Annotated in this window: 82 protein-coding genes and 5 tRNA genes (1 of these 87 cut by a window edge); 18 read left to right on the top strand and 69 right to left on the bottom strand. The window is 33.2% G+C overall.

Going from position 1 to position 85187, the window contains the following annotated elements:
- A partial coding sequence (locus tag ABD077_RS23080) for a beta strand repeat-containing protein (protein ID WP_343914557.1) occupies nucleotides 1-3750 on the bottom strand: 3750 nt, incomplete at its 3' end.
- A gap of 325 nt (nucleotides 3751-4075) precedes the next feature.
- Here ABD077_RS23080 and ABD077_RS23075 point away from each other — a divergent pair.
- Nucleotides 4076-5662 carry a peptide chain release factor 3 gene (locus ABD077_RS23075; RefSeq protein ID WP_299611101.1) on the top strand — a complete coding sequence of 529 codons (1587 nt, stop codon included), beginning with the start codon at nucleotides 4076-4078 and terminating at the stop codon, nucleotides 5660-5662.
- Nucleotides 5663-5820: 158 nt separating this feature from the next.
- Here ABD077_RS23075 and ABD077_RS23070 read toward each other — a convergent pair whose 3' ends face one another.
- The 29 genes from ABD077_RS23070 to ABD077_RS22930 all read right to left on the bottom strand — a co-directional run bounded on the left by ABD077_RS23070 (nucleotide 5821) and on the right by ABD077_RS22930 (nucleotide 34496).
- A complete protein-coding gene (locus tag ABD077_RS23070) occupies nucleotides 5821-6141 on the bottom strand; it encodes an Mpo1-like protein (protein ID WP_343914556.1) in 321 nt (106 codons plus the stop codon).
- 139 nt (nucleotides 6142-6280) lie between these two features.
- The gene (locus tag ABD077_RS23065) at nucleotides 6281-6595 is read right to left on the bottom strand and encodes a DUF3467 domain-containing protein (protein ID WP_343914555.1); all 315 of its coding nucleotides are present in this window, start codon (nucleotides 6593-6595) and stop codon (nucleotides 6281-6283) included.
- A gap of 67 nt (nucleotides 6596-6662) precedes the next feature.
- The gene (gene rpoC, locus ABD077_RS23060) at nucleotides 6663-10964 is read right to left on the bottom strand and encodes a DNA-directed RNA polymerase subunit beta' (RefSeq protein WP_343914554.1); all 4302 of its coding nucleotides are present in this window, start codon (nucleotides 10962-10964) and stop codon (nucleotides 6663-6665) included.
- Nucleotides 10965-11069: 105 nt separating this feature from the next.
- Complete coding sequence (gene rpoB, locus ABD077_RS23055; protein ID WP_299611113.1) at nucleotides 11070-14879, bottom strand: DNA-directed RNA polymerase subunit beta; 3810 nt, start codon at nucleotides 14877-14879, stop codon at nucleotides 11070-11072.
- Nucleotides 14880-15005: 126 nt separating this feature from the next.
- Nucleotides 15006-15383, bottom strand: coding sequence for a 50S ribosomal protein L7/L12 (gene rplL / locus ABD077_RS23050; protein ID WP_299611116.1), 378 nt, complete (start codon nucleotides 15381-15383; stop codon nucleotides 15006-15008).
- A 68-nt stretch (nucleotides 15384-15451) separates the two neighbouring features.
- Nucleotides 15452-15973, bottom strand: a complete 522-nt coding sequence (rplJ, locus tag ABD077_RS23045) for a 50S ribosomal protein L10 (RefSeq protein WP_299611119.1) — start codon at nucleotides 15971-15973, stop codon at nucleotides 15452-15454.
- Between the two features lie 15 nt (nucleotides 15974-15988).
- Nucleotides 15989-16684: a 50S ribosomal protein L1 gene (gene rplA / locus ABD077_RS23040; protein ID WP_299611122.1), complete on the bottom strand. Its 696-nt coding sequence runs from the start codon at nucleotides 16682-16684 to the stop codon at nucleotides 15989-15991.
- Between the two features lie 17 nt (nucleotides 16685-16701).
- On the bottom strand, nucleotides 16702-17139 hold the full coding sequence (gene rplK, locus ABD077_RS23035) for a 50S ribosomal protein L11 (RefSeq protein WP_219011423.1): 438 nt from the start codon (nucleotides 17137-17139) through the stop codon (nucleotides 16702-16704).
- A gap of 76 nt (nucleotides 17140-17215) precedes the next feature.
- Nucleotides 17216-17770 carry a transcription termination/antitermination protein NusG gene (nusG, locus tag ABD077_RS23030; protein ID WP_299611127.1) on the bottom strand — a complete coding sequence of 185 codons (555 nt, stop codon included), beginning with the start codon at nucleotides 17768-17770 and terminating at the stop codon, nucleotides 17216-17218.
- A 5-nt stretch (nucleotides 17771-17775) separates the two neighbouring features.
- Nucleotides 17776-17973, bottom strand: coding sequence for a preprotein translocase subunit SecE (gene secE / locus ABD077_RS23025; protein ID WP_299901213.1), 198 nt, complete (start codon nucleotides 17971-17973; stop codon nucleotides 17776-17778).
- Between the two features lie 93 nt (nucleotides 17974-18066).
- Nucleotides 18067-18139, bottom strand: a tRNA-Trp gene (locus ABD077_RS23020).
- A gap of 57 nt (nucleotides 18140-18196) precedes the next feature.
- Nucleotides 18197-19384 (bottom strand): elongation factor Tu, encoded by a 1188-nt coding sequence (tuf, locus tag ABD077_RS23015; protein ID WP_280931104.1) that lies wholly within the window; start codon nucleotides 19382-19384, stop codon nucleotides 18197-18199.
- A 58-nt stretch (nucleotides 19385-19442) separates the two neighbouring features.
- Nucleotides 19443-19514: transfer RNA gene (locus ABD077_RS23010), tRNA-Thr, on the bottom strand.
- 124 nt (nucleotides 19515-19638) lie between these two features.
- A tRNA-Gly gene (locus tag ABD077_RS23005) sits at nucleotides 19639-19711 on the bottom strand.
- A gap of 33 nt (nucleotides 19712-19744) precedes the next feature.
- Nucleotides 19745-19827: transfer RNA gene (locus tag ABD077_RS23000), tRNA-Tyr, on the bottom strand.
- Nucleotides 19828-19949: 122 nt separating this feature from the next.
- Nucleotides 19950-20023, bottom strand: a tRNA-Thr gene (locus ABD077_RS22995).
- A 102-nt stretch (nucleotides 20024-20125) separates the two neighbouring features.
- Complete coding sequence (hpf, locus tag ABD077_RS22990) at nucleotides 20126-20428, bottom strand: ribosome hibernation-promoting factor, HPF/YfiA family (RefSeq protein WP_299611135.1); 303 nt, start codon at nucleotides 20426-20428, stop codon at nucleotides 20126-20128.
- Nucleotides 20429-20495: 67 nt separating this feature from the next.
- Nucleotides 20496-21386 (bottom strand): tyrosine-type recombinase/integrase, encoded by an 891-nt coding sequence (locus ABD077_RS22985; protein ID WP_343914553.1) that lies wholly within the window; start codon nucleotides 21384-21386, stop codon nucleotides 20496-20498.
- Between the two features lie 126 nt (nucleotides 21387-21512).
- Complete coding sequence (gene rpsU, locus ABD077_RS22980) at nucleotides 21513-21707, bottom strand: 30S ribosomal protein S21 (RefSeq protein WP_034242830.1); 195 nt, start codon at nucleotides 21705-21707, stop codon at nucleotides 21513-21515.
- Between the two features lie 106 nt (nucleotides 21708-21813).
- Nucleotides 21814-23196 carry an alpha-amylase gene (locus tag ABD077_RS22975; protein ID WP_343914552.1) on the bottom strand — a complete coding sequence of 461 codons (1383 nt, stop codon included), beginning with the start codon at nucleotides 23194-23196 and terminating at the stop codon, nucleotides 21814-21816.
- A gap of 570 nt (nucleotides 23197-23766) precedes the next feature.
- Nucleotides 23767-24930, bottom strand: a complete 1164-nt coding sequence (locus tag ABD077_RS22970) for an acyl-CoA dehydrogenase family protein (RefSeq protein WP_343914551.1) — start codon at nucleotides 24928-24930, stop codon at nucleotides 23767-23769.
- A 118-nt stretch (nucleotides 24931-25048) separates the two neighbouring features.
- Nucleotides 25049-25918 carry a ComEA family DNA-binding protein gene (locus ABD077_RS22965; protein ID WP_343914550.1) on the bottom strand — a complete coding sequence of 290 codons (870 nt, stop codon included), beginning with the start codon at nucleotides 25916-25918 and terminating at the stop codon, nucleotides 25049-25051.
- Between the two features lie 13 nt (nucleotides 25919-25931).
- Nucleotides 25932-27533: an alanine/glycine:cation symporter family protein gene (locus tag ABD077_RS22960; RefSeq protein WP_343914549.1), complete on the bottom strand. Its 1602-nt coding sequence runs from the start codon at nucleotides 27531-27533 to the stop codon at nucleotides 25932-25934.
- 99 nt (nucleotides 27534-27632) lie between these two features.
- Nucleotides 27633-28640, bottom strand: a complete 1008-nt coding sequence (locus ABD077_RS22955) for a potassium channel family protein (RefSeq protein ID WP_343914548.1) — start codon at nucleotides 28638-28640, stop codon at nucleotides 27633-27635.
- A gap of 2 nt (nucleotides 28641-28642) precedes the next feature.
- A complete protein-coding gene (locus ABD077_RS22950) occupies nucleotides 28643-28864 on the bottom strand; it encodes a PspC domain-containing protein (protein WP_299610011.1) in 222 nt (73 codons plus the stop codon).
- Nucleotides 28865-28887: 23 nt separating this feature from the next.
- Complete coding sequence (locus tag ABD077_RS22945) at nucleotides 28888-30174, bottom strand: DUF2851 family protein (protein ID WP_343914547.1); 1287 nt, start codon at nucleotides 30172-30174, stop codon at nucleotides 28888-28890.
- 479 nt (nucleotides 30175-30653) lie between these two features.
- Nucleotides 30654-31634 carry a helix-turn-helix domain-containing protein gene (locus ABD077_RS22940; RefSeq protein ID WP_343914546.1) on the bottom strand — a complete coding sequence of 327 codons (981 nt, stop codon included), beginning with the start codon at nucleotides 31632-31634 and terminating at the stop codon, nucleotides 30654-30656.
- Nucleotides 31635-31794: 160 nt separating this feature from the next.
- The gene (locus ABD077_RS22935) at nucleotides 31795-33156 is read right to left on the bottom strand and encodes a pyridoxal-phosphate dependent enzyme (RefSeq protein WP_299610018.1); all 1362 of its coding nucleotides are present in this window, start codon (nucleotides 33154-33156) and stop codon (nucleotides 31795-31797) included.
- 98 nt (nucleotides 33157-33254) lie between these two features.
- Nucleotides 33255-34496 carry an ABC transporter permease gene (locus tag ABD077_RS22930; RefSeq protein WP_343914545.1) on the bottom strand — a complete coding sequence of 414 codons (1242 nt, stop codon included), beginning with the start codon at nucleotides 34494-34496 and terminating at the stop codon, nucleotides 33255-33257.
- A gap of 8 nt (nucleotides 34497-34504) precedes the next feature.
- Between ABD077_RS22930 and ABD077_RS22925 the strand changes: the two genes are divergently transcribed.
- From ABD077_RS22925 to ABD077_RS22860, 14 genes are all read left to right on the top strand, one after another.
- Nucleotides 34505-35839 (top strand): exo-beta-N-acetylmuramidase NamZ family protein, encoded by a 1335-nt coding sequence (locus tag ABD077_RS22925; protein ID WP_343914544.1) that lies wholly within the window; start codon nucleotides 34505-34507, stop codon nucleotides 35837-35839.
- A gap of 124 nt (nucleotides 35840-35963) precedes the next feature.
- The gene (locus ABD077_RS22920; protein WP_343914543.1) at nucleotides 35964-38180 is read left to right on the top strand and encodes a tetratricopeptide repeat-containing sensor histidine kinase; all 2217 of its coding nucleotides are present in this window, start codon (nucleotides 35964-35966) and stop codon (nucleotides 38178-38180) included.
- Nucleotides 38155-38799 carry a response regulator transcription factor gene (locus ABD077_RS22915; protein ID WP_299610029.1) on the top strand — a complete coding sequence of 215 codons (645 nt, stop codon included), beginning with the start codon at nucleotides 38155-38157 and terminating at the stop codon, nucleotides 38797-38799. Before ABD077_RS22920 ends, ABD077_RS22915 begins: the two co-directional genes overlap by 26 nt.
- Nucleotides 38800-39093: 294 nt before the next feature.
- On the top strand, nucleotides 39094-39516 hold the full coding sequence (locus ABD077_RS22910) for a hypothetical protein (RefSeq protein ID WP_343914542.1): 423 nt from the start codon (nucleotides 39094-39096) through the stop codon (nucleotides 39514-39516).
- Nucleotides 39517-39640: 124 nt separating this feature from the next.
- Nucleotides 39641-39982 (top strand): zinc-ribbon domain-containing protein, encoded by a 342-nt coding sequence (locus ABD077_RS22905; RefSeq protein WP_343914541.1) that lies wholly within the window; start codon nucleotides 39641-39643, stop codon nucleotides 39980-39982.
- 32 nt (nucleotides 39983-40014) lie between these two features.
- A complete protein-coding gene (locus tag ABD077_RS22900; protein WP_343914540.1) occupies nucleotides 40015-40704 on the top strand; it encodes a Lipl32 family lipoprotein in 690 nt (229 codons plus the stop codon).
- Nucleotides 40705-40831: 127 nt separating this feature from the next.
- Complete coding sequence (locus ABD077_RS22895) at nucleotides 40832-41032, top strand: hypothetical protein (RefSeq protein ID WP_343914539.1); 201 nt, start codon at nucleotides 40832-40834, stop codon at nucleotides 41030-41032.
- 25 nt (nucleotides 41033-41057) lie between these two features.
- Nucleotides 41058-41825, top strand: a complete 768-nt coding sequence (locus ABD077_RS22890) for a hypothetical protein (RefSeq protein WP_343914538.1) — start codon at nucleotides 41058-41060, stop codon at nucleotides 41823-41825.
- 20 nt (nucleotides 41826-41845) lie between these two features.
- Nucleotides 41846-42895 (top strand): SPFH domain-containing protein, encoded by a 1050-nt coding sequence (locus tag ABD077_RS22885; RefSeq protein WP_343914537.1) that lies wholly within the window; start codon nucleotides 41846-41848, stop codon nucleotides 42893-42895.
- 28 nt (nucleotides 42896-42923) lie between these two features.
- Entirely contained in the window at nucleotides 42924-44024 is a 1101-nt protein-coding gene (locus ABD077_RS22880; protein ID WP_343914536.1) for a DUF6620 family protein, read from the top strand.
- A gap of 188 nt (nucleotides 44025-44212) precedes the next feature.
- Complete coding sequence (locus tag ABD077_RS22875; protein WP_343914535.1) at nucleotides 44213-44800, top strand: hypothetical protein; 588 nt, start codon at nucleotides 44213-44215, stop codon at nucleotides 44798-44800.
- A gap of 59 nt (nucleotides 44801-44859) precedes the next feature.
- Nucleotides 44860-45672, top strand: a complete 813-nt coding sequence (locus tag ABD077_RS22870) for a hypothetical protein (RefSeq protein ID WP_343914534.1) — start codon at nucleotides 44860-44862, stop codon at nucleotides 45670-45672.
- A 50-nt stretch (nucleotides 45673-45722) separates the two neighbouring features.
- Nucleotides 45723-46367, top strand: a complete 645-nt coding sequence (locus ABD077_RS22865) for a hypothetical protein (protein ID WP_343914533.1) — start codon at nucleotides 45723-45725, stop codon at nucleotides 46365-46367.
- A 2-nt stretch (nucleotides 46368-46369) separates the two neighbouring features.
- The gene (locus tag ABD077_RS22860; RefSeq protein ID WP_343914531.1) at nucleotides 46370-46846 is read left to right on the top strand and encodes a hypothetical protein; all 477 of its coding nucleotides are present in this window, start codon (nucleotides 46370-46372) and stop codon (nucleotides 46844-46846) included.
- Between the two features lie 24 nt (nucleotides 46847-46870).
- Here ABD077_RS22860 and ABD077_RS22855 read toward each other — a convergent pair whose 3' ends face one another.
- Nucleotides 46871-47389, bottom strand: a complete 519-nt coding sequence (locus tag ABD077_RS22855) for a YkgJ family cysteine cluster protein (protein ID WP_343914529.1) — start codon at nucleotides 47387-47389, stop codon at nucleotides 46871-46873.
- 52 nt (nucleotides 47390-47441) lie between these two features.
- Here ABD077_RS22855 and ABD077_RS22850 point away from each other — a divergent pair, with 52 nt between their 5' ends.
- Nucleotides 47442-48164 (top strand): class I SAM-dependent methyltransferase, encoded by a 723-nt coding sequence (locus ABD077_RS22850; RefSeq protein WP_343914528.1) that lies wholly within the window; start codon nucleotides 47442-47444, stop codon nucleotides 48162-48164.
- Here the strand turns inward: ABD077_RS22850 and ABD077_RS22845 are convergent.
- Nucleotides 48142-48672: a DUF2059 domain-containing protein gene (locus ABD077_RS22845; RefSeq protein WP_343914527.1), complete on the bottom strand. Its 531-nt coding sequence runs from the start codon at nucleotides 48670-48672 to the stop codon at nucleotides 48142-48144. The genes ABD077_RS22850 and ABD077_RS22845 overlap by 23 nt on opposite strands.
- Before the next feature lie 42 nt (nucleotides 48673-48714).
- On the opposite strand from ABD077_RS22845, the gene ABD077_RS22840 reads away from it, so the two are divergent.
- Together ABD077_RS22840 and ABD077_RS22835 are read left to right on the top strand one after the other, a co-directional pair.
- Nucleotides 48715-49485, top strand: coding sequence for a hypothetical protein (locus tag ABD077_RS22840; RefSeq protein ID WP_343914526.1), 771 nt, complete (start codon nucleotides 48715-48717; stop codon nucleotides 49483-49485).
- A gap of 66 nt (nucleotides 49486-49551) precedes the next feature.
- Nucleotides 49552-50235 carry a VOC family protein gene (locus ABD077_RS22835; RefSeq protein ID WP_343914525.1) on the top strand — a complete coding sequence of 228 codons (684 nt, stop codon included), beginning with the start codon at nucleotides 49552-49554 and terminating at the stop codon, nucleotides 50233-50235.
- Between the two features lie 21 nt (nucleotides 50236-50256).
- On the opposite strand, the gene ABD077_RS22830 is transcribed toward ABD077_RS22835, so the two are convergent.
- From ABD077_RS22830 to ABD077_RS22650, 37 genes are all read right to left on the bottom strand, one after another.
- Entirely contained in the window at nucleotides 50257-51882 is a 1626-nt protein-coding gene (locus ABD077_RS22830; protein ID WP_343914524.1) for an amidohydrolase, read from the bottom strand.
- A gap of 154 nt (nucleotides 51883-52036) precedes the next feature.
- A complete protein-coding gene (locus ABD077_RS22825; RefSeq protein ID WP_343914523.1) occupies nucleotides 52037-52519 on the bottom strand; it encodes a hypothetical protein in 483 nt (160 codons plus the stop codon).
- A 139-nt stretch (nucleotides 52520-52658) separates the two neighbouring features.
- Complete coding sequence (locus ABD077_RS22820; RefSeq protein ID WP_343914522.1) at nucleotides 52659-53009, bottom strand: hypothetical protein; 351 nt, start codon at nucleotides 53007-53009, stop codon at nucleotides 52659-52661.
- Complete coding sequence (locus ABD077_RS22815; protein WP_343914521.1) at nucleotides 53002-55425, bottom strand: penicillin acylase family protein; 2424 nt, start codon at nucleotides 55423-55425, stop codon at nucleotides 53002-53004. Before ABD077_RS22815 ends, ABD077_RS22820 begins: the two co-directional genes overlap by 8 nt.
- A gap of 128 nt (nucleotides 55426-55553) precedes the next feature.
- Complete coding sequence (locus tag ABD077_RS22810) at nucleotides 55554-56168, bottom strand: DUF6434 domain-containing protein (protein ID WP_343914520.1); 615 nt, start codon at nucleotides 56166-56168, stop codon at nucleotides 55554-55556.
- 20 nt (nucleotides 56169-56188) lie between these two features.
- The gene (locus ABD077_RS22805; RefSeq protein ID WP_343914519.1) at nucleotides 56189-57565 is read right to left on the bottom strand and encodes a S41 family peptidase; all 1377 of its coding nucleotides are present in this window, start codon (nucleotides 57563-57565) and stop codon (nucleotides 56189-56191) included.
- Nucleotides 57566-57646: 81 nt separating this feature from the next.
- On the bottom strand, nucleotides 57647-58576 hold the full coding sequence (locus tag ABD077_RS22800; protein ID WP_343914518.1) for a GlxA family transcriptional regulator: 930 nt from the start codon (nucleotides 58574-58576) through the stop codon (nucleotides 57647-57649).
- Between the two features lie 177 nt (nucleotides 58577-58753).
- Nucleotides 58754-59665 carry a helix-turn-helix domain-containing protein gene (locus ABD077_RS22795; RefSeq protein ID WP_343914517.1) on the bottom strand — a complete coding sequence of 304 codons (912 nt, stop codon included), beginning with the start codon at nucleotides 59663-59665 and terminating at the stop codon, nucleotides 58754-58756.
- Nucleotides 59666-59672: 7 nt separating this feature from the next.
- Nucleotides 59673-60185: a hypothetical protein gene (locus ABD077_RS22790; RefSeq protein ID WP_343914516.1), complete on the bottom strand. Its 513-nt coding sequence runs from the start codon at nucleotides 60183-60185 to the stop codon at nucleotides 59673-59675.
- A 10-nt stretch (nucleotides 60186-60195) separates the two neighbouring features.
- Nucleotides 60196-61146, bottom strand: a complete 951-nt coding sequence (locus ABD077_RS22785; protein ID WP_343914515.1) for an SDR family oxidoreductase — start codon at nucleotides 61144-61146, stop codon at nucleotides 60196-60198.
- Nucleotides 61147-61388: 242 nt separating this feature from the next.
- Nucleotides 61389-61961 carry a hypothetical protein gene (locus ABD077_RS22780; RefSeq protein WP_343914514.1) on the bottom strand — a complete coding sequence of 191 codons (573 nt, stop codon included), beginning with the start codon at nucleotides 61959-61961 and terminating at the stop codon, nucleotides 61389-61391.
- 116 nt (nucleotides 61962-62077) lie between these two features.
- Nucleotides 62078-62716 (bottom strand): alpha/beta hydrolase, encoded by a 639-nt coding sequence (locus ABD077_RS22775; RefSeq protein WP_343914513.1) that lies wholly within the window; start codon nucleotides 62714-62716, stop codon nucleotides 62078-62080.
- Between the two features lie 64 nt (nucleotides 62717-62780).
- The gene (locus tag ABD077_RS22770) at nucleotides 62781-63224 is read right to left on the bottom strand and encodes an acetyltransferase (protein WP_343914512.1); all 444 of its coding nucleotides are present in this window, start codon (nucleotides 63222-63224) and stop codon (nucleotides 62781-62783) included.
- Nucleotides 63225-63289: 65 nt separating this feature from the next.
- On the bottom strand, nucleotides 63290-63880 hold the full coding sequence (locus ABD077_RS22765) for a TlpA family protein disulfide reductase (protein WP_343914511.1): 591 nt from the start codon (nucleotides 63878-63880) through the stop codon (nucleotides 63290-63292).
- A 150-nt stretch (nucleotides 63881-64030) separates the two neighbouring features.
- Entirely contained in the window at nucleotides 64031-68251 is a 4221-nt protein-coding gene (locus tag ABD077_RS22760) for an eCIS core domain-containing protein (RefSeq protein ID WP_343914510.1), read from the bottom strand.
- Between the two features lie 212 nt (nucleotides 68252-68463).
- Nucleotides 68464-68985 carry a MepB family protein gene (locus ABD077_RS22755; protein WP_343914509.1) on the bottom strand — a complete coding sequence of 174 codons (522 nt, stop codon included), beginning with the start codon at nucleotides 68983-68985 and terminating at the stop codon, nucleotides 68464-68466.
- Complete coding sequence (locus ABD077_RS22750; protein WP_343914508.1) at nucleotides 68975-69403, bottom strand: hypothetical protein; 429 nt, start codon at nucleotides 69401-69403, stop codon at nucleotides 68975-68977. Before ABD077_RS22750 ends, ABD077_RS22755 begins: the two co-directional genes overlap by 11 nt.
- Nucleotides 69404-69606: 203 nt before the next feature.
- Nucleotides 69607-70143, bottom strand: coding sequence for an NADPH-dependent FMN reductase (locus tag ABD077_RS22745; protein ID WP_343914507.1), 537 nt, complete (start codon nucleotides 70141-70143; stop codon nucleotides 69607-69609).
- A 5-nt stretch (nucleotides 70144-70148) separates the two neighbouring features.
- Nucleotides 70149-70601, bottom strand: coding sequence for a DoxX family protein (locus ABD077_RS22740; protein WP_343914506.1), 453 nt, complete (start codon nucleotides 70599-70601; stop codon nucleotides 70149-70151).
- Between the two features lie 22 nt (nucleotides 70602-70623).
- Nucleotides 70624-71268 (bottom strand): hypothetical protein, encoded by a 645-nt coding sequence (locus tag ABD077_RS22735; protein WP_343914505.1) that lies wholly within the window; start codon nucleotides 71266-71268, stop codon nucleotides 70624-70626.
- A gap of 53 nt (nucleotides 71269-71321) precedes the next feature.
- Nucleotides 71322-71915, bottom strand: coding sequence for a Crp/Fnr family transcriptional regulator (locus ABD077_RS22730; RefSeq protein ID WP_343914504.1), 594 nt, complete (start codon nucleotides 71913-71915; stop codon nucleotides 71322-71324).
- A gap of 131 nt (nucleotides 71916-72046) precedes the next feature.
- The gene (locus ABD077_RS22725; RefSeq protein ID WP_343914503.1) at nucleotides 72047-72700 is read right to left on the bottom strand and encodes a CPBP family intramembrane glutamic endopeptidase; all 654 of its coding nucleotides are present in this window, start codon (nucleotides 72698-72700) and stop codon (nucleotides 72047-72049) included.
- Between the two features lie 133 nt (nucleotides 72701-72833).
- Entirely contained in the window at nucleotides 72834-73670 is an 837-nt protein-coding gene (locus tag ABD077_RS22720; RefSeq protein ID WP_343914502.1) for a LytR/AlgR family response regulator transcription factor, read from the bottom strand.
- 62 nt (nucleotides 73671-73732) lie between these two features.
- Complete coding sequence (locus ABD077_RS22715) at nucleotides 73733-74437, bottom strand: hypothetical protein (RefSeq protein ID WP_343914501.1); 705 nt, start codon at nucleotides 74435-74437, stop codon at nucleotides 73733-73735.
- Between the two features lie 108 nt (nucleotides 74438-74545).
- Nucleotides 74546-74980, bottom strand: coding sequence for a DUF1801 domain-containing protein (locus tag ABD077_RS22710; RefSeq protein ID WP_343914500.1), 435 nt, complete (start codon nucleotides 74978-74980; stop codon nucleotides 74546-74548).
- Nucleotides 74981-75085: 105 nt separating this feature from the next.
- Complete coding sequence (locus ABD077_RS22705) at nucleotides 75086-75397, bottom strand: hypothetical protein (RefSeq protein WP_343914499.1); 312 nt, start codon at nucleotides 75395-75397, stop codon at nucleotides 75086-75088.
- Between the two features lie 103 nt (nucleotides 75398-75500).
- A complete protein-coding gene (locus ABD077_RS22700) occupies nucleotides 75501-76718 on the bottom strand; it encodes a leucine-rich repeat domain-containing protein (protein WP_343914498.1) in 1218 nt (405 codons plus the stop codon).
- Nucleotides 76719-76896: 178 nt separating this feature from the next.
- Nucleotides 76897-77127 (bottom strand): hypothetical protein, encoded by a 231-nt coding sequence (locus tag ABD077_RS22695; protein ID WP_343914497.1) that lies wholly within the window; start codon nucleotides 77125-77127, stop codon nucleotides 76897-76899.
- Nucleotides 77128-77258: 131 nt separating this feature from the next.
- Nucleotides 77259-77711 (bottom strand): nuclear transport factor 2 family protein, encoded by a 453-nt coding sequence (locus tag ABD077_RS22690; RefSeq protein ID WP_343914496.1) that lies wholly within the window; start codon nucleotides 77709-77711, stop codon nucleotides 77259-77261.
- Nucleotides 77712-77979: 268 nt separating this feature from the next.
- Nucleotides 77980-78549, bottom strand: a complete 570-nt coding sequence (locus ABD077_RS22685; protein WP_343914495.1) for a DinB family protein — start codon at nucleotides 78547-78549, stop codon at nucleotides 77980-77982.
- A gap of 56 nt (nucleotides 78550-78605) precedes the next feature.
- Nucleotides 78606-79142: a Crp/Fnr family transcriptional regulator gene (locus ABD077_RS22680; protein ID WP_343914494.1), complete on the bottom strand. Its 537-nt coding sequence runs from the start codon at nucleotides 79140-79142 to the stop codon at nucleotides 78606-78608.
- A 262-nt stretch (nucleotides 79143-79404) separates the two neighbouring features.
- Nucleotides 79405-80016, bottom strand: a complete 612-nt coding sequence (locus ABD077_RS22675; protein WP_343914493.1) for a hypothetical protein — start codon at nucleotides 80014-80016, stop codon at nucleotides 79405-79407.
- A gap of 77 nt (nucleotides 80017-80093) precedes the next feature.
- Entirely contained in the window at nucleotides 80094-82184 is a 2091-nt protein-coding gene (gene tssD, locus ABD077_RS22670) for a type VI secretion system tube protein TssD (RefSeq protein ID WP_343914492.1), read from the bottom strand.
- Nucleotides 82185-82343: 159 nt separating this feature from the next.
- Nucleotides 82344-82790, bottom strand: a complete 447-nt coding sequence (locus ABD077_RS22665; protein ID WP_343914491.1) for a GNAT family N-acetyltransferase — start codon at nucleotides 82788-82790, stop codon at nucleotides 82344-82346.
- Between the two features lie 58 nt (nucleotides 82791-82848).
- Nucleotides 82849-83571 carry a PIN domain-containing protein gene (locus ABD077_RS22660; RefSeq protein ID WP_343914490.1) on the bottom strand — a complete coding sequence of 241 codons (723 nt, stop codon included), beginning with the start codon at nucleotides 83569-83571 and terminating at the stop codon, nucleotides 82849-82851.
- 128 nt (nucleotides 83572-83699) lie between these two features.
- Entirely contained in the window at nucleotides 83700-84845 is a 1146-nt protein-coding gene (locus ABD077_RS22655) for a hypothetical protein (protein ID WP_343914489.1), read from the bottom strand.
- Nucleotides 84842-85187, bottom strand: partial view of a Piwi domain-containing protein gene (locus ABD077_RS22650; protein ID WP_343914488.1) — the 3' portion only. It continues 1700 nt past the right edge of the window; the window shows 346 of its 2046 coding nt (coding positions 1701-2046); its start codon lies off the right edge, out of view; its stop codon occupies nucleotides 84842-84844. Before ABD077_RS22650 ends, ABD077_RS22655 begins: the two co-directional genes overlap by 4 nt.

The raw sequence follows: 85187 nt of genomic DNA, 5'->3' as shown, positions 1-85187 counted from the left end.
GTTACTGATACTACCTATCGTAGTATACCCATCTGGAACCGTATCTCCTACGCCTACTCCCGTAGCATTGTTAGGACCAGCATTGCTTACCGTTACTGTAAAGGTAACTGTATCACCAGCACTAATACTTCCACTAGTATCAGCATCTGTTGTTAATACAGCACTCTTTGATAAACTCAAGTCACTTGATGGTGGTATCTCTGTACAAAAATCAAATCCTCCAATAGCAGAACCATGTTGAGCTCCGGTATTACAGGTAGAACAGTTTTGCCATACAATTGTAATACTTGCTATTCCATCTAAATCTTCAAAATTAACACCTATTTGATCATTATCATTAGCAACAGAACTTCCAGTAGCATCTATTTGTCCATTAGCTCCATTGGATGTATATGAAGGTGTTCCAGAATCTGTAAATGTTGGAAAAATTGTATTTCCAGCACCATCAGTAGCAGTTACTGTAAACAAATCCCCACTTCCAGAACCATTTGAATTTATATGATATAAATCAAATCCTACAGAATATATATCAGTACTAAATGTTATTGTTTGTGTAATTCCTGTTGTTCCAAAACCACTTGTAAAAAATTCTAATACTTCATCAGCTAGATTTCCAGAACCATTAGAATCTACGGAAGGGCTTTGCGTAGAGCCAGTAGTTGGCCAAGTACCTAATGTTCCTGTTTCACCAGAAAAAGTATGTGTTATATTTATTCCTGAACCATCAACATCATTAAACGTATTCGTTAAAGCACCATCTGGTGTCCAGTCAAACTCATCAATTCCATTAGGAACAAATCCGTCCCAAATTAAACTATATACAGTACCCGTACAAGCTGGACTTTGGTGTAATGTCACTGGTGTTGGAGCCGTACAAATGTTTGCACCTCCAGCTGTAACATTAGCATTCGTTCCTAATGTATAATCCACACCTGTTTCTGTAACAAGCCCATTAGCATCCACATTTGCAGGATCTACTGTACCAAACTGACCACCATCACCTCCATCAGCATTGGCATCGTTGTAAGCCTCATTCGCATCGCTACAACCATCATCATCTGAATCTAAATCTAAATGATTAGGAATATCATCTCCATCAGCATCTTCGTATGTACAATATGTGAAATTTGAAAATAGAAAAGTAATAAGTCCATTATTTGTTATATCACCATCTTGTCTAAATTTATTCGTAGTAATTGAAAAAGATGTAACTAATCCTTCTATGGTTATATCAGAATAATTTTGTGAGGTATCACCAGAACCATTAGTAAAAGAAGTTATGGTAGGCGATAAAGTATTATTACTCGTTATGATATGAGACGCACCTCCAGAAGCGATAGCATAATCACTATTTGGAAAAGCCGAAGCATTCATTAAAGATCCTAAAGAAATACTCTGTACATTAGGTCCAGCCGCTGTAACTGCTACATTATCTCCCTGATCTATTCCTGACCATCTAAACTTTACACCAGTTACTGCTTCGCTAAAGGTAAAAGTATACACTAAACTTTCCGATGCTCCACCATCTATTTCTTCTCCCTGAACTCTTAATGTGGTAGTATTCTCTACTTGTAATATATTTAAAGAACCACCATTTACTTGATTAATTGTAGTCGTAATATCTACATCTACTCCATCAAAATCATAAATATCACTAATAGACCCTACTCCATTTTGATTACCTGTTGGAGCCGTACCTATATTAATATCAGTTGTAGCACAATTAAGCCCTTCATCGGTATCTAGAATTCCATCATTATCATCATCATTATCGCAGCTATTCCCCACATTATCAAAATCAGTATCTGTTTGATCTCCATTGGAAACTACCGGGCAATTATCCGAAGGATCTCCAATACCATCACCATCTGTATCTACTACAAAACCATCTGGAGTAGATGCAGTGTTTGTACCCGCGACAACTGTGATGCTTGTAGGGTCGTCTCCTTCTGTTTGAACAGCATTTGCAGGTAAATCCGTATCAGAATCTAGAATATCAATCGTAGCATTTCCTGGTGGTAACGTAGCTGTATAAGTTCCATCAGGGTTTGTTTCTATCGTTTGCGTATTACCATTTACATCTGTAATTACTATGGTAACACTTCCTATACCTGATTCTCCACCACCTTGTACACCATTACCGTCTGCATCATTATATACTAATCCACTAATTGTACCTGGGTTAGAACAAGTTATAGCACTACTACTAATACCAGTCACAGACTCTCCACTAGCTCCTTCGGTAGCTCCATTTGCTGGAAATTCCGTTAAAGCACCACTATTTGTAATACCATTCGAACCACCATTGATATTAATCGTTGGCGTACCCGCAGAAATAGCTACAAAACCAGCTCCTCCACCTCCACCAGGACCTTCATTTTCATTACCAGTAATTAACTGATCTCCACCATTACCACCATTAGCACTTAAAGTAAGAGAATTAGCGATCGAAGCGGCCCGTAAAACTATACTACCTCCACCTCCACCTCCACCAGGTGCATCATTATGTCCCGGTACAGTAGGTAAAGCATTAGCCCCATTTGTAATAATATTACCAGATCCAGCGATAGTATCTGCACCTAACAGAATAATACCACCTCCATTGGCAGCATCCTGACTAGCACTATTATTTCTATCTCCAGCTCCTCCTCCTCCTCCGAGGAATATTCTGTTTTGTTCATTTGCGATTAGTGGTCTTCCTCCTAATCCTCCAACAGCGTCTCTATGATCACCTCCCCAGGCACTGTTACCTGGGCCTAACGTTAAAGCATTTTGGTTGCTAGATCCAAAAGAGTATCCACCTCTTCCTCCTCCTGAAGAAGTGGTAAGAGCATTTCCATTTGCTATATAATCGGGATCTAAAGTCCAAGCTGTTGCTCCTGTACATCCAGTACACATAACACCTGACCCATTAAACCAGACATTCCCATTATTTCCATTGGAACCTCCTCCACCACCAGAGTTATGACCATTTCCACCACCACCTCCATTAGCAGGTGCTCCTCTTCCATATCTTCCTCCTAAAGCATCATAGTCAGCTTGAAAACCAACAATACTTTCACCTTTTTCAGCAGAGTCTCCATTACTGGATGAAACGTAATCCGCTTCTAAGTTAGCACCTGTCGGTGAAGTGGTATTATCAACTACTCCTCCTCTAAACCCAAGACCAGAGGCATCAATATCTCCATTTATATTTATCGTAGTTGCGGTAATTACAACTACTCCACCACGTCTACTACCTGCAAAATCTTCCCAAGGTAAAGCAGTAACCGATGCTCCAGCATCAATTGTTAATACATTATATTGTGGAACTTTAATTACCTGTGTTCTCCCTGCTACAAAATAAGAATTAGCAATAGCACATGTTACTGTTATTGTATTGGTTGCCACTGAAGAAACATAGGCGAACTCGTATACACCAGAACTCCCATAATCTGTAATATCACCGTAACTAACCGTATTAGTAATATCAATAGTAGCTCCTTGTGCTTGATAAATCAAAACAAGATCACCACTAGCCAATCCACCTAGGTCTGTTGTCACATCATTTACATCGATAGTGGTATCACCAGCAGAAATGTCCGAGGTAACGGGGCTATAGGTATTTAAAATTGTATTGGCAGTAGTTACTGTTAGATCACCATCCTTTCCCTCTTGGGCTAAGATATCGTTATAGGTGAATAAAAACATAGAGGCCATAAGGAATACAAATCCTTTTTGGCCCAATAAGACTTGGGTAATTCTTTTCATATGACGATGGTTTACAAAAACTTGAAAAAATAATTGGGTATTATTTAAGCAAGTATCTTATAATACTTTTTAGGTGTAAAATTTACAGAAAACTTAATAAATTACGGTTTTACCGTAAATTCTACATACTACAAATATGGCGATAGATTTAGGATTTTAGTATCTAATTTCCCTTATTTTTTTCGTTTTTTCGATGAAATACACAATTTTTAGCCGTAAAACACATCAAAAAAACAATAATTTCATTTTCTACATCTTAAAATGTACTTTTCTACCCATTGTTCATATATGTAGTATATTTGCAAACTTTAGCAATAGAACGACAATGAAATTCTCAGAAGAAATCAACAGAAGAAGAACCTTTGGTATCATTTCTCATCCAGACGCGGGAAAAACTACATTAACTGAAAAATTACTTTTATTTGGTGGAGCCATCCAAGAAGCTGGTGCTGTAAAATCTAATAAAATTAAAAAAGGAGCCACTAGTGATTTTATGGAAATTGAGCGTCAAAGAGGAATTTCTGTGGCAACTTCTGTTTTAGCTTTTGAATATCAAGGCGTAAAAATCAATATTTTAGACACTCCAGGGCATAAAGATTTTGCTGAAGATACATTTAGAACTCTAACTGCCGTAGATAGTGTTATTGTAGTAATCGATGTAGCAAAAGGGGTAGAGGAACAAACTGAAAAGCTTGTTTCAGTTTGCCGAATGAGAAATATTCCTATGATCGTATTTATCAACAAATTAGATCGTGAAGGTAAAGATGCTTTTGAGCTTTTGGATGAAGTAGAACAAAAATTAGGCTTAAAAGTTACTCCTCTAAGCTTCCCTATCGGTATGGGATATGATTTTAAAGGAATATACAATATCTGGGAAAAAAACATCAATTTATTTAGTGGAGATAGTAGAAAAAACATTGAAGAAACTACTGAGATATCTGATCTAAATTCAGCAGAATTAAACACGTTAATTGGAGAGGATGCAGCGGAAACTTTGAGAGAAGAAATCGAATTAGTGGATGGTATCTACCCTAATTTTGAACAAGATTTATATCAAAAAGGAGAGTTGCAACCAGTCTTTTTCGGATCTGCATTGAACAACTTTGGTGTTCGTGAATTATTAGATTGTTTTATATCCATTGCTCCAACTCCGAGACCTAAGGAGAGTGATATTAGGATAGTACAGCCTGACGAAAAAGACTTTACTGGTTTTGTATTCAAGATTCATGCAAATATGGATCCAAAACATCGAGATCGTTTAGCTTTTATAAAAATTGTATCTGGAACTTTCGAAAGAAATGTCCCTTATTTACATACCAGACATAATAAAAAATTAAAGTTTTCTAGTCCTAATGCCTTCTTCGCAGAAAAAAAGGAAATCGTAGATGTATCTTATCCAGGAGATATTGTGGGGCTACATGATACGGGTAATTTTAAAATTGGAGACACATTAACCACCGGTGAAAAGCTGAACTATAAAGGTATTCCTAGTTTTTCCCCTGAGCATTTTAGATACATTAACAACGCTGACCCTATGAAATCCAAACAGTTAGCAAAAGGTATTGATCAATTAATGGACGAAGGTGTAGCTCAATTATTCACATTAGAATTAAACGGCAGAAAAGTTATTGGAACTGTTGGAGCTTTACAATATGAAGTAATCCAATATAGATTAGAACATGAATACGGTGCTAAATGTACTTACGAAAATCTAAATGTTCATAAAGCGTGTTGGGTAGATGCCGAAGATGAAAATAATGACGAATTTAAAGATTTCAAAAGAGTTAAAGGCAAGTTTTTAGCAAAGGACAAACAAGGTCAACTCGTATTTCTTGCTGATTCTTCGTTTAGTTTACAAATGACGCAACAAAAGTATCCTTCTATTACATTTCATTTTACTTCTGAGTTTTAAATCGATTTTAAGTAGTTTTCCAGAGTTTTCTCTAAGAAAGCTTAAGATTACCGTTAATTAAAAATTAAAACTCGTTAAAGAGAGTTTATAGGATTCGATTTATCATTAATGATAATCAAAATCTATGATTTGTAAAAAATAAATAAGAAAATCAAATATTAATCTTTCGAATTATCGAAAGCACGTTTTCCGATTAGAATTTCAAAAAACAATTTAAAATCTGATAATAAACTCCACAACGGATACCTAAATGTTGCAGGTTTATTTTTTTCGAAAAACGCATGACCTACCCAAGCAAAACCATATCCTACCACTGGAACTAAAAACCATTTCCAACCCCATCTATAATAAATAGCTATACCAATTATTATAAAAACTAAAAAAGTACCAATAAAATGGAGCGTTCTACTTGTTCTATTTTGATGTTCACTAAGATAGAATTTATAAAATTCAGAATAAGTTTTAATTCGATCAGACATATCTCACTAATTAGCCATAAAGAGTGTTTAAGATACTAAAAAAATATATCCATATCAAGCAAGAGTTATATCTATAATAAACAACCCACTAATTATAAAACTAGTGGGTCTAAAATCTTTTGTAATAAACATATATTTTTTATGCTTGACCTGTAGGTCCAAAATTCAGAGGAATCGGCGGTTGCTCATAGTCCTTTATTTCTCCATGTGCTGCTTCAAATCGAGCCACATTATCAGCTAATGCTTTTAATAAACGTTTTGCATGTTGTGGAGTTAATATAATTCTGCTCTTCACTTTGCTCTTAGGTCTACCAGGCATAATATTTACAAAATCAACTACGAATTCTGACACCGAATGGTTTATAATTGCCAAGTTGCTATATATTCCATCAGCTACCGCATCATCTAACTCTATATTTAATTGATTTTGTTTTTGGTTTTTTTGATCTGCCATTTTCTATTTCTTTATAAAATAATGGATATAAAAAAGAAAGCCTGCCAATTGGCAGGCTTTCCATATTTTAGTTATAGTTTACTTCTTGTCGTTGTTCCATTCGATCTTCGAACTCTTCTTTGGAACCTACGATAATACTTTCGTAGTCTCTCATACCTGTTCCAGCAGGTATTCTATGTCCTACGATAACATTCTCTTTTAATCCTTCTAGACTATCTACTTTACCACTTACAGCAGCTTCGTTAAGAACCTTTGTTGTTTCCTGGAAGGATGCTGCAGAAATAAATGATTTAGTCTGAAGTGATGCTCTAGTAATACCCTGAAGTATTGGAGTCGCAGTTGCAGGAGTAACATCTCTAGCTTCTACTAAATTCTTATCTTCTCTACGTAAAATAGAATTTTCATCTCTCAAATCTCTTGGTGAAATAATCTGTCCAGCCTTCAAGTTTTCACTATCTCCAGCATCTTCAACTACTTTCATTCCGAATATAGCATCATTCTCCTGAATAAAGTCAGATTTATGAACTAACTGGTTTTCTAAGAAAATAGTATCTCCTGGATCTTGGATTCTTACTTTACGCATCATCTGACGTACTACCACCTCAAAGTGCTTATCGTTAATCTTCACACCCTGTAGTCGATACACTTCCTGTACTTCATTCACCAAGTATTGCTGTACTGCAGAAGGTCCTTTGATTTTCAAAATATCTTCTGGAGTCACAGAACCGTCAGATAACGGCATTCCTGCGCGTACAAAATCGTTCTCTTGAACTAGAATTTGATTCGATAACTTAACAAGATATTTCTTAATCTCTCCAATTCTTGATTCTACAATAATTTCGCGGTTACCACGCTTGATCTTACCAAATGAAACTACCCCATCAATCTCACTAACAACAGCTGGGTTAGAAGGGTTACGTGCTTCGAATAATTCTGTTACACGCGGAAGACCTCCTGTAATATCCCCTGCTTTTGCAGATTTACGTGGTATTTTTACTAAGATCTTACCAACCTTAATTTTATCATTATCATCTACCATAAGGTGTGCACCTACTGGAAGGTTATAAGAACGAAGTACTTCATCACCACTTCCCATAATAAGAAGCGTAGGAATCTTTTTCTTATCACGAGATTCTGAGATTACCTTTTCTTGGAATCCAGTTTGCTCATCTATTTCTACTTGATAAGTAACACCTTGTTCTACATTTTCATATTTCACCTTACCGGCAAACTCTGAAATAATCACACCATTATATGGATCCCATTGACAGATACTTTGATCTTTCTCTACCATATCACCGCTATTAATAAACAACTGTGATCCATATGGTATCAAATTAGTACTAAGTACTATCTTAGTTTTAGGGTCTACAATCTTAACTTCAGAAGTACGAGAAATTACTACATCAATTTCATTACCTTCTGAATCTTGACCTTTTACAGTCTTTAATTCTTCAATTTCTGCTTTACCAGCAAACTTAGATTTTAACTGATTTTCTTCTGAAATGTTACTTGCAATACCACCCACATGGAAAGTACGCAGTGTAAGCTGAGTACCAGGTTCTCCAATCGATTGTGCAGCAACAACACCTACCGCTTCACCTCTTTGAACCGTTTTTCCTGTAGCTAAGTTACGTCCATAACATTTAACACAGATTCCTTTCTTAGCCTCACAAGTAAGAGCTGAACGAACTTCTACAGATTCTACTGGAGAATCTTCGATAATTTTTGCCGTAGCATCATCAATTTCCACTCCAGCTTCTACAAGTACTTCTTGAGTTAATGGATTAATTACATCCACTAATGAAGTTCTACCTGTAATTCTAGAAGCTAAACCTTCTATAATTTCTTCGTTCTTCTTTAAAGGTGTTACTTCTACTCCTCTTAACGTTCCACAATCTTCGATATTAACAATAACATCTTGTGCAACATCCACTAAACGACGTGTTAAATATCCTGCATCTGCAGTTTTTAATGCTGTATCCGCTAATCCTTTACGAGCACCGTGTGTAGAGATAAAGTATTCAAGAATTGAAAGACCTTCTTTAAAGTTAGAAAGAATTGGGTTTTCAATAATTTCACCACCTGCAGAGTTAGATTTTTTAGGTTTCGCCATTAATCCTCGCATACCTGTAAGCTGTCTAATCTGCTCTTTAGATCCCCTTGCTCCAGAATCAAGCATCATATACACTGAGTTGAATCCTTGCTGATCTTCTCTAATACGTTTCATCGACAATTCTGTCAATTCAGCATTGGTAGAGGTCCAAATATCAATAACCTGATTATAACGTTCATTATTAGTAATAAGACCCATGTTATAGTTAGCCACAATATTATCTACCTGACCATTAGCATCAGCGATCATTTTATGTTTTTCTTCCGGAATAATAATATCACCTAAACTAAACGATAAACCTCCTCTAAATGCAAACTCATATCCTAACGTCTTAATCTCATCTAAGAATATTGCAGTTTCAGGAACACTAGTTACCTTTAAAATACCTCCGATAATATCTCTCAATGATTTTTTGGTTAAAACCTCATTGATATATCCAGCTTTTTCTGGTACTTTTTCATTAAATAAAACTCTACCTGTAGTAGTTTCTATTATTTTAGTTACCAGCTCACCATTCTCATCGATATCTTTAGTTCTAACTTTGATGTTAGCATTGATATCGAGTCTCTTCTCATTATAAGCTATAATTACTTCTTCTGGAGAATAGAATGTTAGGTCTTCTCCTTTGATTACTAACTCCGGAGTAGATCTACGAGATTTAGTCATATAATATAACCCAAGTACCATATCCTGAGAAGGTACAGTAACTGGAGAACCATTAGCAGGGTTCAAAATATTATGCGAAGCAAGCATTAATAACTGAGCTTCTAATATAGCTTCAGGTCCTAAAGGTAAGTGTACCGCCATCTGGTCACCATCAAAATCCGCATTAAATGCCGTACATACCAATGGGTGTAACTGAATCGCTTTACCTTCAATAAGTTTTGGCTGGAAAGCCTGAATACCTAATCTGTGAAGCGTTGGAGCACGGTTTAGTAATACCGGATGTCCCTTAAGAACATTTTCCAAGATATCCCAAACAACAGGCTCTTTTCTATCTATAATTTTCTTTGCTGACTTAACTGTCTTTACAATACCACGCTCGATTAATTTTCTAATCACAAATGGCTTGTATAGTTCTGCCGCCATATTCTTAGGTAAACCACACTCAAATAATTTCAATTCTGGCCCTACAACAATTACAGAACGTGCTGAATAATCCACACGCTTACCTAATAAGTTTTGACGGAAACGACCTTGCTTACCTTTTAAAGAATCTGATAAAGATTTTAAAGGTCTATTAGAATCTGTTTTTACAGCAGATGCTTTACGTGTATTATCAAATAAAGAATCCACAGACTCCTGTAACATACGTTTCTCATTGCGTAAAATTACCTCTGGAGCTTTAATTTCCATAAGACGCTTTAAACGATTATTACGTATGATTACACGACGATATAAATCATTTAAATCAGAAGTAGCAAAACGACCTCCATCTAAAGGTACTAATGGACGTAATTCTGGTGGAATTACAGGAACCACTTTTAAAATCATCCACTCAGGGCGATTTTCTCTATTTTTATTTGCATCACGTAACGACTCTACAACTTGTAGACGCTTTAAAGCTTCTGTCTTACGCTGCTTAGAAGTTTCGTTATTCGCTTTATGTCTTAACTCATAAGATAATTCATCAAGATCTATTCTCTTTAAGATTTCGATAAGGCATTCAGCCCCCATCTTAGCGATAAATTTATTTGGATCAGTATCATCTAAATATAGATTCTCCTGTGGAAGACTATCTAATATATTTAAATATTCTTCTTCCGTAAGGAAATCCATTTTCTGAACTGGTTCACCTTCTTCATTCTTAGCAATACCAGGTTGAATCACTACATATCTTTCGTAGTAGATGATCATATCAAGCTTCTTAGAAGGAAGCCCTAATAAATATCCTATTTTGTTAGGTAAAGAACGGAAATACCAAATGTGTGCTACAGGAACTACTAAGTTGATGTGCCCTACACGATCTCTACGAACTTTCTTTTCCGTTACCTCTACACCACATCGATCACATACGATTCCTTTATAACGGATTCTCTTATATTTACCACAAGCACATTCAAAGTCCTTAACAGGACCAAAAATACGCTCACAGAACAAACCATCACGCTCAGGTTTGTGAGTACGATAATTAATAGTTTCAGGTTTTAAAACCTCTCCTTGAGATGCAGCTAAAACTGACTCTGGAGATGCCAAACCAATAGAGATTTTATTAAATCTCTTTACTGTATTCTTATCATTATTTCTTGCCATAATATATGGTTACTTAAGAATTATTGTAATTTAAATTTGAATAATAACTCGCTAGAAAAACCTCTCCCCAGATACAGCATCCAGGGAAAAAAGTTTTACTTATTATTATTCTTCTAATCTGATATCCAGACCAAGACCTTTCAATTCATGCATTAATACATTGAATGATTCTGGTAATCCAGGTTCTGGCATTGGCTCACCTTTTACGATACTTTCGTATGTTTTAGCTCTTCCAATTACATCATCAGATTTAACAGTCAATATCTCACGAAGGGTTGCAGAAGCTCCATAAGCTTCCAGAGCCCATACCTCCATCTCTCCAAAACGCTGACCTCCAAACTGTGCCTTACCACCAAGTGGTTGCTGAGTAATCAACGAGTATGGTCCGATAGAACGTGCGTGCATTTTATCATCAACCATATGCCCTAACTTAAGCATATAGATCACACCTACCGTTGCTGGCTGATCAAAACGATCTCCCGTACCACCGTCATACAAATATGTATGTCCAAATCTCGGTATACCTGCTTCATCTGTAAACTCATTAATCTGATCTAGTGAAGCACCATCAAAAATTGGAGTAGCATACTTTCTACCTAATTTTTGACCAGCCCAACCTAATACGGTTTCGTAGATCTGACCAATATTCATACGAGAAGGTACCCCTAGCGGATTTAATACGATATCTACAGGTGTTCCATCTTCTAAGAATGGCATATCTTCTTCTCTTACGATTCGCGCTACGATACCTTTGTTACCGTGACGACCTGCCATCTTATCTCCTACCTTAAGTTTACGTTTTTTAGCTATATAAACTTTAGCTAGTTTTATAATTCCAGAAGGTAATTCATCCCCAACAGAGATCGTAAACTTCTCTCTACGCAGATTACCTTGTAAATCATTTTCTTTGATCTTAAAATTATGGATCAAATCTGCAACCATTTTATTTAGATGGTCATCAGTTGTCCATGTTCCTTTAGTAAGATGTGCATAATCATCAACACTGTTAAGCATTTTCTGAGTAAACTTCTTACCCTTAGGAAGTACTTCTTCTCCTAAATCATTGATAACTCCTTGTGAAGTTTTACCTCCAACAATTACAAATAGTTTATCAACTAACTCAGATTTAAGAAGAGCAAACTTAGCATCATAAGACCTTTCTAATATTGAAATATCTTCTTTATCCTGTGAACGCTTACGCTTATCTTTTATAGCTCTAGCAAATAACTTCTTATCTATTACAACTCCATGTAACGATGGTGAAGCTTTTAAAGAAGCATCTTTTACGTCTCCTGCTTTATCTCCAAAAATAGCTCTAAGAAGTTTCTCCTCAGGTGTTGGATCACTTTCTCCTTTTGGTGTAATCTTACCTATAAGAATATCTCCTGGCTTGATTTCTGCACCAACTCGGATCATTCCATTTTCATCAAGATCTTTAGTCGCTTCTTCTGAAACATTTGGAATATCATTAGTCAACTCCTCATTACCTAATTTGGTATCTCGAACTTCTAATGAGTACTCATCTATATGGATAGAAGTAAAGATATCATCTCTAACTACTTTTTCAGAAATTACAATCGCATCCTCAAAGTTATATCCTTTCCAAGGCATGAAGGCTACTTTCATATTTCTTCCTAATGCAAGCTCTCCATTTTCTGTAGCGTAACCTTGACATAAAACCTGACCTTTAGTAACTCTATCTCCAGCTCTAACAATTGGCTTTAGATTGATAGAAGTCCCTTGGTTAGTTTTACGGAATTTAATTAAGTTATATGTTTTAGAATCACTATCAAAACTTACCATTCTCTCTTCCTCCGTACGGTCGTACTTAATGATAATTTTTTGTGCATCCACATACTCTACAACTCCTTCTCCTTCTGCATTAATTAATACTCTCGAATCTGAAGCAACTTGTCTTTCTAATCCAGTACCTACAATTGGTGCGTCAACTCTTAATAATGGAACTGCCTGACGCATCATGTTTGATCCCATCAAAGCACGGTTTGCATCATCATGTTCTAGGAAAGGAATCAACGAAGCAGAAATAGAAGCAATCTGATTAGGTGCAACATCGGCATAATTTACATTACCTGGCTCGATAACAGGGAAGTCTCCTTCCATACGAGCAATCACCTTATCACTTTCTATAGTACCATCTTCTTTTAATGGAAGATTGGCTTGCATGATTAATTTTTCTTCTTCTTCTTCGGCACTTAAGTATTTAAACTCACTTAAATCAACTTTTCCATCTTCTACTTTTCTATATGGAGTCTCCAGGAATCCCATAGAATTTACTTTTGCAAATACCGCAAGTGAAGAAATTAATCCAATATTTGGTCCTTCTGGAGTTTCGATAGGACATAAACGACCATAATGCGTATAATGAACATCTCGCACTTCGAAACCAGCTCTCTCTCTAGATAGACCTCCAGGTCCTAGAGCAGAAAGTCTACGCTTATGAGTAATCTCTGCTAATGGATTTGTTTGATCCATAAACTGAGACAACTGATTCGTTCCGAAGAATGAATTAATTACAGAAGATAATGTCTTTGCATTAATTAAGTCAATTGGTGTAAAAACTTCATTATCTCTAACATTCATACGCTCACGGATCGTACGAGCCATACGCGCTAAACCAACACCAAATTGCTGTGATAATTGTTCTCCTACTGTTCTAACACGACGATTAGAAAGGTGATCGATATCATCTATCTCAGCTTTAGAATTAATTAACTCGATTAAGTATTTGATAATAGTAATAATATCCTCTTTGGTAAGTACTTGCTTATCCATTTCGATATTAAGACCTAACTTTTTATTCATTCTGTAACGTCCAACCTCACCAAGGTTATATCGTTGATCAGAAAAGAATAATTTGTCAATTATCCCTCTTGCAGTCTCCTCATCAGGCGGTTCTGCATTACGTAATTGACGATATATATGTTCTACTGCTTCTTTTTCAGAGTTAGTAGGATCTTTTTGTAGTGTATTATGAATAATTGCATAATCACCTTTTTGATTGTCTTCTTTATGAAGTAAAATAGTTTTAGCTCCAGAATCTACAATCTCATCTAGGTGATCTTTATCTAAAATAGTATCACGATCTAAAACGATCTCGTTTCTTTCTATAGAAACAACTTCTCCAGTATCTTCATCCACGAAATCCTCATGCCAAGTATTTAAAACACGTGCTGCTAATTTACGCCCTAATACTTTTTTCAATCCAGACTTAGACACTTTTACCTCTTCAGCAAGGTCAAAAATTTCTAATATATCTTTATCTCTTTCGAAACCTATGGCACGGAAAAGTGTAGTAACTGGTAATTTTTTCTTTCTATCAATATATGCGTACATCACGCTATTGATATCTGTAGCAAATTCTATCCAAGAACCTTTAAAAGGAATTACCCTTGCAGAATATAACTTTGTTCCATTTGCATGGAATGATTGTCCAAAGAACACACCAGGAGATCGGTGTAATTGCGATACAACAACACGTTCTGCACCATTAATACAGAATGTACCACTTGGTGTCATGTAAGGAATAGTACCTAAATAAACATCCTGAACTATAGTTTCAAAATCCTCATGTTCAGGATCCGTACAAAAAAGTTTTAAACGTGCTTTTAGAGGAACACTATACGTAAGTCCTCTTTCAATACATTCTTGTAAATCATATCTTGGTGGATCTACAAAGTAGTCTAAAAATTCTAGTACAAATTGATTACGTGTATCTGTAATCGGGAAGTTTTCCATGAAGGTGTTATAAAGACCTTCATTTCCTCTTTCTTCTGACTTTGTTTCTAATTGAAAAAAGTCTTGAAAAGATTTGATCTGAATATCAAGAAAATCAGGATATTCTGGTCTATTCTTTACGGAAGAAAAATTCAATCTTTCAGTTTGCGTTGCTAACATCAATGGACGGAATTAAATTAAAATTTTAAAAATGGCGTAAGTAACATAATAGTTATATACGCAAAATGGTTTAGACCTTAGAGAAAATTCTCCAGGTCTAAACCTCTATGTCAATATATGGTAAGCTTACTTAAGCTCAACCTCAGCTCCAGCCTCTTCTAATTGAGCTTTAAGAGCTTCTGCTTCGTCTTTTGCTACTCCTTCTTTAATTGCACTTGGAGCACCATCAACTAATCCTTTAGCGTCTTTAAGACCAAGACCAGTTAATTCTTTTACTAACTTAACAACAGCTAACTTAGCACCTCCTGGAGCTTTAAGGATTACGTCAAACTCTGACTTCTCCTCTGCAGCATCACCACCACCAGCAGCACCACCACCAGCAACAGCTACAGCAGCAGCAGCAGGCTCGATACCATACTCCTCTTTTAATATATCAGCTAATTCATTAACTTCTTTTACCGTTAAATTAACTAGTTGTTCTGCGAATTCTTTTAAATCTGCCATTTTCTATCGTTTTAAATAATTTTTTTTAATTGAAATATAATTTGTTAAAAAGTGCGTACACGCTTAGATTATCCTTCTTTTTCGGATAATGTTTTAAGGATACCTGCTATCGTACCTCCACCAGACTTTAATGCCGAAATAACATTCTTAGCTGGAGACTGTAGTAAGCCAATAATATCTCCGATAACTTCTTCTTTAGACTTGATATTAACAAGTGCTTCAAGATTTTCATCACCAACAAAAATTGCTTCCTCTACAAAAGCTCCTTTTAATAAAGGCTTTTCTGATTTCTTACGAAATTCTTTAATCACCTTTGCCGGTGCGTTACCAGTTTCAGAGAACATTATAGAAGTGTTACCTTTTAATACATTCGGTAACTCTCCAAAATCCTTATCTGAATTCTCCATTGCTTTCGCAAGGAGTGTGTTTTTAATTACTTTTAATGATACGTTAGCTTTAAAACAAGCTCTACGTAAATTCGACGTTGTACCTGCATCTAATCCTGAAATATCTGCTAAATAAATATTAGAGTTTTCAGCTAACTGAGCAGTTAAGTCTTCAATTACTTGTGATTTTTCTTCTCTTGTCATAATCGTGTTTCTTAATTACCCAGCAAAGTTTTTAGAATCAATCTCTACACCAGGGCTCATCGTAGATGATATATAAATTGACTTTATATATGTCCCTTTAGCAGCTACAGGTTTTAACTTTACTAATGTTGTCAATAACTCTTTTGCGTTTCCAGCGATCTTATCAGCAGAAAAAGAAGACTTTCCTATTGCAGCATGCACAATTCCTGTCTTATCTACTTTAAAATCAATCTTACCAGCTTTCACATCAGATACAGCTTTTGCTATATCCATAGTTACAGTTCCAGTCTTTGGATTAGGCATTAAACCACGAGGTCCTAAAACTCTACCTAATGGTCCTAACTTACCCATTACGCTAGGCATTGTGATGATAACATCTACATCAGTCCAACCTCCTTTAATTTTATCTAGATATTCATCTAAACCAACAAAATCTGCTCCAGCTTCTTTAGCTTCAGCTTCCTTGTCCGGAGTTACCAATGCTAGAACTTTAACATCTTTTCCTGTTCCGTGAGGTAAAGTTACCACACCACGTACCATCTGATTTGCTTTACGTGGATCTACGTTCAAGCGAACTGCTAAATCTACAGAAGCATCAAAATTTACGTTTGTTATTTCTTTTACTAAAGCAGAAGCCTCATCTAATGAATAAGCTTTATTCTTATCTACTTTAGCTCTAACTTCTTTTTGCTTTTTAGTTACTTTTGCCATTTTCTACACGTTTTGGATTAAAAAGGAGCTTCTCCTTTTACGTTAACACCCATTGAACGAGCGGTACCAGCAATCATTTTCATAGCAGACTCCACAGTAAATGCATTTAAATCTTGCATTTTATCTTCTGCGATCGTACGAACTTGATCCCAAGTAACACTAGCTACTTTTTTCCGGTTTGGCTCTCCTGAACCTTTCTTTGTTTTTGCTGCTTCCAGTATTTGAACTGCTGCTGGAGGAGTTTTAATTACAAAGTCAAAAGACTTGTCCTTGTAAACACTAATAACTACTGGTAATACTTTACCAGCTTTATCTTGCGTTCTACCATTGAATTGCTTACAGAATTCCATGATATTAACTCCGGCAGCACCTAAAGCAGGTCCAACTGGTGGGGATGGGTTAGCCGCTCCTCCACGTACCTGAAGTTTTACAACCTTACTTATCTCTTTAGCCATTTTTCTAATTTTAAATTAGAATCGTTCTATAAAGTGGAAGCAATAAGAACAATTCAGATATATAATGTAACAATTATTATACTTTTTCTACTTGCATATAACTTAACTCTAACGGTGTTTTTCTACCGAAAATCTTCACCATTACTTCAAGCTTACGCTTTTCTTCATTTACCTTTTCTACCGATCCATTGAATCCATTAAAAGGACCATCTATTACTTTTACGGTTTCTCCAACTGTATAAGGAATAGCAACATTATCGGTTTTAACAGCAAGCTCATCAACCTTACCTAACATTCTGTTAATCTCTGCCTTTCTTAAAGGAACAGGATCACCTCCCTTAACCTCACCAAGAAAACCAATAACTCCATTTATAGACTTAATAATATGTGGAATCTCTCCAGACAAATTAGCCTCTATCATTACATAACCAGGAAAGTAAACCCTCTCCTTATTTATTTTCTTTCCATTACGAATCTGAACAACTTTTTCAGTAGGTACTAAAATCTGAGAAACATAATCCTCCATACCTAAATGAGCAATCTCTCTTTCTATGTAGTCTTTTACTTTATTTTCCTGACCACTTACAGCACGAACAACGTACCACTTTTTTGTATTACTTACCTCAGCCATTATTATTAAGATTTAACTAACGTAAAATAATACTCTATAAGATTACTAAACAATGTATCTACTCCCCAGATAGCTAAAGAAAAAATAACTGAAAAAACTATAGTAACTAAGGTCAACCTCTGTGCCTCAGCCCAAGGAGTCCATGTTACATGGTTTTTCAACTCATTATACGATTCCGTAATGTAATTTATTAATCCAGCCATCTTATTGTTCTTTAAAATGACAACAAAATTGTCATTATTAAATTCATTCTTTAAACCTTATGTCACAAGCATAAGATTGTAATATTATTATCGCACGGGTTGAGAGGCTCGAACTCCCGACACCTGGTTTTGGAGACCAGTGCTCTACCAACTGAGCTAAACCCGTATACATAAGTCAAGGTATTCGTCGTAACGAATACCTTTCCTTATATCTATATATTATTTAGTCTAAAATTTCGGTTACCTGACCAGCACCTACTGTTCTACCACCTTCACGGATAGCAAAACGAAGACCTACATTCATTGCAATTGGCTGAATAAGCTCAACAGTAATTGTTAAGTTATCTCCAGGCATTACCATCTCAACTCCATCAGGAAGCGCAATGTTTCCAGTTACGTCAGTTGTACGTACGTAGAACTGAGGACGGTAGTTATTATGGAATGGAGTGTGACGTCCACCTTCTTCTTTCTTAAGGATATACACCTCAGCTTTGAAGTTTTTATGTGGAGTTACAGATCCTGGCTTAGTAATTACCATACCACGAGAAATCTGAGTCTTTTCAATACCTCTTAATAAGATACCTGCGTTATCACCAGCTTCTCCTCTATCTAAGATCTGACGGAACATCTCGATACCTGTGATAGTAGAAGTTAACTTCTCAGCTCCCATACCGATGATCTCTACAGGATCTCCAGTGTTAGCGATACCAGTTTCGATACGTCCTGTTGCCACAGTACCACGACCAGTAATAGAGAATACATCTTCGATTGGCATTAAGAAATCTTTGTCGATCTCACGTAATGGCTCCTCTATCCAAGCATCTACTTCTTTCATTAACTCAAGCACAGTGTCAACCCACTTTTGCTCACCGTTAAGAGCTCCAAGAGCAGAACCAGCAACTACAGGCCCATTATCTCCATCATACTCATAAAAAGAAAGAAGATCTCTTACTTCCATTTCTACTAATTCTAATAATTCCTCATCGTCTACCATATCCACTTTGTTAAGGAATACAACGATTCTTGGAATACCTACCTGACGTCCTAATAGGATGTGCTCACGAGTTTGTGGCATTGGACCATCAGTAGCAGCAACCACTAAGATCGCACCATCCATCTGAGCAGCACCAGTTACCATGTTCTTTACGTAATCGGCGTGACCTGGACAGTCAACGTGTGCGTAGTGACGATTAGCAGTTTGGTATTCTACGTGAGATGTATTAATAGTAATACCTCTTTCTTTTTCTTCTGGAGCGTTATCGATAGTATCAAAATCTCTAGCCTCAGAAAGACCAGCATCTGCTAATACTTTAGTAATCGCAGCAGTTAAAGTTGTTTTACCGTGATCAACGTGTCCAATAGTACCAATATTTAAGTGCGGTTTGGAACGATCAAAAGTTTCCTTTGCCATAATTAATTTATTTAATCTTAGTTATATATTAGTGTTCAATTAATGCTTCTGAACTAAGAGCCAATGACGAGATTTGAACTCGTGACCTCTTCCTTACCAAGGAAACGCTCTACCCCTGAGCTACACCGGCTTTTTAAAGTACAGAATGATAAACCAGACTTCTTTATTTATTGTCGAAAGAAAACCGATTCATCATTATTTTTATATTAAAAATCCAATGCTAAAAATGCATCAAGATTAGCTCTATGCTTTTGAGCGGGAGACCGGGTTCGAACCGGCGACATTCAGCTTGGAAGGCTGACGCTCTACCAACTGAGCTACTCCCGCTTTTACAACCTTAATAATTTAAGATTGAAGGTGTGGGGAGAGCAGGATTCGAACCTGCGAAGGTAAAAACCAACAGATTTACAGTCTGTCCTCGTTGGCCGCTTGAGTATCTCCCCAATAATTCACTAATTTAATACTGAACTTTTCAATTTTGAATGCGCAAAAGTAAACAAATATTTTACAATTCAAAATTAAATTTTAAAAGTGTTAATTTCTTTCAAAACCACCACTCTAAAAGAGCCGATAGAGGGACTCGAACCCACGACCTGCTGATTACAAATCAGCTGCTCTAGCCAGCTGAGCTATATCGGCTTTTCACTATGTTTTTGAACATAAAAAAGTCCGCTATTTCTAACGGACTGCAAATGTATAGAATTTATTTATTACACAAAACATTTTTTGAAAAAAAAATCATCAAACATGTGCATTTAATTTTTCTTTACGTTTTCGAAGTTGTCTTTCTAAGGAACTAACACACTCATCCACACCTTCTTCGAAGGTTTTATTTATTTTTTTAATGATAAACTCGTCTCCCGGAACACTCAATAAAATTTCAGTAATCTTATTTTCTTTTCCGCTTGTATTCATAACTTTCAAAAAAACATCTGCATAAATTATACGGCTAAAATGATTTTCTAACTTATCTAATTTCGCTTGTGTAAAATTTACCAATTTCTGATCTACATTAAAATTTACGGACTGCAAGTTTACTTTCATAGGTATTATTTTAATTGGTTGAACAAAATATTAAAAGCCTAAAAGAAGGGAGCTAGATATCTCCACTTTACTTTTTATTCCTAGGATGAGAGTTCTTGTGTATTTTTGCAAGCTGCGCTATACTCTGGTTTGTATATACCTGAGTAGCTGCCAAGCTAGAATGACCAAGTAATTCTTTTACAGCATTTAAATCTGCACCTTCGCCTAGGAGATGTGTCGCAAATGAATGTCTAAGTATATGCGGACTCCTTTTAATCTTCGAAGATACCTTACTAAAATAACTATTTATGATTCGATAAACAAGTGTTTCGTATATTTTAACTCCTTTTTGAGTAATTAACAAAGCTTTATCTTCAGGATCAGAAAGCACTTCTTCTCTTAACAATAAATACTTATCTACCGTATGAAGAATCGAGGGGATTAGAGGTATATACCGTTCTTTATTTCTTTTACCTACCACTTTTATTTGCTTCGACATAAAATCCACATCTCCCACTTTAAGATCCACCAACTCAATCCTACGAATCCCAGTACCATAAAAAAGTTCCACAATTAGCCGATCCCTAACACTTATAAAATCATCATTCCCTTCTAATTCACTTAAGACCACATCAACCTCTTTATCAGAAAAAGGAATCTGTATTTTTTTAGAAACTTTCAGAGCCTGATGGTTCGCCAGAGGATTCTTTTCTATCTCCCCCAATTTCAACAAAAATCTATAATAAGCTTTTAAAGAAGAAACCTTTCTATTAATAGTTCTATTGGAGACCTGCTGATCAACCAAGCTAACAATCCATGAACGAATCTGAGAATAATTGGACTTTGATATATCTTGATCTCCAAATTCTCGTAAATAAAATTCTGAGAAAGACACTAAATCTTTATGGTAAGCTATAACAGTATGCTTGGAGTATTTTTTTTCTAAAAGCAGATAATCAACAAACTTTTCAATCAACATAAAAAAACCATTGAAAAACAAAAGTATAAAACTTTTATTTCCCAATGGTCTAAATTTATATAGTAAAAAACGAAGTTTAACTCTTTATTCCTAAAAAGTCAATAAATACAACGCTTTACATTTTAATTAAATTTCCTCTTGATCTCTTAAGTGCTGAATATATTGCGCTTTTTGGATCTGAGCTCTGCGCTCCACAGAAGGTTTTGTAAATGCCTGACGCTTTCTAAGCTGACGCATTGTTCCTGTTCTGTCGAATTTACGCTTAAAACGCTTCAACGCTCTATCTATATTCTCTCCGTCTTTAACTGGTATAATTAACATAGTGCACCTCCTTTCTTTAAAAATTAGGCTGCAAAGATACTACAATAGTATTATCTACAAAGCTTTTTTTAATAATTTTAATTAGTCGCGTAATTATGTCCCTTTTTTATTTTAAAGACCACACAGTATATCCTTTTGGTGGGGCTTGTATTTTTACCCATCTTCCACCTTGTGTTACTGGTTCCCAGTTAGAATTACCCGTATAGTCCTTTATCCTTCTACTTGACCAATTTGTTTGAATCCATCTTTCTTTCCAGGAATTAGAATTGTTTATATAAACAACCAGACCATTTTTACCATAACCTCCATTTCTTCTTGCGATGTACTCATCATTATCTGTCCATAAATTAGTAGTACTTCCTCCAGCGAGGTTATTATGAATCCAAATAAGATTGTTCATCTTACTCTTACTTAACCAATCTTCATAATCTCGATAAAATATTGCTGGATATCCTTCGTGTGTTAAGATATAAGCATATGCTAATAATTTATTATTAATAATTTCGTCAGTATCATGATTTGCCACAAAAGTAACTGCTCTACTGGCATTTCTTTTCCATAGCATATCGCCACTAAGTGCATTTAGGTTATTACCCATAAAAGCATCTCTCATTTTATAGTAACAACCAAAGTCAAAAGCTGACATTTGCGCTTGATCTGTCCACCATTTTAAAGTGTTTACATTTCCATCCCAGTATTCTCCAACTCCAAACACACCTGTAGATCTACGAAACTCTTTAGCAACCCAAGGAGCAAAACCTTTCACATAATCAAATCTATAACCATCAAACCCCATCGTATTCTTGTAATACTTTGCAACAGAATTATTTCTTTTCCATAACCAATCTTGCACATATGATTTATTATGACTTAAATCGGGAAAACCTCCGAAAATTCCACTATCCGAATTATATGCCTCATTTGGATGAAAATCATACTTTGTTCTATTAAACTTATTAGACATGGGATTAAACAAGGTATATGTATCTTTCCCAGCAAATTCATTTGATTCTAAGTCACCTCCACTATTATGGTTAATTACAATATCAGCAATTACATTTAACCCATTATTATGTGCTCTAGATATGAGAGACTCTAGTTCGGATCTAGAACCAAATCTAGTTTCTGTGCTTCCCATTTGGTTATATTCTCCAAAGTCATAATAGTCAAAAGGATCATACCCCATAGAAAAAGGACCATTTTGAGCTTTGCTTACTGGCGGTAACCAAATTGCATCTATACCGGCATTACTCCAGGAACTAACTTTACCTTTTACTACATTCCACCAAGTACCTCCCGCAGGAACATCCCAATAAAATGCTTGCATCATTACTCCAGAACCAATAGTTTTTAGACCTGCTCTGGTAGAAACTAATTCTTCAGGTTTTTCTGATTCTTGTTCTACATTGTCCAAGATCTCATCTTTACCACAAGAAGCTAAAAGAAATGTGATCGCTAGTAGAAAATAAACGAGCTTAAAAGTTTTCATAATTATTAGTGTTTTTTGTGTTAACTAGCTCACAATGTAGGGTTTTTACAATGAACGAAAACGTTTGAATAAGGACTCAAACGTTTTCGTGTTGATAAAATTTTAACATTTTCGCAAAATTACACCTACCCTATCATCAAAATCACATTTTTAAATATAAAAAAAAGAAAAATCCACAAACGATATTGATTCATTAATCAATCGTTGTGGATTCTATAAAGTCTTTAAAGAATAATTGATAATTATCTTTTATCGATTACCATTTTGGAAAATGAAAAAATATTTTCGCCAAAATACGAATCTCAATTAGGCTTCTACTGCCGGTTTGTACTCCTTCTTATCGATTACCATTTTGGAAAATGAAAAAACATTTTCGCCAAAATACAAATCTCAATTAGGCTTCTACTGCCGGTTTGTACTCCTTCTTATCGATTACCATTTTGGAAAATGAAAAAACATTTTCGCCAAAATACAAATCTCAATTAGGCTTCTACTGCCGGTTTGTACTCCTTCTTATCGATTACCATTTTGGAAAATGAAAAAACATTTTCGCCAAAATACAAATCTCCATTAGGCTTCTACTGCCGGTTTGTACTCCTTCTTATCGATTACCATTTTGGCGATAATCTCTCTTAAGATTTCAGAAGTACCACCTCCAATAGGCCCTAATCTACTGTCTCTAAAAAGTCTAGCCAAAGGATATTCTTCCATATACCCATAACCTCCTAATAACTGTAGACATTTATAGATAACTTCATCAGCTATTTTTGTAGATAATAATTTAGACATGCTAGCTTCCTTAACTACATATTGACCATCGTTTAATCTTTTGGCAATAGAATAATTAAATTCTTTACACATTTCAACTTCACTAGCCATATCTGCCACCGAATGTCTAAGTGCTTGAAACTTATCAATGGTTCTACCAAAAGCTTCACGCTCTCCCATGTACTGTATAGCATAATCCAAAGCAAACTCGGCTCTAGCATGTGCATTAATGCCCATAATTAATCTTTCTAACGCAAAGTGTTGCATGATATAAGAAAAACCTTTATCCTCATCGCCCATCAGATTTGCTAACGGAATTTTAACATTATCAAAAGCAATTTCTCCAGTATCAGATGCTCTCCAACCGAGTTTATCTAATTTAGTTGCCGAAATTCCAGGAGTATCTCGATCCATTATAAAGATACTTATCCCTTTATTTCCTAATTCTGGAGAAGTTTTAGCAGCGACCACCAAGTAGTCACTATACACTCCATTGGTAATAAATGTTTTTGATCCATTAATTATATAGGAATCACCATCTTTTACAGCTGTGGTTCTCATACCTGCTACATCAGAACCACCAAATGGCTCTGAAATACATAAGCATCCTATTTTTTCTCCTGAAATACTAGGTCTTAAATAGACCTCTTTTATTCTAGCATCGCCTTCTTTATTTACATGAGTCATCGCTAGGTACACATGAGCCCACATCGCTGCAGCAAAACCACCTGAATTGATTTTCTGTAATTCTTCTAAAAATATAACTGTATAAAAAAGATCTAGTCCCAGGCCTCCATACTCTTCAGGATAGGCAATACCAAAATACCCCATTTCGCCAAATTTCTCCCAAATAAAGCGTTCGATATCTCCAGTTTTTTCCCACTTCTCAATATGTGGAACTACTTCTTTTTGTAAAAAGTCTTTTAGACTTTCTCTAAATAATTCGTGCTCTTCTGTAAAATACATGTTGTTTAAATGATAACTTTGATTTATATAGCTAACATATCACTGCAAATAGAAGATATTTAAAATTTCTAACCAAAATTCACATATTATCAAAATTCACAGCAATTTTTTCCGATTTTTAATTTAATGTCAAATATAACGCTATTCTATCTATTTTTTCTAAAGAAAACCCTTCTATTTTTCCTAATTCCTCAAAATTGGACACCCCATTGTTCTCATCTATAAAATCTTTTATTTCTAAAGCTGTTTCAAAGTCAAAATATGGCACCTCCATTAATTGCTTTACCGATGCTTTATTAATATTGATTTTAGTAATTTTCGTTGGTGTCTTCACAGTATATAGCGATAGTATTTTTTGATATTGATTATCATACAATCCTTTAATATCTTTCAATTGTATATCATTTACAAAACCTTCTAGTCGATCTCGATACTTTATAATTCTTTCGGCAATAAAATCTGGAACTTCTATTTCTTCCTGAAGTTCTTTGGATGTAACCAGGTTTAGATCTTTTTTCTGCTCAAAGGACTTTTTGGGATATTTTGATTTATAGGATTTATATTTTTTTGGTTTATTAATCCATTCAGGAAATTTAAATAACGGAGTAATTACTTTTAGCAAAGAATCGGAGACATCTGTAACCTTTTTAAAATCTAATGTAGAATTGATCCATTTCCCCTTTTTTCTATATCCATATAGTCTATTAAGCTCCTCTGTAGATAACCCCAAAACATACCCCTTATATTCAGTTATAAAATTAGGATTAAAAGGTTTTAATTGATAGGATACTTTTTTTTCTTCAGCTTCCTTTTTTAACTGATCCAATTGTGACTGGTATTCTGTTAAAGCAACAAATTTAGTTGTTGCATTCCCCTTAGTAGGGAAAAAGTATATCAATAAAATTAGACTAAATATTAATAACGCTAAAAGCAAAATCCCATTCCGGAATCTTTTATGTATCTCGAAATGGGATTTTATAAATTTCATATTTGTAAAAGTCTTATTCTTTAGATGCTTTTATAGCATCAAAATACCTTGTCAATTGTTTCTTAACTACCGGGAATAAGAAATACAATCCTATCATATTTGGAAATACCATTGCAAAAATCATCGCATCTGAAAATGCCCATATAGAATTCATACTAGCAGCAGCACCAATAATGATGAACGTTAAGAACAATAGTTTATATACTAAATCAGCAGTTTTACCTCTACCAAATAAAAACTTCCATGATTGTAATCCATAATATGACCAAGAGATCATGGTAGAAACAGCGAATAACACTACCGCTATCGTTAAAAAGACATTAGAATAAGGTATGTACTTAGCAAAAGCTTGTGCTGTAATCCCTGCTCCTTCGTATGAAACTCCATCGATTAATACTGATCCACTTCCGTCTCCTCCATATTGAAAAGCTCCTCCAGAGTTAAAAATGATAATTACTAAAGCTGTCATTGTACATATTACTACGGTATCAATAAAAGGCTCTAATAACGCAACAAGTCCTTCTGATGCAGAATATTTTGTTTTTACTGCAGAGTGCGCAATCGAAGCAGAACCCGCTCCTGCTTCATTTGAAAAGGCCGCTCTTTTAAATCCAACCAATAAAACTCCAATAAGTCCTCCAACTCCAATTGCTTTTGGGTTAAATGCCTCGGTTACTATCATTCCGATAGCATCATCAATAAATGAAAAATTACTGAAGATAATATATAAACAAGCTAAGATATACATTACGGCCATAAGAGGAACTACTTTTTCCGTAACAGAAGCAATTCTTTTGATACCACCGATAATAATGATACCTACTAATACTGCTAATATAACTCCGATCACAGTACCCGCTCCTGTACTCTCAAGTCCCATTAATTCTTTTAGAACGATTGTTGCTTGATTGGATTGTGCTGCATTACCACCTCCGAAAGATCCTCCGATACAAAAGATAGCAAAAATAACGGCTGCAATTTTACCTAATGTAGCAAACCCTTTATCTTTTAATCCTTTACTTAGATAGTACATTGGTCCTCCATATACAGTTCCATCTTCTCCAACATCTCGATATTGAACACCAAGCGTACATTCTACAAATTTTGTAGACATTCCGAGTAATCCACAGACAATCATCCAAAAAGTAGCACCAGGACCTCCTAATGCAATAGCTAACGCCACACCAGCAATATTACCGTTTCCAACAGTTCCAGAAACTGCCGTTGCTAATGCTTGAAAATGCGAAACTTCTCCTTCTTTACTCTCGTCTCTGATCGTATCTCGAATATCTCCATCGACTCCTGCATTAGGGTCTCCTAAACTATGATTTTCTAGGTCATCATACTTGCCCCTAACTACGTTAATTGCTTTACCAAAATATCGAATATTAGGGAATCCAAAATAAATTGTAAAAAACAAAGCACTTAGTACCAATAATATAATTACGAAAGGTGCTCCAGAAAATACTTCAAAAAATATAACCTTTGAGAAAAAGTCAGATACAGGTTGAAACGCCTCATCTATTTTTTGATCCAGACCTTTTTCTGCGGTCTCTTGTGCAAAAGTTAAAAATGGAATTGTTATTGCTAAAATTGAAAGAAGAATTCTCTTCATAATGTGTGAGTTAATTGAATTTAGTTTTTTAGAAGTGAGCAAGATGCTAAAAAAAACAATTGTTTACAATAATTTAACGGTTAAATCTTAGGTAATTATCTAAATATTAAATTCTTTATTTAATTGATTTACTTGTTCTGGTCGCCCTAAAACGACCACCTTAGAACCGGGTTTTAGCACAGTGTCAGCTTCTGGGTTTACAATATATTCACCCTCTGGAGATTTATAACCGATGATGGTACATCCTGTTCTTGATCTCATTGCTATTTCTCGAATAGTCCTTTCCTTATTATCATCAAATAAATCCTCAAATGAAACCTCTTCTATATTAATAGATCGTTTTCCCACAATGGATAAATTGTCTAAAAATTCAATTAAATCCGGCACTACCACTAACGATGCCATGTGATCACCTCCTATTCTATCTGGCATGATTACATTATCCGCTCCTGCTAATCTTATTTTTTTATAAGACGCATCTTGCGAAGCTCTACTAATAATCTTTAGATCTTTATTTATTTGCCTAGCTGATAATACAATAAATAGATTATCCGCATCTTCTGGCAATGTACAAATTAGACATGATGCTTTTTTTATTTGTGCTTCTATCAACACGCTATCTTCGGTAGCATTTCCTTCTAAAAAAAAACGTTCATCACTCTGATATTTTTCGATAACCGCTTTATCATTTTCAATAATCAAGAATGGTTTATTATAAGCCGATAATTTATCAGCAGCTTGCTTACCATTACGTCCATATCCAACAATTATGATATGATTTTCTAATTTACTAATCATTTTTTGCAGTTTTCTATATTGCACTCTTTCGGGATCACTCTTACCAACGATATATTCGGTAATAACCGATAAAGAATATCCTAATATTAAAGCACTTGTCGTTATTAAAAATACGGTAAACAACTTCGCGGTGTCATCAAGAGGTTCTACTTCACCAAATCCCACAGTAGATACCGTAATAACTGTCATATAAAGGGCATCTGTCCATGAATAATCTGAAAAAAAACGGAAACCTAGTACTCCAACAGCTATAACCGTTACTAGTAGTGTTAAGGCTATATATATTTTAGACCCAAACCTTTTGAACATACTTATAAATCAAATACTGAAGTTCTTTTTGTATACACCAAATCTTTTATTTTTAACCAAAAGGCCATATTTAGATATATTACAAAACCTAACCCCGCAGTCGCAAAGGTTAAATAAATAAAAAACAATCGTACATTTTTTGCACGCATTCCAAAACGATCTGCCAGTCTGCTTGAAACATAAAAACCGTTTCTTTCTAAAAATTGTCTTAGATTATAAAGCATAATGCAAAATAATTATATTCTCTTTAATTACCTCTTCTATTCAACAAATAATTACCAATCGCACATTTTAAACAGGCTTTTTGATCACAATAATTCATCTTTAAATGAATCATCGCCTGAGAATGCAAGGCATCTTCCATAGGCACTTGTAATGATATAAATTTGTTTACAATGGTATTTCTTTCATAAGGCAATTGTGATATTAAACTAAAAATATCTTCTTCTCTATCATATCCCAACTTTTTAGCATACAAAAATTTAAGTGGAATTACCGTATTAATTAAAATTAGATGGATAAAAGACTTTGTCAACTTCTTGTTTCTAAAGGTAGATTCTTTATCAAAAGTATAATGTGTTTTCCAAAAATCCGTAGCACTTACATCAAATAACTCATAGAATGTTGTAAGAGTATTAGTTTTTATGATATCACTAAAAAGTTGTTTATTCGTTACATAAAGTTTCGCAAGTTGAGATATTCGAATAGTTGGAAAGTTTGATGGTCTTAATCCATAGAAATAAAAAGGAGATACACCATGATTTTTTAGAGTGTATTTATGCTTCAGGAATTCATATTTTTTGACTAATCGTTGTTGATACGGGTTATCAGATTTCTCATCTAATAGATTTGCTTGACCGAATAACAAAGCTTCCATATTTTCAACATCCTCACTACATTTTCTAACTATTTTAAACTCAAAAGAATTAGCGAGACTTAGAAAAGAATCGTTGTTAACATTCAATCCAAAACTTCTTGCCAATAATTTAAAAAGTACTGCTTCCCAGTCATTAGAAGAAGAGATCAACAGTTTATCAATTAGTTTAGATTTCTGTTCTAATCTTTCTATATATAATCGCTCTTGCCAGTTTGCTATTGTAAAATCAGAAACTTCGGGCAATAACTTTTCGCATTGTATCCAATTGGACTCTTTATGAAGAAAAAAAAATCTAAACTTATGTAATAAATCTTTTTCTGTATAATCTTTTAATTGTAAGGTTGGTATTTTGGAGTTATCTCTTCTAAAAACTTCTACATCATGTTCCCAAACTACGTGTAAGATCACATTATCATATGCTGGATCTATTTCATGATGATGCACATACCAATCACTTGATTTTAAATGAATTTCTACATTTCCCGCCCATTTTTGATGATCAATAGTTATTTGTGAATTAAAAAAGTCCGGACCAGATCTAGTAAGATTATGATCTCCTACCCGTTGTATGACCAATCTCTGCGAATCAGTGGTGAGAAGTTGTAAAAAATTTATTTTTTTATATTTCCATAGATAATGCAGAAAATCTTCATTCATAAGAGTAACAATTTTAATATACTGATCAAAACATCTAATATGTTCCTATCATATTGTGTTTCTATCAATAGAATTGTTACCTCTAATTAGTTAATATTTAAAAAATTTACATAACCATTGTTTAATGTTTTAAAACTTTGAAAATTGGCAATCTAAATGCCATTTTGCCTAAAAACTGGAATAATTCCCTAAAAAAACTACTTTTTTCACATAGAAATCATGCTATTTTCTCCATTTTCTTCTTAAAAAACCCTTAAAAACAGTAAAAATGTACTATTGGTAAGATTTTATGTATTAATGGAAATTATTTCAACGTTATCATTTCTTTAATTTGTTCTAACAAAAGGGAAGAAAATTTTTCAAAAACATATATAAAGATTTTAAAATCCTAAGCTTAGTTGAGTTTGTGTTAGGTTATAGATGGTTGCCAGATGGCAACCATCTTTATTTTATATATGAAATAAATGATTTAAAGTATTTTAAATTTGGATATCAGGATATATATCAAATTTATTAAAGAATGCTTTTTTGAATTTTGAGGAATTAGAGTAATTAAGATTATCCATAACTTCTTTAATCGATAGTCTTTCGGTAAAAATCATATTGTACGAGCTTTCTAATTTTTTATTATTAAAAAACTCTAATGGTGTCTGGTTATGAATCTCTTTAAACATATTAAAGAAATTCGTTCTACTCATATACGCCATGGATGCTAAATGATCCACACCTACAAAAGGCTCATGTAGATTATCTTCTAAATAAGTACTTACCTTATATATATTACCTACTTGTGTACTATTAATATTAAATGGATTACTTTCTGTTTCCCACATAAGAACATCTTTCCAGAATGTCTCTAATAACCGAATACCTCTGGCGATAAAAAATAGATAATTTTCTACCTTATTTATATTCGGAGAAACAATTTGATCAAATAAAATTGATTGTTTGTATGACAGATAAAACTTATTGATATGTTGATGAGAATGTCGGATATACCGATCCATTTTCTCAGCCATATCATTGTTTTTAAGGAAATACGGTTTTGTATACTTACTTTTTAGAACAATCATAATAGATTTTACAACTGCTCCTTTATTAATGTATACTCTTTCACCTTGTTGCGAGTTCATACACCTCATATTACCAGGTGTATATCCATCGGAATAAGAGCTTATAATTTCATTTTTCTTTATCTGATGATCTAAGGAATACTTTCTAAAATGGAGGATAATATCTTTTTCTTCAATAGGTTCTCTTACATATTCGATATCCACATGAGCTTTATAGTTGTTTATAAAAAGGAATACCTCTGGTGAGATTTTATAATAACAAAGATATCCCTCTCCAATATGTGGAGGAAAATAAATACGATCAGAGGATCCATCAGGATCTAATTGGGATCTAAAGTAGTTCCTTAATACATCTATATCAGAAAAGTCAAATGAATATTTTTGCATAACCCTTCGATTTTATACGATTCTTCTTCTTAAAGATCCCATTTTCGACAAAAAGTTGCGTTAAATAATTCTTTAATCAGAATAAAGTATAAAAACAACCCCTGTATTAGCTATTAAAACTAATAAAGGGGAAACCTTTAATGATATAAATATAAATAATTTATTTTATATTGCTGATCACATCATATTTCGTAATGATATGATACTTACCGTTTTCAAGTTCAACTAGTACCGCAGGATTACCATTCTTGATCATTCCAGAAATTTCATCTAAAGAGGTTGTAGCTTTTACTATTGGGAAAGGATCCTTCATAACATCTTTAATCGGTGTGTCTGCACTATTCTTATCTTCTAAAAAAGCCGAAAACAATGCACTTTCGTCTACTGACCCTACAAAACCTTCACTATCCGTTACAGGAATTTGCGATATCTGAAACTTACGCATACGCTCTATTGCATGAGAAACTAGCTCCTCGGTTTTTACTGTTACCAATGGTTTATCAATATGGTTCTTTACCAAATCTACAGCTGTAGAAACTTCTTCTTCTAAAAATCCGCGTTCTCTCATCCAATCATCATTAAACATCTTACCTACGTATCTACTTCCGTGATCATGGAAAAGCACAACTACTACATCGTCTTTTGTAAAATGATCTTTTAGTTGCAGTAACCCTTTTATAGCGGCTCCCGCACTGTTACCAAGAAACATTCCTTCTTCTTTTGCCAACCGTTGTGTATATACAGCTGCATCTTTATCTGTTACCTTAGTAAATCCATCGATAATAGAAAAATCGACATTTTTTGGTAAAATATCTTCTCCGATACCTTCTGTGATATAGGAATATATTTCATTTTCATCAAATATACCTGTCTCATGATACTTTTTAAAAACAGATCCATATGTATCAATTCCCCAAACTTTTACATTAGGATTTTGCTCTTTTAAATATTTTCCAACACCTGAAATAGTTCCTCCAGTTCCAACTCCAACAATAAAATGAGTTACTTTACCATCTGTTTGTTCCCAAATTTCTGGCCCTGTGCTTTCATAATGCGCTTTTGCATTAGACGGATTATCATATTGATTAACATACCAAGAATTTGGAGTTTCTTCTGCTAATCGTTTAGATACTGAATAATAAGATCTTGGATCTTCTGGTTCCACGTTAGTAGGGCAAACCATTACTTTAGCACCAACAGCTCTTAGAATATCCATTTTTTCTTTGGACTGTTTATCTGCCATTACGCATACCAACTTATATCCTTTTACAATGGCAGCTAGGGCTAGTCCCATCCCTGTATTTCCTGATGTACCTTCTATGATGGTTCCTCCAGGTTTCAATCTTCCATCTGCTTCAGCATCCTCTATCATTTTTAACGCCATTCGATCTTTTACAGAATTTCCAGGGTTAAACGTTTCATATTTAGCTAATACCAAAGCATCTACATCTTCAACTAAAGCATTCATTTTTACCATTGGAGTATTTCCAATAGTTTCTAGGATATTATTTGCGTACTTCACAAGCTTACTAATTTATATAGTCTTAATATATGTTTTTTATGCCGTGCAAAGATACAAATACAAAGCTATTTAGTAATAGTAAGATTTAGTATTTCATATTACTGAAAACGAATGGCTTTAGAAGGAGAGATCTTCGCAATTACATAAGAAGGTATCAGCAACATTAATAAACATAAAATCATAGTTCCGATATTAAGCAACAGTATATACCCAATATTGATATAAACTGGAGCTGTACTAACATAATATGTTGCCGGATTAAGACCAATAATCCCATAATGCTTCTGCAAGAAAAGTAAGCCAATTCCTATGAGATTTCCCCAAAACAAACCAATTAGTATTAGATAACCAGCATTATATAAGAACACTTTTCTAATGGACCAATCATTAGAACCCAATGATTTAAGTATACCAATCATTGAGGTTCTTTCTAGAATTAAAACCAACAATGCTGTGATCATGTTGATTCCTGCAACCAGTATGATAATACTAATAATACCAATAATATTAAGATCAAATAATTTTAACCATTCAAAAATACTTCCATATTTTAAAGTGATCGTAACAGCTTCTAAATCGGAAGGTATATTTTCAAAAATCTGTAATCCTTTTCTATCAATTTGATTAAAATCATCTATAAACACTTCGAAACCTCCAACTTCTCCATCTTTCCATTTATTCATTTTTTGGATATGCCTTATATCTGCTAGAATAAACTTCTCATCAAATTCCTGAAACCCTGAATCATAAATACCTACAATTTCAAATGCTCTAATATTAGCAGGTATTTTAGAATTAGAGTTTTTCTTTAAAAAAACAGTATTTGCCTTATCGCCTATCCCTAAACCTAATCGCGAAGCTGTATATGCCGAAATCAGTATCTGATTATTTCTTGGATCTGTAAAATCGGGTATCGTACCTTCTATAATATATTCTTTAAAGTAAGACCAATCATAATCTTCACCAATACCCTTAACTACTACTCCTTCAAAATCGTTCTCTGTTCTAATTAAACCACCTTTTGTAGCAAATACCTGAACATGCTTAACTCCTGTTACATCCGTGAAATTGGGATAAAAGTGTTGCTCTTTCTTAATTGGTATCAAGGATTCCAAGCTATTGTTATTATCATAACTCGTAATAATAACATGTCCATTAAATGCGGCAACTTTTTCTCTAATTTTACGTTGTAATCCTATACCAGTAGCAACGGTAATTAACATCATGATCATTCCTATGGCAATCGCAAATATTGCAATTTTTATGATCGTAGATGAGATGCTACTTTTATGTTCCTTACCTTTGATAAGGCGTTTGGCAATAAAATATTCGAAATTCAATGTTACTTATGGTTTTAATAAGAAATACATTCAAAAATACGTTTTTATTCCTTTTTATTCTGTTTATTTCCTGTGGAAGCGGAACAAAACCTTCTTCTACTCCATCACGAGAGGATGAAAAATCGATCATAAATCAAAAAAGTGTAATTGCCGAAACTCGCATTCAGGATTCTCTAGATGTTCTTACACCAGTAATAGTAGGGGCAAATCAGACTGATTTATATATCCCATTATTACAAAACAAAAAGGTAGCTATCGTTGGGAATCAAACTTCTGTAATTTTCAAATACCCAAATTTAAAACCGCTGTTACAAACGGAGAAAATTGCTCCGAACTCATTAAGTCAATACACACATTTGGTAGATTCTCTACTAGCACGAAAAATTGATATACAAAAGGTATTTGCTCCAGAACACGGGTTTAGAGGTAAGGCGGATGCTGGAGAATTAGTTGCAGATGAAAAAGATATAAAAACAGGGTTACCTATTATCTCTCTACATGGTAAAGACAAAAAACCATCAGCTTCTTCACTTAAGGATGTGGATATTGTAGTGTTTGATATCCAAGATGTAGGAGCTCGTTTTTATACCTATATTTCTACATTACATTACGTAATGCAAGCTTGTGCAGAGAATAATATTCCTTTGTTAATATTGGATCGTCCTAATCCTAATGGTCATTATATCGATGGTCCTACATTAAAACCAGAACATAGTAGTTTTTTAGGAGTTCATCCTATTCCTTTAGTTCACGGAATGACTATAGGAGAATATGCTAAAATGGTCAATGGTGAAGGTTGGCTAGGAAGTGATCTAAAATGTAAATTAGATATTATTCCGGTTAAAAACTATACACATCAAACCTACTATAGTTTGGCCATAAGACCGTCTCCAAATTTACCAAACGATCGATCCATCAATCTATACCCAAGTCTAGGTTTTTTTGAAGGCACTACTATAAATGCTGGAAGAGGTACAGAAATGCAATTTCAGATTTTTGGATCACCAGATTTTCCAATAAAGCAATATGACTTTGCGTATACGCCACAACCCAATTTTGGTGCCAAATATCCTAAGCATAAAGGAGAGGTATGCTATGGAAAAGACCTTAGAGAAACAGAAAGATTATCCAGTATTCGATTACAATGGCTTATCGATGCTTATCGAAACTCTAAGAACAAAGAAGGCTTTTTTAATACCAAGTCATTCACCTCTCATGCCGGAACCAAAAAACTGCAAGAACAAATTATCCAAGGATATACAGAACAGGAAATCAAAAAAACTTGGAGAAAAGATCTCGAAAGCTTTAAAAAAATCAGAGCGCAATATCTACTTTATAAATAACCCCGAATTAAGATGCTAAGACCCCTGTTTTCAGGGATATCGGAAACTTCCGAAATTAATACCTTTGAGTACTCTTGGGCTTACATTTTTAAAATCAAATCTTGGGTTATTTTTAGAGTAACAAATGAAACCTGTTCGCAATAACATACTAGTTTTTTTAAGAAGTACTATAGCAATTCTTCTGCTATTACTAAGCTTTGAAGCTCATAGTCAAATCGATACAAAACGAACTTTCCCGTATCCCAACAAAACTGAAAAAGCAATTGTCGATGAACTTAGAGTATTGGCAAATACTCCTGAAAAACGCTCAGAAAGTTATATAAGAGCTCATCAAGAATTCAAAAAACCAGGAGTTAAAAGCAACAGATTTAAAGCTGATCTAAGTTTAATTTTATGTTCTTATTTTAGAAGTATCTCCAAAATTGATTCCATCAAATACTATGCTAATAAAATCTTAGAACTTAAAGAATTTGAGAATGACACACTAAAAAACAATATTCATGGACTTGCATACTTTACACTTGGTCAAGCAAATAGTTACATAGGCTTAAATAAGAAAGGAAGGAAGTGGTTTTTGAAAGGGATTGAAATTTCTCAACAATATAATGACGAAAAAGTTTATTATGTAAATGCATTTGGCTTGGCAGGTTCCTTCTTGAGTTCTCATGAATATGATCAAGCGCTAGAACTTTACAAAAAATGTCAGCAATTCAAAAAGAATGAAGAAATGGTATTTGGTTCTATCGTTAATATTGCTAACATTTATGGATATAAAGAAGAATATGGTAAGACTATAGAATATCTAGAAAAAGGAAGAGAACTTTGTATAAAAGCAGATAGAAAGAGTTGTATTGGAACAATCTCTGTCAATCTTGGTATTACTTACAAAAAACTTGGTAATTACCAGAAATCTTTAGCCTCTTTTGATAATGCTTTAGCGATAGCAAAAGCAAACAACTTTGATAGAATGCAAATTTACGGTGGTGTAGAAAAGGGTCGTTTATTAAGTGAACTGAACAGAAATCAGGAAGCAGAGGATTTATTACTCAATACCTTGGAAATTGCAACAAGAATAGGTTTTCTAAATGAACAGGAACGAATATATTACAGATTAAGAGAAATAGCTGTTGCCCAAAATGATTTTAAAAAAGCATTAGATTATCATGAACAATATGATAAAATAAATGACTCTACTAGAGCTCTTGATAAAGATAAAGAGATAAGTGAATTGGAAGTAAAATACAAAACATTGCAGAAGGAAAAAGAAATAAAGTTTTTGCAAATTGAAAACACTAATAAAAAACTCGAATTAGCCAATCGAGAAGAAGCTATTAGTAATCTTAAACTAAAACAAGAAATCGAGAAGAAAGAGAATGAGCTTCTTAGAAAAGAAAACGAAAACAAATTACTTTCCTTTCAAAATACTACAGAAAAAGCATTAAATGATAATATCATTCTTAAAAAAAACCAGGAACTAAAAGATGCTGAACTAAAAATTCAACAAGATGAAACTAGTAGACAAAAAACATTCAAAAACATCATTTTATATTCCTTTTTAATCTTACTTATTCCAGTAATTGGATTATTAATTACGTACTACCAAAAAATTAAGGTACAGAGTGAATTAAGTCAAAAACAAAAAGAAATAAACGAAGAAAAAATTTCATCACTATTAAAAGATCAAGAATTACAGGTAATAAAAGCCGCTGTAGAAGGACAAGATAAAGAGCGTAAACGTATTGCTCAAGAGTTACATGATAGTATTGGTGGAAATTTAGCTGCTATTAAGCTCCGCTTAAATAATTCTTATGATAATCATAATGGAGTACTAAAAGGAATCAATGCACAAATTGATGATACCTATGAATTGGTGCGTGACATTTCGCATGATCTCATTCCAAAAAAGTTTACTAAAAATAATTTTTGTGACGTATTAGAGGAGTATATTAGTAATATCGAAGGAGCAAGTAATTTAAAAACTTCGTTTCATGCATATCCCCGAAAAAACATAGATAGTCTGAACGAAAACTTGCAAGTAGAAGCATTTAAGATTGTACAGGAGTTAGTAACTAATAGTATCAAACATGCAAAGGGTTCTATTATCGAATTACAATTAAATCTAGTTAAAAATGAACTTAATATCCTTTTTGAAGATGATGGTGTCGGTTTTGATGTCGATAAAAAAGTAGAAGGTATTGGGTTTAGAAATATAAAAAGTAGATTAAAAAAAATAAACGGTACCATTGATATCGATTCGCGATTAAAAAGAGGCACCATCATTAATATAGAAATAACCAACGTAAACAATACGATACATGAAATACAACCTAATTATAGCTGATGACCATAAAATGTTTTTGGATGGGTTATTAAGTATTCTAAATTCCGAGAATGATTACAATATTCTTTTAACTGCAAAAAATGGTAAACACATTGCAAAATATGTAGAGATCAATCCTGACGAAAAAATTGATTTGATTATTACCGATATTACAATGCCAGAAATGGACGGTATTGCACTAAACAAAATTGTAAAAGAAAGAAATAGAAATATTAAAACTTTGGTTGTTAGTATGCACAATAATCCTGATATGATTGATACGCTTATCGAGCATGATGTAGATGGATATGTACCTAAAAATGCAGAAAAAGAAGAGTTACTAAAAGCAATACAAACTATCCTTAATGGAGAAAAGTATTTTTCTAGAGAAATCAAGGATATTTATATGGAGAATAAGTTCTCTAAAAAGAAAGATGAAGAAGTAAAACTTACGCAAAGAGAAATTGATGTAATTACTTTAATTGCTCAGGAATTTACTACACAAGAAATTGCGGACAAATTATTCTTAAGTAAACATACCATAGAAAGTTATCGAAAAAATTTAATCGCTAAATTAAATGTAAGAAACCTTGCTGGACTTACTAAATATGCCTTGAAAATGAAATACATAGAACATTAAGAAACCTTTGCTTACCATATATATCTTCCTATACATAGAACAAACAACAACTAATTAATTTTAGGAGATAAATTTTAGTAAAAGCGTGTTTTGTAAAGAATTTACAAAACACGCTTTTTTTAAATCAATCGTATCTCTAGACCTATTCTCACTGTTTTCAGGGTACTCATTTTCACCAGAAAAGGTGTTTCTAAGGGTATATTTAAGTGACATCTTTGTACTGTAGTTTTTGATAAACAACAAATCAAATTTTACCAAAATAAACTAATTACTAACCCTATAAAACCATAAGACATGATCTGGGGAATCTCATTAATTTTATTAAGTATTTTAGCAGTACCATCATTATTACTTTCCAAAAAACCAAATGCAAAGGAACTTTTAGAAAAAATTGAACCTTACCAAGGATGGATTGGGTTTGTATTCTGTTTCTGGGGAGTTTGGGGAATAATTTCAGCAATTTTAAATCTAGGTTGGCTTACTACCTATCCAATTTGGTGGGTGACATTATTAGCAGGAAATATAATCTCTGCTGCACTAGGATTTATGTTAGGATTTGGTCTTATCAATAAGTTCTTCTTATCAAAAAATGAAGCAGCAAAAGAAAAAGCAGACGAATTAAGAGCAAAGCTTGCTCCTAAACAAGGAAAATTAGGAGTATTTGGACTTATCGTTGGAGGATGGATGATAGTGGCATCATTCCTTTTCTTCACGTAATATGTTAGTTAGTTGAAGAATGGAGGGAGAAATGAACATTTAACCGTTGTATTCTCTCTCCCATTCTAATCAAAAAATCAATAAACAAAATACTCTATAACCACTAACATAAACCAAGAACGTCATGATTATATTCGGGACCAGTTCTTCTACTATAAACCCATCGAAACTAGATGGTGGCCATTGCCCTTTTTGCAAGACAGAAAATCAAATGTGGGTTCAAGGATACAGAAAATACTTCCATGTGTTTTGGATTCCCTTTTTCCCTCTTTGGAAGAAACTATATGTAGTTTGTAGTCATTGCAAAGGAGCCTTTGAAAAACAAGAGATTACTAGTAAAAATCTTATCTCCAATTTTGAAGAATTCGAAAAAAACAAAGTTAAAATCCCGTGGTATCATTTCACAGGTATTATCATCTTTTTATTACTAATCACATCGATTTCAGTAATACCATTTTTAAACTAAATAAATTATCAAATCACTCAAATTATTAAATTATGAAAACAAAAATTTTATTTCTTTTAAGCATTATTGTACTTGGAACTACATCAACCTTAAAAGCACAAAAGCTTAAGAAATTCGGGAGTTCTATTGAGAAAAAAATAGGCCCAAAAACAATAAAAGTACCGTATACCGATGTAGTATCATACCTTGGATATGCTGCTCCTGGAAATGAAGATGAAGTAAAAGACGGAAAGAAATTTTATTACATATATGTTTGGGTTCCTGCTGTAGCTCCAGAGTTAGGAGTAAGAATGATGTCTCCGGTAGGGAAAGCTAAAACAAAAAATCCTATAAAATCAGAAGCATATACAAAGAATGCTAAATCAAAGGATTATTTCGACACGTATATTACGCTAGAAAGATCAGACATTATCAGTGCTGATAATATCAGCCAAGATGCTGTGGATAGTGCAAATTGGGTGATTCTAGAACGTAATGATGATAGCGGAGAAATGCCAAAACAACCAAGTGGTAGTTCTTACAACTCTCTTTTAAGATATAAAAGTGACATCAACGATCCTTTAAAAGCTCTTACTGTTGGATTATACCGAATCGGTTTTACAACCTACAAGACTGGTGAAGTAAAAGGTACTTTCTTAGCAGAAGTTGCTGCGCCTGTAAAACTTCCTGGTGTAGTAATGGCTAAAACGATCGCAGATCTAAAAGCAGGAATGAGCAAATAATCTTCTTTTAATAGAGATCAATGAGATAGTTATTCCTTAGGCTAATCAAATTATTGGAATAGCTATCTCTATCTCCATGATAGCAACTAGTTCTCTTTCTTTAAAACATCATAAACTATTTTACAAAATGACAGATAAAACCAATAAAGATCAAAACAAAGAGAAAAGTCTGCTAGATGACATATTAGGCAATGCGATTTCTTCTACCAACAAATTTGACGAAGCTACTGCCGGACTTGAGACCAAAAAATGTAAAAGCTGCGGAGCAGCAAGACCTAGCGATACTGATCTTCAATACTGTGATTTCTGTGGAAACCAGTTTTACTAAAACTTTATAATTTAAAACCACAAACATGTCTTTTATTGCCACACAACAAAGATGGGATACGTTCTTAGCCAAAATAAGAGATCGTTTTTATGAAGTACTCAATAAAACAGAAACAGTATTACCATTATTATTTGAGGCTACGGACTTCGAAACAATTACTTTTCAAAATGCCTGGCAAGGTATATACTCACAAGCTTCTGATCTTATTTATAAAATAGAAAACACATGGTTTGATAAGGTAGAACGGGCATTTTTAGATCTTGATATAGATTATGACACTTCTAGGTTTATTCAGGAACGTAACAAAGGGTTTCAATTACAGCATGAATTACAGCAGGAATTGAAATCTTATGAAGTACGAATTTTTGCGGATGCTGCAAAAAATTTAGTATCGCAGGCAAAAGAAACCTTATCCAAAGATTTTTGTTGTACACAATGTCAAGCCAAACTACCAATTAGAGATAATTTTTTTCGATCGCATTACACTACATGTGATTATTGCCAGACAGTAAACACATTTGAACCAGGAACAAAAGCGAGAAATGTAGAACACTTTGCCATTAATGCATTGGGTGAAGAAGCGGCGTTAGAACATTATCTAAAATATGAACATCTTAAGTTTCAGAACTATCTATCAGATAGAGACATTTTTAGCAAAGATGAATTAATAATTCCATACCGCAAATACATAGAAACCTATCTAAAAAAACGTATCGAAGTAATTCCCGATTATGAGGAACGATATGAGAAGGATCTCAGTGCTAAAATGTCATTTATAATTGATTATTCATAATTCGAAAAAAAGGAAAACATATGTCAAATTCATTTAGCAATCAACTACGTTCGGTAATCGAATGGAACAGTCCTAAACCAGATACTCTTTTTGAGAAATGGACTCAGGATGGAGATGAAATAAAAAATGCATCTAAACTTATTGTAGGACCAGGACAAGGATGTCTTTTTGTGTATGAGGGAAAGGTAGAAGGCTATTTTGAAGAAGAAGGGCTGTATGATCTTAAAACCGGGAACATCCCTTTTTGGACAACTATTAAGAATATCATGTATAAGTTTGAGTCCGCGCATAAAGTAGGTATCTATTTTTATCGAAAAGCAGAAATGCAAAACATTCGATGGGGAACCCCATCACCTATTACCTATAAAGATCCGGTATACAATTTTCCTGTTGGCTTAGGTGCTTTTGGAAACTTTTCATTTAAGATTACTAAAGCAGTGGATTTTTTCTCTAATGTAATTGCTGGTGAGGATTATTATCCAGTAAGATCCATTCAAAAGGTAATTTTATCGAGAATCACTCAGCCAATTAGTGATTTTCTTGCCAAAGCTTCTTTTAGTTACATCGATATCGACAAACATCGAAATGAAATTGCTGAATTTTCCAGAAATTCCTGTGAATCTATTTTCAATGATTTAGGATTTCAACTACTCGATTTTAGAATCGAAGGAACCAATTTCGATGAAGATACCAAAACAAGAATCGGCAGAATAGCAGATATGAGTGCAGAAGCACAAGCAATGAGAGAGCTTGGAGTAAGTTACCAAGATTATCAGCAGCTTGAAGCACTAAAAAACATGGCAAAAAATGAAGGAGGAGGAAATTTAGGAATGCAAATGGGTGCTGGTTTAGGAATAGGGCAAATGATGGGTAATATGATGAACAACCAAAATCAACAACCTCACCAATCACAACAACCATATCAACCACAAAATAACACTCCAGTATCTACTCCAAATTCAGATGATCCTATTCAAAAACTCGAAAAACTAAAAAAGATGTTTGAAGCAGGACTTATCGATGAGCAAGAGTACAAACAAAAAAAACAAGAGATCTTATCTCAATTTTAATTCACCACAAATTTAAAAACCAAATACAATGAGTAATTTACATAAATTCACAGATCACGATAAAACAGAACAAGGTCAAAAGGCCATTGCATTAGGAATAAAAAATAAGCAATCCTCAGCAGAGAATAGTTATGATTATACGGTACAAGAAGCTGCAGATTTTAGCTGGCCAGATATTGATCCTGATCAAATCGGGCACATAGAACCTTGGTTATGTTATAGTAAAAACAATGATGGAACTACAGGAGGATGGGTAGATCTAAATCAATTTGCCAATGGTCAGCAAAGAAAATTAAATGCTTGTTTACAAACTCTTGGTTATCCCGAAGCTTTAAATACTACTACAGATAGAGCAAGAGAAATATTAGATGAAATCAATAACAATGACAACTTTGAAGAAATTGCTGCTCAATATGGTTTTAAAAGTAACGAGCATTTTTCTTTAGAAGATCATGTAGCATCTTCGTTAATAAAAATTGAAAAAGCTGAAGGAAAAGCCTATGATGCCGCTGATGACTTCCTAAAAGAACAAAAAGCTAAGCTAGACGCGCAGATGGACGCTCATATCGAAGCTGCTGAAGCTGGAGGCTTATTAGATCCTATTAACGGAATTGATATGGAAACCTGGGCTGCAGCCAATGCCAAAATTGCTGGTGGAATGGATTTAGAAGAAGTACTGACAGTTGTAGGAACTGAAAAGCCAATCTGGGATAAAGTTTCTGCAGAATGGACGGCAAGAATGTCTCAGGATACAACTTTTGCCATTTCCAAAGTTTATGGAGATGCTTTTATGAATTCTAACATTGGCAAATTTGCCGCTACTGAAACTAATGAAGAATCAGATACTTCAAGCTCAAGTAATGGTAGTTCGCTAGATAATGTAATGGCAGATTTTGATTTGTATGTAAAAATCATGTGTCACCAAAATATGGGAGCTACTCAAGGAAAAGATGCGGTTTCTATTCTTAATGAATACGGGCTCAATGTGAATGATTGGAGTACTGTAGGCTCACAATGGACTACTAAAATGGCTACAGATACAAGACTCGCCTTAAAAATGGGAGAGTTAATGGAAAAATATAACGCAGAATTTGCAACTGCAGGAGCAGGAGATGATATTGATTTTTAGGATTTTTCTTTTTAGATGAGGAATGACCCGATGGACATCAATAATTCCATGACATTAGATTTAGATAAGACAACGATGAAAATCGGGTCATTTATATAATTAAAAACCTATATCATAAAACTGCTAATTCCAAAATGAAATCTCTCTTTCTATTTGCCTTATGTTGTGTCTCTATAATGCATTCTCAAATGAGTGAGCCAAACAAAGATGTAAAAAAGCTGCTCAAGTATGGTAGGAATCATATAATTAGTTTGGCCATAAAAGAACTAAACAGGCAAGAACAGACAACAATAGGTAAAGAGGATTTCCATTTTATATCAGTAAAAGCTAGTAATCAAAGAGTACTAGTACAATTCGGATACAATGTAATATACCTTCCAAAAAACACTGCTTATTATTCTGATATCACTGTAGAATTACCTTCAGGCACTATTACTAAAAACATTGAAAGTAATGATACGGCATATTCATCTTTCTATTTACCAACACATACAGATCTGAAAATTATAAATGAGATTTTGAATCCTGATAGCACTAATATTGATGTTTTCAAAAAAGGAATTGTCCATCCTTTAACCACAATCAAAGAAATGGAAAATAGCTATTTAGTAGTTTTTTCCTCGCGAGATCCCTACTTAGGTGGTGTGTTTAGCGAAGAAGAAATAGATAAAAAAACTGGAGAAGTAATCTCATCAATAAACGGTCATTATGAACCCGCTCCAATCCTACCAGATGATGATGAGCATAAAGAAGAGTTTATTGAAATAACCAATTAAAAATGAAAACCAAAAATATAGTCGCAATAAAGAGCAACCTAAAACCTATATGCTTTTTCATGTTCATTTTTAACACTTTGGTATTTCCTCAAAGCAACAATCATATCGATAACACCCTTAATCAAGAAGAGACAGAAAAATTTTTGTGCTTAGAAATTTATGGTAAAAAAGGCAGTAATATTAAAGTTCGATTAAATGATATTCCAGTATGTGAGCTTTTGATTGAAAACGAAGAAGGGTATGGAAACGCTTTTACCCTAGCTAACCATTATGCGATTCCAAATATCAATATAGTTTCTGTATACCCATTATCAAAAAAAGGATCTGCGACTATTCGTTTAGCAAACTATAAGAAAGGTGAAATTACAGGAGAAAATAATGGTGAAACTTTACTAAAAATCAACATTAAAAATGATGATTCGCCAGTTCATAAACAAGTGACATTACCTTCTAATTTAAAAAAGTGGTCATGGATGGATACAGATGTAATCACAGATAAAACCAGTAAAAAAGAAGCCATTGCTTTTGCAAAATCATTTTATAAAACTATGGAAGAAGGGAATATCAATGAAATGGTTGCTGCCGCAGATCCCATCATAGGATATGAAGTCTTGTCTAAACCAGAAATTTCTAAAGAAGATCTCATTAACGAATGGATTGAAGGTTTAAAAATGGTTTTTACAGATCAAAACATATATGATGATATTGATTCCATATCTATCCAATTAACTCCTGTAGCCAATGGGAAACTATTCGAAGTTACCAGAGACGATGGAAGTTGGTTATTTAGAACATCAGAGAAGAATGAATTTCCAGTAGGCTTCAAGAGTATAATAGGGCGTAAAAATGGAGTTTGGAAATTCTATCATTAGTAATAATTACATAAAACATAAATTCATACTCAATTAAATAATTCAAAACTATGTGGCATCATCTAATAGAAAAGCAAGATCCTATGTCAATTAGAGAACATCTAAGTTTTATGACTAAAAATAAAGAAGACGAAGAAATTCTGGATCTTATTATAGCGCAATTTTTAAAAGCTGAAATAAGTAATGATCAACTATTACTTACATTTCAGCATAAAGAATACGAGGATGAAGAAGTAATATTAGAATGTAATGCCCCATTTGAAACTGAAAAAGGTCCAAAATCCTGGATCGAAGTAGCGAAAATTCATAATGGAATATCCTGGGAATCATTAGGTGGAGGATATCTTGGGTTTAATGGTATTCAAGCAGGAGGATCTGCAATCGAACAAAGTTGGGAATATTACTTTTTGGAAGAAGCCGAAGAAGAAAATGAAGAATTCATTACATCATTAAAGGATAATGGTTATGGTATTGAAGATACTGAAGGTGTTATCGATTATGGCCAAAACTGGGTTATTGCCCATCCAGGAAAAATGAACCAATTAGGAGAGCCAACTCTATATTTTGTATCACATGGAGATTGTGAAGCTGTACTTATTGAAGAAGCACAAAACTTAGAAATGGGACAAGTTTTACTAAGAGTTATTGCAGAGTACATTTTAGATGCTGATTATTTTTCTGAGACATACAATTAGAAATGAACACTCTAAAAAAAATATATTTTCTAATTCATGTAATACTATTAGGTGGTTCTATATACGCACAAAAAATATCCTCTCATGATAAATCACCCGAAATGAAATACGGAACCGTAATCGAAGTCAAAACGAATCAAACGATTATTTTCAAAGATAATTTATCCCTTACTTTGGAATCTTTTTCTCATAAAACTTCCCTTAAAGGTATTACAAAAGCATCTACCAATATTACTTTAAGATTAAATCAAGAAGAAGTCTTGCAGTTCTTATCTGTTTATAGTAATGATCATCTAAAATCTGAAGAAGAATTGAATTCGTTCGAATATACGAAAGTAATAGAGCAAAAAGATAGAACTTCGGTCTCTGTAACTTCCCAAAATAATGCTCGATTTATCTTTTGGAAGGGTTACCAAATTCAGTTAAAAGAGTTTGAATATGATAGATTTATTAAAATTATAATTACTGAAATTCCATAACAACAATCATGATATTGTCTTAAGCTAGGCTCGCCTATTGCTTTTGTGTTCCAAAGGCATGGTAGCTTTCATTTTTTCTACAATATTATAGGCTGCAGGGCAAATTGCCACATTTTGCATAGTTAAATTAGAAATCTGATAAAACTTTTTCCGATCCGTATGCGGAAACTCTTTACAAGCCTTAGGTCTTACATCATAAATCAAACAATAATTATCTGCCGCTAAAAAAGCACAAGGTGTTTGTTGCAGTACGAAATCTCCATCCTCATCCTTTCTAAGATATTGCTCCTCGAACTGATGTGATTTCATTTTTAAATGCTTCGCTATCCTATCCACATCAATATCAGTAAAAAGAGGACCTGTTGTCTTACAACAATTAGCGCACTCTAAACAATCTGTTTTTTGAAACTCTTCATCATGCAGATCTTGCATAAACCGATCTAAATGCTTTGGTGGTTTCTTTTTTAATTTGGCAAAATACTTTTTATTCTCGTTCTGCTTATCTTTGGCGAGTTCTGGTAATTGATCTATGAATTCTTGCATAGTGCAAAATTACAAATTATGAACAACGAATTTTGAATTCAGAACTACAATCATGAGTAAAGATATTTTTGGAGAAGCGATCAAAGACTTTTATCACAACGAATATAAAGAGGATATTGTAGTACAAGCTCCAGACTTCGATGATGATATCATACCCATACCATATTTATTCAGGTCCTATGAGGAAATGCCGCTACTAGAACAAAAAGCGTTAGACCTTGCTGATGGAGAAGTTCTTGATGTAGGTTGTGGCGCAGGAAGTCATAGCTTGTACCTCCAAGAACATAAAAAACTCAAGGTTCATGCGATTGACATTTCTGAAGGAGCTATAGAAATTTGTAAAAAAAGAGGGATTCAAACAACAAATGTTCAAGATATTCTAAAGCTTCAAAAAAAACAATATGACACACTTTTGTTTTTAATGAATGGAAGTGGAATTATAGGAAAATTGAGTGATATTGATCGGTTTTTCACTCATCTAAAAACATTACTTAAACCAAATGGCCAGATTCTTATGGATTCCTCGGATATTTCTTATCTATTCGCAGAAGAAGATGGTAGTTTTTGGATAGATGCATCCAAAGGTTATTATGGCGAAATGCAATACAAAATGATCTATAAAAACCATTCATCTGATTGGTTTCCTTGGTTATATATAGATTACAACACCCTACAAAACGCTGCTAACTCTAATGGATTATTATGTGAACTTATACTAGAAGGAGAAAGTAATGATTATCTAGCAAAACTTACTATGGCAACTGATAGCCTTTAGATTTCAACTTCTTCACAGTTTCCTGATATAAATCTCTGCTCCATTGCTCACTAACCTCAGCAACCATAGTTCGTAGAGAATTACTTTGATTTTGCACTTTTTGCCCAACTTCAGAAGTAAAGAAATCCGACAACTCAACTTTTTGACTATCGCTAAGTTTTGACCTATCTTTTACCATTTGCTGACCAGTCTCTGATTCATAAAAACCTATTAATTGTTTGATATCTTCATGGGTAAAATTACTGCGATAGGCAGATACTAATAAAGATTTAATATTATTTAGTGGTTCTTTCTTATCTCCCTTTACTTCTTCCCAAACGGTATCCGGAACTTGTTCTGCGCTATACTGTTGTTTTAGTAATGTAAACATCTGATCAATTGCTGCATCATATTGCTGCTCCGTTCCGTTTAAAGAAAAGTATCGCATAGCATCTTCATGGTACGATCTTTGTGCAAAACTTGCAGTAACTGTTAAAAATAACGTTAAAACAAAAACTATATATCTCATAAATTCGTTTATTTACTAACTACCTCTGGAAAATCAAATTTTATGCAAATTACAAAATTCTTAAGCATTCTTTTGTTTTTATCTTTTATTGTTGTCGGATGTTCTGATGACGATGAAAATACTTTTGTGCTTAATGGAGAAACCAGTAATACTCAAACATTAGGAACGTCCGCTAATGATCTCCTTAGTGACACTAATTTTAGAGGATTAACCGTAGAAATTATTTCTGTAGAAGGATTTGCTCCCACTACTACCGCAATAAATACATTTAGAAGCTTTTTGGAAGATCGATTACATAAACCTGATGGTATTACTATTAATCAACGTACTGTTCCTTCTTCTGGTTTAGCTCCTTTTGATATTAATGAAATAAGACAAATTGAAACCTTAGAAAGAACTGTGTTTAATGAAGGCGATGAGATTACAGTATATATTTATTTTGCAGATGGTATCAGCGAAATAGATAACGATTCTAAAGTAATATTAGGATCAGCTTATCTCAACACATCTATTGTAATATATGAAAAAACCCTTCGTGAACTAAGTCGTAATCCTCTTTCCCCTCTGTTATCTACAATAGAGGCTGCAACACTAAATCATGAATTTTCTCATTTACTAGGGTTAGTAAATATAGGAACTCCTTTACAATCTCCACACGAAGATAGCTTATCATTAGGACACTGTACTTCTGAAAATTGTTTAATGCGTGCAGCTGTTGAATTTGAAAGTGGAATGATGGATCTAATGGGAAATGGCGTACCAACGCTATGTCCAATATGTCGCGCAGACTTAAGAGCGAATGGAGGTAAATAACGCCCTGAAAGTTATTTATAATAAGAAAACGTCTTTTTAAAACAACATATCTCTAGTTAACATATAATGAAATTCAAAAAGCTAAAACTTTTCACTACACAACTATCTTCTGAATTAAAATTTTATACAGAAACTTTAGGTTTCGAATTGCTAAGTTCAGATGCTGCTTCGTTTACAGTTAAAATCGGATGGAGTGAACTAACTTTCGAAAAATCGGAAACAGCTTACACGTATCATTATTGCTTTCTCATTCCTGCGAATCATTTACAAACAGCGTTAGAATGGATGGAAAAAAGAACAGAAGTTATTGATATTGAAAATGGTAGAAAAACACAAAATTTCGAATCCTGGAACGCTGATTCCTTTTACTTCTATGATGCAAGTGGAAATATTGCTGAATTTATAGTTCGATATGATTTAAAGAATGATGATCAAACTACTTTCGACAATTCTAAGGTTTTAGGAATTAATGAAATGGGAATGCCTACCAATAATGTAAGGAAAGTAAATCAGCAATTAGAACGTGAGTTAAATACTGAATTTTGGAAAGGAGATATTGATAGATTTGGTACGAATGGTTCTCAGGAAGGAATCTTATTACTGCCAAACTATGAAGTGAAAGATATTTGGTTTCCTACGGATTTAAAAATAAAACCAAACCCTTTTGAAGCTGTTATTCAACATGGAACTAAAACTTCTCGATTATCTTACAAAAACGAAGAATTAAATATAACACCTTTCTCGTTATAGAAAAAGGTGTTACGTATTAATTTAGTATACTTTTTCTCCACCAACATATGTGGCTTGTACTTTGATATTAGGTATCCTGTCTTCTGCTACTTCCATGATATTCTCTTCTAGGATAACAAAGTCAGCAAATTTACCAGCAGTGATACTTCCTTTTTCATTTTCTTCAAAATTACTGTAAGCAGCCCAGATAGTCATTCCTTTTAAAGTTTCTTCTCTGGTTAACGCATCTTGTTTCTGGAATCCTCCTTCTGGATATTGCTTCAAATCTTTACGAGCTACGGCCGCGTAAAATGTATAAAAGGGACTTACATTTTCTACAGGATAATCAGTTCCTAATGCTAATTTACCTGTTTTATCCAATAACTGCTTATAGGCATATGCTCCTTTGATTCGTTCTTCTCCTAATCGTTCATCTGCCCAATACATATCACTCGTAGCATGAGTAGGTTGTACACTCATTACCAAGTTATCATTTAAAATTTCAAACTCTTCAGGTGCAACTACTTGTGCATGTTCTACACGCCATCTTCTATCCTTTTTATCCTTTAGCACATCATAGTAAGTATTCATTACCACGGCATTTGCAGAATCACCGATCGCATGTGTATTCATCTGAAAAGGAGATGCTGCTAATCTTTTGGCAAGATTCTTGAATTCTTCATTTCCTATGACCATTGCTCCATGGTGATCATGCTTATCAGAATATGGTTTTTTAAGTACAGCTCCTCTAGATCCTAAAGCTCCATCTGCATATACCTTAAAAGATGACACATTAAGCTTTTCTGTTTTATACACTCCTTTTTTCAAATAGTAATCCACATATTCAGGAACATTACTAACCATCGTATACATTCTGATCTTTAATTGTTCTGCTTTCTGTAAACTATCAATTACTGAAATAACTTGTGGACTTAATCCAGCATCGTCAACCGTGGTTAATCCATAACTAAAGTTAATTGCTTGTGCATCTTTTAATGCTGTTACTTGCTCTGCCACAGTTGGTTTAGGAAAGATAGCTTCTACCAATTCCATAGGATTATCAATTAACACTCCTGTTAACACTCCATCCTTCTTAATGATTTCTCCACCAGAAACCTTGGTATCTACTGTTATTTTTGCCAAATCCAACGCCGCTTGGTTTGCTAACATCGCATGACCATCTACACGTGTTAATGCCACAGGTGTTATAGGGAAAAGACTATCCAATTTTTCTTTAGTTGGAAATTCTTGTACCTCCCAGTCGTTTTGATCCCAACCTCTACCTGTAATGAAGGGTACATTTTTCTTTTCCTGAAAATCTATAATACGTTTTATCACATCTTCATAACTGGTGGTTCCTACCAAATCTACTTTTTGCTGCTGCATTCCTAATCCATAGAAATGGCAGTGTGCATCGATTAATCCTGGTAGCACAGTTTTACCTTTTGCATCAATAGAATCTGTAACAGTATATGTTTTACTTAATGCTTCTAAAGTTCCAATAGCTATAAACTTCCCGTCTTTTACTATAAAGGCTTCTGCTTTAGGCTGTGTTTCATCTACTGTATAGACATTGGCATTAAAAACGAGTAAATCTGCTGCTTCTTTAGGTTCTTCACAAGAAATAAAAAGAACTACACAAAGTGTACTTAGAAGTAATTTTTTCATAATGTTGAGTTTGAAATGTGCGAAAGACCAAAAATAAATATAAAAATGATCTTGTAAAGGTTTTATCGTTTTCTTAACTTTTGTTAGAAGATGAATAAGTTAGCTATATTAATTTTAATCAAATTATTTCTTTTTCCCCTCCTCTTAAAGCAACCTATTTTCTACTTACTTTCTGTATATTCTCTTCTATTAATTCAACTTTCTTATTCCAGTATATTTGCGCGTTTTGAGCATCATATTTAGGTTTTTTATGGGAACCGGTCTTTAACTCCTGTGGAATACGACTGAGAAAACTCCAATTTTGATTTTGATCTTTAGCAATCTCACTTTGTTCATCTGGATCTTCTTGTCGTTGTGCCCAAAAGTGTTGATGTGCTAAATACTGTTTTTTTATTTCTTCAAAATAATTCACCAAAGCTTTAGAATCATTTGGGATGTAACCAGGTCCATTACAACCACAAGAATGAAATGTAATTCCTACTTCATATAGTGTTAACATATGTTTCCAAGCTTTTATATCTGTTTTCTTTGGAGATTTAAAGTCTAGACCCATATTAGCCATTAAGTTACCACAATCGGGACATCTTGCCAACGATGCGTTCTCATCTTTTTGAGCACCTTTTCTAATATCTCTCAAAAGTCTTCTTTTAAATGTTTTTCTGCAGTTAAAACAAGCATAATGAGGTTTATAATTTGCCATAGAATATCTACACATGCTATGTTCTTATCTTTTAGTTTATCAAATACTTCTTACTATTTACTCAAAATCTTTATTCCTACTTCCTGAAGGTAACAATTTGCTTTCCAAAAATAGCGGTAATTCCTGCTGCCAATCCTCCCACAATTCCAGTAAGTAGAATGAGTATATAAGGATTCCCTCCAATTTGTAATAATTGAGCTATTTTTTTTGCTAAGGTAAAATCGTTGGTACTACTTAATATAAAACAATAAACTGCCCAAAACAGTAATATTGCTACAAAAGGAATAAAAAATACCGCTGCTTTTTTTAACGGAATACTTATAGCTGTAATACCAGCTGCAATCATTATAGACCACCATGGCAGAAAAAGGGATAATATGAATCCTAATATGATGGTAACTATAAAATTAATACTATTCTTATTCATGATTAACTGGTGTTAAAGTTTGTGTACCAATGATTGCATCTGTAACTTCATCAGATTGTAAAAAGTTAAGGCTGTAATAGTCTCCAGCTGCCCAATCATCGATAAAATTATCATAATACTGACTGCCAGGATTCCCGGATTGACCACCTGGATATATACCTAATGCTGTTGGTGGAGAAGTCATCTCTACAATCATTCTCCAGGAAGGTCCATGATCTTCGGAGGTAGCATTAACGATATTACGATCACCTCCTATTGGAATATCAAATCTTGAGAAGGCTGGCAAGCTTTGTAACAAATGTCCTGCATAAGTGCCCTTATAGTTTACCCAAGTGTAATCACCCTCTTTGTCTTTTATTTCTTTTAAACGTTTGGCAGCTTCTTTAAAAGCTAATAGAAACAAATCTTTGGATGATTCTGTCTTATCTTTTGTTTCTACAATATCCATGAACTCATGATTCCCACAATTCTTTAATAAATAAATGGTCTGATAGGTGTATGGCGAAGTCAATGCCATATCCTCCACATCCAACTCGTCCCAAAGCATATTGTATAATTTCCCATACCACTGTCTCCAAATACTTGGACCAACTTCGTCGATATCATTATTAAAGTTCCAAGCCTCTATTTCTTTATATATTACTTTTTCCTCTTCGGATAGAGATGAGGTCTCCATATGTTCCAGCATATATGGAACTAATTCTGCAGCTTTCAAATTGTAATTATTATTATGTAAGTCTTTAAAATCCTGTACACTAAACTTCTCTTTAGAATTAAAAAAGTCATTAATCACTCGATTTCTATAGGTTTCATATCCATCATTAAAGACATAATAAGGATAGTTTTCATCTACAGGATGTTGGTTGGCAGAACTCACAAAACCACGTTCTGGGTTTTTGGTATGCGCATTGAATTTCTGTGGTATAAAGGATTGCCAGTCATTTTCCGGATTACTTCCATCCATCAAAAATTTTCCTTGTCCTTCCCACTTATTTGCGAACTTTCCTTGAATCCATAAAGCAATATCTCCTTCAGTTGATGCAAATACAAAGTTCTGCGCTGGTGCATTCCAATATTGTAAAGCGTTGACATAATCATCATAATTCTTTGCTTTATTAAGCTCGATAAAAGTCTTCTGATTATTACTTCCGTCATGGGCAATCCAACGCATCGCATAGCCAGAACGTTGATTTTCTGACTTAAAGTTTTTATCATATACCACAGGACCATGATGCGTATAAAGCACTGTGTCTTTATAACTTTCCTGTCCTCTTATTTTAATCTCCTCTACTCTTATGATAACATCTTTCCATTGGTTATCATATTTATATTTCGAACGGTCTTCATTAAATGCTATTTTATACCAATCAATAACATCTCTAGTGGCATTTGTTTCTCCCCAAGCGATATATTGATTAAATCCAGAGATAACACCCAATGCTCCTGGAATAGTGGCTCCAAATGCATTGTGATCCGGTGTACTTAATTGCATTACGAACCATATAGATGGTAACTTGAGACCTAAGTGCGGATCATTGGCCAGTATTGGATTACCCGTTACTGATCTTGCTCCAGAAACTGCCCAATTATTACTTCCGTTATCTGGATGAGGTTTTTCTATAGTTTCTACAATTGTATCCAATACTACCTTGCTAGCAGGTAAAGGAGTTTGTAGTACATCTATAAAGCTCCAGTCCGTCTCTTTAGGAATTACCGGATCTGTGATATCGAAAAAGTCTGGAAATAGTAACTCAAAGTTTTCCTTTCCTACGAGTCTCAGTACGTTAGTATATTCTAGATCATCATCATAACCTGCTAACATCTTAGTCATATACATCAAAAGCAAGGCTGTTTTTTTAGGAGTCCATGCTTCTGGTTTGTAATCCAACAATTTATATTCTACTGGATATTCATCGGGATTAAGTTGATCGATATAAGCATTTACTCCATCTGAGTAATTCTGGATAAAGCTTAAGGTCTCTGAATCATATTTTTCTAGATACTCCATCACTTGTTCTGCTCCATAAACCATTCCACGCCTTCGTTCTGATCTATCGTAATCCAAGGCTCTTTCTCCAAAGAGTTCTGATATTCGTCCAGCGGCTGCATGGGTTTGAAACTCTAATTGCCACAACCGATGTTTTGCAGTAATATAGCCTTGGGCTTTGTACAAATCTGCTTCGTTTTGAGCAAATACATGAGGAATCATCAGTTCATCATAATGTACTGTTACTTCATCTTTTAATCCAGGAATAGAAATATCACCTGTTATAGTTTCATTAGTTTCGTTTTGCCAAATTCCAGATACAGGATTTAAAAACTTGCCCAAAGGCGGAATGTTACCAATTTGTGTATTTAAAACGTAAAAAATTCCAATGGTGAGTCCAAAGGAAATGAGAAGTTTAAAGTATTTCATTAAGTGTATCGTTATGAGTACTTAAAAATACCAAATATTATTGTAACCTAATTAGCATTAGTTTTATGGTAATATCTAACCCTAAAAATCAAATTGAAAAGTTTTTAATTATGAATCTAAGAAAAGTACTATTCAATAAAATCATTCTCATTAAGATTCAAATCAGAACGTTCATATCTAACAAATCCATCTTTTGTAGGCATTTGTTTTTTTAGATTCCAATACTTCTTTGCATCTTTTAAGGTTTTTCCCTGATTTTCCTCTAAAAAATCCCTTGTATACTGAGCAAGCATATTATTATCCGCAATTTTTCTTTTAAAATTCGGGATTTCTTTTCGCATTTCTAACTCATTCCATTTTTCAATGGCTTCAAATAGCGTTTTTCCTTCATTAGCTCTAACCCATTCCATAAAATCTCCATGACAAACAAATTTATTTCCTATTTGTTTTTTCATAAAGCCTCTAAAATTTGAACCAAAAGATACGTTATCAGTAATTTTTGTTTCGAGAGTTAGTCCTGCTTTTGCCCAATTAAATTTTGATGTAGCTTTTCTTTTCTTTTGTTCTGGTTTTAGTTTCCCTCCATTATCCAAGGCAAACATAATTCTATCCCGTAGATCAAATTTTCTGCCATGAGCTGGTAATCCCGAACGCTTACAAATATCCACCATTTCTTCTTTTAACCAGTACCACTGATTAAATTCTTCTCCTGTTGTTATATTCTCAAAATTAGGTCTTCCCATGAACTACTATATTTATTCTTTTAGTACTTTAATCTCTGGAGTGGTATATTTACTTCCATTTTTGAATTTGGAAGTATTAAGTTTATATAATTTCCCGCACAATAATGATATAAACTACCTCCTATTTCTTTTCCTGTTATCTTTATTTCTCTATTATTTTGTAAAATAGATACAACATCTGTACTTACTGAAAGTGTATATTTATCAACAAGCAATTCTATATTACCAGAATAATATTCCGCATTCGGCTGTATTTCTGGTAACAAGTTTTCTTTAAAAAAATATTCTTCATTGACTTTATTTATTAATTTTTTAGAATCATCGGACTCATAGAAATTAACTAACTCTTTGTTAGAGATATACTGTTTTGTTGGAAACTTGTCGGACGCTATCTTTATCTCACTATAATATTTGAATGGTTTATTAATTAAATAACTCAATAGAATCGCTGCAGGTCCACTTTTACCTCCTTTATTTCCTGTCAAATCAATTACTAAGTTATTTACATTCCTATGAATAACATTTTTCATCGCGTCTGATAAAAACTTTCCAAGTTTTGAGTTTTTAGACATTTTAGCTAAATCATTATTAAATGATGAAGCAGATTCATCTTCCCAAGAAGGTATTTTAATCACAGCAGTATCATTATTGAACAAAAGGGATGGTGAACTTTTTTTAGGCCTTAACCCCTTATTAAAAAAGGACTTTCCACGTATATTTTTTGTTTCTCCATCAATGAAAATAATATTAAAAACTGAAGATTTATCCATAAAAGTAAAGAATCTTAAAGGAAATTCCATCTCTATAAAAGCGTTCTTATAAGAAAGTTTATTTGCATCACTATTTGAGTATTTTTGAAGCTGCTTTAGAATCTCATCTTCGGAATTTCCATTCATAGATTTAATTCTCTTCCCATTAATCCAGATTTCGTTATTGTTTATCTCTGGAATAACTGGAAATAACAACTCTTCTTGTAAAATATTGTCGTAGTACGGATGCATTACATAAGTATGTGCATCTCCGACTACAGAGATATTTTGACTAAATATCTTGTAAGCTTCTAAAACATTACTATCAGATTCAATAGATTCAATAAGATTACTATTTGTCTTCTCATAGTCTTTCTCACTTTGATAATCATAAATACCAGGATGATTGTTTTTTAGCGTTGATGTCAAGATATTAAGATCTTCCACAATTTCTTCTTTGGACAATTTCTTATTGTAGGATCCTTTTTGTAAAAGTTTCATTCCACAAGTAGCACAAGAACCACCTTTGGAAAAAGTTTCTAGATCACAAGATAAGTTGCAGGGAACACATACAAACTCTTTTTTTTCTTGCATATAACCCAAAAAACATATAAAAATCAATGAAAATAAAATTATTTTTTTAATCATTACCTAGAAGTTTAATTGTATCAAACAAACTTCTATAAATTTCAATAATTAAAAAGGACATTATAGTTCATTATAAGGACATCATTCTTGATATTTTTTAAGTAACATTCGAACTTGATTGGTACTCTTTAAACCACATTCCAAAGCTACTTGCTCTAATTTCATTCCTTTGGAAAGTAGATTATTTATTCTTTCATATCTAACAAGATTAATATAATCTCCTACAGTTATTTGAGTAACTTTTTTAAATTTTCGCGATACATTTCGTTTACTCATATTAACTTCATCCGCGATATCATCTAATGTGATTCTCTTATTAATATTGTTAACGATATAATCTTGAATCTTATGAATACTATTATCAATATGATCTCGGTATTTCAAAAAATTACTAATCTGTGGATCATTGCCAGCTCTCCTAAAATAATAAACTATCTCTTTTGACACCTTCAGAGCCAAATTGTAACCATATAATTTCTCTAATATATAGAGCGCTAAATCAATTCCTGAAGAAACTCCTGCGCTCATGTAAAGATTCTCTTCGATTACAAAAAGATTATTTTTTTGGACAATTGTTTTTGGATGTTTTTGTTCTAAAAGTTGTAAATATCTCCAATGTGTAGTACTTTTTTTTCCATTGAGTAATCCTAAAGTGGCCAACCAAAATACGCCAACACAAATAGAACAGATGTTTACTTTCTCCTTATTCCATTTATTAATTAAGGGTAAAAAACTTTTATTTGTATTAACGATCTGTATAATATCTTCGCTACCAGGTATAAAAACAAAATCATTAGCATTCAGATTTAATTCTTCAATTTCCAATAAATTACAAAAAGATAATCCAACACTACTTTTAACCTTTTCTGATGATCTAAAGCCTGCAAATAAAACTTCTAAAGAAGCGCCTTCTTTTTCTGCTTCATAAAATACATGGGCTGGCCCACTTAAATCTAATAAATGAACTTTTTCTGGCACAAAAAAGACTATTCGGTTAACTACAGACATCATTCAATAATACTTTTTCCCTTTTCTACGTGTAGAAGTTTTTTTAAATCTAATTAATTATAAAAACAGAAAAAAATATATTGTAACTATTACTCAAAAATGAAGCGTTTAAATATAAAATTAACACTATACTTTAGTATTCTTTTGATCTATATTAGTCCTAATATTATCATCATTTTTTTAATTCATTCTATATTTTTCTCTGTAAGCCGACGGACTCATGCCTTCTTTCTTTTTAAATACTCTTGAAAAATATTGTGGATATTCAAATCCCAAATCATAAGCTACTTCAGAGATACTTTTATTCGGTTTCAATAAAATATTTTTCGCTTCATCAATAAGATATAATTGTAGATGCTCTGTGGTAGTTTTACCCGTTTCTTTTTTTAAGGTATCACTAAGGTAACGTTGAGAAATGGACAATTTTTGTGCTATTTGCTCGATACTTGGAATTCCTTCTTCCTGTAATCGCCCAGATTCAAAATATGCTGTCAACTGATCATTAAATTGTTCTAATAGATTATTCGACAGCTCCTTTCTATGAATAAATTGTCGCTCGTAGAAACGATTAGCATATTTCAAAAGAGTATTTAATTGTGAAATGATGATTTCTTTACTAAACTCATCCTGATTATTATGATATTCGGTTTCTATATTCTCGACTATGGATTCTATGAGTTTTTCTTCTTTTGGAGAAAGGTGTAATGCTTCATTTACAGAATATGAAAAGAAACCATATTTTTTTATTTGCTGTACTAATTCTGTTCCTTTGATAAAATCTTCATGAAAATTTATCGAAAAACCTTTTTGTTCGAAAACTACACTACTATCCCATTGTAAAACTTGTCTGGGCGCTAAGCAGATTAATGCTCCATTGGTGAAATCATATTTTGTTCGTCCGTAGTTTAAATCTCCTTTTACAATTTTCTTTAAACTGATCGTATAACACTCGTTTGTAATGGGAGCAGAACTTTTCCTCGGGCATGGGAGAAAACTTTCTTCATCGGCAAACAATACGCTCAGCATCGGATGTTCTGGACGTGGAAGTTCCATATACTCTAAATACTCCGCAAGTGTTTTAAAATGTTGCATCCCAGTTTTAATTTTTTAGTTCTTTTTCGGCCTGTAGTAATTGTTGGTGATATGCTTCAATTCTGACATTGGCGTTACTATCGATAAGTACCACCACAGCTAATAATGCGATTGCGACCATACTTCCCACTCTCCAACCTGGTTTATCGATAAAAATAATCAACAAAGCAGCAACAATACTCATTATTGGAATAACTTTGAAAACTATTAGTTGATACTCTTTCATGGTTTTCTCAGTTCTTGAAATTTCTGATTGCACAAAGGTAAAAGCGTCATTTTCATAGGCATCTGGAAAATTAGCAATCCTAGACTTATTAGAATATACGAGTCCAAATCCAATAATTAAAAGCAATGTACCAGCTATCAACGTTGGTATAATAAAAGCTTTTGAGAATTCGGTTTTTCCTAATTGCCAGAAACCAATGGTAGCACATAAAAATATCACTCCGAATAGAATAAAAAATACTGATGAAAAAACTTCAGCTTTTGCCCAATTCATTGCTGCTTTCAAAATTTCCATATCTTTAAATTTAAAAATTCCACTTAAAATTAATTGCTTTTTCTGAGACTTCCCATAGCTTGTCAGCCACTACTTTATCTTTTGCGTGAGGTTCTAGATTACATGCTCCAACGGGACCTGTCCAATAACCTCTTCCAGTAGGGCCATAAAAACCACTTTGATCTAAATCAGGTTCTGTAGCACACATCAATTGCGGATAGGCGCCTCTTTCTGCAGATTGTACAAATGGTGAAAGCTTCATCAATTGCCAAATAAATCTTGTCATGAGACCTCCACTTGTTTTTATGAGTGAAGTTCTAGAAGCACCTGGATGACAAGCATATGATTTAACATCTGTTTTCCCAGCTTCTTTTAGTCGATCTTGTAATTCATACACACACATAATCTGCGCCAATTTACTCTGACTATATACGCTATTAGGACTGTAATTTTTATCCCAATTCATATCATCAAATTGTATGGTTTTAATACCCATATTATATCCCATACTACCCACAACAACAATACGACCTTTCGATTCTTCTATTCTCGGGTATAAAAGGGCTTGTAGCAAAAAGTTTCCATAATGATTCACTCCCAATTGACTTTCGAAACCATCAACGGTCAGCTTTTGTTGTGGTACCTGAGCAATGGCTGCATTACAAAGTAAAGCATCAATACGCGGAACTGTATTTAATACTTCTGCTGCTGCATCCTTTACAGAAGCTTGTTCTACCAAATCCATGCGGATATTTATTACATCTATATGACTTCCTAATGCTGTCTTTAATGTTGAAATGGTATCTTCTGATTTTTTAGGATTTCGATTAAGCATCACTACTTTCGCTCCTTTTGACAACAATATTTTCGCCGCTTCAAAACCAGTACCACTTGTAGTACCCGTGATTACATATGTTCGTCCGCTTACATCTTTAATCCTATTAGGAGTCCACCCTTTTTTACCAAACTCTTCTGTACTCATTTTTTTAATATTTTATTAAAAGAATACTGCAAAGTTAAGTGCCACAGCATGTTACTTTCGTATACAAAATTTCGAATCTTGTATATTTTTTAGACATAGGAATAATTGAATCCTATAACACTTTGAATAAAATGTTACATTTTCCATTATTTAAAGCAGATGAACAAATTCTTGTTATAGAAAAAACCGAAATGTTTATGAACATCTCGGTTTTTATAAATATTTGTATTACTAATGATTTATTATTGATTAAGATAATTTGCTACTTCTTCGTAGCTATTAATATCAATCCCTTTATCCCATAATTGCTGTACTTTCATCTCTCTAGTAGAAGCACTTCGCGCAGTCGCATCACTTGTTGGAATAATGAAATAACGAACTTTTGAAATACTAGCATTTAATGGACCGGTAGTGGAAAGAGCATAAATGGTAACCAAATCTGGTTCATAGGTATAGGTGATTACTTCTTCATTACCACTATCAAATGGAAATGCATACGTCATAGGATACCAAACATTATCACCAAAAAGTTGGAAATAAACTAAAACTAAAGCATCGTCAATAACTGCTTCTGTTAATGAAGTTTCTGTAATTTCTACAAAATTTGCTTCCTGACCCAAGTAAGATCCTGATGTCCATGAAGGAAAAGGATCTACTGTTACACCTATTACATTTGCATTTCCGTCTTGTCCAGGTTCTCCTTGTATTCCTTGTTCCCCGTTTAATCCGTCCATACCATCTTCTCCTTCACAAGAAACAAACAGTGATAAAGAGATTATAAACGAAAAATAAAATAGCTTTTTTAAAGTTTTCATAATTTAATATTTAAAAGTGTTTTCCTATTAATCTTTCTACTTTTAAAAAGGTTAACATAAAAAAGAATCTTTTTTATAAATTATGATTTTAATACTCTTACAAGTGATTGCTTATTTCATTTATAATTTCCTTTTGCCCATTGAATCGTAGGGGCTATCCATTCTTGTAAAGGTTTGAATAAAAATCCATGCCCCATTCCTGTATTTAATTCAATTTCCTTAAAATTCTTGATCGTACAGGTGGAGTTTTCTTTTCGTCTACTTGCAGAAACACCAAAAGAATCCGACTTTTCGTAAATAGTTAAAATATTTCCGCAATAATTAATTTCTGGTATTTGCTCGATATCACTATCCCGAAAACTTGCTACAAATACAAAGTTCAGGTCTTGATTATTGGCTAGAGTAGACACATATTGTGCAATATAACCACCTTTGGAAGTACCAACAACTGTTATTTTATCAGGTGCTACTCCATTTTGTAGTAAACTATCGATTTGATTAACGACTCCAATCGCATACGTACGTGCATTTACATTTCCGTTTCTTTGTTCGCTGATCACTTTGAATCCGCTCCTTTTGAAGGTGTCTAAAATCTCTTTATACGCTACCTTTCCATATTGTGGATGAGATTCTTGTAATGTATGCTCTTCTAAAAAACGATTATGTAGAAAGAATACAATACGATCATCTTTTTGTGCTTCACAAGCATAAAACATAACACAAAATAGTATTCCTAAGAATCGATTTGTTTTCATAAATTTCTATGTATAACTGAGCAAGTATTAACAATATTGAAACTCAATAAATACATTTTTTTATCTACTTTTTTAATTCCATATGAAGTATCGGATATGGTTTTCCGGTAGCATCCAACTCTGAACGATTTATCACCTCAAATCCTTGATGTTTATAAAATCCAACAGCTTGCTCATTTTGTTCATTTACATCAACTTTAATTACTTCCATTTGATCAATGGAATATTCTAACAATGTTTTCCCTATTTTCTTACCGCGATAATCGGGATCAATAAACAACATTTCTAAATTCTGTTCTGCTACTCCCAGAAAACCAACTATTTTCTTATTCTCGTTTCGTACACATCTTAACGTTACTGCATCCAAATATGTATTTAAGATCAGTGGTTTAAAATATGCTATATCTTCTTCTTTTAAAAAGTGATGTGTTGCTCTTACCGATGATTCCCACACCTCTACTACTTCTTGATATTCGGATTTGTTAATAGTATCTATATTATATTTCATTTTGTTACAATTTGAATATGAATTGATCCACAATTAGGATCGACACATTAATCATGTATTTTTTACTATAAATATTTTTTAATTTCAGTTTCAAAGGCTGGTTTGCTGGGTCTTAAATCGGCATTACTCAGGATCTTGCCTCCGGGAGATATGATCACATATTTAGGTAAACTGATTCCAACTACTTCTTCTCCTTTCATGTTAAATTTTGAGTAAATTAAATACGCGAATGAATCTTTGTTAAATCTACCATACCAGTAATTATTTCCTTCCCAATTATTTTCTGTAACATACTCTTTCCAATTGGAGAAATTACTATCAATGGATATAGAGATAAATGTTACATTTTCATTTTTATACTTCTTTGCAATCTCTTTAAACATCGGAGCTTCTTTTATACAAGGAGAACACCAAGTCGCCCAAAAATCAATTACTAATAATTTCCCTCTAAATGTATCTGTTCCAATAAAGGTACTATCTATTGTGGTGATTGTGGCACTACCAACCTGCTTACCTTCCGCGGCCATCGCTAGTTTTTGCTCTTCAGTTATAGTTGCTATTTCATTTTGCTCTGTTTCTGTCTTCCTTATATCTGTAGTATTGTTGCAGCTAAAAGATACTAATACAACAAGTAAAAATGCCAATATAGTCTTCATATCTATGATTTGATTTAATATAGGTATCATAACTAGACAAAATGTTACCGAAGGTTATTTATTTTCTCTGAATATACTTATAAAATCATAAATCACATAAAATGGAACATACCAAAATCATCTTATATATTATTGGGTATAAAGTCTTCGCTACCCTCTTCTTAACTTGCCTAGCGCTTGCTCCACTTGATACTGTAATAATAATGCTGCTTGAGTTCTACTGGAGAATCGAACAGAAATATACGATTTTACTTTTTCAAGCAAGTTTTCAAGTATTGGCATCTGTATCTCTTTAGATTTAGTACGCACTTGATCATAGGCTTTTAAAGCATCATCCACTTCCTTAACACGTTTTCTTTCATTTTCACCACCAAGCAAACCGGAAGTTGTTGAAATTTCAATAAACTTATCTTTTGTCATTACACTCGAAGACACCTCTACAGATAACGCATCAGCTCCCATTTTAGTTAGTTCAGAATTTAAGGCTTCAGATTCAATGTCAAGCGCTGTTAAACCTGTAATTCCCTCTTTTATAGTATCAGTTTTAGTTTTTTGGTTTTCAATATTTTCAACTTTATTACCTACACCGCTTTCTAGACCAACAACATCCAAACCTGATTCCACATCATTCATTAAACCAAGTATTTTGTTTAATTCAGCTTCATAATCATCAAGAATACCTCCTTTTTGGCGAATAAAATCTCTTTTCTCATCAAGTTTATTTTTGGAATCAAATTCAGAAAGCAATCCTTCAATATTAGGAGATTCATAGTGCTTTCTAAAGAATGTATCTTTTCGTAGAATGATTTTCATTAATTCATTCATACTTGTGTCGAATTCACGTTTAAGTTTTTGTTGCTTCGTTAGTAATTCAGAAGCTAATTTAGACACATCCACAGTAAGTTGTGTAATTAATTCTTTTCTCTTAACACCACTTCCGATGATACGCTCGTGTGTAGATAAGAGAAGTTCTTTAGCTTTTTCGCCTTCTACAATTTCAGAATCCACTGTTGGTCCTGTAACGGGGCTACCAAATTCACCTTTGTTTTTATCTTCAATTCTATCTCCTTCAGGTGAAGAACCAAATTGACCTGATTTAGACCATTCACCTAATGTCCAATCTTTAAATTTAACTTTAGTTAATTGTTTGTCATAGAATAAGAAGGCTTTGACTTTTAATTCTCCTCCAACTTCTGCGGTAACGATACTTTTTAACTCGTATAACATCTTTAGAGGATCGGTTTGTTCTAGTTTTCCATCGGTGTACTTTACCGCTCCCGAAAGGTCTGCTTTGGTATTTATTTTTAATCCTGCCTGTGCATAAAGATTAGCTTGTAAAGCGACTGCTAGTCTTGCGCCAAATTCTGCTCCAGCACTAATCTTTAAATTTAGTTGCCCTGCGATTCCTGGCTTTGCATTGAATTTGTAAGGCTTATCTTTTCCTTTTTCTCGTTGTATTTTGGAGTCAAAATCCAATGTTACTCCTCCATTTAGCTCCAATCCAAAATGTCCTGCGACACCGATGAAAATCGGGAAAGGAACACTCATAGAGAATGGCCATATTGGAGGCATATTCCCTGGAAAAGTGAAATCAGACTTGATCGTAATCGATCTGTCCTCTGGATCCACAGTAGCTTTAACACCAAATAAATTAATAGTAAAAGCTTTAAGTGCAGGTTGTACACTTCCTATAGAAAAGCCTTTTCCTTTATTAAAGTAAGCATCTTTAACCTTAAGTCCGGTATCAATATTAATAAAATCTAGTAATCCTGTGTCAAATGAAGGAAGCATTTTAGCGTATCCTGTACCTTCCTCTTTTGATTTAAAACTGATATCAGCTTCTTTTGCTCCCACTCGATCCTTATTAAACTCTGCCTCTTTAATTAACACATTAAATAGAGAGGTATTGATGTCTAATTGCGCTAATGTACCAGCAATTTCTTCTCTCGACATGGTGAGTTGAGCCGCTTTGGCTCCAAGTAAACTAGTGCCTCCATTTGGAGATACCTCAACATCTGATGTTAAGATTAGTTTGTAACCTCCTGCTTTAAGGATTTCCAAACTCATATTACTAAGGTGTACCTGATCTATTGGAGAAATTGTTTTCCCTGGCAACGCTAGCTGTAATGATTCAAAATCAAGACCTTCACTATTCCAAGTAAAGCTATTTACGGAACCTGAGATATTATATTTAGGAACAGATAAGGTAGCCTTGATAATTTCGATACCACCATTTTTCATAGCAGCCTTTTCTATCGTAATATCAAAGTCCTTGAACTTTACGGATCCTCTTGAAAATTCATATTTTCCGGCTTTTTTATCAATTTCAAGTCCTTTAAGGTTTAAGTTAACTCCTTTAATATTGGCATCAATTTCTGTTGCGCCACCCGAAATATTTTCTTCAATATTTTTCTCTGGATTCGAACCAGTATACGAAAGATGAGCTCCCTTAATATCAACAGTACTGCCCCAGAAATCCATTAAAAACTCCTCTAGGGTAAAGTCAAAATTGGTTAGTTTTTTATTGCTAACGGCAGCTACTGCTTTTACATTGGTTGCCGATAGTGTTTTCTTAAGGAGCTCTAGCTTTTCTATTTCGATATCTGTGCTTCCATTAAATGACTTATCGATTTCAAATTTTTTCAGCTTATAATTCCCTTCGTCATTTACTTTTTTCAGCGATAACGACTTAAAATGACCATCATTTAATTGTAGATCCATAGAACCGCTAATACTATGTCCAGCAATATTCACCGCTGCATCTGTACTTAAAGAAACAATCTTATTTTTAATAGTTCCTTTAGCACTAGTAAGTATGACAATACCATTTCCTACGATTAATTTGTCGATATTTAATCCAGCATTTTTCACTCCACTTTTTGTTACTTCGAGTGGAAAAATGTTTACAGGACCCAATGTGTTTCCTAATATTGTTTTGTCGGAGGAATTGATCACAATTGGCGAACCAGCTTTATATTTAAATTCCCCTGAAAAAGGAAAAAATAGCTGATCCATGGTTTTACCCTTTCTTTCTGGCAAGTTTTTATTAAAAAGATGAAGCTGTACAAAAAATTCGACTATTAAACCGGCATCCTTCTTTTCTGGTTCTTTGGTTGGAGTTTGACTCTCCTCAGGTTCCTGTTCTGGTGTTTTCGTATCGTATCCTAATTTTAGGTTATTGATCATGAGCGTTATTACCTGAAGATTTAGGTTGATCAATTTTTCGGTTTCAGTTTTACTGGGTGTTTCACTTTCAGAATCTTTTGATTCTGGAGTAGGTATCTCCGTTTCCGAAGACCCTGTTAAATATTGATATAACGAGGTAAGGGGTTGTGTAAAATAAAAAACTGCTGTTTTTGCTGCATTTACCCATCCTTCTACAGACTCTCGCACTTCTCCTTGGTCTCCTTTTACAATTAGATCTTGGAGACTTTGATATCTTCCAATAACCGGAGCGTTCGCTGTGAGCATTCCCATAACATATAGAATTCCTGTTTTTATGTTATCGGGAATAGTATCCCAAACAGCTAAAGCTGCTTTAGCAGCAATAATAACATAGTTTATTCCTGGAATGAGTTTAGACAATCCGGTCCATACAGAAACTTTACTTGCTATTAGTGTATCGCCAGCATGTAAGAGAGGCCCTATGATTGAAGTCCATTTGGCATTGGCCATTTCCTTAGCAAGAACACTTTTAATAAGTCCCCAAGCCATATTTGTTGTTATAGCTGCTGTAGATTCTATTTCTTCTAATTGCGCTGTTGATGAATAATATGATACACGCTGTATAGGATGAATTTGATACGAAGGTAAAAAGCTTTTCATTTGAGCGGCTTTGGCTCCCATAATATCCGCTTCTTTTTCTAAGCCTTCGTCATCATTAATATTTACTTTTCCTTTGAGTTGTTTTGTGGGTTGTACTCTACCCTGTTTTTGTTGCACAACATGCCAAGCTTCATGACCCAAATGTTTTTCTTGCCCTGGTCCTACATGAATGTTATTTCCCTGAGCATACGCATGCGCATTTAATTCGGCTGGTTTATTAGAATTGTAATGTACTTTTACATCATCCATAGAATGACCAGAGAGCTTTTCAATTCCTGATTTTAAATTATCAGGCAAACCAGTGTTGTTCCCTTTTTTCTGGACAGGTTGCTGTTGTTTAGTAGCATAATTATCAGCCATAGTTTGCAACTGAGCTGTATGCTTTACTTTTGGACTAGTATTAGCCATCGTTTGCAATTTCCGTTGTGCCGAAGCCTCTGGTTTATTATTTACAAACTGCAATGTAGATTCTCCACTGCTCTGTTCCTTAGCGCTAGAAGCTGTCACCGATGTATGTTCTTGTGTTTTATCAGCGTGAGTATTCATAGTATGCCCTTTTAGAATTTGATCAATTACCTGTACAGTAGGTATATATCTCCCACCAAAAATATTCTTGCTCCATTTTATTCCCCAATGCAAGAATCATCAAACCTCCTTTAAAGTAACGCAAATTTCCCCAGATAAAAAAACTAGATATGCTCTAATTGATCTCTAGAAATGTTTGATTGTCCTCGAACTATTTCGCGTAACCTTTAGATTTATTTGAAATGGTATAATTCGATTACTTTTTGTACATCGGTTTTATTGGTAATCTCATAGAAATAATGTAGTTGCCATTGCTGAGTTTTGATAGCTTGCTTGCTCTGTGGGTGATCCCAAATTGGATATACTCTAAAACCTCTTTTTCCATCTTTTGATTCAGTCGTTACTATTCCCCTGTTCACCAACTCTTGTTTTGGAAAAACAAACTGTCCTAATCTGTGTTTGTTGGTAACTTGTACGATATAAAAATCAAAAAGATCTGTGGCTTCATAAGGTGCAGTAATTCCTTCTTCATTTCGTTTCCAAAAGGTTACAAACTGCCCCACTTTTTTAGGAGTAATCTTTGCACTTCTACTAATTACTCGCTTTCCTTTTAGCAAGAAACTACAAGCATCATATTCAGTTCCTTCAGATTCAACACTAAGATCAGAAATTTCTAAATCACAATGCTCATAAACCATATTTTGTACAGCGAACAAATTTTTATTGAGTTCAGTTTTCTGCGTATTAGCTTCCAAATCGTGTCATGGTTATAAAAATTAGTAGCAAAGTCAATATACCAATGATCGTAGTAAAAAGGCCTACTTTTTTGGATTTAGTCCAACCAGATAAGGCTATCATAGTAGTAAGAGAAAAAAGTCCAATTATAAAGGTTACCATCCCCACTACTCTAGCAACTTGAAAATCGTTTAATGACACATCTTTAATATAGCCTCCTGGTGTGGTTGTCATTACAATATTTACCATAGCAAAAACACTCACTAAAAAACATCCCGCTGCCAGTGTTGCAGATTTTAAAATACGATTGGTGAGTTTATCATTTTTATCAGCAACTAATAGATTTGCTACCACGGTAATCGAAAAACCACTTAATAAAGAAGTAATTAATAGCGTTTGTTTTCCTAATTCATTCCAATATTCTAATGTCATTTCCATTTAATAAAGCCAATTCTAATGATTGTATCTGTATCTGAACACTCACTTTTATCTTGTGATCATCTTGAAAGTTCTTTTAAAGAAACACAAATTCCTACAAATAAAAAAACCAGTATGAATATCTACTGGTTTTGGGTTAGATTGATTGTACTTATTTACAGTTCGAAAGGTGTTGTCCTCAGCTTAGTATGGCACTTCAGTTTTCAAGCACTTAATTGCTGTTGAAAAAGAAGTATCTTCTGAGTCAATTCTTCTTTTAATTCATGATCAGCAATTTCATCTTCCAAAAAATTATCGTAGAAACTAGGCAATGAAAAATCCGCAGCAATATGAGCTCCTAGATATGGGAAATAGGTTTTTGCGGATTGCAAAACGGTTATACCACCTCGATCGCCAGGCGAAGTAGCCATTAACAACATGGGCTTTTCTCTCCATATCTTCATATGTACTCGAGACAACCAATCGATCACATTTTTAAATACTGCTGCATAAGCTCCATTATGTTCTGCAAGAGAAATAATAAAACCATCTGCCTGATTGATTAGTTCATCGAGTCTCTTAACCGCTGTAGGTATACCATTTTCTGCTTCGTAATCTACACCATATATAGGTAAGACATAATCGTTTAAATCGATGGAAATAAATTCTACTTCTTCTAAGAAACTGGTGGTATAGGACAGTAAACTCTTGTTGATAGATTTTTGACTATTGGTTCCTGCAATTGTGATTATTTTTTTCATGATTCTTATTTTTTAGAGATTAGATGATCTACGGACCATTTTCCGCTACCGTTTATTACAATACTTAATGCCAGACCAATGATTAGAAGTGAATACTCATACCCTTCGCCGGCTTGATTGCCAAACCAATTCATAAAAAAACCGTGTTCTAGTTGTGTTGTGGCAATAATACCTGTAAACATTCCTGCTAGCGCTAATGCCCAAAATCTACTGCAGATTCCCAGCAGTAATGAGATAGATCCAAAAAACTCAATCATGATTACAGAGCCAGCCACAATACTTGGCAACCCCATTTGGGTAGTTAAGGATTCCATAGTTGCCGAATATCCATAGCCTCCAAAAAGTCCTAATAGTTTTTGTGCACCATGCGGAAATATAACTACCCCTAATGTGAGTCGTGCGATGCAAAATCCAATATTTGGATCTGTTGTTAAAAGTTTGTTTACTAAATTTTTCATACTGTTTAAGATTTAAAATTGTTTATAAAGTTTTTCGATAATACATGCCAAAAGATGTTACTTCTTTCGGATTCGCCCCATACTGATCAAAGTCGAAACCGATACCAAACTGATGTCCTTTCCATGATACTCCAGCTCGTAATTGCTGATAGCTTCTGGAGTGTGTTTTAAATTTGTCCCAGATGGTTACAAACTGCCCGTTTAACCAAAGTGAGAGGTTATCATTTATAGGTGTATTGTATTGGAACTGTAGAAATGCTTCGGCATAGCTAGCATCTTTTTCCTCGGAATAGGCTATGGTAGGAATTGCCACGAATAAAAACCGCGAATTCTTGAGCGTAATATATGCCGATAAACGCTCAGAAAACCCAGCGAAGCTGTTGTAATATATCGATGGACCAATACCAACATTCTTATGGATATTCCAAAATAGTGTGGGCTGCACACCGATCTCATCAAAATCCTGGTTTTCTTCGTTATGAAACTTCTGGAAAAAGGCAAGTGTATTAATGCTTAGCGTTTTGCTTTCATTAATCGTATAACTGGAGTATATGGTAAAGTCTGTTTTATCAAATCCAGAAAACAGTTCGATTTGTGCGAATTGTGCTTGTAAATCACCTAAAAACCAAACTATTAAAAACGAAGTAATGATGCTTATTTTTTTCATGCTTCAAAATTCCGACAGGAATGCATGAAAAAAAATGAACTAGTTTAAGACTTTTACATTCGATTGACTTTCGAAATAATTTTACTCATAAATTCTGGAGTAATGCCAATATACGCCGCCAAGTCTTTTTGGGTAATCCTATTAATGATTTGTGGATATTTCTTCTTGAACTCTATATATCTTTCTTCAGCAGTTAAGGAGATACCATGATTAGAACGTCTTATATAACTTACTAGCGATCTTTGGTATAGGATACGATAAAACTTCTCGAACTTTGGAATTTCCTGAAATAACAATTCATAATTAGCTATAGAAATCCCTAATAATTCCGAATGCTCTGTAGCTTTAATAAAATAACGCGTAGGTTCTTTGGTCATAAAACTAGCCATATCACCTGTCCAAAAATCTTCTACGGCAAACATAGATATGTGAGGCACTCCATCTTCATCTAATGTATACACTTTTAAACATCCTTTGGTGATGAAATACTCATAGGTCGTAATATCACCAGCCTGCATCAAAAACTCTTTCTTTTTCACTTCTATTTCGGTAAGTAAAGAGAGGTATTTTTGCTTTTCCAGCTCAGTTAAATCAATAAACCTGGCTATATTATTAAGTATAAGTGTATGAGATTCTTTATATATCAAAGTGTGCTAAGTTTGAATGACTTCAATGTAAAGAATTAATTGATATATAACAAAGTTAAAAAAGCACCCATAACGCACTCACTATGCACAAGGATCATAAAAAGTTATAGGTGCTATTCCTTTGTATTTTTTTAGAATAAACCAAAGTAAATACAAATTAAGGCTATGGTATCAAAAAAACCATGTACTGCAACAAGGAACCACAAATCGTATTTACGTAAGTAGAATATCGTTGCTAAAATTGCTCCGACAATACCTGTAACAAGCTGTCCTGTGATTCCTTGATAGCTATGCATAAATCCAAAAAAACAAGCCAGAAGCAAAATATTAAGTAGTATACTCATTTTACTTTCGCCAAAGAATTTCACCAACTGTCGCATAAAATAACCGCGAAAGATAATTTCTTCTCCAAATCCTGCTGACGCCCATACGATCAATAAAGCCACTAAACAAGCTGGAAGATTTCCTTTTAATTCATTAAAACTTGAATAGTCTATAGGAGCTCCTGTGAGTTTTGTAATTCCGGGAACTAATAAAAACACATAAAAAACAAAAAGACCTAGTGCTACTAATGGAGCAAGTACGAATATACTTTTGGTTGTAAATTTTTCTCGTTGAAACCCAAGCGCCAAAAATGGTTTTCCTTGGTATTCTATATAATTTGCAATAATGATTAATATCGAAATAACGATGTTCTCTACATAACTAAGGGTAATCGGTCCAAACCATAAAAAGAAGATAATTGCTGTAGTAATTAATGGAATTCCTATTTGTCGTAAGCTCATTTTGTTCATTGTTTTTGATTTTAAATTCTAAACGAAATAATGAACAAAATCTCTGAAAAACCCTTTAAATACTTATGTTTTTACTGAATGGTCGTAAATTACAACTGAATAGTCGATAATTTCTAGCCATCTTTTATAGAAACCAATCCATAAATGCTTTTCGTTTGTAACGACTGATGGTGATTTCTGCAATTGCATCGTTTTTAATTAAGGGTTTTAATAGAATACGCAACTTGCCGTTTTCAATCTTTTCAACTTGATCTATGGTATCTTTATGAACGATCATTTGCCTATTGGCCCTAAAAAACAACTGATCATTTATTTTTTCTTCGAGCTCATTTAAGGTAAAATCTGTATTCATGGTTGTCCCATCATTCTTAACGGTATATACAATTTTGTTTTCGCTGTAAAAACAAGCTATGTTTTCATAACTCAGCTTTGTCATTTTTATACCGTTGTCAATGGTAATTTTAGCATCTTTTAGAGACAACTTATATAACTCGTAGATATCCTGAGCATACCATAAACCTATCAAAATAAAACATATTAGTAAGGTAATTAGTAAGCCAATTACGATATAATAGATATGTATATCTCCATCCGCAAGAGCTTCTATAGTAACATTTGCAGGAATATAAATTATTGTAATATATCCCAAATTCGAGGCCATAAACCTTACTATTTTGGCAATCTCTACCTTTATGGAAAAATACTTTTTCTTATAAAACTTAAAATTGAAATGTGCTATTATGGCTACTAGCGTAGAAAAAATGATAGTGAACAGAAAACCTTCAATAGGAAATCTATATGCGGTATCATCCTGAAAATTATCGCTTGCTGCTATATGATTTACGACTAATGAGAAGAGGATTAACACCATGGCTTTCTGTAACCAACGCCATGCTGAACTGTTCAGAAATTTTTGCCATACTGTTCCTTTTTTATGTTTGTTTACTTGTTTAATAGACACGTATGAAAACCTTTTTGTACAGGCTTAAAAGTAAGGAATAATATCAATTGCTGTAGTTAATTTTATTTAGGAAATCTGTTGATCCTTTTAAATTTTCTTTTTACCGTCTTTTCAGAATTCAACAGTGTTAGCGTTATACTATTCTCGTCAAACTGAATCTTCCAAAAATCTCTTTCGACTTGGTCTCCGTATGGAATTAATTCAACTTCGGGTTTATGTCCATGAACATTATACACTCCATTGACTCTTCCTTTTTCAGACGCTATAACAAAACGCTTATCCCATCTAAAAAATATATAATCGTTCATTTCTTTTGTATCCGATTCTGTAAAATAATTGCCATTACTTATTGCTTTTTCTAATTTCCAAAGCCCAAGTATTTTATCACCATATGTTTCTGGAAGTTTGGATGCACGTTCTAAAGTGACTTTGATGTTTTGCCCTTCTTCAGTTCTTTCCCAAATCATTTCATTTTCATTAATCGATATTACAAAGGGATTATTTAAATCCTCTAATCCGTTTGAGTTTGCTATAGATAACTCATTTGATTTTTTATCTAATTTCCAACTCCCATATGAATGTTGAAATCTTCCATTACCCGATTCTTGTGTGAAGTCAGCATTAAAACGAGTCCATCTTGCATTTGGAGTCATTTTTTCTTCCCCTACCTTTACCGATGTAACAATCCATAATCCTTCAATTCTTGATTTATTTTCACAACCAACTAATAAAAGAATAACTATTAACGAAAATATTGATTTCTTCATGTTTTTGCTTTAATTACCAACAACGCTTCGGCTATATTTTTTTAAAGTCTTTATTAATCATGCAGTACGAATGCATCCTACATTTTATATCGTATTGACTTGTTATTGCTAACTTCTGCAAGCACATTCATGATGTTCATTTAAATATGCGATGGTTTCCATACTCAGTTTTTCTACCGTTGGAATATGTATATCTGCTAGTTTCTTAAAATAGATGCAAGCCTTTCCCATTTTAAATTTCCCTAAATCTTCTAAAAGAGCATCACTTTTTTCTGTTTTGGAATAAACATAGAGTGAAAACTGTGTTTTTCTGGGCGAGAACCCCAATAAAGGAGCATCTCCTTCGTGGCCACTTGCATATTTGTAATGATAACTACCAAAACCAATAATGGTTGGACCCCACATTTTTGGTTTAAAACCAGACCATTTACTCATTAACTCAATCAGTTTATAGCTATCTGCTTTCTTTTGATCATTATCTACGTAGGATTCGATAAAATCAAAAACGTCTACTGATGTTTCCAAGGTTTTATTTTTAGCCATTTGATACTTATTTTAGATTGTTTCCCAATGTCTGTGCATGCCTGTTACACTTATAGCGACCTATACAATATACGAATTGTTAGGGTTTGCTACTTCTTATAATATTCATAACTGTTCGACTAATTTAAGGGTCAGAGTACTCCCATTAAAATCAATAGTATCCGCATCAATAATAAATCGAGCTAAATCTAACCACTCCTGATTAGTAAATTCACTAATTTCTTTGGATATAATCAGTTTAAAATTATATTCCTCCATTTCAGGCATCAAAAAACCAGCTTTTCCTTCAATAATAGTTGAAGGAACATTTAAATAATATGATTTAGGTTCAATCCAGTCACAATAAGCGTTTAAGATTTTATTTCTAGTAATCCTAAATCTAAATTCCGCCCAAAAACCTTGTTCTTCAATTGTCATTTTAATGTTATTCCCAAAGTTGTTTAAATTATTTATGACCGTTGGTATAAGAAGCCTAGCGTATAAAAAAGTGATATGTTTCTTTTAAAACTATTATCATTTTCTAATTCCCTTTAATATAACGGTATGTATCACCATCTTTAATAATTGTATCCTTTTTTACATTCTTTAAAAGTTCAGGATTCATACTAAACATGATATGCTTACGTGGAAACATACTTCTTATTTCCTCTTTTTGAGCTTCATTAAAAGGGTTTTCTCTTAGGTCTAACTTACTAATATTAATCCATTTACTGATAGATTCAGGCATTGTTTCCAGTGAATTATTTTTAAATATTACAGTTTTCAATCCTGATAATTTTCCCATTGAAATTGGTAAGTCTTTTATCTTATTATTAGTAGCCACAATACCTTCTAATTTTGAGAGGTTTCCGATAGCATCAGGAAACGTATGTAATTCATTATTGTATATCGCTAACCAGGATATATTAGTGAGTTTGCAGAATGAATCAGGTAATCTTCTTAATTTATTAGTATGAAGTTCTATGTCCAATAGATTAGTTAATTCTCCAATAGTATCAGGTAAATATTTTATATTGTTCGTGCTTACATCTAAAACTTCCAGTTTTTTAAAGTCTCCAATCCAATTAGGTAAATCTGTTAGCTGATTGTTACTTAAATTTAAAGCTCTCAAATTAGAAAAGTTTTTGATTTCTTCAGGAACAGATGTATAGTTTTGGTTAGCTAAATTAAGATGAGTAATTCTTTCTTGGGAGTTCATATCCTCTTTTAATAACTCTGGTCGTGGCAAATCGCCTAGAGAAATATATCCTATTGCGTTATTATTGTCATTATAAGAAACCATTAAATTTCTTTTTTTATAAATAAAGTGCGTCGCGTAGAGTTCATTTTCATAAGCATCTCTTAATTCTTCTTTAACATCAGCTTTCCCAAATATTATTTCGATACTATCTTTTTTAATATTTTTATAATCCTTCAATCCTTCTTGATTTAAACGAAATGACTGTATTTGTCCATAATTGATTATAAAATTATAGCCTTTTTTGTATGATATAATTTTATATGTTAACGGAAGTGAATCTAAATTTTGCAATCTTTTTTTATCAAACACACTAATTGTATCTCCAATTTTATGACTAAAAAGAGTTGTTTGAAAAGCTGATATTTCATCGTTAAACAAGATTTCTGGGTTCTCAACTATTTCGACGTTAGGTATTTCTTTTTCGCAAGACATCATTGATAACAAGGTTAGTAATACTAAATATTTGGGAATAATATTAGAGTACGTAGGTTTTATCATAATTAATAAATTCAATGTTGGTTTATATTGTAAGTTAAACATAACGGTTTCGTATAACTGTCAGTTACTGATTTTATGTTAATATTTTTCGGTTAAGCAATGACATTTGCAATTCTGAGCGGATTCGGACGTAGTCTAATCTGTCACAATTGCATTCATACAGCGCTGTGATTGCTTTTTATTCAAATATCATTTCAAAAACGAGATAATGTTTTATTCCAAATTCTTTACCCCAATTTTCAATGTCTTTTCCTGTAAAACGCAACTTTAAATACTCAATTCCTTCAAATTCTAAAATATCTCTTATTTCGGGATTATCGGATGAATAGTCAGATTTCATTTTTACATCACTTTGCGCTAATGAGATACTTGAAATTAAAACTAATCCTAATACTAGAATTTTTTTCATAAAGTTGGTTTTAAATATTTTACAAGGTTGTATATGTATATCCTGAAGAAGGAAAATGTTACCCAGATTTAGGCAAAAACTGCGTATTGATTGCTAACCTTTCGGAATAACGTAAGGTCGGATTGTATATTTTAGTGTTTTTTAGCGTCATTAAACTGCCACAACACATTTACCAATTGCCATTTGCCATTGAGTTTTACAATGTGCATATAGTCTATCCAATCATCTGCTATGAGTTTTACAGAAGCTACTTTGTCATAAATATCCAGAATAATAACTTCCTTTTTAGGATTTTCGGGGAACTTATCTTTATCCTGATTATAGGTTTCTGCTAGTAGAATCATGGCATCAGTGAAAGTTTCTCTTAAATATTCCTTTCCCGTTTTTTTATTCGTCCAAAAAGTTCTTTTTACCATTCTCGGATGCGCAGCTTGTTCGAATTGCTCAGGTTTTACATTATGCTGAGCTTCAATATAATCTAATGCCACTTGCTTGATTTCTAGAGAATCCTTTTTGTTTTGTCCATAAAAAGAAATGCTCATTAGGCAGAATAGGAAACTGAAAGTAACTATGCTTTTTTTCATCATTTTATTTTTTAGTGCTATGCACTGCAAGGTTGAGTATATACCAAGCTATCGTTTTATTCTTACTGTATTATATTGTAAGTCTACTTACTCACTAAAGAAACACAAATTCCCCTACATACAAAAAACCAGCATCGATATGTTGCTGGTTTTTGCTAAAAATTAACGTAATTTATTTTTTTAGTTAAAAGTTTGCTATCGTTGGAATGATAGCCTTTATTTCCTTTTTTACAGTTTTTAGGAAACAAACTTCGTAGCGCTGCAGTAATTAAACATGCAACTTCTTACCTATCGACATTTTTATTGCCTTTTCTGCTTGCTTTATATGCCTTTGATTATGGTATATGACCACTCTAAACGTATCTCCTAATCTTAATTTGATGAATCGTGAAATTGAAATTGCAGTTTTCGTTTTGTCAAGATTTATATCTTTAGACTGATCTAAAAGTGCTAGTATCTGATGTTGTTGATCTATAAACTTGTCTATGGTTTGAAGATCTAATTCTGAGTGTAGAGGGTTCATAGATGGAAAGGTTTTCATTTTCTTTATATTCTCATTATAAGAAACGGACTTGCTAAAATATGTACCCAGCCAATTACTTTTAAAAATTTCAGAAGGCTTGTGTGTAGAAGTTTGTATTTTGACAGTGATTTCTGGAATATAAAAATCTCCATATCTATTTAGATGTTCGATACATTCTAAAGCACTCCAACTTTCTGCAGCTGGCTTCCAATTTAACGAAGTGATAGATTCCTTTTTTAATTGTTCTGCACCGTTTAGGTTCGCTCGTGTAATTTCTAATAAGTCTTGTAATAATTTTTTAGTCGCTATTGCCATTACCTTTATTTTATTACAAATGTCAACAGAGATTTTTTAAAAAAAATTGATTGAAATTAAGATTTTTTAATTCTAGAAAGTGTTTCTGGTGTCATTCTTAAATACGAAGCAATATATTTATTAGGTATCTCTTGAAAAAGTTGTGGACTTCGTTTTAAAACTCTCTTATAGCGTTCCACAGGAGATGATGTTAGAATATCTCTTTCTCTTTCCATTTGCTGTAATACAAAATTTTCTAAAACGGAAAGCCATAGTTCTTTATTCTCGGGTGATGATTCGATAAAGGATATATACTTTTTTTTACTGATGACATTAACATTCGTCTTTTTTAATGCTTGTATATAAAAATCTGAAGGTTGTTCATTTAAGAAAGAATCTAAAGATGCTATTAAGTTATTTTTATACCCAAATCTTATGGTATGTTCTTCATATTCATCAATTACAAATATTCGTAAACTTCCACTTTTTATTAAATAAATATTAGTATCGATAGTACCCTTTACCTTTAAGTATTCATTGCGTTCTAATACTATTTCTCTATCCCAAAGCTTTTGGTTGTTTATTTTATCAATTAAGTCTGAAATAGGATTCATATTAGCTTGCAGATACCACAGGATGATATCAGTCTATGGATATATAGGTATAATATGTTGTTTTATTTGTACTTATTTTGCATATGCTCTCTAAAGAAACGCAAATTCTCCTATTTAATGTGAATTCGACGTAAGAAAATTTACGTCAGTCAGCGTGTCCGCCGAAGGCGAGATGTATCGAAGACAAATAAATTTTAGGTAAAAGCCTAATTTCGATACTATTTTTCTTCATTGTACGAATAATTTTGATGTCAAAATGTGATTAATCCAATTGTCTCGATACGTCTCTAATTTCAGTTTTTACGATTTTACCAGTTTTTGGATCTAAGGTCAACACTTTTACATTATCGGTTTTTAAAAACTCTTCTGGTTTATATATGATTTCCCAACCGTGAACTCCATTGAGTTCTCCTCTAAAAATATTTTGAATCTGATTTCCCTTAATATCTTGTTCTTTAAGAAATTGTTTCACATCTTCCCAACTGAATTCATAAGGAGCATCATAATTTTCATATTTTTCTATGGCTCCTTTAATATCGTAATCATACCAAATACCCTTTTTAAAAAAGTTAGAATATTCAATCCCATATCCTTTTAATTCACCTGACGGGAAGTAACTAAAACCGTATCTAAATGAATCATCTTTTTTAAATTTTATGTTCTTCCCAAATCCATTTTTTGTATTACCAGATATGTAAACATATGTATCATTTAAATAACCTTCATATTGATAATAAGCTGGTTCACTGCTACCACTAGAAATACCAATTTCTTTAAGTTTAGTAATATCTAATTTTCCATCCTTCATAAAGATCGTATCGTCCTTTTTTATTTGATAACCTCTTTCTTTGATCTCTTTATCTGTAAGTTGCATCTTTTTAGATTTTTGTATTTGTGAGTTACAGTTTGTAAAACAGAATGCTAAAAATAAAATAATAAGTGCTCTCATCATCAAGTCTCGTTTTCATTACTGTTTTTTAAGATTTCCCATTGCCATTTCCAAGTACTGATCTGGGTTAAAGTTCCATTTGGTGTTGCGTAGCGAGCTACGTGTGAATAATCCATAATATTCTCGGTTTGACCTATCTTAAAGGTATACGTTCCATTATTATCAAAACTATGATATAATCCCATACAATGCATCAATTCATGTGCCACAAAAAAGGGCATCGGGTTAGCATACATAACACATTCTTTAGATGGGATTCCATTTGCATGCCCTCCAAGTCCCACTATATTCCTTCCATTCATACGACCACCAGCTTCTCCTAAAAAGAAAACTTTGTAATAATTTGCATATTTTGCAAATGCAGGTTTGGCGTTAAATTTTTGTGTTAAAAAATTCACCAAACTGGTTCCTCCACTATTACTATATTTATTAAAAATTTTATTCCTCCCACGAGCTAGCGTATAATCTGTATTTAAAGTTTGTACCTCTGGTAAAGAAGCATCAAATAAATCTAAATTTTCATTTTCTACATCTGATCTTATCAATGCCTGTTTTAGGAAAGGAGACAAATAATTCTCTTGAGATGTTGTATTTGCAGCTATAATTCCATTAACTGGGTTTCTCAAACCATTGATATTTGTAATCACATTCACAAATACAATTTTGCTAACTCGTCTATTAATTTTATTATTAGCTCTAACTTTTAGCATTCCAGAAAGTACAGGAGCATCTAATGTTCCATTCGTTTTTTTCTTTGCTGCCCAAACTTTAATAGTTTCGTCTTTGGAAAGTGTATGAATACATTGTAGTTGTATGGTTGTTTTGTTTGGATTTCCTGTGCTAGTTACTCCCATCATTGCTGCACCTAATTTATAATGCTTTAAGGTCGCATCATTAGGATCATCAATTGCTCCAGTAATATCAAAATGCTTTTTAGGAAATTCAATATAAAGTTCATCGGGCTGCACATCTACTTCCGTCAATAATTCTAATTCGGCATAAGGTGCATTGACGGCATTAGGTTTTCTATAAATAGTTAACCAAGGTGTATAATATTGTATAGGATTTCCTGCTGCATCTTTTCTATTATTAATATTGGTAGGGTTGTATTCATTCTCTAAAACGGAATAATCTTTTGGAGTAAATACTGCTCCTGGTTGGGTTGCATATACCGTCCCATATTCACCAACGTTTTGTTCGTAATCCACATCTCCATCGATACTTGTATCTTCTATTCTCATCCAGTCAAATCCAAATTCACCACTCCATCCACTATGTGGTCTAAAGTGCAGTGTTGCTTTAGGTTTTGGAATAATTTGTAAAGGATTACTTTTTTTACTCACTCCATTATGTTCAACTTTTGCAATAAGCTTGTCAATATCTGCAGTTTTAAATTCTTCCCATTGTTCTTTGATCTCGAAAGGTGAGATTTCTACCCGTCCATCATGAGAAACGGTTTCTGTAAAAAGAAGTTGTTTTTCCCCATTTTCAAACTCAGTACCATCCTCTTTTTCTATGGTAATATTAACTGTCGAACCTTCTGGATTATTAATTTCTGCGAACAGGCTTGCTTTTTGGGTAATTCCAATTTCAGAGATCCCTTCTTCTTGGTCATCAGCATTCATCCAAACTATTCTGGTAATTGTTGTTTGAGGAGTTTCCTTAACCGTTACGGGAATGTTTTCTTGACTAAAGGGGTTATTAGGGTTTACAGGAGATTCATAAATGGAATTTCTAATTTCCATAATCAAAGCACTAAAAGTGATATCCATAACAAGATTATCTGTACTCTGATGATTAAAACGGTATTTTAGAAATGAAAGGTAGGTATTTGCAAATTTGATTTCAAAGTCTTTTTGCATACCATCTCTTTTATAAACTACAATTTTCCCTTCTACCATTTGAGTTGCCGAAATCATTGTTTCTTCAATTCCAGAATCATCCTTTGTTGCTTGGACAGAAACATTAATTTTCCCACCATGTACTCTACTATTTGGACGACCCGTATCATCGGTATTTTGAATTAGGTTATAATCTAAATCCAATAGAGGGTATTCTTTTTCAAAGATATAAAGAGTAGCTTTGAAGCTCATTTCATGTTTGTTTATGTTTTAAAAATACGGAATTTTCGGTATTGTTGGGTTATGATGTACAACGTTATATATATGTGTCTTGGAAGAGCAAAATGTTACCCTGTTTTTAAGTTTTTCTTCCACAAGGATTGCTAGTTATTTGAAGTTATTGATGACAGTTTATATTGTTTTAGTCATCAGTTTTCGATTGTTGGAGCGATAGCCTTTGCTTAGATACAGTTTGTTAGCGTGTACATTATGAGGTTCTACTTCTAGATGTAGGGCTTGTATACCTAGTTTTTTGGATTCTGAGGCTATAAAATCTAGTGTTGAGCCGCCAATTCCTTTATTTCTATATGCTGGTTTTATATAGAACTCATCTATAAACGCATCTCGCCCTTTGTACTCAAAACTAAAACCAAATGCCAGCACAAGATATCCAATGGTTTGTTGTTGGAGTTTGATTACATAGAGTCTCCCCAAAGATTCGTTTGAAGTAAATTCTAGTAGGTTCTTTTCTCTACCTATTGGATCAAATTCATATCCCTCCATTTTGTTAAATGAAGTCATCATTTCCAACACCTCGGTTTTATCATTGTCTTTATAGTTTGTAAATGATATTTTCATTTTCTTGATTATGGTTTTATGGAACTATGAGGTTGGGAATTTTGAAGAGCTGGGATTTTTATATACTTTTTTCTATCTCTTTAATCTCATATAAAATATTAAGATCAAACATTTCTTTTATTTCTTCTTTTGCTCTAATAAAGTCTGTATCAAAAGTTAGAAAATTTTTACAACCTAGATGTTTAGCCATTTTTAAATGCATTATATCAGCAGCTCCAATCTGGTAATTACTGAGTTTTACCATAATTTCAAATTCATCGCTTTCATGTTTAATAGACATATTTTCAATATCTCTAGGGTAAATTCCATATAAACTAAGTCCTATATCTGAATTTCCATATCCAGTTTCAAATATATTATAGGCTAAAAATTCTATATCAATCAAGTTAGTCGATTTTTTAGTACTCTGAACTTTATCTAAATCATCACTTATTCTTTTTAGTACTTTACCGATTTCCTTTTTTCCAGATTTTTGTATTCGTTCAAGAGAACCATATTTAATAGCAAGATTCTTAAAATTGAATTCAACTAATTTTTCAATACATTCTAATGTTATTAAAGGACTATAAACCAGATTGGTTTGAGTTTCATGATTGTAGATTTTTCTTATAATATTGTCCAGTTTATGAATTCGATTTTTCGAAGACCAATATTTTTTTAGTATTGGTTCAAAATCATTTTTAGTCTTATTCGAATTAGAAATTTCTTGATTGAAAATTCTATCCAATGGAAAAAGAATAAAATCTAGTAAGAAAGATGTATCGCAAAAAGTCGTTAACATATTAAAATTTAATCTTCTTGAATTATATATTTCATAAAACTTGAGGATATATTTATACGATATAATTTTGTTTGTACTTATAAATTATACGGAGTATGATTGCAAAGAATATTCCGTCGTACATAGTGTTATGTGCCTTTATTTTTCATATTTAAGAAAATGTGATAGACTTCAATAGGCATACTATTATTCTGTAATATTACAATTCCAATCCTTATATTGGTGAAATTTGGATGATTACTAGTATCATCAGTTATTGTAATTACTTCTATTTTTTCTGGATATTCAAACTCTTTTAAAAATTCCAAATATCTAATCCAAGTTTCTTGAAAGTTATTAGCGCTAACATAAACAACTGCGTAATTTCTAGATAATCCATTTGGATCATAATTCACAGTAAGTTTTCTTAAATGCCTAGAGATATAAGATTTATCAATTGAGGAAATTCTATAAGCTTCAATAATCGCCAATGGATATTTATTTTCCTTTGTAAATACTCCGATGTCCAATTCACCAAACGTTTTTTCGGAACTTGATAATCCTCTTTGACTTTGATTTTCGACAATGTAATTCATCGAAAGCATAGAATGAAGTACACTATTAAATTGATCTTCATTGTTATTATAAACCTTATGCTTACTCTGTATATCTCTTGTTGCAAAAAATACTGATTGCCATAACTGCTCCTTTTTGTCTTCGTATATAGTTTTTTGTTTTTGTTTGTATTCTTGTAATATCATTAAGTGAATTACATCATCAAAAGAAGCATTATTTTCGTATTCAATATTTTCAATGAAGTCTTTACAATAGGTTTTTTTCAGTATTATGATTTCCTTATTTTCATTTTCTTGTTTTCTAAGGCTAGCCTTAAAAAGGTCATGGTACTCTCCTCTAAAGAATCTTGAGATTAGAAACTTTATCCGAACTGAATGATTCTCAAACCAATCTTTTAATATAGCTTGATACCTAAAATCATTTTGTGATTTGAATAGGATACAAATTCCTATTATGTGGAATATTGAAAGTGATTTCTTAATTGTAATGTTACTAATTTGTTTAAATATTCCGTCAAAATTTAAATGATCAAGTTCAATTCCTAAATATCCATAGACAGCTGATTTCTCTAAATTGCCAGTGTAAGTAGATAAAATTGATTCGACATCTTCTCCTGATGAAAAAGAACCATCTAGATAATACTTTAGGCATAATCCTTGAAGTTCTGAGATATTAAAAAATCTATTTTCAAGTTCTGATATTTTGGAAGCTAATATCATAGAAACCAAGGGGAATTATCCGGCATTGAAATATGAGACATATAGAATCCTTCTATCGTTTTTAGCTTTGTGCTCATTTGTGCCATAAGTTTAGAATACTTGATACTTGCTGGAGATGCTTGCTTATTAAAACTAGAATGTGAAAGATTGGAAAAATCATATACCTGTTTAGAAAGATACTCTATATCAATAAGATTGGATCTGTCGTCTATTTCTATTTTGCAACAAGTTGAACTATTCTTTCTTAGCGAAAGAAATCCTAATGAATCATTTACTTTTATAAAGGTGCCTCTCGGCAAATCTTTAAGAAGAGGCATTGCTTCATGTTCTTGTAATTGATAC

Source organism: Aquimarina litoralis, assembly GCF_039523995.1.
In the GTDB taxonomy this organism is placed as follows: Bacteria; Bacteroidota; Bacteroidia; order Flavobacteriales; family Flavobacteriaceae; genus Aquimarina; species Aquimarina litoralis.
This window is presented reverse-complemented; position numbering and strand designations above follow the sequence as displayed.

Excerpts from the sequence above, each read along its gene's own strand:
- ABD077_RS22865 (WP_343914533.1), top strand. The coding sequence starts at position 45,723 with ATGTGGCATCATCTAATAGAAAAGCAAGATCCTATGTCAATTAGAGAA.
- rplL (WP_299611116.1), bottom strand. The coding sequence starts at position 15,383 with ATGGCAGATTTAAAAGAATTCGCAGAACAACTAGTTAATTTAACGGTA.
- ABD077_RS22780 (WP_343914514.1), bottom strand. The coding sequence starts at position 61,961 with ATGAAAACTTTAAAAAAGCTATTTTATTTTTCGTTTATAATCTCTTTA.
- ABD077_RS22660 (WP_343914490.1), bottom strand. The coding sequence starts at position 83,571 with ATGTTAACGACTTTTTGCGATACATCTTTCTTACTAGATTTTATTCTT.
- secE (WP_299901213.1), bottom strand. The coding sequence starts at position 17,973 with ATGGCTGGATTAATAAATTACATTACGGAATCGTATAATGAGTTGAAA.
- ABD077_RS22970 (WP_343914551.1), bottom strand. The coding sequence starts at position 24,930 with ATGTATTTTACAGAAGAGCACGAATTATTTAGAGAAAGTCTAAAAGAC.
- ABD077_RS22890 (WP_343914538.1), top strand. The coding sequence starts at position 41,058 with ATGTCTTTTATTGCCACACAACAAAGATGGGATACGTTCTTAGCCAAA.
- ABD077_RS22850 (WP_343914528.1), top strand. The coding sequence starts at position 47,442 with ATGAGTAAAGATATTTTTGGAGAAGCGATCAAAGACTTTTATCACAAC.
- ABD077_RS22820 (WP_343914522.1), bottom strand. The coding sequence starts at position 53,009 with ATGAATAAGAATAGTATTAATTTTATAGTTACCATCATATTAGGATTC.
- ABD077_RS22770 (WP_343914512.1), bottom strand. The coding sequence starts at position 63,224 with ATGAAATATAATATAGATACTATTAACAAATCCGAATATCAAGAAGTA.
- ABD077_RS22830 (WP_343914524.1), bottom strand. The coding sequence starts at position 51,882 with ATGAAAAAATTACTTCTAAGTACACTTTGTGTAGTTCTTTTTATTTCT.
- rpoB (WP_299611113.1), bottom strand. The coding sequence starts at position 14,879 with ATGTTAGCAACGCAAACTGAAAGATTGAATTTTTCTTCCGTAAAGAAT.
- ABD077_RS22965 (WP_343914550.1), bottom strand. The coding sequence starts at position 25,918 with ATGAAATTTATAAAATCCCATTTCGAGATACATAAAAGATTCCGGAAT.
- ABD077_RS22735 (WP_343914505.1), bottom strand. The coding sequence starts at position 71,268 with ATGAAAAAAATAAGCATCATTACTTCGTTTTTAATAGTTTGGTTTTTA.
- ABD077_RS22700 (WP_343914498.1), bottom strand. The coding sequence starts at position 76,718 with ATGATAAAACCTACGTACTCTAATATTATTCCCAAATATTTAGTATTA.
- ABD077_RS22950 (WP_299610011.1), bottom strand. The coding sequence starts at position 28,864 with ATGCTTTATAATCTAAGACAATTTTTAGAAAGAAACGGTTTTTATGTT.
- ABD077_RS22895 (WP_343914539.1), top strand. The coding sequence starts at position 40,832 with ATGACAGATAAAACCAATAAAGATCAAAACAAAGAGAAAAGTCTGCTA.
- ABD077_RS22985 (WP_343914553.1), bottom strand. The coding sequence starts at position 21,386 with ATGTTGATTGAAAAGTTTGTTGATTATCTGCTTTTAGAAAAAAAATAC.
- ABD077_RS22680 (WP_343914494.1), bottom strand. The coding sequence starts at position 79,142 with ATGAATCCTATTTCAGACTTAATTGATAAAATAAACAACCAAAAGCTT.
- rplK (WP_219011423.1), bottom strand. The coding sequence starts at position 17,139 with ATGGCTAAAGAGATAAGTAAGGTTGTAAAACTTCAGGTACGTGGAGGA.
- ABD077_RS22750 (WP_343914508.1), bottom strand. The coding sequence starts at position 69,403 with ATGGAAATGACATTAGAATATTGGAATGAATTAGGAAAACAAACGCTA.
- rpsU (WP_034242830.1), bottom strand. The coding sequence starts at position 21,707 with ATGTTAATTATACCAGTTAAAGACGGAGAGAATATAGATAGAGCGTTG.
- ABD077_RS22975 (WP_343914552.1), bottom strand. The coding sequence starts at position 23,196 with ATGAAAACTTTTAAGCTCGTTTATTTTCTACTAGCGATCACATTTCTT.
- ABD077_RS22925 (WP_343914544.1), top strand. The coding sequence starts at position 34,505 with ATGGTTTTAATAAGAAATACATTCAAAAATACGTTTTTATTCCTTTTT.
- ABD077_RS22795 (WP_343914517.1), bottom strand. The coding sequence starts at position 59,665 with ATGCAACATTTTAAAACACTTGCGGAGTATTTAGAGTATATGGAACTT.
- ABD077_RS22915 (WP_299610029.1), top strand. The coding sequence starts at position 38,155 with ATGAAATACAACCTAATTATAGCTGATGACCATAAAATGTTTTTGGAT.
- ABD077_RS22880 (WP_343914536.1), top strand. The coding sequence starts at position 42,924 with ATGAGTAATTTACATAAATTCACAGATCACGATAAAACAGAACAAGGT.
- ABD077_RS23075 (WP_299611101.1), top strand. The coding sequence starts at position 4,076 with ATGAAATTCTCAGAAGAAATCAACAGAAGAAGAACCTTTGGTATCATT.
- ABD077_RS22955 (WP_343914548.1), bottom strand. The coding sequence starts at position 28,640 with ATGTTCAAAAGGTTTGGGTCTAAAATATATATAGCCTTAACACTACTA.
- ABD077_RS22940 (WP_343914546.1), bottom strand. The coding sequence starts at position 31,634 with ATGCAAAAATATTCATTTGACTTTTCTGATATAGATGTATTAAGGAAC.
- ABD077_RS22715 (WP_343914501.1), bottom strand. The coding sequence starts at position 74,437 with ATGAAGAAATCAATATTTTCGTTAATAGTTATTCTTTTATTAGTTGGT.
- ABD077_RS22905 (WP_343914541.1), top strand. The coding sequence starts at position 39,641 with ATGATTATATTCGGGACCAGTTCTTCTACTATAAACCCATCGAAACTA.
- ABD077_RS22810 (WP_343914520.1), bottom strand. The coding sequence starts at position 56,168 with ATGGGAAGACCTAATTTTGAGAATATAACAACAGGAGAAGAATTTAAT.
- ABD077_RS22710 (WP_343914500.1), bottom strand. The coding sequence starts at position 74,980 with ATGGCTAAAAATAAAACCTTGGAAACATCAGTAGACGTTTTTGATTTT.
- rpoC (WP_343914554.1), bottom strand. The coding sequence starts at position 10,964 with ATGGCAAGAAATAATGATAAGAATACAGTAAAGAGATTTAATAAAATC.
- ABD077_RS22885 (WP_343914537.1), top strand. The coding sequence starts at position 41,846 with ATGTCAAATTCATTTAGCAATCAACTACGTTCGGTAATCGAATGGAAC.
- ABD077_RS22945 (WP_343914547.1), bottom strand. The coding sequence starts at position 30,174 with ATGAATGAAGATTTTCTGCATTATCTATGGAAATATAAAAAAATAAAT.
- rplJ (WP_299611119.1), bottom strand. The coding sequence starts at position 15,973 with ATGACAAGAGAAGAAAAATCACAAGTAATTGAAGACTTAACTGCTCAG.
- ABD077_RS22775 (WP_343914513.1), bottom strand. The coding sequence starts at position 62,716 with ATGAAAACAAATCGATTCTTAGGAATACTATTTTGTGTTATGTTTTAT.
- tssD (WP_343914492.1), bottom strand. The coding sequence starts at position 82,184 with ATGAGCTTCAAAGCTACTCTTTATATCTTTGAAAAAGAATACCCTCTA.
- ABD077_RS22815 (WP_343914521.1), bottom strand. The coding sequence starts at position 55,425 with ATGAAATACTTTAAACTTCTCATTTCCTTTGGACTCACCATTGGAATT.
- ABD077_RS22790 (WP_343914516.1), bottom strand. The coding sequence starts at position 60,185 with ATGGAAATTTTGAAAGCAGCAATGAATTGGGCAAAAGCTGAAGTTTTT.
- ABD077_RS22800 (WP_343914518.1), bottom strand. The coding sequence starts at position 58,576 with ATGATGTCTGTAGTTAACCGAATAGTCTTTTTTGTGCCAGAAAAAGTT.
- ABD077_RS23070 (WP_343914556.1), bottom strand. The coding sequence starts at position 6,141 with ATGTCTGATCGAATTAAAACTTATTCTGAATTTTATAAATTCTATCTT.
- ABD077_RS22725 (WP_343914503.1), bottom strand. The coding sequence starts at position 72,700 with ATGAGCTTACGACAAATAGGAATTCCATTAATTACTACAGCAATTATC.
- ABD077_RS22875 (WP_343914535.1), top strand. The coding sequence starts at position 44,213 with ATGAGTGAGCCAAACAAAGATGTAAAAAAGCTGCTCAAGTATGGTAGG.
- ABD077_RS22900 (WP_343914540.1), top strand. The coding sequence starts at position 40,015 with ATGAAAACAAAAATTTTATTTCTTTTAAGCATTATTGTACTTGGAACT.
- ABD077_RS22705 (WP_343914499.1), bottom strand. The coding sequence starts at position 75,397 with ATGACAATTGAAGAACAAGGTTTTTGGGCGGAATTTAGATTTAGGATT.
- ABD077_RS22655 (WP_343914489.1), bottom strand. The coding sequence starts at position 84,845 with ATGATATTAGCTTCCAAAATATCAGAACTTGAAAATAGATTTTTTAAT.
- ABD077_RS22765 (WP_343914511.1), bottom strand. The coding sequence starts at position 63,880 with ATGAAGACTATATTGGCATTTTTACTTGTTGTATTAGTATCTTTTAGC.
- ABD077_RS22855 (WP_343914529.1), bottom strand. The coding sequence starts at position 47,389 with ATGCAAGAATTCATAGATCAATTACCAGAACTCGCCAAAGATAAGCAG.
- tuf (WP_280931104.1), bottom strand. The coding sequence starts at position 19,384 with ATGGCAAAGGAAACTTTTGATCGTTCCAAACCGCACTTAAATATTGGT.
- ABD077_RS22690 (WP_343914496.1), bottom strand. The coding sequence starts at position 77,711 with ATGAAAAAAAGCATAGTTACTTTCAGTTTCCTATTCTGCCTAATGAGC.
- ABD077_RS22685 (WP_343914495.1), bottom strand. The coding sequence starts at position 78,549 with ATGGCAATAGCGACTAAAAAATTATTACAAGACTTATTAGAAATTACA.
- ABD077_RS22675 (WP_343914493.1), bottom strand. The coding sequence starts at position 80,016 with ATGCAACTTACAGATAAAGAGATCAAAGAAAGAGGTTATCAAATAAAA.
- ABD077_RS22745 (WP_343914507.1), bottom strand. The coding sequence starts at position 70,143 with ATGAAAAAAATAATCACAATTGCAGGAACCAATAGTCAAAAATCTATC.
- nusG (WP_299611127.1), bottom strand. The coding sequence starts at position 17,770 with ATGGCTGAGGTAAGTAATACAAAAAAGTGGTACGTTGTTCGTGCTGTA.
- ABD077_RS22920 (WP_343914543.1), top strand. The coding sequence starts at position 35,964 with ATGAAACCTGTTCGCAATAACATACTAGTTTTTTTAAGAAGTACTATA.
- ABD077_RS22860 (WP_343914531.1), top strand. The coding sequence starts at position 46,370 with ATGAACACTCTAAAAAAAATATATTTTCTAATTCATGTAATACTATTA.
- ABD077_RS22695 (WP_343914497.1), bottom strand. The coding sequence starts at position 77,127 with ATGAAAAAAATTCTAGTATTAGGATTAGTTTTAATTTCAAGTATCTCA.
- ABD077_RS22870 (WP_343914534.1), top strand. The coding sequence starts at position 44,860 with ATGTTCATTTTTAACACTTTGGTATTTCCTCAAAGCAACAATCATATC.
- ABD077_RS22740 (WP_343914506.1), bottom strand. The coding sequence starts at position 70,601 with ATGAAAAATTTAGTAAACAAACTTTTAACAACAGATCCAAATATTGGA.
- ABD077_RS23065 (WP_343914555.1), bottom strand. The coding sequence starts at position 6,595 with ATGGCAGATCAAAAAAACCAAAAACAAAATCAATTAAATATAGAGTTA.
- ABD077_RS22760 (WP_343914510.1), bottom strand. The coding sequence starts at position 68,251 with ATGAATACTCACGCTGATAAAACACAAGAACATACATCGGTGACAGCT.
- ABD077_RS22785 (WP_343914515.1), bottom strand. The coding sequence starts at position 61,146 with ATGAGTACAGAAGAGTTTGGTAAAAAAGGGTGGACTCCTAATAGGATT.
- ABD077_RS22665 (WP_343914491.1), bottom strand. The coding sequence starts at position 82,790 with ATGAAAATATCATTTACAAACTATAAAGACAATGATAAAACCGAGGTG.
- ABD077_RS22835 (WP_343914525.1), top strand. The coding sequence starts at position 49,552 with ATGAAATTCAAAAAGCTAAAACTTTTCACTACACAACTATCTTCTGAA.
- rplA (WP_299611122.1), bottom strand. The coding sequence starts at position 16,684 with ATGGCAAAAGTAACTAAAAAGCAAAAAGAAGTTAGAGCTAAAGTAGAT.
- ABD077_RS22840 (WP_343914526.1), top strand. The coding sequence starts at position 48,715 with ATGCAAATTACAAAATTCTTAAGCATTCTTTTGTTTTTATCTTTTATT.
- ABD077_RS22910 (WP_343914542.1), top strand. The coding sequence starts at position 39,094 with ATGATCTGGGGAATCTCATTAATTTTATTAAGTATTTTAGCAGTACCA.
- ABD077_RS22960 (WP_343914549.1), bottom strand. The coding sequence starts at position 27,533 with ATGAAGAGAATTCTTCTTTCAATTTTAGCAATAACAATTCCATTTTTA.
- hpf (WP_299611135.1), bottom strand. The coding sequence starts at position 20,428 with ATGAAAGTAAACTTGCAGTCCGTAAATTTTAATGTAGATCAGAAATTG.
- ABD077_RS22845 (WP_343914527.1), bottom strand. The coding sequence starts at position 48,672 with ATGAGATATATAGTTTTTGTTTTAACGTTATTTTTAACAGTTACTGCA.
- ABD077_RS22805 (WP_343914519.1), bottom strand. The coding sequence starts at position 57,565 with ATGATTAAAAAAATAATTTTATTTTCATTGATTTTTATATGTTTTTTG.